Source organism: Bradyrhizobium sp. WBOS07, assembly GCF_024585165.1.
Lineage (GTDB): Bacteria > Pseudomonadota > Alphaproteobacteria > Rhizobiales > Xanthobacteraceae > Bradyrhizobium > Bradyrhizobium japonicum_B.
This window is the reverse complement of sequence record NZ_CP029008.1, coordinates 2,200,845-2,314,646: the sequence shown is the minus strand read 5'-3', so window position 1 is coordinate 2,314,646 and position 113,802 is coordinate 2,200,845. Positions and strand designations below refer to the sequence as shown.

The following is a 113,802-nucleotide window of genomic DNA, read 5'->3' as shown; positions in this document are numbered from 1 at the left end:
AGCCCGGCTTGGCGCGGAAGAAGGTCAGCACGACGTCGCCGGTGTCGTCGCTGGCATAGACCAGATACGGCGCGCGTGAATTGCGCGGCGGAGGCGGGCGGTGACGATCGACAACGACCTCCAGCGTCACCATGGTTCCCTGCACCGCGTCGCGGATCTTTGGCCGCGCCCGGCGGTCGATCACCTGGCTCGGCAGATGCAGCAAGAGATCGACCAGCCGCGGCGTCTCGCTGCGGCTGAGCAGGTATTGCAGCAGCTTGTCCTGCTTCGGACCGACGCCGGGCAGGCTGGTCACGGCAGCAAACAGCGGATTGAGCAGGCTGGGGCGCATGAGGCGAATCTAGGATCGTTTCGGCCCGTGATGCCCGGCTTTGTGCCGGGCATCCACGTCTTTTTTCGTACGCTGCGCCGGCTGTCGGGCCATGCCAAATCGAGGGCTGACACGGCCACCCTGAGTGGCTATATCACCCCGGCCCGGCACGTCCGGGCTTTCTGCGTTTGACTGGATTTGAGACATGACGGGAACGACACGATCGAGCGGCGGGCTGGACGATCGCCGCAAGCGGCTTTTGTTCCGTTGCTGGCACCGCGGCACGCGCGAGATGGACCTGATCCTCGGCCGCTTCGCGGATGCCGAGATCGGCAACCTGTCTGATGACGAACTGACGCAGCTCGAGACGCTGCTCGATGTCAACGATCCCGATCTCTATGCCGCCATCACCTCCGACAAGGTGCTGCCGGCTGATGTCACCGGTGCTCTGTTTGCCCGCATCAAGGCCTTCCCGATCCCGGAACGCGACGCATGAAGCAGGGGATGAAATCGCCGGCCGAGCTGCTTGCACCCGGCCGGGCGCTTACGCTTGCCAATGTCGCGGAAGGCGCCGAAGGCCTCGTGGTCTCCGATCTGGCCCGGGCCATTGCGGCGCGACCGAAGAAGCCGGCCGTCAGCCTTGCCGTGGTCTGCCGCGACGGTCCGCGCATGCAGCAGCTCGAACGCGCGCTGCAATTCTTCGCGCCTGATCTGCCGGTGTTGACGTTCCCGGCCTGGGACTGCCAGCCCTATGACCGCGTCTCGCCGCATGGCGGCATTCTGGCGCAACGCCTGACGACTTTGGCCCGGCTTGCCTCGCTCACCGGCAGCGACAAGCCGCTGATCGTGCTGACCACGGTGAATGCCGCCGTGCAGCGCGTGCCCGCGCGCGAGCTGGTCGCGGCGCAGGCGCTGTCGGTGGCCCCCGGCAATGTCGTTCCGATGGACACCATCGTCGCCTGGCTCGAGCACAACGGCTACAACCGCTCCTCGACCGTGCGCGAGCCCGGCGAATATGCCGTGCGCGGCGGCATCCTCGATCTGTTTCCGGCCGGCCTCGAGCAGCCGGTCCGCTTCGATTTCTTCGGCGACAGCCTGGAATCGATCCGCTCCTTCGACGCCGAGACCCAGCGCACGCTGCTCGACATGCGCGCGCTCGACCTCGTGCCGGTCTCGGAATTCCAGCTGGTCACCGATACCATCCGCCGCTTTCGCATGGGCTACGTCGCCGAGTTCGGCGCGCCCGAGCGCGACGATGCGCTGTATGAGGCGGTCAGCGAAGGCCGCCGCCACCCGGGCATGGAGCACTGGCTGCCGCTGTTCCAGGACCGCATGGACACGCTGTTCGACTATCTGCAAGGCGCGCCGATCGCGATCGAGCCGCAGGCCGAGGATGCCGTCCGCGAGCGCTTCAAGCAGATCCAGGACTATTACGAGGCCCGGCGCGACGCGATGGAGCATCCCGCAGGCGGCGCGATCTATAAGCCCCTGCCGCCGGACCGGCTGTATCTCACCGGCGAGGAATGGACCAAGCGCGAGAGCGAGATGCCGCTGGTGCGGTTGACGCAGTTCTCGGTTCCGGCTGACGGAACGGGTGTCGTCGACGCCGGCGCGCGCAAGGGCCGCGACTTCGCGCCGGAGCGCAACGATGCCAAAATCAACGTGTTCGAAACCGTGGTCGGCCACGTCATGGCGCTGCAGGCCCAGCGCAAGAAGGTGGTGATCGCGCTGTGGAGCGAAGGCTCGCGCGACCGCATGGCCTCGATGCTGCGCGACCACAAGCTGGCCCACACCACCAGCGTCAATTCCTGGCGCACCGTGCAGGCGACCCCGCGCAACGAGACCATGCTCGCGGTGCTCGGCCTGGAGAGCGGTTTTGAGACCGACGAGATCGCTGTCATCAGCGAGCAGGACATTCTGGGCGACCGCCTGGTGCGGCCGCGCAAGGCGAGCCGCAAGCTCGACAATTTCATCTCGGAGGTGACGAGCCTTGCCGCCGGCGACATCGTCGTCCATGTCGACCATGGCATCGGCCGCTTCATCGGCCTGCAGACGCTCGACGTCGCCGGCGCGCCGCACGACTGCCTCGAGCTGCATTATGCCGCCGAGACGAAGCTGTTCCTGCCGGTCGAGAACATCGAGCTGCTGTCGCGCTACGGCTCCGACCAGACCAGTGTCGAGCTGGACCGGCTGGGCGGCGGCGGCTGGCAGACCCGCAAGGCCAAGCTCAAGAACCGCATCCGCGAGATCGCCGGCGAATTGATCAAGATCGCGGCCGCGCGCCATCTGCACGAGGCACCCAAGCTGCCGGTGCAACCCGGCCTCTACGACGAGTTCTGCGCACGCTTCCCCTATGACGAGACCGAGGACCAGCTCGGGGCCATCGAAGCCACGCTGAAGGACCTCGAGCTCGGCCGCCCCATGGACCGGCTGATCTGCGGCGACGTCGGCTTCGGCAAGACCGAGGTGGCCTTGCGCGCGGCGTTTGCCGTCGCGCTCGAAGGCAAGCAGGTCGCGGTCGTGGTGCCGACCACGCTGCTGGCGCGCCAGCACGCCAAGACCTTCACCGAGCGCTTCAAGGGCTTCCCGGTCAACGTGGCGCAGGCTTCGCGCCTGATCCCGACCAAGGAGCTGAACCAGGTCAAGAAGGGCATCGCCGACGGCTCGGTCGATATCGTCGTCGGCACCCACGCGCTGCTCGGCAAGGCGATCAAATTCCGCGACCTCGGCCTCGTGATCGTCGACGAGGAGCAGCATTTTGGCGTCACCCACAAGGAGCGGCTTAAGGCGCTCCGCTCCGAGGTGCACGTGCTGACGCTGTCGGCGACGCCGATCCCGCGCACGCTGCAACTGGCGCTTACCGGCGTGCGCGAGCTCTCGATCATCGCCTCGCCCCCGGTGGACCGGCTCGCGGTGCGCACCTTCGTCGCTCCGCACGATCCGCTGATGATCCGCGAGGCCTTGCTGCGCGAGCGCTATCGCGGCGGCCAGGCGTTCTACGTCGTGCCGCGCATCGACGACCTCGCCGAGGTCAAGGACTTCCTCGACAAGAACGTGCCGGAGATGAAGGTCGCGGTCGCGCACGGCCAGATGCCGCCCGCGGTGATCGAGGACATCATGACCGCGTTCTACGACGGCAAGTTCGACATTCTGCTGTCGACCACGATCGTGGAATCCGGCCTCGACATTCCCAACGCCAACACCCTGATCGTGCACCGCGCCGACATGTTCGGCCTCGCCCAGCTCTATCAGCTGCGCGGCCGCGTCGGCCGCTCCAAGCTGCGCGCCTATGCGCTGTTCACGCTGCCGGCGCAGCAGAAGATCACGGCGCAGGCCGAGCGCCGGCTCACCGTGCTGCAATCGCTGGAGACGCTCGGCGCCGGCTTCCAGCTCGCTTCCCACGATCTCGACATCCGCGGCGCCGGCAACCTGCTCGGCGAGGAGCAGTCGGGCCACATCAAGGAGGTCGGCTTCGAGCTCTATCAGTCGATGCTGGAGGAGGCGATCGTCAACCTCAAGGCCGGCGTCTCCGAGCCTGCCGCCGACCGCTGGTCGCCGCAGATCACCATCGGCATGCCCGTGCTGATTCCGGAGGACTATGTCGGCGATCTCTCGGTGCGGCTGTCGCTGTACCGGCGCCTCGCCGATCTCGACACCGAGGAGGAGATCGAGAATTTTGGCGCGGAGATGCGTGACCGCTTCGGCGTGCTGCCCGACGAGGTGCGCTACCTGTTCAAGGTCGCCGCGATCAAGGCGTTCTGCCGCAGGGCCAATGTCGAGAAGATTGACGCCGGCCCGAAGGGCGCCGTCATCGTCTTCCGCGACAATTCCTTCGCCCATCCCGATCGCCTCGTCAGCTTCATCCGCAGCTACGGCCAGGCCGCCAAGGTGCGGCCCGACATGAAGGTGGTGTTCCTGCAGGATTGGGAGACCCCGGAAGAGCGGCTTGCGGGCACGACGGAGATCATGCGTCAGTTGGCCCAGCTCGCGGAGAGCAAGAAGGCGGCGTGAGGGCGGGGCGAGATGTCGTAGGGCGGGCAAAGCGAAGCGTGCCCACGAATTCTGTCGTCAGGGAAAGCTGGTGGGCACGGCGCAAGTGCGCCTTTGCCCATCCTACGGCAGCGAGGTCGTGATTACGACGCCGCCCTTGACGCATCCGCCGACAGCCGCGCCAGCAGCGATCTTGCCGTATCCGAGGGCGACAGCGAGTCCACGCTGACGACGGGGTCGCTGCGCATCTCGTGCTTGCCGTTGGAAGTATGCCGCATCACCGCCGACAGACGCCGCGCGATCATATGGGCCGTGCGGAAGTCGGTCTCCGCGAACACGACGATGACCGAGCCGTCCCTCTGCGCCGTGCCGAAATCCATCTGCCGCATCAGGCGGCTGAGGATGCGCGCGGCGTCGAGCTGGGCGCGGGAATTGCCGGGGTCGAAGGCGAAACGCGCGACGGACAGACCGCCGCCGCGGGCCAGCGCCTGCTCGACCGCCTTGGCAAAATCCCGGGCGAAGGCTTCCGCCGTGAGCAGGCCGCTGCGCGGATCGAGCCAGCCGCCGGCATCGATCGAACGCAAGGTGCGGCTCAACTGCGCTTCCATCGCGTGCTGGCGGATCAGGGGTAACGCGTTGGCGGCGACCTTGGCCGGCTCGCCCGGGATCAGCTCCAGATTGGGCAGATCGTAGGTTTGCGTCAGCTGGTGCGCGGTGACGACGACCGGCAGGCTGCGGAAGCGGGTGTCCTCGGCGAGCACCGTGAGAAAGGCGTCGGTGACGCGCGCCGTAAAGCCCTCGGCGAGGACCACGCCGTCGAGGTCCCGGGTGTTGAGATGCTTCGCGGCGGCCTCGATCGAGAGCGCGCCGACGACGCCGACGCGTTCGCCGAGCGCGACGGACAACGCGGGGTAGGCGGCGCCGCGGCCGATCAGGAGCACGGTGGCATCGCGGGCAGGGTCACCTTGCGGCAGTGCGACTTTCACCTCGGGTAGCCGGCGCAGCACGGTGGCATGGAGCGTGCGCACGCGCAGCGCGGCGCGAAGCCGTGCGATTAGGCGGTCGGGGTTGCCGCCGCGCGAGGAGAAGGGCAGGGCGTTATGAGGCAGCGTGCCCGCCGCATCCACGACGACGAACGGAAGGTAGGGCGATTGGTCGGCGATCTTCCTGGAGAGCGCGGCCATATGCGGCTCGTGTCCGCCATGCATCGCGGCGAGTATCGCGGCCGGCTGCACCTCATCGACCGCGCGTGCCGCGCCGGCCCAGTCGGTGTCGACCACGGGAAACAGCCGGGCCTCGTCCAGTGCCCCAACGAAGCGCGGCCGATCGGCATTGGACACAAAGAGGATCGGGCCCGCCTGGGACATTCGACAAACTCTGATGACGCAACAGATGCCGCGCAATCTAGTTTGGCCGCCTTAATGCGGCGTCAACATATCCGGCGAAACTGCGCCTAGACCGGCCCGGAGCGATCGCGAAAAGCTTCGACCATCAGAGGGTTAAGCCCGAGCTCGCTGAGCGCCTCGCGGGCGCGGGCGTTGTCCTGGGCGCGTCCGGCGAGCCTGTGGCCGGAGAGGCGGTCGGGCAGCGCCGTGAGGAGGGCGCCCTGGCCGAGCCGGCGGGCCCATTCCTGCAAATCGTTGGAGAGGAAGCGGTAGCCGCCGACGGCCATGATGCCGGAGGGCGGCGCGGTGATGCAGATTGCACCGCTCGGGCGGTCGATCCGCGCGGCATAGCCGGTGTCGACATAGTCGCGCGGCGGCTGCGCCGTCAGGGTCTCCCCGACCGGCTGCGGCGGGGCGTAGGCCGCGATCGGCACCATCGCGCCGCGCAGGCCGAGCGTGCCCTTCGGCGTCAGCAGGCTCTCGCCGGCGATGGAGGAGCCGGATTGCTCGCGCGGAGCGCCGTGCGGCCCGGGCATCACCGCGACCGGCATGCCATCCTCGCCGCGGCGGGCGCCGAACAGGCCTGCCTCGCCGAACAGATAGACGTCGGTCAGCGGCGCATGCGGGGCGATCCAGGCATCGCTCGCAGCCACCTGCTCCGGCGCGCGCCACAGGCCGATGACGTTGCGCAAGGATGGCATCCGAGCCGCCAGGTCGGAATCGCCGAGCCGCAAGGCCAGCTGCGCCGGCGCGATCAGCACCTCGCAATCATGCTCGTTGATCTGCTGCTCCAGCACCTCGACCTCGAAGGGATGATGCAGCGCCAGCGCGCCGCCGGAGAGCAGCCAAACAGCGAGCGAGGAGGCGAGGCCGGCGAACGACATCGGCGCGAACGCCGCCATCAATGTCGCGCCTTGCCGGATGTCGGCTTCCAGCGACATCGCGAGCCCGCCGGCGATCAGGCTGAAATGCGGCCGCGGCACCGGACGAAAGCCTTCCGCGGTGACGTCGAAGGAGATCATCGCCGCCTTGCGGCCGTCCTGGATCACGGCGCGCGTGGTGCCGGGCGGGCGGGCAAGCACGTCGTCGAGCGAGGCCATGCCTTCGGGCAGGTCTTCTCCGAAGCCGCAGACGTGACGGATCGAGAAGGCTTCGGCGGCCGCATGCATCGCGAGGTCGGCATAGCTGGTGCCGTCGACCTTGCTCATGGTGACGATGGCACGGGCCGCGGTGCGATTGAGCGCCGCGGTCAGTTCCGCATGGCGCCAGAGCAGCGGCAGCACGGCGACGACGAGACCGGCGCGATGGGCGGCGAGCACCGTCAGCACGAACTCGACCGTGTTGGGCAGCTGGATCGCGATGACGGAATTGGCCGGCAGGCCCGATTCGACGAAATATGCCGACAGCGCCTCGATGGCGGTGTCGGCCTCGGCATAGGTCATCCGCCGCGGCTGGTGCCCGGTGATGCGTGCCTTGTTGAGGGGATCGAGCAGCGCGGTCGCATGCGGCTGCCGGATCAGCGTGCGCTGAAACAGCGTGTCGAGCGTCGGCGATACGGCTGGCTGGTTCACGACGTCACTTTGCTTCAGTGGCTTGCTTCTGCCCCTTCGCCCACCAGGTCTCCGGCAAATAGCCCGAGAGCGAGGTGGCCTTGGGTCGTTCTATCCGATTCCAGCGCGCGATCCATTGCTCGGATACGTTAAACAGAGGGATTGTGTAGAAGCCCGAGATCAAAGCGCGGTCGAGCGCCCGCACCGAGGAGACGAAATCCGTATGTTCACGGGCCTCGAGCAGGGCGGCGATCATGGCATCGACCGCCGGATCCCTGGCGCCCATGTAATTGCGGGTCCCGGGATTGTCGGCGGCCGCACTGCCCCAGTAGAAATATTGCTCGTTGCCGGGCGAGAGCGACTGGTCCCAGCGGTTCTGGATCATGTCGAATTCGTAAGCGAGCCGGCGCTGGTCGAATTGCACGGGATCGACCGAGCGCACGCTCGGCTCGATTCCGGCGCGCTTGAGGTCGCGCTGGAACGCCAATGCGATACGCTCCTGGTCGCGGGTCGTGACCAGGATCTCGAAGCTGAAGGGCGCTCGCGTCGCGCGGTTGCGCAGCACCGTGCCGTCGAGATCGTAGCCAGCCTCGGACAACAGCTTCAGCGCCGCGCGCAGCGTGGTGCGGTCGCGTCCCGAACCGTCGGTCGCGGGAAGGCGGTAGCTGCCGTCCATGATGTCGGACGGAATTCGGGCGGCGAACGGCTGGAGCAGCTCACGTTCCCGTCCGTCCGCCGGGCGGCCATAGGCCGACAGGTCCGAGCCAGCGAAATAGCCGGCAGCGCGCGAATAGAGCCCGAAGAAGTAATTGCGGTTGACCAGCTCGAAATCGAACAGCAGCGTCAGCGCCTGGCGCACGCGGATGTCGGCGAAGATCGGGCGGCGCGTGTTGAACACCAGGAATTCGGATGGCTGCGGCAAGCCCGGCTTCACGGTGTCGCGGACCACATCGCCGCTTCTGACGGCCGGAAAGTCGTAGCCGTCGTGCCAGCGCAGCGGTTCGTGCTCGACGCGGAAATCGTAGAGGCCGCGCTTGAAAGCTTCGAACTGGCCGTTGGCCTCGCGAAAATAGTCGAGCCGGATCTCGTCGAAATTGTAGAGGCCGCGGTTGATGGGCAGATCGCGGCCCCAATAATCGGGATTGCGGGTCAGCGTCACGCTGGCGCCTGCCTTCACCGCCGTGACGCGGTAGGGGCCGGAGCCGATCGGGCTCGTCAGCGTCGTCTCCTCGAAGCTTGCGACGTCGACCGCATGCTTCGGCAGGATCGGCATCAGGCCGAGGATCAGCGGCAACTCGCGATCGTTGGCGCCGGCGAGGTCGAAGCGGACAGTGAGGGGATCGAGCGCCTCGGCCTTGACCGCCTTGGTGTAATATTGCCGGTGGTTCGGCCGGCCGTGGTCGCGCAGCAGCTGCCAGGAGAACAGCACGTCCTCGGCCGCGACCGGCTTGCCGTCGGAGAAACGGGCGCGCGGATCGAGACGGAACGTGACGAAGCTCCGCTCGTCGTTGGTTTCGACGCTCCTGGCGAGCAGGCCATAGAGCGTGAACGGCTCGTCATGGCCGCGCGCGAGCAGGCTCTCGACCACGTAGCTGCGCATCTGCTGCACGGCCAGCCCCTTGACGATGAAGGGATTGAGGCTGTCGAAGGTCCCGAGCATGCCCCAGGTCAAGCGGCCGCCCTTGGGCGCATCCGGGTTGACGTAGGGCATATGGACGAAATCGGCCGGCATCGCCGGCTTGCCGTGCATGGCGATGGCATGGGCGTCCTCGGCCCGTGCCGCGCCCATCGACGCTCCGTCACTCAAGCCCAGGGCAAGGGCAGAGGCCTGGATCAGGACGCCAAGGCGGACACCGAGGCCCTCGAAAAGGCGTTGGAACATGAACATCGGCACAGGTTGATTCGAGGACGGCGTGCCCCGAATCCTATCACAGGGAGTTTCCCCGGACGCAGCCGCGGATGTGGCCAAAGGCGCTTGTCGGCATTGATCTTTTCGTCGGCCACGTTAAGAAGGCACCCGATCGCGCAAGAGCGTCGAGCCCGTCACTTATCCGCCTCAATTGACGGGGAGAGAGCCGCGCCCAAGGCGGCCAGGTTCGGCGCTTCGGAGCGGTTCGGGCACTTCCCGTTCAGAAAGGGTTTTCCGCAATGAATTTCCGTTACTTGGCCGCGTCCGTCCGGCCGCGCGGGCGAATTCTCGCCTTGTTGACGGCGACGGCGTTGGTCGTCCCGTTCACCGCTGAGGCCCAAACTCCCGCTCCGGCTCCCGGCGCGCCCGCGCCCAAGGCGACTCCGGCCCCGAAAGCTGCCCCTCCGAAGGCCGCCCCGAAGGCTCCGGCCCCGGCATCCCCGCAGGCTCAGCAGCCGCCGGCCCAAGGCGGCCAGCAGGGTGCGGCGCAGCCGGCCGATCAGCAGATCCAGCTGATCTATGCCCCCTGGACCAAGTTCTGCCTCAAGGGCCAGGACGCCAACGCCAAGCAGGTCTGCTTTACCGGCAAGGACGGCCGCATCGAATCGGGCCAGCCGGTCATCGCCGCCGTGATCATCGAGCCGGAAGGCGAGCCCAAGAAGATCCTGCGCGTGACGCTGCCGCTCGGCATGCAGCTCGTCCACGGCACCCGGATCATCGTGGACAACAACCCGCCGCTGCAGCAGCCCTACGTGATCTGCTTCCAGAACGGCTGCATGTCGGACTACGAGGCAACGCCCGAGCTCATCAACAACATGAAGAAGGGCCAGAATCTCGTTGTGCAGGCGATCAACGCCAATGGCGCGCCGCTGACCCTGCCGCTGCCGCTCGCCGGCGAATTCCAGAAGGCCTATGACGGTCCGCCGACCGATCCGAAGGTGTTCGAGGAAACCCAGAAGAAGCTTCAGGAAGAGCTTCAGAAGAAGGCCGAGGAGCAGCGCAAGAAGCTCGAGCAGCAGGGCACGCCGCCGGCTGGCCAGAAGTAGTCGGGACCAAATCCCGGACATGAAAAAGGCGCTCGTCTCGAGCGCCTTTTTGTTTGTCGGTCGCCGGTCGGAGCGACTCAATTCAGGGACGGATTGCGCGGGCGGTAGCCGCCATCCTTGTTCTTGATGAAGATCTCGGCGACTTGGGAATGCCGGACCGGCTCGCCGGACTCGTCCGGCAGCAGGTTCTGCTCGGAGACATAGGCGACGTATTCCGACTCAGCGTTCTCCGCGAGCAGGTGATAGAACGGCTGATCCTTGTGGGGCCGCACCTCCTCGGGGATCGACAGCCACCACTCCTCGGTGTTGTTGAATTCCGGATCGATGTCGAAGATGACGCCCCGGAACGAGAAGATCCGGTGGCGCACGACCTGTCCGATCTGGAATTTGGCGGTCCGCGCTTTAATCATTCCCCGTCGATAGACCAGGATTGTGGCCGATGCTAGTGGCCTGATCTGGAATTGGCGTTCACTTGAGGGGGAGATAGCCCCCAAGTCTTCAGAAAACACTTCATCAATGGTCGATATCCTCAATCTCGCGCTACCATATTTTGGCTTGATCTTCGTCGGTTTCGCATGCGGCAAGGTCAAATCCCTGCCGGAATCAGGCCTCGCCTGGATGAACTTCTTCCTGCTCTACGTGTCGCTGCCGGCGCTGCTGTTCGCGATCATGTCCAAGACGCCGTTCTCGGAATTGAACAATCCGCCGTTCCTGATCGCGACCACGCTGTCCACGGTCGCCGCGTTCACCCTGGCGCTGGTCGTCGGCAAGGTTTTCGGCCGGCTGACATTGCGCGAGGCGACGCTCGCCGGCCTGTCCGGCGGCTACGGCAATATCGGCTATATGGGGCCGGGCCTGGCGCTCGCCGTGCTCGGCAGCAAGGCTGCGGCGCCGACGGCACTGATCTTCTGCTGCGACAGCATCTTCCTGTTCACCGTCGTGCCGCTCCTGATCGAGCTGTCCGACCGTGATCATCCCTCGATCGTGCACGCCTTCGGCGTGGTGCTGAAGCAGATCGTGCTCAACCCGCTGATCATGTCGGCCTGCTTCGGCGCCGCCGTCGCAGCCCTTCATATCGAGATTCCCGTCGCGCTCGATCGCACCATCACCTTCCTGCAGAACGCGGCGGCGCCGACCGCGCTGTTCGTGCTCGGTGTGACCGTGGCGCTGCGCCCGTTCGACCGCGTCCCATGGGAGGTGCCGGGTGTGGTCGCGATCAAGCTGCTATTCCATCCGCTCGCGGCGTTTGGCTTGATGCTGGCGTTCGGGCCGTTCGCGCAGCCCTGGGCCGCCACCGCCGTGCTGATGGCCTCGCTGCCGCCGGCGCTGAACGTGTTCGTGATCGCCCGGCAGAACGATGCCTGGATCGAATCCGCCTCCGTCGCCGTGCTGCTCGGGACCTTCGCGTCCGTGGTCACGCTGACCAGCGTGATGTGGGCGATCCAGACGGGGCGGCTGGCGTTTCCGTGAGGGCTGAAGCCTCTTGCAACGCAAACGGTGCGCTCCCTCTCCCGCTTGCGGGGGAGGGTTGGGGAGTTCTTCTCCACGGAGACGGTGCGCTCCCTCTCCCGCTTGCGGGGGAGGGTTGGGGAGGGGGTATTTCCGCATCGGGATTGTCCGAGGTCTGCGGAGAAACTCCCTAAAGGGAGGGAGCCCCCACCCGGCGCTTCGCGCCGACCTCCCCCGCAAGCGGGAGAGGTTGCACCGAGCTTGCGGCCAATTTGTTCAACCTAACAGCTACCTTCGCCAAGTCGGCGTCAGGCCCTCGCGCATTGCAAAGCGCCGGAGCGGGCCGATGGCGCCGAGCAGGTGCATGCCGGCAGCGCGGACCGGCTGCAGCGCCAGGAAATCGTTCAGCAGGGAGCGGTTGGCAATGTCGATCGCAAACGTGCGGCTCAGGATGTCCGGACGCCGCGCCCGGTCGTAGCGCGTGAGCACCTCGTCCGCGCCGGGATCCTGGCCCGCGGCGACCGCTTCCCCGGCAAGCCGCGCGATGTCGGCGGCATCGCGCAGGCCGAGATTGAGGCCCTGGGCGCCGATCGGGGGAACCACATGGGCGGCTTCGCCGACCAGCGCGATACGGTCGCGGCCGAAGGATTTTGGACGTTCGATCGCCAGCGGGAACAGGTTGCGTCCGGGCTCCACGCTCATCCGTCCCAGGATCGAATGTGACTGCCTCTCGACCGCCGCGGACAGCTCGGCGTCATCGAGGCTCCGCAGCCGCTCGGCCTCGGCCGGAGCCGAGACCCAGACGACGCTAGAGCGGTCGCCGGGCAGGGGCACGAACACGCACGGACCGTGCGGCGTGTGGAACTCGGTCGAGACGTTGCGATGCGGCCTGGTGTGGCCGACGTTGAAGGTCAGCGCGGTCTGGTTGAGCTCGCGCCGCGACACGTCGATGCGGGCAGCCTCCCGGCACAGCGAATGCCGGCCGTCGGCGCCGACCACGAGGAGGGCCGCGAGAAACTGGGCGGAGGCCGTCCGGATGGCGACGTCTTCGGCCTCGACGACGATGCTTTCGGCTTCGTCGTCGAAACGGACGAGATTGGGCAGCTCGGCCGCACGTTCTTCCAGCGCCAGCATCAGCGAGCGGTTGTCGATGTTGTAGCCGAAGGCATCCAGCGCGATTTCGTGACAGGAGAACCGGACCTCCGGCGCGCGGAACAACCGGCCGGTGTCGTCGACGAGGCGCATGACCTCGAGCGCGGCCGCCTTGTCCCTGCAGCGCGACCAGACGTCGAGCGTCTCCAGGAGGTCGACGGAGGCACCGAGCAATGCGGTGGTGCGATTGTCGGCATAGGGAGCACGACGCGCCACCAATGCAGTCCGGCCACCCGCCTGTGCCAGCGCGATCGCCGCGGCAAGCCCCGCCGGCCCGCCGCCGATCACGGCGGTGTCATAAAGTGTCGAGGCGTCTGTCATGAAACGACACATGACACGCCCCGTGGCAAATTCAAGCCCGCTGATGGTGTCCCATGTCGTGGCCAAGTGTGCGACGGCGCGCCGCAATGGCGGATGTGCAAATCGACCTCATTCTGATAGCAGGAGCCATGGATAGCCAAGAGGATTCCCTGAAGCCCACGCCCGCGATCCGCGCCGCGGCCTTCTCGGTGCACATCTTCACCGCGTTCGGCGCGGCGATCGCGCTGCTGGCGATGCTGGAGGCCGTGCGCGAGCACTGGGCGGCGATGTTTCAATGGCTCGGCGTCGCCCTGATCATCGACGCGATCGACGGTCCGATCGCGCGCCGGCTCGACGTCAAGAACGTGCAGCCGAACTGGTCGGGCGACGTGCTCGATCTCGTGGTCGACTTCGTCACCTATGTGTTCGTGCCGGCCTATGCGATCGTGGCCAGCGGCCTGTTGCTGCCCGTCGCGGCTCCCTTGCTCGGCGTCGCCATCATCGTCACCAGCGCCTTATATTTCGCCGATTTGCGCATGAAGGCGGACGACAATCATTTCCGTGGCTTCCCGGCGCTGTGGAATGCGGCGGCGTTCTACCTGTTCCTGCTGCACTGGCCGCCGCTGTGGTCGACGCTGCTGGTGACCGCGCTGGTCGTGCTGACCTTCGTGCCGTTTCACGTGCTGCATCCGGTCCGCGTCGTGCGGCTGCGCTGGCTGACGATGTCGCTGATCGCGATCTGGGCGGTGCTCGCCCTCTACGTGCTGGAGATGGACTTTCGCGTCGGTACCGGCGTCACCATCGTGCTCTGCGCCATCGCGCTCTGGATCAGCTTCAGCGATGCCTTGATACGATTGGTGCGATCCTTCGCATGACCGACCTCATCACCAGCCCCGAAGCCTGGGCCGCGCTGTTCACCTTGACGGCGCTCGAGATCGTGCTCGGCATCGACAACGTCATCTTCATCTCGGTGCTCGTCTCGCGCCTTCCCGAGCAGCAGGCGCACCGCGCCCGCCAGATCGGCCTCGCGCTGGCGCTGGTCTTCCGCCTCATCCTGCTCAGTCTGCTGGTCTGGCTGATCGGTCTGACCGCGCCGGTGTTCTCGGTTGCGGGGCAGGCTTTCTCCTGGCGCGACCTGATCCTGATCGGCGGCGGCCTGTTTTTGATCGCCAAGGCGACGCATGAGATTCACGGTGAGGTCGAGTCCGATCACGGCCGGAACGAGAACAAGTCCACAGGCAGCGCCTTCTTCTGGGTGATTGTCCAGATCATCGTCGTCGACCTCGTGTTCTCCCTGGATTCGATCATCACCGCAATCGGCATGGCGGAGGACATCCGGATCATGGTCGCGGCGGTCGTGATTGCCTGCGCGGTCATGTACGTTTCGGCGGGTCCGGTGGCGCGCTTCGTCGCGGAGCATCCGACCACGAAGATGCTGGCACTCGCCTTCCTGGTGCTGATCGGCGTCGCGCTGGTCGCGGACGGATTCCAGTTCCACATTCCCCGCGGCTATATCTACTTCGCGATCGCGTTCTCGGCGGCGGTCGAATTCTTCAACGTGCTGGCCAGGCGCAATCGCAAGAGGTCCGGCACGCCGTCGGTTTAGGCGTTCCAGCTGCATCGAGTTGACAAGGTGGGCGCGATGTCTTTCGCTTGCGCCTTGGAGAACAGGAGGTCAGGCGATGACCAAAGCGGTCCGTGTGCACAAGGTCGGAGGCCCCGAAGCCCTGGTCTATGAGAGCGTCGACGTGCCGGCGCCCGGGCCCGGCGAGGTGCGGATCCGCCAGCACGCGGTCGGCCTGAACTTCATCGACGTCTACTATCGCACCGGGCTCTACAAGGCGCCGGGGCTGCCCTTCATCGCCGGCAACGAGGCCTCGGGCGAGGTGGTCGCGGTCGGGCCCGGCGTTACGAACTTTCATCCCGGTGACCGCGTCGCCTATTATCACAATCTCGGCGCCTATACCGGCGAGCGCAACATCCCCTGGGAGAAGCTGGTCAAGCTGCCCGACCACATCACCCACGAGCAAGGTGCGGTGCTGATGCTGAAGGGGCTGACCGTCTGGTATCTCCTGCACAAGACCTTCAAGGTCGAGCCGCATCACCGCGTGCTGGTCCACGCCGCCGCCGGCGGCATCGGCCTGCTCGCCTGCCAATGGGCGAGGGCGCTCGGCGCCCACGTCATCGGCACGGTCGGCTCGCGCGAGAAGGCCGAGCTCGCCGAGGCCAACGGCTGCGACCACGTCATCCTCTACAACGAGGAGGATTTCGTCGCGCGCGTCAAGCAGATCAGCCGCAACGAGGGCTGCGACGTCGTCTATGACGGCGTCGGCAAGGCGACCTTCCCGGGCTCGCTGTCCTGCCTGAAGCCGCGCGGCATGTTCGTCTCGTTCGGCAACGCCTCGGGTCCGGTGCCGCCGTTCGCGATCGCCGAGCTCAACAATCACGGCTCGCTGTTCGCGACACGGCCGAAGCTCAACGATTACGTCGGCACGCGCAAGGAGCTGCTGGAAGGCGCCGACACGCTGTTTGCCGCCGTCATCAACGGCAAGCTACATGTGCCGATCAACCACGCCTACGCGCTCAAGGACGCCGCGAAAGCGCATATCGATCTCGAAAGCCGCAAGACCACGGGCGCGTCGATCTTGAAGCCGTGACTCGCCGTTACCGTTGAGGTCTCGTAGGGTGGGCAAAGGCGCGAAGCGCCGTGCCCACCACTTCTGAATGGTGGGCACGCTTCGCTTTGCCCACCCTACGCCACCTTAGGCGACCCGCCGTGCCGCGCCGGCCTTGGTCAGGATCCCGTCGAGGCAATCGATCATCTCGGCAATCTCGGCCTTCGCGACGTTCAACGCCGGCATGAAGCGCAGCGTGTCGAGTTGCGGCGCGTTGAGCAGCACGCCGGCCTCGAACGCCTGCGCGACGATGCCCGGCGCGATCGGCAGCTTGAGGTCGAGCGCGAGCAGCAGGCCGCGTCCGCGCACGCCGCCAAGGCCGTGCCGGGCCGAGACCTTCTGCAGCTCGCTTTCCAGCAAGAGGCCGGTCTCGGCGACCTGTTTGAGGAAGTCGGGCTTCTTGACCGCCTCGAGCACCGCGAGGCCGGCAGCGCACATGATCGGGTTGCCGTTGAACGTGCCGCCCTGGTCGCCGTGCTCGAAGCAGGAGGCGCGTTCGGTCGCGAGCAGGGCTGCGAGCGGCACGCCGCCGCCGATGCCCTTGCCGAGCGTCATGATGTCCGGCGCGATGCCGGTGTGCTTGTAGTGGAAGAGTTTTCCGGTCCGGCCCATGCCGGTCTGGATCTCGTCGAAGATGAGCAGCAGGCCGTGCGCCTCGGTCAGCGCGCGTAGCTGCTGCAGGAACGCATCGGTTGCCGGCCACACGCCTGATTCACCCTGGATCGGCTCCAGCATCACGGCGACGGTGTTGGCGTTGATCAGCCTCTCGACCGAGGCGATGTCGTTGAGCTTGGCCTTCTTGAAGCCCGCGACCTTCGGTTCGAACAGCGGCTCGAACGCTTTCTTGCCGGAGGCCGACATCGTCGCCAGCGTCCTGCCGTGGAAGCCGCCTTCGAAGCTGATGATCTCGAACGCGCCGCCCTTGTGCAGGCTGCCGAACTTGCGCGCGAGCTTGATCGCGCCTTCATTGGCCTCCGCGCCGGAATTGGCGAAGAACACCTGGTCGAACGCGCTGGCCCCGACCAGCGCCGCGGCCAGCTTCAGGCTCGGCTCGTTGTAGAAGGCCGGGCTCGGCGTCAACAGCCGCTTGGCCTGCGAGCTAAGCGCGTCGGCGACGGCCGGCGGGGAATGGCCGAGGCAGTTCACGGCCCAGCCCTGCACGAAGTCGAGATAGCGCTTGCGGCCGTCGTCCCAGAGATAGGAGCCGGCGCCGCGGACGAACACGGCTTTCGGCCGTGCGGTGATGTCCATCAGCGCGTCGTACGGATGCGTCGTCATGTCGAACTCCTCTGGAGGCGGGTGGAAAACGGGCGCAAAAAGCAGAAAGGCCGCACCTTGCGGGTGCGGCCTTCTCGAAAACCTCGGCTGAATTCTAGTGGTTCAGCGGCGTCGTCGGACATGGCGCACCCTCTCGTCGTCGCGGGAGCGACGGCGGAGCATGGCGGTGCGCTGGTTGGTCCGGTTGATCATGGGGCGCGGCAATACATGCCAATGCCTGGGCTTGTCAAGCGGGCGTTTTGCTGACACCCGCCCGGCGTGCATCGGTCAGGTCAGGTGAGCGGCTTCCTCGGCGTCCTCGTCGCCCCAATCGGCGTCGGCAATCGCGGTGTCGATCAGCTCGCCGCGCATCAGCTTGAGCGGCGATTTCCAGTACAGCGCGATGTTGTGGAATGGGTCGGTCAGCACCTTGAACGCCCAGACCAGACCGGTCGTGACGTCGCGGGTAGCGAAGAGCTGGAGCATGCGGGCAAGGCCGCCGCCGATGCCGATCGCGAGCCAGAGCGTGCCGACATGGCGGATGAAGTCGAGACGCCCGGCCGGCGGATCGAAAAGTCCGAACAGCGTCGGATCGACATACAACGCGATTGGCGCGCTGCCCCATACCAGCAGCAGGATGATCTTGCGGGTCTGGTTGTAGCCGACCTTGATCGCTTCCTTGTAGTCATTGCTGACGTCGTTGACGGCGTCGTAGCCGTTCGGCTCGAAGAAGAAATGCCCGGTCTGCCGCGTCAGCATCGCAATCCAGCCGACGATGCCGGCGAGCGCAGGGTCTACGAACAGCAGCCCGTAGCAGAACAGGAAGATCACGGCGCTGAAGAGATGCAGCGTCTGGTTGACGGTGCTTTGATGGCAGAGACGGTAATCGTCGAAGCGCTGCGTGCGCAGCATGCCCGAAAGGCTCATCCTCGTTCCTCGCTCGCGTTGAGAAGCGCGGGCAGAGTTAGGCCGAGTCGGTGACCTCTGCGTGAATGCACTATAGTGTCACAATACACATCGCTGGTAGCCGCGCGCGTCGCGCCGCGGCAACCAAGAGGAAGAAGCCTGCGAGCAAGGTCGATGTGGTCATCGGGCGGGTATCGTCCGCTCCCGGATTCCGCTGGTTTCCCGCCATTTCATTGTCTGGCCCCCAGAAACCATCGCCTCGCTGGCGCGTTTGTGATCGAGATACGCGAATTGGTTCGAACCGGACGCAACTCGGCTCAGACCAAGAGGGGCGGGACCAACGAGACAGTTTCAGCCTTGTCCGACACGTCTTATCCGATCGACCTCGACAGCATTCGCGGCGCATTTCCGCCGGGCATCGAAGCGCCTCCGCTGCTGGTCGACTTTGCCGGCTGGCTGGAGGGGCGGCCTTGGGGCAGCGTCGGCTGCTTTGCGCTGCAGGGCCAGTTCTCAGATCACGCGCCGATCGTCGACGGCAGTCCGTTGCGGGACAGGTTTTCGCTGTTCATGCGGCTGCCGGATGGTTCGGCCGTCGGCGGCTGGTACGGCGCCGGTCTCGACCGCGACAATCCGCCGATCGTGGGGCTCGGATCGGAGGGCGCCTACGAATTACTGGCGCCGAGCCTCGACGGGCTGCTCGCCAAATTGACGTCGCAGCAATTCGACAACGCCTGGAGCGATCTGAAGCCGCATGACGAGGTCGAGGCTCAGACGGTCGAGCTTGCGCAATGGCTCGCCGGACGGCCGCATGGCGAGCCGACGGCGGTCGAGGAGACTTCGGCGGAGCTGCCCGACTTCCGCGGTTTCATGGAGAAGTGGAGCCGGGAGCGCGAGGATTATTGGGCCAATCACCGGCTGATGGCCGAGCTCGGCTGGCGGCTGGCGGCGCATCTGCCCAAGGGCAAGAAGCCCTGGGACCGGACCCGCTTCGCGGTCGCGATCGTCGGCAAGCAGTACGAGGCGCGCGTGCTCGCGCGCGGGCCGCAGCCGTTCGAAGAGGCCGCATCGATCGAGTCTCTGCTGCGCGATCTGCGCGAGGAGATGCGCCGCGCGCAGCCCGAACTCGGGCTGTGGTACGCGATGAATTTCGGCCTCCATGCGGACGGCCGCGTCATGCCGAACTTCGCATACGATGTCCGCCCGACCATCGACGGCGAGCCGGCGCTGCTGTCAGAAGCCAGGGTCGATCTGGCCCGTGCCCCGCGCCCGGAGCGCTGGGTGCCGAAATGGCTGACCTGACGGCGTCATTGCGAGCGCATCGAAGCATCCAGACTGCCGCAACGGAGGGATTCTGGATTGCTTCGTCGCAAGGGCTCCTCGCAATGACGGGATCCCTCAGAACCCCGCGACGCTGCCGTGCAGGTCGTATTGATCCGCGCGCTCGATCTTGGCGGTGACGATCTCGCCGACGCGCAGGGGGCGGCGGCTCGTCAGATACACCGCGCCGTCGATCTCCGGCGCGTCGGCCTTGGAGCGGCCCTTGGCGACGGTCGGTCCGACCTCGTCGATGATGATCTGCTGGCGCGTACCGACCTTGCGCTTGAGCCGGCGCGCGGAGATCTTCTGCTGGCGGGCCATCAGCGCGTTGTAGCGCTCCTGCTTGACCTCTTCGGGCACCGGGTTCTCGATTGTGTTCGAGGTGGCGCCGGCCACCGGCTCGTACTTGAAGCAGCCGAGACGATCGATCTCGGCCTCGTCGAGCCAGTCGAGCAGATAGGCAAAGTCGGCATCGGTCTCGCCGGGGAAGCCGACGATGAAGGTCGAGCGCAGGGCAAGATCAGGACATTCCTCGCGCCAGCGCTTGATCCGCGCCAGCGTCTTGTCCTGCGCCGCCGGACGCTTCATCGCCTTCAAGACGTCGGGGCTCGCATGCTGGAACGGGATGTCGAGATAGGGCAGCACCTTGCCCTCGTTCATCAGCGCAATGACCTCGTCGACATGCGGGTAGGGATAGACATATTGCAGCCGGACCCAGGCGCCGAGCTCGCCGAGCTCGCGGGCGAGGTCGAGGAATTTGGCGCGGACCTGGCGATCCTTCCACGGGCTCTCGGCATATTTCAGATCGACGCCATAGGCCGAGGTGTCCTGCGAGATGACGAGCAGCTCCTTGACGCCGGCGCCGACCAGGCGCTCGGCCTCGCGCAGCACGTCATTGGCCGGGCGCGAGACCAGGTCGCCGCGCAGCTTCGGGATGATGCAGAAGGTGCAGCGGTTGTTGCAGCCTTCGGAGATCTTCAGGTACGCGTAGTGTCGCGGGGTCAGCTTGATGCCCTGCGGCGGCACCAGGTCGAGATGCGGATTGTGCGCCGGCGGCAGCGCGCGGTGCACGGCGTCGAGCACGCTCTCATATTGCTGCGGGCCGGTGATGGAGAGCACGCCGGGATAGGCCTGCTCGATCGCTTCCGGTTCCGCGCCCATGCAGCCGGTCACGATCACCTTGCCGTTCTCGGCCATGGCCTCGCCGATTGCCGACAGCGATTCCTGCTTGGCGCTGTCGAGGAAGCCGCAGGTGTTGACGATGACGATGTCGGCGCCGTCGTGCTTGCGCGCGAGCTCATAGCCCTCCGCGCGCAGGCGCGTGATGATGCGCTCGGAATCCACCAATGCCTTGGGACACCCGAGTGACACGAAGCTGACCTTGGGCGCAGCCGCCTGATCCATATCCAAATCTGCCTGATTGACCGGCCTGAGCTAGTCCCAATTGCCCACAATTACAACCCTTTGCAGGGCGTTCCGGCGTGCTATGGATGAATCGCCTGCCGCGAGTGAGCCATGAGCGCCGAACAGTCGCCCAAAATCGTGATCGTCGACGAAAGCCCTGTCAGGGCCGCGATCCTGCAGGAGGGATTGCGGGAGGCCGGATTCACGCAGGTCGTCCATATCAGCGAGATGCAGAGCCTGCTGGCCCGTATTTATGCGGTCGATCCCGACATCATCCTGATCGATCTGGAGAACCCCAGCCGCGACGTGCTGGAGGCGATGTTCCAGGTCAGCCGCGCCGTGAAACGGCCGATCGCGATGTTCGTCGATCAGAGCGATTCCGCCTCGATCCAGGCCTCGGTCGAGGCGGGGGTGTCCGCCTACATCGTCGACGGGCTGAAGAAGGAGCGCATCAAGCCGATCCTCGACCTCTGCGTGTCCCGCTTCAACGCCTTCGCCAAGCTCCAGGAGGAGCTGGAGCGCACCAAGTCGCAGCTCGAGGACCGCAAGATCATCGAACGTGCCAAGGGCATCCTGATGAAGGTGAAGGGCCTGACCGAGGACGAGGCCTATGTGCTGCTGCGCTCCACGGCGATGCGCGAGAAGAAGAAAATCGGTGAGATCGCGCAGTCGATCATCACCGCCTCGGAGATGCTGAAATGACCGCCCCCCTTCGCATCGGGTTCATTCCGCTGGTCGATGCCGCCGCGCTGATCGTCGCCGTCGACAAGGGATTTGCTGCTGCCGAAGGCCTTGACGTCGAGCTGGTGCGCGAGGTCTCCTGGTCCAACGTCCGCGACAAGCTCAATATCGGCCTGTTCGACGCCGCCCATCTGCTGGCGCCCGTGGCGATCGCGTCTTCGCTCGGGCTCGGCCATGTCAAGGTGCCGATCGCCGCGCCCTTCAATCTCGGCATCAACGGCAATGCCATCACGGTGTCGCCGGCGCTCCATGCTGCGCTGATGGAGCAGATCGACGGCGACCGTTTCGATCCGATGGTGACGGCGAAAGCGCTGGCGAAGGTCGTTGCGATCAGGCGCAAGGAGGGGGCCGAGCCGCTGACCTTCGGCATGACCTTCCCGTTCTCGACCCACAATTATCAATTGCGGTTCTGGATGGCCGCAGCCGGCGTCGATCCCGACGAGGACGTGCGCCTCGTGGTGCTGCCGCCGCCCTATATGGTCGACAGCCTCGCCAATGGCCATGTCGACGCGTTCTGCGTCGGTGCGCCCTGGAATTCGATCGCGGTCGATCTCGGCATCGGTCACATCCTGCATTTCGTCTCCGACATCCTGGACCGCGCCGCCGAGAAGGTGCTGGCGGTTCGCCAGGTCTGGGCCGACAAGAATCCGGACGTGGTCGCCGGCCTGGTGCGCGCGGCGGTGAAGGCGGCCGAGTTCATCGAGAACCCTGCGAACCAGACCGAGGCGGCGCAGCTCCTGGCGCAGCCCGAGCGGATCGGCGTCGATGCCGAAGTCATCCAGCGCACCCTGACCGGGCGCCTGAAGATTTCTCCTGACGGCACGTTCCGCGAAAGCGGCCGCTATCTCCTGGTCGGGCGGGAGGGGGCAGGGCGCCCGGATCCAGTGCAGGCCGCCTGGCTCTATGCGCAGATGGTGCGTTGGGGGCAGACGGCGCTCGCGCCGGAAGGCGTCAAGACGGCGATGGCCGTGTTCAGGCCCGATCTGTACGATGCGGCCCTCGGCAGGCGGCCGCCCGAGCAGCCTGCAGCGGCGTTCGGCGCCTTCGCTGGCCCGGTCTTCGATCCCGCCAACATCCGGGGGCACCTCGAAGCCTTTGCGGTTGGCCGTTGGCGGACCTGACTCGGTCTGCATCATTTTTGGGCGCAGAAATTCACTGCTCAAATATTGATCAGGATGCACGAATTTCGTGAAAGCGCGCGGCCCGGGATCTTCCGGGCGTTCGCATAATCGCCTGTAAACACAAGGCTTTCCATTTCCTCCAGGCTGGCACGCAACTTGAATGTTGCAGTGCGGCCAGCTTGTCACAGGTGCCTGCTGAGCCGAGTCCCGCAGCAACGAAGCTGATCGGACCGCTGGGGTAGCGAAGCCGGCTCTTGAAGCCAGCCTCGGTCCTCGCGGGTCGCGCAATGTCCGTCGATGCCACCCAGGTGGCCGCAGGAGCTTCGTTACCGACCATGAAAATCGATACGCTCGCAGTCGACTTTACCGACGAGCAGAAACGCTATCTCGAAGGCTTCACCACCGGTCTGCAGATCAGCCGGGTCGGGCGCGGTCTTGGCGGCGGCAGTGCCGGCAAGGCGAATGCCGAGCCTGTCGGTCCCGATGCCGTGCACCTCAAGGCGCAGGACAAGGTGATCGCGGCGGGCAAGAAGCTCGCCGACCAGGAGAAGTTCAAGCGCGACGAGCATCCCTTCGATGCCTATCCGCGGCTGCGCCAGCAGGCGCTCGACAATGCGCCGCCGAGCCCGGCCGACAATTTCCGCTGGCGCTATTACGGCATCTTCTATGTCGCGCCGACGCAGGACTCCTACATGAGCCGCCTGCGGATTCCGAACGGCATCATGAAGCACTGGCAGCTGTCGGGCCTCGCCGATCTCGCCGACGAGCTCTGCGGGCCCTATAGCCACGTCACGACGCGCGCCAATCTCCAGCTTCGCGAGATCCCGCCGAAGCACGCGATCAAGCTGCTCGAGGGCATCCAGGAGCTCGGCCTGTGCTCGCGCGGCTCCGGCGCCGACAACATCCGCAACGTGACGGGGACGCCGACGGCGGGCATCGATCCGCAGGAGATCATCGACACGCGATCCTATGCGCGCGAATGGCACTACCACATCCTCAACGACCGCTCGCTCTACGGCCTGCCGCGCAAGTTCAACGTCGCCTTCGACGGCGCCGGCAGGATCGCCGTGCTGGAGGAGACCAACGACATCGCGTTTACGGCCTATGAGGTGAAGGACGGTTTCGGCGTCGAGCCGGGAGTCTGGTTCCGCCTCGGCCTCGGCGGCATCACCGGCCACAAGGACTTTGCGAAATATTCCGGCATCATCGTCAAGCCGGAGCAGGCGACCGCCGTTGCCGACGCCATCGTGCGCGTCTTCATCGACCATGGCGACCGCACCAACCGCAACAAGGCGCGACTGAAATACGTGCTCGACGCCATGGGCCATGACGGCTTTCTTGGGCTGGTCGAGGAGCGGCTGAAGGCGCCGTTCACGCGCGTGCCGGAGGAGGCGTTCGCGCCGCGGCCGGCCGCCGACCGCATGGCGCATGTCGGCGTGCACAAGCAGAAGCAGGACGGTCTCAACTGGATCGGCGTGTCGCTGACGCTCGGCAAGCTGACAAGCGACCAGATGCGGGGGCTCGCCAAGGTTTCGCACGACCTCGGCGACGGCGAGATCCGGCTCACGGTCTGGCAGAACCTGCTGATATCGGGCGTGCGCGAGGAGAACGTCGAGCTTGCCATCGCGGCGGTCAAGCAGATCGGGCTCGCGGTCGAGGCCTCGCACATCCGCGCCGGCCTGATCGCCTGCACCGGCAATGCCGGCTGCCGCTTCGCCGCGGCGAACACCAAGCGCCACGCCGCCGAGATCGGCGACTGGTGCGAGCCGCGGGTGGCGATGGACAAGCCGGTCAACATCCACGTCACCGGCTGCCATCATTCCTGCGCGCAGCATTACATCAGCGACATCGGCCTGATCGGCGCACGCGTGCCCGTTGGCGAGGACGACACGGTCGAGGGCTATCACCTCTTCACCGGCGGCGGGTTCGGCCCGGACGCCGATGTCGGGCAGGAGGTCTATCACGACCTCAAGGCCGACGATGCGCCGAAGACGGTCGAGGCGCTGCTCAAGGCCTATATCGCCCATCGCTCGTCGCCCGACGAAACCTTTCTCTCCTTCGCGCGCCGCCATGACGGCGAAACGCTGCGCAAGCTTGCCGATGCACAGGTGTCCGCATGAACCAGATCACCCCTCCGCCCAGGCTCGACATCATTCCCGCCAGCGCACCGTTCTCCGATGCGCAGCGTTCCTGGCTGAACGGCTTCTTCGCCGGCCTGCTGTCGCCTCATGTCGCCGCGCCGCTGTCGGCGGAGCAGGGCGCCGCCGTCATGCAGGGCGCAGCCGGTGACGGCGACGACGGCGAAGCGCCCTGGCACGACCAGACTATGCCGATCGCCGATCGCATGAAGCTTGCCGAGGGACGCCCGGTGCGCCGCAAGATGATGGCGGCGATGGCGCAGCAGGATTGCGGCCAGTGCGGCTACAATTGCCACGATTATTCGGAGGCGATCGCCAGCCGCAGCGAAGCACGGCTCAACCTCTGCGTCCCCGGCGGCAAGGAAACCGCGCGGATGCTGAAGTCGCTGTACGAGGAGCTGGACAAGGCCCCGGCGGCCAAAGCGGCGGACAAGCCGGACGTTCCGGCACCGGCCGTGACGGTGACGATCGCAGAGCCGGGCCGCTCACGCGACAACCCCGTGCCTGCGACCTTCCTGTCGCGCCGCCTTCTCAACAAGGGCAAGTCGGAGAAGGAAACCTATCACGTCGAGTTCGATCTCTCCGAGAGCAAGCTCGACTACGTCGTCGGCGACAGCTTCGGCGTGTTCGCGCGCAACGATGTCGGTCTCGTCGACCAGATCATCGCGCTGCTCGGCGCCTCGCACACCACGAAGGTGAACGGCAAGACTCTGCGCGAGGTGCTGATCGACGACGTCTCGCTGTCGCCGGCGCCCGACACCCTGTTCGAGCTGATCTCCTTCATCACCGGCGGCGCGGCGCGGGAAAAGGCGCGGGCGCTGGCGCAGGGCGAGGACCCCGATGGCGATGCCGCAACCCTCGACGTCATGGCTGGGCTGCAGAAGTTTTCCGGCACGCGGCCGCACCCGGAGGCCTTCGTCGAGGCGCTGGAGCCGCTGCAGCCGCGGCTCTACTCGATCTCGTCGTCGCACAATGCGACGCCCGGAAAGCTGTCGCTGACCGTCGATTCCGTGCGCTACGTCATCGGCAAGCGCAAGCGCCTCGGCGTCGCCTCGACCTTCCTCGGCGAGCGCATCAACGAGGGCGACAAGCTCAAGGTCTATGTGCAGAAGGCGCACGGCTTCGGCCTGCCGAAGGATCCGAAGACGCCGATCATCATGGTCGGTCCCGGCACCGGCATCGCGCCGTTCCGCGCCTTCCTGCTCGACCGCAAGGCGACCGGCGCGCCCGGCAAGAACTGGCTGTTCTTCGGCCATCAGCGCAGCGATTGCGACTTCTTCTACCAGGAGGAGCTCAATGCGATGAAGACCTCGGGTCTGCTCACGCGGATGTCGCTGGCCTGGTCGCGCGACGGCGAGAAGAAGTTCTACGTGCAGGACCGCATGCGGGAGGTCGGCCGCGAGCTGTGGACGTGGCTGGCCGAAGGCGCGCATTTCTACATCTGCGGCGATGCCAAGCGCATGGCCAAGGACGTCGAGCGCGCGCTGGTCGACATCGTCGCCCAGTTCGGCGCGCGTTCGACCGACGAAGCCGTCAGTTTCGTCGCCGAGCTGAAGAAGACCGGGCGTTTCCAGGCGGACGTGTACTGACGGCTGCCGCTCGCCGATCTCCGAGCCGGTTCCAACTGGCTCGGATTTGAACGAATAAGATTCTCGGAACCCGCACCTGGAAAGAATTTACGACTGCGAGACGGCCTGCTCGGAGGAGGCGCATCGCTATTTGCGCCGCTATCTTGCCTCCCGCCCTGGTTGATCCTTCATACTCCGGCAAATGGGGCGTTGGAGATCGACCATGCGCGAACTATCGGCGGAAGCCAGACTGCACTTCTACGCGCGCTCGCTCTCGCGGCAGACCCGGGCAAGCGCCCATCATCTGGCGCTTTACAGCGCGTTTGCGGTCATCGCCGCGATCGTGTTCGGCACGCTCTCGGTGCATCCGTTTTAGAGCTCTCGTCGTCTTGTAGGGTGGGCAAAGCGAAGCGTGCCCACGACCTGTCTTAATCACGCGAAGTCGTGGGCACGGCGCTATGCGCCTTTGCCCACCCTACGGCACCTGTCGTGCCTCACCCGCGCTTGAACGGCGCAACTTCGATTCCCGCCGCCTTCAACGCCGCGCGCAAGGTCCGCGCGATCTCGACGGCGCCGTGGGTGTCGCCATGGATGCACACCGTGTCCGTGCGCATCTTGATCACCTTGCCGGTCACCGAGACCACCGCTCCGTCCTGCACCATCCGCACCACGCGCTCGGCGATCGCCTTGGCATCGTGCAGCACTGCGCCGGGCTTCTTGCGCGAGACGAGGTTGCCGTCGTCCTCATAGGCGCGGTCGGCGAACACTTCGTGCACCATCGGCAGGTTGGCGTCTTCGCCGGCCTTCACCAGCTTCGAATTGGCGAGCACGACGAAGATCAGGCTGGGGTCGACCGCCTTGATGCCGGCGGCGATCGCCCTGGCCGTCATGTCGTCCTCGCAGGCGACGTTGGAGAGCGCGCCATGCGCCTTCACATGCGTGACCTTGTGGCCGGCCGCGGTCGCGATCGCCTGCAATGCGCCGATCTGATAGGCGACGAGGTTCTCGATCTCGGAAGCCTTGAGGCCCGCGATCGGATGGCGGCCGAACCCGTGCAGGTCCCGATACCCAGGGTGGGCGCCGACCGAGACGCCGCGCGCCTTCGCCAGCTCCACCGTCCGGCGCATGATGTCGGGGTCGCCGGCATGGAAGCCGCAGGCGACGTTGACCGAGCTTGCGAGCTCGATCATGGCGGCGTCGTTGCCCATCTCCCACGCGCCGAATCCTTCGCCGAGGTCGCAATTGAGATCGATCGTCTTCATGGATGCTCTCCGCCTTCGGGTCTTGTTGTTGCGTCTAGGGCTCCGCGGTGACCTGCCAGGTGCCGGCATCGACCGCGTTCACCGCATGGCCCGCCACGTTGGCATCGCTGAGGGCCTCGATGTTGAGCGCAACGCTGTCGGCCGCGCGCAGGCGATCGGGCAGGGTCCGGATCGCTTGCGCGAACTTTCGCGCCTCGTCCTGCGCCTCGGCCATGCTGACGGCCTTGAAGCGAAACGCCGTTCCCGCCGAGGTCTGCGCGAGGCGACCGATGTCGGCGGTGATCACGGTTGCGATCTTCGGATAGCCGCCGGAGGTGCCGCGGTCCATCATCAGCGCGATCGGCGCGCCGTTGCCGGGCACCTGGATGCTGCCGTTGACGGTGCCGTCGGAGACGATGTTGTGGCCGTGCAGATGCCTGATCGCGGGGCCTTCGAGCCGGTAGCCCATCCGGTCGGAGGTCGCCGAGATCTTCCACTCGCTGTTCAGGAACAGCGCCTTGTTGGCGTCGTCGAACTCGTCGTCCTGCGGTCCCAGCAGAACGCGGATCGGCCCGCTCGCGGGCTTCGGCAATTCGATGCGCAGCTCGCTTGCGCCGCTCGCGGCATCGACGCTGAATTCGTCGCCGACCTGGAGCGGGCGCGGGTAGGGGCTGCCGAGGCCGGCCCGGGCATTGACCGCAAGGCTGCCGAACACGCGTTCGCCGGTGATGGCGCCTTCGATCGCGAGATAGGTGAAGGCGCCGCCGCGGGCGAAGCCCAGCGTCAGCGTCTCGCCGTCCTTCAGCGTCACCGACGTGTCCATGGCGACCGGGTTTCCGGCGACGTCCGTGTTGCGCGGCGCCCCCGAGATCGCCACGCGCACGGCGCCGTCACGGGCGGTGAAGGCGGCACCGAACGGACCGATCTCGACGGCGGCGGCGAACGGCGCGTTGCCGACCAGCGTGTTCGCCGCAGCCAGCGACAGCCGATCCATCGCACCGCTCACTGTCAGGCCGTAGCGCTGCGCGCCGAAGCGGCCGCCATCCTGGACGGAGCTTGCAGGTCCGATGCTGGCGACGACGAGCCGGCTCATGCGTCCACCTGCTCGGCGACGATCTCGCCGGCCTCCGCCGCGCGGTCCAGCTCGTCGAAGGTCTTGTGGTCGATGGCGAAGAACGTCACGCGGTCGCCGGGTTCGGTGAGGAAGGTCGGATTGCGGTGGAGCTGATAGGTGCGCACCGGCGTGCGGCCGAGCAGATGCCAGCCGCTCGGCGCCGCGAGGCACTGGATCCCGGCCTGGACGCCGCCGATCGAGATCGTGCCCGCCGGCGTCAGCAGCCGCGGATTCTGCCGCCGCGACATGTGCAGCGATTTGTCGAGGCCGCTGAGATAGGACCAGCCCGGCGTGAAGCCGATCATGGCGACCTTGTAGTCGCCGCCCGCATGGCGGGCGACGATGTCGTCCGGCGTGGTGTTGAGGGCCTTGGCGACATCCTCGAGGTCGATGCCGTGCTCGCCGCCATAGGCGACGGGAACGCGCCAGCGGCGCGCCTTGGTCACGGGCGGCGGCGGCTGGATCGCGAGCGGAAGCAGCTTGTCGCCGAGCGCGTCGAAACCGATCTTGCAGGGGTCGTAGTGCACCAGCAGCGAGCGATAGGTCGGCACGGTCTCGGTGATACCCTCGATGGGGCTTGCCACGAGCGCCTTGTCGAGCGCCAGCACGCGCTGGTTGGCCTCCTCGTCGATGGTGCGGCTGAACTCGACCGTGACGGCGCTGTCGCCACTGGGCAGAAGGCGGGGCGGGGGAAGCGTCGCGGCCATTGAGCTGTCGAAGAGCTGTCGGAATCGGGCTTTGCAAAGCGCGGGCTCGAGCTCGAGTTCCGCGTCACCCTGCTTCGCGTATATGCGCCCGCAAGTCCAATAAATTAATGCAGGGGGAGGCGATAAAGCCTTGTTATCGCGTCACATAAAGGCCCACCGGCCCTGCGTTATTGGGCGCCTCTTGGCCCTTGACGCAAGGGCTGCGGCTCGCAAGATGCGCGCGTTGTTTCCCGCACCCCGGAGCTCGTCTGTTTCCATGTCGCTATCCCCTGAAGCCCGCAAGACCCTCGCCGGCATCACCACCGCCACCATCACCACGGTCCTGCTGAAGAAGGGCCTGCGCAATGTGTGGATGCGCGGCGCGCGGCCGCTGCGCCCGGGCCTGCCGCGCCTGGTGGGACCGGCCTTCACGCTGCGCTTCGTGCCGGCGCGCGAGGATCTGGCGACGCCGGAATCCTGGTCCTCGCCGATCTCCACCCGCACCGCGATCGAGGCGATGCCGGAAGGATGCATCGCCGTGGTCGATGCCATGGGCATCACCGATGCCGGCATCTTCGGCGACATCCTGTGCGCCCGCATGGTCAAGCGCGGCGTCACCGCGCTTGTCACCGACGGCGTGGTGCGTGACGTCGAGGGCGTGCTCGGCACCAATCTTCCGGTCTGGTGCGACGGCTATGCCGCGCCGCCTTCGGTTGCGGGCCTCACCTTCGTCGGCTGGGGCGAGCCGATCGGCTGCGGCGGCGTTGCCGTATTCCCGAACGACATCGTGGTCGCCGACCAGGATGGCTGCGTGCTGATCCCGCAGGCAATGCTCGAGCACGTGCTCAACGAGGGTGTCGAGCAGGAGCGCATGGAGGCCTGGATCGTCAACGAGGTGAACAACGGCGCCGTGCTGCCGGGCCTCTATCCCATGAACGCCGAAACCAAGGCGCGCTACGCCGCCAGCAAGAAGTAACCGGGAAGCAAGCGAGGTAATCCCATGGAGATCACTGTTGCAGGCACGCGGCCGACCCGCCGCGCGCCCAAGGAAAACTTCACCGGCACCGTGTGGCAGGACCCCGTGATCATGGCGCCCGCGCCGGCACGGCTGAACTGCTCGCGTGTTGCGTTCGAGCCCGGCGCCCGCACCAACTGGCACCATCATCCGCTCGGCCAGACGCTCTACGTCATTTCCGGCGTCGGCCGCGTCCAGACCAAGGGCGGTCCCGTCAGGGAGATCCGTCCCGGTGACACCGTCTGGATTCCGCCGGGCGAAGTGCACTGGCACGGCGCCTCGCCGACCAACGGCATGTGCCACATCGCCATGCAGGAGGCGCTCGACGGCGTGTACTCGACCTGGCTCGAGCCGGTCACCGACGCAGAGTACGGCGCGGCGCTGGGCTAGAGCCGCGCGTCCCGGACAAGCCGCAGCGCCCGTAAAGCGATGCGGTGCCGATCCGGGACCCAGAGCTGCCGTGTTACGAAGCGCATTGTGAATCGTGCTGGGTCCCGGCTCTGCGCGGCAACGCTTCGCATTGCCGCTTGTCCGGGACACGGGCGACCTACATCCGCTCCGCCGTCCACGTGCCCGTGCACAGCGCGCCGCGCCAGGTGCCGGAGCCGGAGGTGCCGCTGAGCCGGCCGAAGCCGACGGCGCGCTTGATGCCGGTGCTCAAGGTGACGTTGATGCTGCCGGCATCGGCGACGCGACCTGACGCCGACACGGCCGCGCTGCTCGATGCGATTTGACCGTTGTTGATGCCGATCGCGACGGTGGCGCCGTTGCCGCAGGTCTCGCTGGATGACGAGATGCGGACATTCCAAATGCCGTCGAAAGTGCTTGTCGCAGCATCGGCCTGCCCGAGCGGGAAGGCGATGGCGAGGAGGGTGGCGAAGAAACCTTTGCGAAAGCCGTTCATGACACGCCCCTGTGGGTGACGATGCGGGGAACGTGGCACGGGCGCGGAACAGGCGATGTGAGGGGGCTCACGCGCAGCGGGCTCTGTGAGGTAGCGCACCTCGCAGCTGAGCGCCGGGCAAAAGCGAAGGGGCCCGGATCGCGGGCCCCTTTTTCAGTCGAAACGTCGATGTCGAAACTCAGTTCACCCGCGTCCAGGTCTGGCCGCCGCAGAACATGCCGCCGAAGGCGCAGCCCTGCACGCGCAGGCGATCGGTGCCCTTCATCGCGATGGTCGAATCGTAGGTCGAGCCGGAGTTCGGATCGAGAATGCGGCCGGACCATTTCTGGTCCTTGCCGGGCTTCATGTTGATCAGGACCTGCTCACCGTTCTGGTTGGATTTGCTGTCGACTGAATAGCCGCAGAGATTGCTGCCGCATTGCTCGATGCGAACCTTGCCTTCCTTCTCCTCGGTGAGCCAAACGCCGAGAGGTGAACTGAGATCGCGCGTGGGCCCCGTCGCCGGGGCGGGCGGAGCGACCGCGGCGGCCTGAACCGGCAGCACCGCGGTCTCGGCCGGCGCATTGCTGGGGGGGGCCGCCGGAGGCGGAGCTGGCGGAGGCGCCACGGCCGCAGCGACCGGCGCAGCCGCTTGGGCAGGCGCAGGCGCTTGGGCGGCCGCGGGCGGCGGGGCGACGGGCGCGGGAGCCGGTGCGGCCGGCGTTTGCGGCTCGACAATGGCTTGCTGGGGCGGCTGCTGGCCCGGCGTTGTCTCGTTCTTCTTGGCCTTCTTGGCCTTCTGGCCGGTGTTGTCGTACACGCCGGGGATCTGCACCGTGCCGCGGTCGGGGTCGATGCGGATGGTGCGTCCGCCATATTCGAACGTGTACTGCGCCTGGGCAGCGGTGCTCGCCAAAAGGAATGCGGCCGTGGCCAACAGCTTCCTCATTTCCATCTCCTAAAAAGGTGGTCCCCGCACTGACGCTTACGCATCGGTTCGATTGCAGAAAGTGATCTAGATCACTGTCTCGGTATGAGTCGCCGTCCTGCTGTTCAGGGTTCAATAGGCGAGGGACCGGCCCAAAGTTGGGCCGAGGCAAGCGACAGGAGGACGCGGCCTGAGGCGCCATTCCAATGCAGGCCCCCTGAGAATGCCTAGTCGAACCAGGCGGCGTAGATCTTCCTGTAGCTGCCGTCTTCCATGGAAATGTGCAGCCACTGGTCGACGAAGGCCTTCAGCGCCACATCGCGCTGGAGCCAGTAGGCCTTCTCGGAGAAATCGAACGGCTTTTCCGGGTGCACCGCGCAGAGCACGCCGGGGTGCTGCTTCTGCTGGTAGCGTGTCTCCGAGGCATCCGCATCATCAGATCGGCATTGCCCTTGGCGATCTCGTCGAAGATCACGGTGTTGTCGGGGAAGACCGTGATCTCGGCGTCCTTGATGCTTCCAAGAGTCGAACGGCCATTCGAACGATCATCTCTTCTCCACCCCTGCGCGAGCTGTCATTGTGCAGCTCCTCAAGGCGGATGTAGACCAGATGCGAGCTTCCGGCGAGGCGGAATTGAAGGGAATCTCAACGTGACGATCTCAATGCACGAGGCCTCGGTCGGCCTCTTCGTGCCGTATTTGCGTAACCTGTCGGTCCTGCTCGACAAGGGCGTCGCCTATGCGGAGGCCCGCAAGTTCAACCCGGCGGTGATGCTCGGCATGCGGCTTGCGCCGAACATGTACGACCTCGCCCAGCAGGTCGGCGAGGCCTGCCGCCATGCCGTGGTCGCGCCGGCCTTGCTGGCAGAGTGCGAGCCGTTGACGCTGCCGGCGCTGGAGCACGACATGGCCGGACTGCAGGCGCGAATTGCAACCTCGATCGAGTTCATCGAAAGCCTGCCGCGCGCGGAGATCGAGGCGGCGGCGGAGCGCAACGTCTTCTTCAAGTTGAAGAACGGGACAGAGCTGCCGTTCACAGGGCGGACGCTGCTGCTGACGTTCAGCGTGCCCCAGTTCTTCTTCCACGTCACGACCGCCTACGACCTGCTGCGGCACGCCGGCGTCGAGCTCGTGAAAAAGGACTATCTCGGAAGGAAGTAATTGCGGAGGCACGGTCTACACCTCTCCCCGGCAGGGAGAGGTGTAGAAAGGCCTCCAGCTGCAGCGCTAGGCTTCGCCCTTGCGCTCGTAGTCGGCGAGGGAGCTGCGGCCGGCGATCTCGCTGCGCAGCAGCTCGAAGCGCCGATGCGCCTCGTCCTGCTGGGTGTCGACGAAATGCACCGCGGCCTCGCTCGTCATGGGGCCGCTGACCACGGGCGCGGATTGTTCGCCGATGGTTTCGTGGACGTAGTACTGGCCGTCGTCACCGCGATGGACCGTCCATTTGAGGCGGATCGCCACCATGGGTCCGGGTCCGACCTTGCTGTAGCCGTCGGCATCGGTGTGCTCCGGCACCAGCGGTTGCTCCTCGACGACAGGATGCTCTTCCAGCGACGAATGCTCTTCGACCGCAGGATATTCGTCCACGACCCGATGCTCGTCGGAGTCCACATGCTCGCGCTCTCCGGACACCACGATCTCGGTCTCGGTCTTGCGAATGACCAGGACGGGCTCGGGGTTCTCCAGAATGCTGGCGATGGTCGCCAGCGCGTGGTCGGTCGGGTCGATCTCTGACAAGGCTCCATCCTCCAGCTCGACGCGGCCGGCTAGTCTGTCCCACTGCCGCCGCGGCCGGGAACATTAGGCGCGCTTGATTAAGGCTGAGTTGGGGCCCGATCTGCGCCAAAATGGGACGCTTCCTGGCGTTCCGAAGGCGGGCGCTTCCGTCGCCCGCCAGGAGCTCCAGCTCAGCTCAGCTTAGCCGAGCACGTCCTGATTGATCACGTTCTGCCGGATCGGATCGCCGTCGAGCACACTCAGGATGTTGCGCGCAGTCTGCTCGCTCATGCGCTGGACCGCCTCGACCGTGACGCCGGCGACGTGCGGGGCGATGATGACGTTGGGCAGGGCGAACAGCGCGTTGCTGACCGGCGGCGGCTCCACCTCGAACACGTCGATGCCGGCACCGGCAAGCTTGCCCGAGACCAGCGCGTCGTGGAGCGCGGCTTCCTTGACGATGCCGCCGCGTGCGGTGTTGATGAGATAGGATCTCGGCTTCATCCGGCCGATCCTGTCAGCATCGAACAGACCGATTGTCTCCGGCGTCTTCGGGCAGTGGATGGTGACGAAGTCGGCGCTCGGCAGGGCGGCATCGAGGTCGGCGACGGGCTCGCAGCCGGCAGCCTTGATCTCGGCGGCAGGCTTGTAGGGATCGTAGACCTGGACGTTCATTTCGAATGCCAGGCAGCGCTTGGCGGTGCGGCTGCCGATGCGGCCGAAGCCGATCACCAGCACGGTCTTGCCGTAGAGATCGAACGGCAGCATGCCGAGCCGATCGGCCCATTTGCCGTCCTTGACGCAGGAATGCAATTCCTGGGCGCGCTTGGCCAGCGTCAGCATCATGAACAGCGCGGCTTCCGCAACCGAAGGCGAGTTGGCGCTGCCGGCGACCATCAGCGGCACCTTGCGGCGGGAGAGGGCGGGCACGTCGACGGCGTCGTAGCCGACGCCGATCCGGGTCACCACCTTCATGTCCTTTGCGGCCTCGAGCTCGGTCTCGCCGAAGGCGGTGGCGCCGAGCGCGACGCCGTGGACCGGCGCATGGCTCTTCAGCAAAGCCTCGAAGTCCCCCGCCGAGATCAGGTTCGGAAACTCGACGAGTTCGATATCGTCCCGCTGGGTGAGGAGGGCGCGTGCCCCTTGCGACAAAGTTTGCGTAATGAAAATCTTCTTCTTGTTGGTCGCCATCGTCCCCTGCCTGCGCGAGTTTCTTGAACCGGCGTCACAACACGGCGCCGGTCGCCTCGTTTAGCAGGTGCATATTGTTGAGGTCCATCGCCAAACGCATGGGTGCCCCGTCCTTGGCGCCGGCATTGGGATTGACGCGGCCGCAGACCGGTGTGCCATCGAGTCCGAAATAGACCAGGGTCTCCATTCCCATCGGCTCGGTGACGTCAAGCACGGTGTCGAAGGTCTCGACGCCGGGCTCCAGATGCGCATGAGATTCGGTGAGATGCTCGGGCCGGAGGCCGAGCAGCAGCTTGTCGGTGCGCGGCAGCGAATTGTAGCGCGCGGCCCGGGCCGGCGGCAGCGGGAAGGCGATGCGGTCGGTCAGGCGGATCTGCAGCGTACCGCCGACGTCCTCGAGCCGGCACGGGATGAAGTTCATCGCGGGCGAGCCGATGAAGCCGGCGACGAACCGCGTGGCAGGCTTGTGATAGAGCTCGTTCGGCGTGCCGATCTGCTCGATCCGTCCCTTGTTCATCACGACAACGCGGTCGGCCAGCGTCATCGCCTCGACCTGGTCGTGGGTGACGTAGACGGTGGTGGTGCGCACCTTCTGGTGCACCTTCTTGATCTCGATCCGCATCTGCACGCGCAGTTTCGCGTCGAGATTGGACAGCGGCTCGTCGAACAGGAAGACCTTCGGATTGCGCACGATGGCCCGGCCCATCGCGACGCGCTGACGCTGGCCGCCGGAGAGCTGCTTCGGCTTGCGGTCGATCAGGTCGGTGATGTCGAGCAGGCGCGCGGCTTCCGTCACCCGCGCCTTGATCTCGGCCTTGGGATAGTGCTTCAGGCGCAGCCCGAACGACATGTTCTCCGCGACCGTCATGTGCGGGTAGAGCGCGTAGTTCTGGAACACCATGGCGATGTCGCGGTCCTTCGGCGGCACGTCGTTGACGATGTCGCCGCCGATCATGATGTCGCCGTCGCTGATGTCCTCGAGGCCTGCGATCATGCGCAGCGTGGTCGACTTGCCGCAGCCGGACGGGCCGACCAGCACGATGAACTCGTGGTCGGCGATGTCGAGGTCGATGCCGCGCACGGCTTCCACGTCGTCGTAACGCTTGACTACCTTCCGCAAAGCAACGTCAGCCATGAGTTCTCAACCCTTTGTCGCACCGGCGGTCAGGCCGGCAATGTAATAGTCCATCAGGAAGGCGTATATGATCAGCGGCGGCGCCGCGCCGAGCAGCGCGCCGGTCATGATCTGTCCCCAGTTGAACACGTCGCCCTTGATCAGCGTCGTGATGATGCCAACCGGCAGCACGAGCTGGTCCGTGGACGTCGTGAACACGAGCGGATAGAGGAACTGCGCCCAGGACACGGTGAAGGCGAAGATGGTCGCGGCGATCAGCCCCGGCAGCGCCACCGGAATGAAGATCCGGGTCAGCGTCTGGAACCAGGAGGCGCCATCGATGATCGCGGCCTCGTCGAGCTCCTTCGGGATCGAGGCGAAATAGCCGATCATGATCCAGGTGCAGAATGGCACCGTCAGCGTCGGATAGATGAACAGCAGCACGTACCAGCGGTTGATGAGCTGGATGCCGGTCCAGTCGCCGAACAGGGCGAACACCTTGAACAGCGGAATGAACAGCAGGCTGTCCGGAATGAGGTAAGTCAGGAACACGCCGGTCGCCAGCGTGGCCGAGCCCCAGAACCGCATCCGCGCCAGGGCAAATGCCGCGGGCACGCTGATCAGCATCGTGATGGTGACCACGAAAATGGAGACCAGCGCCGAATTCCAGAAGAACCGCAGGAACTGGTTCGACGTCAAGAGGCCGACATAGTTCTCGAGAGTCGGATGGAAGACCCACCATGGATTGGTCGCCGCCGAGATTTCGGCGCTGCTCTTGAGCGAGGTGATCAGCATGTAGATCGGCGGCAGCAGCGAGAAGATCGCAAACAGCGTCAGGAAGAAGTACGACCACCGCAGCGCCCATTTGCGGTCGCGGCTCATGCTTCCATACTTGACCGTACGCGTCGGCGCGGCCTTGTCTATCGTGACTGAGCTCATCAGGCTTCATTCCCGCGCTTGTTGACGTCCCGCAGGATGAATATCGCTGCGACCGCCAGGATTGGCACCATGAACAGGGAGACGCTGGCGCCCAGCGGAATATCGCTTCCTTCGATGCCGATCCTGAAGGCCCAGGTGGCGAAGATGTGGGTGTGGTCGAGAGGGCCGCCGGCGGTCAGGATTCGCACGATGTCGAAATTGGCGAAGGTCACGATCAGCGAGAACAGCGTCGTGATCGCGATGATGTTGCGCATCATCGGCAGCGTCACGTACCAGATCCGCTGCCACCAATTGGCGCCGTCGATGGCCGCGGCTTCATAGAGCTGGTCGGGCACCGATTTCAGGGCCGCCAGATACATGATCATGAAGAACGGCGCGCCGTACCAGACGTTCACCAGGATGACGGAGAAGCGCGCCCAGGCGGCGTCCCCGGTCCACGGGATCGGGCCGATTCCGAAGAACGACAGCGTATAGTTGAACGCGGAATAGGAGGGGTCGAACAGCCACAGCCATGCCAGCGTGCTCATGGCGGGCGGGATGACCCAGGGCACCAGCAGCATGCCGCGCCATTTGCGCTGGCCCTTGGCCGGAATGTTGTGGACGAAGTGCGCGACGATGAACCCGATCAGCGCCTTGAACAGAACGGCGGTGATGGCGAAGATGCAGGATTGCTTGACGACCAGCCAGAACGTGTCGCGCTTGAACAGGAACTCGAAGTTGCCGAGACCGACAAATCTCTGCATCGACTTGTTGAGCGTCGCCAGATGAAGCGAATAGAACGCGGGATAAAGCACCAGAAGCGTGATGAGAATGATCAGCGGCAGCGTCATCAGGAACGCCGCAGTCGATTTGCGTTTGAGCGCCTTTTGCAGACTGGAGCGTTTTCGCGCCGGTTGCGCTGCGCCAGCCCTGTCTGGCTGCAATGCGACATCCGCCATGATGCATTTCCTCGCGCGGTTTGGTCGGTAGACCCGACTTTTGGAAGGTTCGAGAGCCGAAGCCGGCGGCTCTCGTCAGGTGAGTGAGACGGAAGACTCGCCGCGCGCGGCCTAAGGCCGTCGCGGCGAGCCGTTCCGGTTCAGCTCCGCATGAAGCCTTCGCATTCGCCTTCGGCCCAGGCGAGCGTCTTCTCCATCGATTCACCCTGGTGATACCGCAGGCACATCTTGGTGAGCGTCGCCTGCGCATAGATCTGCTGTGCGATCTTCGGCGGCGCAGGCGAAGCTGCAATCGACAGCGTCTGATGCTTGTAGGGATTTGGATAGTGGTAGAGCGTGCCTTTCGGTGGGCCCTCTTCCTGCCAGACCTTCAGCGTCGTCAGCTTCTCATAAGCCGGCAAGTCGTAGCCGCCGCTGGCCGTGACCATCTTTTCGATGGCTGCCGGCTTCGACAACGCCACCAGCAGGCTCTTCGCTGCTTCCTTGTTCTTGGAGAAGTTCCATATGCTCCAGAAATACGGCAGGTAGGGTGCAAAGCGGCCCTTCGGCCCCGCCGGGAAGCCGTGGGTCCAGCATTGCTCCGCAACCTGCGGCGCGTCGCGTTTGGCGACGGCCCAGGCGCTCGGCGGGTTCATGATCATCGCACCCCTGCCGGAGACCAGCCATTTGTTGTTGGATGCGTCGTCCCAGGCTGCGACATCGGGCGGCAGGAAGCCGATCAGCTTCTTGTAGAAATCGAGCGCCTGACGAACCGCGTCGGTCTTGACGGTGAGATTGCCCTTGGCGTCGACGAGCTGGGCGCCGAACGACAGGAAGATTGCGCCCGCCGTGTCGACGTTGTCGGTGGTCTCGCCGAGGCCAATGCCGAACGGGACGCCCGCCTTGTGACAGGCTTCGGCAGCTTTCAGGAATGTCTCCAGGGTCCAGTTGTCGGCCTTGGGTTGAGCGCCGGCCGGATACATCTCCTGCACGTCGATCCCCGCGTGCTTCTTCATCAGGTCGATGCGGGAGCAGGGGCCCTTGATCTGGCTGCCGACGCAGGCGGGAACGCCGAGCCATTTGGTCCCGACAGTGCCGAGATATTTGGCCGTGCCGTTCACCTCGCCGTTCTCGGCGATGATCGGCCCCATGATGTCGGCAACGTTCTCCAACTGGTCGGCATTGGAATGCGCCCACCACGTTGGCATCGCGAAGATATCATGGCCGGATTTCGCCTGCGCTTCGGCGGCGATGGTCAGCAGGTTCTTGTTACCCTGGCTGGGGATGTAGTCGATGGTGACTTCGACCTTCTCCTTGGCGGCCCATTCGTTGACGAGCTCGGTCGAGGCCTTGTTGGCGCCTGGCACCCAATGGTCCCAGAAGCCGATCGAGAGCTTGCCGGCGGCGGAAGCGCCCCGGACATAGGGCGCCGAGATCAGCGCCGCGGAGGACATTGCAGTGGCAGCCACAAATTGACGTCGCGTCAGTCTCTTGCGTGACATCTCGTTTCCTCGCTTGGGTGTTGTTGTTGGAGTTTCCTCTAAGACGTCTTTTCCGAGTTTCTTGTTGTTCGATTTTCTTATTGATGCCGTCGGCCCGATGGCAATTCACCGATGCCCCCAGCAAATTGGTAGCGCGATCAGATCATGATTGATCGCGTCTGTCGAGAAACCCGAACGGCTCGTACATAGAACTAACGTTGTGTCCTGAACGGCGGGGCGCGCTGCCGCGGTCGTGAGTTGCGACTGCTTGTTTTTTGCGATGCACACTTCGTGTGGACCGGCCCGGAACGATCCGTGCGCAATTACGCCGCAGTTTCGCACAAGCCTGCACAACCATAACCGCTTCGCGCGAAAGACTTTTCGGGCGTGGACAGCACTTGTCCGCGGCTGGACCGCGAAGCGGTGGAAACGATAGAGTTGCGGCGGGCGGCTTGGCTGCCGCCCAACAGGCGAGCGAGATCGACGATGGAGACGAGAATGATCAACCTGGCGCCGTCGGCGCGGCTTCACATGCGGCGATGCATCGCGCTCGGGGCCGTATGCGCTCTGCTGTTCGGTGCCGCCGCGGCCAATGCGCAAGGTCTGGTCAAAGGCGTTCAGGACGGCGCGGCGGCCGGAAACAAGGCGGCAGGTCCGGTCGGTGGCGTGCTCGGCGGCGCCATCGGCGGCGTCGTCGGCGTCTTCACCGGCGTGCTTGGCGTCGGCAACAACAATGCCGGCAATCCGCCGCCGGCCGCCAAGGAGTCCGGCAAGGACGCCAAGCAGCAAAGCCCAACCAAGGACAAGGACGCCAAGAGTGCCAAAGGGGGCAAGGGCGGCAAGGCGAGCAAGGAGGCAAAGAACGCACCGCCGGGCAAGGACCACAAGGACGTCACCGTCCTCACCCAGCCCGGCGCGCCGCAGCAGACCGCCGAGCAGATCGTGGCCAACAGCGATTCCTACATCGAGCGGATCAAGACCGAGCTGAACCTCACGCCCGAGCAGGAGAAGCACTGGTACGGTTTCTCGAGCGCGATGCACTACCTGGGACATAATGGTGCAGAGCGGCTCAACTTGCGGGTTGCGCGCGCCAAGCGGGATCCGCCCGACGACATCATCGAGCAGATGCGGAACGAGGCGCAGTTCCTGATCGACCGCGCCGCCGACCAGCGCAATGTCGCCGACGCCGCCGAGCCGCTCTATTCGAGCCTCGATGACAAGCAGAAGCAGGTCTTCATCCAGGAGATGGTGCGCCTCAGCCACGAGCGCGGATTGGATTGATCAAGTTGAATCGGATCGGGCGCCTCTGAATTAACGGCGCCCGCCACGAATTCGTGTATCCCTTCCGCAATTGATGTATGGTTAGCTTCGCAAGCTGACTGCGGAGTTGAAATGGCGGACGGACTCTCCGTTTTCCTGGTCGAAGACGAGGCGTTGATCCGGATGATGATCGCCGACATGGTGGTGGAACTCGGCCACCACGTCGTCGCGGAAGCCGACAATGTGCGGGACGCGAGCGCGTTTGCCATGACCGCGCAATACGATCTGGCCATCCTCGACATCAACCTCATGGGCGTCTACGTCGATCCCGTCGCCGACTTGATCGAACGTCGCGGCAAGCCGTTCCTGTTCGCCACCGGTTACGGGCCAGAGCTGCTGCCGTCCTTGCTCCGGCGCCGGCCGATCCTGCGGAAGCCGATCGCGATGGATCAGCTCAAGGCGATGATCGATTCGATGTTTCCCGAAGTTCCGGCCAAAGCGCCGCACTGATCGACGGCAGAGATGCCGCGTTGTTGACGACAACGCCGCCGCACCTCAGTTGCGGCCGTTCTTCAGCACCCTGGCAATGGTATGGGCCGTCATGGCCGCCCGGTCCGAGGCGCGCTGTGCGGCCAGCCGGTCTCGCGCCTTTTCCTCGATCAAGAGATCGATCAGCGCCAGCCGCTTGTCTTCGTCATCGGCCTCGCTGAGCAGGCGATGATAGCGGTGATAGTCGAAACCCAGATCCTGCTTACGCATGTCACGCCCCCGCAACTACGCCACACACGGCTTGATTGTTTCGCATCGGGAACATGGAGGCAAGCGTGTTCATGCGTGGAACCGCGCGGACGCTGAATCACCTGTGAATATCGGAACCAACGCGTGGAGAGGGTTCCCGCAGCTCAATCCACATTATGGTCAGCAAACATTTTCAGGCCGACGAAGCTCGCATCTGGTTTGATTACCAGCCGGGTCGGGATGTTGCGCAAATAGTCCTGGAACCGGCCCTTCGCTTCGAAGCGCGGCCGGAACGCGGAGGCCATCAGGAACTCAGGAAAGCGCGGCACGATTCCGCCGGCAACATAGACGCCGCCGCGCGCTCCGAATGTCACCGCGAGATTGCCGGCGACCGAGCCCAAGATGGCGCAGAACATCTCGAGCGTCGCCCGGCTGACGGGACAGCTGCCCTCCAGAGCCGCCTTGGTGATGCCGGCGGCATCGCGATGCGGCACCTGAGCGCCATCGACTTCCGCCAAGGCTTCGTAGAGATTTTGCAGCCCGGATCCGGAGAGGGCGCCGCGCTCGATGGAGACGTGGCCGAGGCGCCGCCGCAAGCACGCGATCGCGCGTTCCTCGCGCTCATCCTCCGCCGGCAGGGTCGCGTGTCCGGCTTCGGTGACGACGGCGAGGCGCGCGCCATGGCGCTGGACCAGACAGGAGACGCCAAAGCCGGTTCCGGGTCCGACCACCAGCAACGGCTCGCCGGACAGGCCATCGCCTCCGCCGAGCGGAATCAGATCGGCAGGCTGCAAGGCGGGCAGGGACCAGGCTACCACCTCGAAGTCGTTGAGCACGTGGACGCTGTCGAAGCCCAGAGCCGCTTGCAGCTCGTTGCCGTCGATGACCCAGGGGCTGTTGGTCATGACGCAGCGGTTGTTGGTGACGGGTCCTGCCACGGCGAGCACGGCCCTGCGGGGCTGCTCGCCACCGGCCCGGCGCGCCAGCACGTCCGCAATGGCCTCCCGAACCGTCGGGAAGTCGGCGACTTTCACATAGTCGATCGGTCCGGATTGACCGTCTTGGCCCAATTCGCTCCGGCTCAGCGCGAAGCGCGCATTGGTGCCGCCGATATCGGCGAGAAGAATCTGTCCTGTCTTGCCGATATTCATGATCTCGTGGTTGCCGCCGCCTTCCGGCCCCGGCAACCCTCTCCTCCGCGCCTTCGACCCCATCCACCCGTCCCGACAGTTTCGAGAATCCGCCCTCGGGTGCGCCTAGTCAACACGGACGAGGCCAAACCGTTGCATGCTGGCGGTGGGCCGGTGACCAATTCGCACAGGTTTTGCGCGGCGCGGCCGGTTGCGAAGCCGGGCGGGAAGACCGACACTGGGGGGCCTGTCCGGCGGCCGCTGCGCCGGGCGCATGGAATGGGACTGGCGATGAAGATTTCCGACCACGACGTGCTGCTGGCGATCGACGTGCAGAACGACTTCTGCACGGGCGGAGCGCTCGCCGTTCCCGGCGGTGAGAAGGTCATCCCCGCCATCAACCGGATCGCCCAAAAATTCGCCAATGTGGTGCTGACCCAGGACTGGCATCCGCGCGACCACGTTTCGTTCGCGACGAATCATGCCGGCAAGCAGCCATTCCAGACCATCGAGCTCGACTATGGCACCCAGGTGCTCTGGCCGGCGCATTGCGTGCAGGGCACCTCGGGTGCCGAATTCCATCGCGATCTCGACGTGGTCAGAGCGAGCCTGGTGGTGCGCAAGGGGTTTCGCCGCGGCATCGATTCCTATTCGGCATTGTTCGAGAACGACCACAAGACGGCGACGGGCCTGCTCGGCTATTTGCGCGAACGCGAGCTGAAGACTGTCTTTGTCGCCGGGCTGGCGCTGGATTTCTGCGTCCGCTTCTCGGCGGAGGATGCGCGCAAGGCCGGGTTGGAGGTGGCCGTGATCGAGGACGCCTGCCGCGGCATCGATCTCGACGGCTCGGTGGCCGCAGCCCATCGAAGCTTTCGCGAGCTCGGCATCTCCGTCGTCAGCCTCGAGGCGTTTCTCTAGGGACCTCGTCATGGTGGACAAGATCGGCAAACAGGCGAGCGGACCGGACCATGCACCCGACGAGCCGCTGCTATGGCCGTTCACGGCAGCCCGGCTGGCCATGGACGCGTGCTTCTGGTGGGTCGAGCGCGGCCGGGCCGAGCATGACGAGAGCAAGCTGCCGTGGACGACGCCCAACCGCGTTGCGCTCGAGCTCGCGACGATGCATCTGCGCGATTGCTCGCAGGGCCGGTCCGGCCAGCCGGTGCTGGTGTGCGCGCCCTATGCGCTGCACCGGGCCTTGGTCGCCGATTTCGCGCCTGGCCACAGCGTGGTGCAGTCTCTGCAATCCGGCGGCATCGACCGGATCTACCTCACCGATTGGCGATCGGCCACCCCGGGCATGCGCTATCTCTCGATCGACAACTATCTCGGTGATCTCAACGTCGCCATCGACGAGATCGGCGCGCCGGTCGATCTGGTCGGCCTGTGCCAGGGCGGCTGGCTGTCGCTGCTCTATGCGGCGCGCTTTCCGGCCAAGGTGCGGCGGCTGGTGCTAGCAGGCGCCCCCGTCGACCTGTCGATCGAGTCGCCGTTGTGCCGGCTCACCCGCAACGCGCCCGAGATGGTGTACGACCAGCTCGTCGCACGCGGTGGCGGCAATGTCAGCGGCGGGGAGATGCTTCACTTGTGGTCCAAGGCGCCAAACCGCGATGATATCGTGGCGGCATTGCAGAGAGACCTGTCGGACGAGGAAGGCGCGGCGCTGCTCGCGCGCTTCGAGCATTGGAACGCGGAGACGCTCGATCTGCCGGGTACTTATTATCTGGAGGTCGTCAACCGGATCTTCCGAGAGAACCAGATCGCAGGCGGCAACTTCAAGGCGCTTGGCCGCACGGTCGATCCGAAGGACGTCAAGGCGCCGGTTTTCCTGCTCGCCGGGCTCGACGACGACGTCGTGCCGGCTGCGCAGGCGCTCGCCACGGCCGGTCTGCTCGGCACGCCGCCGGCCTTCATTGCGGCGGCTTCCGAGCCGAGCAACCACCTCGGCCTGTTCATGGGCGCGCGCACCCACGCGCATGCCTGGCCGCGGATCGCCGAATGGCTGCGCGACGACCTGTCGGGCGTGCTGGCCCGCAACGCCTGAGCTCGTCGGGCGCGAACCGGCGGCCCTGCAAATCCGTTATGCATGACGGCGGATGGCCTGCACGGGGCCCGGCCGATGGGCTACAAATGGTTAGGTGCTGACGGCTTCGGCAGCGAAGAGATCAAGGGTACTGCGCTCGATGACTTTCCACTCGATCTACGCCCATGGATTTGCGCGCGTGGCGGCCTGTGTCACCACGTCCCATGTCGCCGATCCCCCGGCCAACGCAAAGGCGGTGCTGGCGGCAGCCAATGCCTGCCATGAGCAGTCGGTGGCGGTCGCCGTGTTTCCCGAGCTGTGCCTGTCCGGTTACGCGATCGAGGATCTGGTCAAGCAGGACCCGCTGCTCGACGCGGTCGAGCGCGGTCTCGCCGGCCTCGTCGAGGCCTCCGCAGGCCTGATGCCGGTCCTGATCGTCGGTGCACCGCTGCGCTTTGGCCATCGCATCTACAATTGCGCCGTCGTCATTCATCGCGGCAACGTTCTCGGCGTGGTGCCGAAGACCTATTTGCCGACCTACCGCGAATTCTACGAGGGCCGGCATTTCGCCTCCGGTGCCGGCATGGTCGGAGAGACGATCGCGTTCGGCGGGCTGCATGCCCCGTTCGGCGTCGACCTGCTGTTCTCCGCCGAGGACGTTCCGGGCCTCACCATCGGCGTCGAGATCTGCGAGGATATGTGGATCCCGGTGACGCCGGCCTCGGAGCTCGCGCTCGCCGGCGCGAGCGTGCTGATCAACCTCTCGGGCAGCCCAATCACGATCGGCCGGGCGCGCTCGCGCGCGCTGCTGTGCCAGTCGACATCGGCACGCTGCCTCGCCGCTTACGTCTACGCGGCCGCCGGGGCCGGTGAATCGACCACGGATCTGTCCTGGGACGGCCAGACCTCGATCTACGAGAACGGCGTGCTGCTGGCGGAGGGCGAGCGGTTCCGGCAGAGCGGCCAGATCACCATTGCCGATATCGATCTCGACCTGCTGAGGCAGGAGCGCGCGCTGATGGGCACGTTCGACGACAACCGCCGCCAGCGCGAGGCGTTTTTCCGCAAGGTGACATTCGCGTTGAAGCCGCCGGCCGCCGACATCGGCTTCCTGCGCAAGGTCGAGCGCTTCCCGTTCGTGCCGAGCGACGAAAGCCTGCTCGAGCATGATTGCTACGAGGCCTACAACATCCAGGTCGCAGGTCTCGTGCAGCGCATGCGTGCCACCGGCACCAAGCGCGTCGTGATCGGCGTCTCGGGCGGGCTCGATTCAACGCACGCGCTGATCGTCGCCGCCAAGGCGGTGGATCTGCTCGGCCTGCCGCGCGAGAATATCCTGGCCTACACCATGCCGGGCTTTGCCACCGGCAGCGAAAGCAAGAGCCACGCGCTGGCGCTGATGCAGGCGTTGCACACGAGCTGGCAGGAACTCGACATCCGCACCACGGCAACGCAGATGCTGAAGGACATCGGTCATCCCTTCGGCCGGGGCGAGAAGATCTACGACGTCACCTTCGAGAACGTTCAGGCCGGCCTGCGTACGGATTATCTGTTCCGGCTCGCCAACCATCACGGCGGCATCGTGATCGGAACCGGCGATCTCTCCGAGCTCGCGCTCGGCTGGTGCACCTATGGCGTTGGCGACCAGATGGCGCATTACAACGTCAATGCCGGCGTGCCGAAGACGCTGATCCAGCACCTGATCCGCTGGGTGATCTCGTCGAAGCAGTTCAGCGACGACGTCAACCGCACGCTCGGCGCGATCCTGGCCGCCGAAATCTCGCCCGAGCTGGTGCCGGTGGAGGCCGGCCAGAAGCCGCAGAGCACGGAAGCGGCGGTCGGACCGTACGAGCTGCAGGATTTCAACCTGTTCTACACGCTGCGGTTCGGCATGCGGCCGTCCAAGATCGCCTTCATGGCGCAGCACGCCTGGAAGGACGTGGCCAAGGGCGAATGGCCGCCGGCCTTCCCGAGCGACCGGCGCAGGGCGTATGATCTGCCGGAGATCCGCCGCTGGCTCGAAGTGTTCCTGCGCCGCTTCTTCGCCTTCAGCCAGTTCAAGCGCTCGGCGATGCCGAATGGTCCGAAGGTCTCGGCGGGCGGCTCATTGTCGCCCCGCGGCGATTGGCGCGCGCCGTCGGATTCGAGCGCGGCAGCCTGGCTTGAGGATCTCGAGCGGAACGTGCCGAGCTGATCGGGCAGCGGATCTGTGGGGGGATAATCGGATGTCGACGGTGGATGGAGCACAGGAGGAGGCCAGGGTCGTCAACGGCCTCTACATCTTCGACATCGAGATGCGCGACGGCAAGCGCGGGCAGGCGAGGGGCGTCGTCATGCTCTGCGACGGGCGCATCATGGGCGGCGACAGCTATTTCTATTACACCGGCAGCTACACCTTCCGGAACGGCAAGTGGCGCGGCGACATGATCGTCAACCAGCATACCGAAGCCGTCGGCCGGACGCTCGCCTTCGGCGGCAGGGAGGTCACCTGCGGCTTCTCGGGCGACTATTCCGCCGGCGGCGCCGAGGTCGAAGGCATGGCGCTGGTCGGCAAGACCAGCGTGACATTCACAGCCCGCCTCACGCTCAAGGACCCGATGTGAGCAAGGCGTAACTCGGCCCCTCGTTCCTGCTCAGGAACCTTCGCACCGACAGAACGTTCGCGTGTGTTGTTGCGAATTCTCGAGGAGAGGGACCATGCCTAAGCACTTGATGCTATCGACTGCGGCCATTGGATTGATGCTCGCTTCCGGCTTCGCCTACGCCCAGGGGCCCGGTGAGCGCAGAGACGAGCCGAAACGGACCGAGGAGCCGGCGAAAGGCGCTGGGCCGCAGCGTGGCGGCGCCCAAGAACGGGTTCAGGAACGTGTTCAAGAGCGCGCACAGGGCGCCCAGGAGCGACTGCAAGGCGCGGGCCGCGAAGACAAGGGCGGTGCTGCCAAGCAAGAGGCGAGCGACGACAAGCGCCAGCCGGCCAATGCTGCCGAGCGTAACCAGCCGAAGGGCAGGGATCAGGCACAAGAATCCCGCGAGCCTGCGCGCGATCGCAACCGTGAGGCCGAGAGCACTAAGCCGGGCCGCGACAGCAAGAGCAGCGCTGACACCAAGCAGGATAAGCAGGACAAGTCTGCGCCGCAGAAATCAACGGCCGAGTCCGAGAAATCCAAGACCGGCCCCGCTGGTCAGCAGAACGAGCGGACTGGGGCTGCGACCAACCAGAAGGAGCAGAACCAGACCCAGTCGCCACGCAATGCGGCCGATCAGCAGCAGACCGACCGGCCAGCCACGGCAACGGACACGAGCCGGACGGCTCCGACCAACAATGCGCAGACCGCGCCTTCCGGCACGCAGACCAACCAGGCCAATCAGACCACCCAGACCAACACGCAGGTCAATCAGCAGACCCAGGTGACCACCGAGAAGCAGGTGCGGATCTCCGAAACGGTGAGCCGTGCACGCCTGGCCCAGCCCGAGCGCAACCTGAACATCTCGATCCGGATCGGCGAGACGATTCCGCCGCGCGTGCGTCTGCACCGGCTGCCGCCCGAGATCGTGTCGATCGAGCCGGCATATCGCGACTATGAATATTTCGCGACGGAAGACGAAGTCGTCATCGTGGAGCCGCGCACGCATCGCATCGTCAGCCAGGTGCCGCGCGATCCGTCGCGGGCCCGCGCGCAAATGGGCGGCAGCGCTTCATCGAGCATGGCAGCAACCGGCGCAAGCAACGTGAACTGCCAGATCATGCGGCGTGACGCTTCGGGTAACGTCGCCCAGGCAGAACCCTCGACCGTGGGATCGACGGCGCGCGGGGATTCCATGAGCGTGATCGTCCAGATGCCCGGCGGCGGCTCGTCCGCGCCGATCGCCCTCGGCGCTGTCGCGGGCAACATCGTGGTCGCGACGCAAGGGCAGGGCGACTGCACGGTGACTCTGGAGCCGCAGACGCGCTGAGCGTAACACGACGCTGAAACGACAACGCGCCGCCCGGATGCCCCAGCCGGACGGCGCGTCATTGCGTTCAGTCTCAGATTGCGTTCAATCTCAGAAAGTGTCGAGGTCCGGAGTGCCTAGGAGTCCGGACCTCGTCACCTTGCCCCAGCCTTCAATCCCCCGCCCCATGTGGCCCCATGTGGTCCCCCAACCCCATGTAGCGCGATCAGAGGGTGATGCCCGTGGAAGTGGCCGCCGATCGATGTCCCGCGATGTACGCGAAGCTTGGTTAGGATTCCATTCCGGATCACTACGGACACGAATACCGGTTGCGATGTGTCCGTTCGGCATCGGTGCGCGATCGCGGTTGCCTGAACCCGAGCGCATCGTCGGCAGGATGTCCACATCTCCCGGCGCCGCAGAACCTGCATTTCACCGGCCTGTCATCGAACTGGTCTAGCGCTGCTCCCGTCATCGCTGACGGTCAAGGAGCAAGCCATGTCGAAGCCGGTGCTGGGCGCCGCATTGTCCATCAAATCGATTCCCGCGCATCGCGACTGGCTTCTGGAGCGGCAGCGCGATCTCGAAATCCAGGATTTCTTCCGCGCCGATCTTCTCGACAGCGATTGGCGCAGCACCGCCGGCGAGATCAAACAGATGCTGTCGGGCCATACCGGACGGCTCGGTATCCACGGTCCGTTCTGGGGCTTCAAGATCGACAGCCACGATCCCATGATCCGCCAGGCGGTGACCAAGCGCCTGCTTCAGGGGCTGGATGCCGCCGAGTTCCTCGGCGCGACGCAGATGGTGATCCATTCGCCGTTCACGACCTGGGACCACAACAATCTCGATCTCTATCCGGACAATCGCAACTACCTCGTCGAGCGCGTCAAGGCGACGCTCGCCGAAGTCGTCGCGCGCGCGGAAACCATCGGCTGCGAGATCGTCATCGAGAACATCGAGGACAAGGATCCGCGCGACCGGGTGCGCCTCGCCAGGGCGCTCGAAAGCGCTAGGGTTCGCGTCTCGCTCGACACCGGTCACGCCAACTACGCCCACATCTCCACCGGCGCGCCGCCGGTCGACTATTACGTCGAGACCGCCGGCGACATGCTCACTCATGTGCATCTGCAGGACACTGACGGCTTTGCCGACCGGCACTGGGCCCCGGGCGAGGGCAACATTCCCTGGGTCACCGTGTTCCGCGCGCTGGGCCGGCTGACGTCCAACCCGCGGCTGATCCTCGAACTTCGCAATCACGACGACGTCCGCGCCGGCGCAGCCTATCTCGCCGCGCTCGGTCTCGCCGAATAACCGCATCATCCAGGGCAGGGGTCACACCGCCATGAGCAAGCTTACCCGTCGCACTATCCTGAAATCCGGCGGCGCGGCCGCAAGCACGTTGCTGCTGCCGCGATTTGCCATCGCGCAGGGCGACAGCCGTCCGTCGGTGACGATCGCCGTGCAGAAGGTCACCAACGCCAACGTGCTCGACGTGCTGCGCGAGCAGTCCAATGTCGGCGAGCGCGTGTTCTTCTCCTCGATCTGGGAAGGCCTGATCTCGAAGAACTGGCGCGGCAATCTCGAAGCCGTGCCGGGCCTTGCCACCGAATGGCGCCGCATCGACGACCAGACCGTCGAGGTGAAGCTGCGCCAGGGCGTCAAGTTCCACAATGGCGACGAGATGACCGCCGAGGACGTCGTCTTCACCTTCAGCCGCGAGCGCATGTTCAGCGACACCGAGGCCAAGAACCGCTCCACCATCAAGGCGTTCGAGAAGATCCCGACGCCGCGGCCGGGCAAGGAGCTGCCGCCCGACGTGCCCGCCGTCGCCCGCCGCATCTGGCCGGACCTCGCGCGCGTCGATGCCGTCGACAAGTACACCGTGCGCTTCTACAACGCGACGCCGGACGTCACCATCGAGGGACGGCTGCAGCGCTACGGCTCGGACATCATGAACCGCCGCGCCTGGGAAGAATCCGCGAGCTATCTCGACTGGGCGCGCAAGCCGATCACCACCGGGCCCTACAGGGTCGTCGAGCTCAAGCCCGACGTGTCACTGACCCTGGAAGCGCATGACGAATATTGGGGTGGCCGTCCGCCGCTGAAGCGCATCCGCTTCCTCGAAGTGCCCGAGGTCGCCAGCCGCATCAACGGCCTGCTGTCGGGCGAATACCAGTTCGCCTGCGACATCCCGCCGGACCAGATCGCCGGCATCGAGAAGAACTCCGCGTTCGAAGTGCAGGGCGGCACCATCCTCAACCACCGCCTGACCGTGTTCGACAAGAACCACGCCGTGCTCGCCAATCCGCTTGTGCGGCGCGCCTTCACCCATGCGATCGACCGCCAGGCCATCGTCGACAGCCTGTGGGCCGGCCGCACCCGCGTGCCGAAGGGGCTGCAATGGGAATTCTACGGCGACATGTTCAACGCGGATTGGGCCGTGCCCGCGTATGATCCGAAGCTGGCGCAGGATCTGCTCAAGCAAGCCAATTACAAGGGCGATCCGATCCCGTATCGCCTGCTCAACAATTACTACACCAACCAGGTCGCGACCGCGCAGATCCTGGTCGAGATGTGGAAGTCGGTCGGCCTCAACGTGCAGATCGAGACCAAGGAGAACTGGTCGCAGATCATGGAACGTGGACCCGCGCGCGCGGTGCGCGACTGGTCAAACTCGGCCGCGTTCAACGATCCCGTGTCCTCGCTGGTGGCCCAGCATGGGCCGAACGGGCAGCAGCAGCAGATCGGCGAGTGGACCAACGTCGAGCTGAACAAGCTCTCCGAATTCCTGGAGACCTCGACCGACCGGGCCGCACGCAAGAAGGCGTTCCGCCGCATGCTGGAGATCGCCGAGCGCGAGGACCCCGCCTATACGGTGCTGCACCAGAACGCGACCTTCACCGCCAAGCCGAAATCGATCAAGTGGAAGGCAGCACCCGCCTTCGCGATGGATTTCCGCGCCGGCAATTTCGAGGCGTAGCCGTGGCGCCGCTGGTCAACATTGCAGGTCTCCGCGTCGCCTTCAGCGGCGTGCCGGTCCTGCGCGGCGTCGATCTCACCTTGCAGAAGGGCGAGGCCCTCGGTCTCGTCGGCGAGTCCGGCTCCGGCAAGTCGGTGACCTGGCTCGCCGCGCTCGGCCTGTTGCCGCGGCATGCGCAGGTCTCCGGCAAGGTGCGGCTCGAAGGGCGCGAGATCCTCGGCGCTCCGGCCACCGAGCTCGACCATGTCAGGGGCGGGCGCATCGCCATGATCTTCCAGGATCCGGCGAGCGCGCTCAACCCGGTGCTGACGATCCGCAGGCAACTCTGCGAAGCGCTGGCGCTGCATCGCGATCTCCAAGGCCAAGCCGTGAAGGCCGAGGCGCGGCGGCTGCTCGATCTGGTCGGCATTCCCGACGCGGGCCGGCGGCTGGACGCCTATCCGCACGAGTTCTCCGGCGGCCAGGTCCAGCGCGTCATGATCGCGATGGCGCTCGCCGGAAATCCGGACCTCCTGATCGCGGACGAGCCGACCACCGCGCTCGATGCCACCATCCAGGCCCAGATCCTGGAGCTGCTCTCGACGGTGCGCCGCGAGCTCGGCATGGCGATGGTGCTGATCAGCCACGATCTCGGCGTCGTCGCCGAGAACTGCGACCGCGTCGCGGTGATGTATGCCGGCCGCATCATTGAGGAAGCCCCCAGCAACCAGCTCTTCGCCGATCCCGCGCACCCCTACGCGCAGGGCCTGATCGGCGCGCTGCCGCCGCTCGACGGGCCCCGGCGGCGTCTCACCGCCATTCCCGGAACGGTGCCTGATCCCGCTAAGATGCCTGGTGGATGCGCCTTCGCGCCGCGTTGCGCGCTGGCGTCCGAGCCGTGCAGCCTTGCCGCGCCGGCGCTGGCGCCGATCGCGGATGACCGCCGCGTTGCCTGCATCCGGGCCGAGGCCTCGCGCCGCGCGCTGCTGGGGATCGCCGCCGAATGAGCCCGCCGCTCGTCGAGGTGTCCGCGATCTCGCGCAGCTATGCGATGCGCTCGGGAATGTTCGGCCGGGCTACGGCCGTGCACGCCGTCGATGGCGTGTCGCTCGCGATTGCCAGGGGGCAGACGCTGGGTCTCGTCGGCGAGTCCGGCTCGGGCAAATCGACGACGGGACGTATCGTGCTCGGCCTCGAGCCGCCCGATCGCGGCGAGGTGCGGTTCGACGGCACGCCGATGGCCGTGCCCGCAACGGCCGCATGGCGCGCGGAGCGGGCGCGCATGCAGATGATCTTCCAGGACCCGCTCGGCGCGCTGGACCGGCGCTTGCCGGTCGCGGCGCAAATCCGCGAGCCGCTCGACATCCACGGCATTGGCACGCCCGCCGAGCGCGAGGAGCGCGTCCGCGAATTGCTGCGCGCGGTCGAGCTGACGCCGGCGCATGGCGCGCGCTATCCCGGTGCGCTCTCCGGCGGCCAGCGCCAGCGCATCGTGCTGGCGCGGGCGCTCGCCACCAAGCCCGATTTCCTGGTCTGCGACGAGCCGGTCAGCGCGCTCGACGTCTCGATCCAGGCCCAGGTGGTGAACCTGCTCTGCGATCTCCAGGCGCAATTGTCGCTGACGCTGCTGTTCATCAGCCACGATCTGCGCGTCGTCCGCCAGATCAGCAACGTCGTCGCGGTGATGTATCTCGGCCGCATCGTCGAGATCGGCAGCGCCGACGATCTGTTCGCACGGCCCGAGCATCCCTATACCCAGGCGCTGGTTTCGGCGTCGCCGGCGCCCGGCCGCCGCAGCGCCGGCCGCATCGTTCTGGCAGGCGATCCGCCGAACCCTGCCGCGCGCCCGCAAGGCTGCGCCTTCCATCCGCGCTGTCCGCGCGCCATCGCCCGCTGTGCGAGCGAAGTGCCGGCGCTGGCTGCCGTCGGTGGCGACCGGCAGGTGGCCTGCCATCTCGTCACGGGCGCGCAAGCGCGGGATGCGGCGTGATGGGACGCTATTTCGCCATCCGCATCGGGCGCGCCGCGCTCACGATCGTGCTCGTCGTCACCTTCGCCTTCATCGTGTTGCGCCTGTCGGGCGATCCCGCGCTGATGATCCTGGGACCGGAGGCGCCGCCCGAGGTGCTCGCCGCGTTTCGGAAGGCCTGGGGCCTCGATGATCCCATCTGGTTTCAGTATCTCGATTACTTCGGCGCCATCGCCAAGGGCGAGCTCGGCCGCTCCATGCGCGACGGACGGCCCGCGATCGAGCTGGTGCTGGAGCGCATCCCGGCGACGCTGGCGCTGACCCTTCCGGCCTTCTTCTTTAAGGTCGCGCTCGGCGTTCCCGCCGGCATCTACGCGGCGCTGCACCGGGGCTCCGCCATCGATCGTGCCGTGATGACGACGGCGGTCGCAGGCTTCACCGTGCCGAGCTTCGTGCTCGCGCTGATCCTGGTTCTGGTCTTCGCCGTGCAGCTCGGCTGGCTGCCGTCGGGCGGGCAGGACAGCTGGCGCCATGCCATCTTGCCGATCACGACGCTGAGCTTAGGGGGCGCCGCGGTGCTGGCGCGCTTCACCCGCAGCGCGATGCTGGAGGTGCTGGGCCAACCCTATATCCGCACCGCATCCGCAAAAGGCCTGCCGTGGCGCAAGGTGGTGACGTCACATGCGCTGCCGAACGCGGCGATCCCGACCGTGACCATTCTCGGCTTCATGGTGGGCACGCTGATCGCGGGCGCGGTGGTGGTTGAGAGCGTGTTTGCCTGGCCGGGAGTAGGGCGCCTGCTCGTCGTCGCCGTCGCCAACCGCGACCTTGCCGTCGTGCAATGCATCCTGCTGCTGGTCGCGATGACCATGGTCACGTCAAACCTGATCGTGGATTTCCTCTACGGCTTCCTCGATCCGCGGCTGCGCGCCAAGGGAGCGCATGCATGACCGACGCCACGTTGAAGGATACCACTAGCCGCCGCATCGGGCTGCCGGCAATCCCGGTCTCGGTTGCGCTGGCGGTGACTTGGATCGTCGCGATGCTCGTGATCGCCGCCTTCGCCGAAAAAATTGCGCCATATGGCTATACCCAGCTCGACCTGCGCAACCGGCTGGCGGCGCCGGGCAATGCCGCGCACTGGCTCGGCACCGACGAGCTCGGCCGGGACGTGCTGTCGCGGCTGCTCGTCTCGATCCGCATCTCGCTGCTGATCGCCTTCGGCGCCACCGCGATCTCCGCGATCGTCGGCACCACGCTCGGCTTCCTCGCCGCGCATTTTCGCGGGGCCGCCGAGCAGCTCGTGCTGATGCTGACCGACTTCCAGGCCAGCATGCCGTTCCTGATCATGGCGCTGGCCGTGCTCGCCTTCTTCGGAAATTCGCTGCCGCTCCTGATCGGCTTGATGGGCCTGTTCGGCTGGGAGCGCTACGCCCGTATCGCGCGCGGCCTTGCCATCTCCGCCAACGCGCAAGGCTACGCCGCCGCGGTCCGCCAGCTGGGAGCGACGCCGCAGCGGATCTACCTCAGGCACATCCTGCCCAACATCGCCTCGACCCTGATCGTCTCGACCACGCTGGTCTTCCCCGAGGTGATCCTGATGGAATCGGGCCTGTCCTTCCTCGGCCTTGGCGTGCAGCCGCCGATGACCAGCCTCGGCAACATGGTCGGCTACGGCCGGGAATACCTCACCCGGGCGCCCTGGATCATGCTGGCCCCCGCGACCACAATCGTGATCACCACGCTGGCGGTGTCCGTGATCGGCGATTGGCTGCGCGACCGGCTCGATCCGACGTTGCAGTAGGGGCTCCGACGCCCCCGCCGTCATTCCGGGGCGCGCCGCAAGGCGCGAACCCGGAATCCATTGACCCACGGGTGCTGCCGCCCGATGGATTCCGGGCTCGATGCTGCGCATCGCCCCGGAATGACGGGACTTAACGACGAAGCCCCCCCGCCGGGAGCAGGGGAGCCCTGTCATGCCCAAGTTCCCGTTGCGCCGGCCCAGCCCGTGCGCTATCCGGCCACAAAGGCCTGAGGCGACGCCAGATTTTCCCGCCCGGCCGGTCAAACCAAGGACGGAAACCGCCATGCCAGCCTATCGCTCCCGCACCACCACCCACGGCCGCAACATGGCGGGCGCCCGCGGCCTCTGGCGCGCGACGGGCATGAAGGACGGCGATTTCGGCAAGCCGATCATCGCGGTCGTCAACTCCTTCACCCAGTTCGTGCCCGGCCACGTGCATCTGAAGGACCTCGGCCAGCTCGTCGCCCGCGAGATCGAGCAGGCCGGCGGCGTCGCCAAGGAGTTCAACACCATCGCGGTCGACGACGGCATCGCCATGGGTCATGACGGCATGCTCTACAGCCTGCCGTCGCGCGAGCTGATCGCCGACAGCGTCGAATACATGGCCAACGCGCATTGCGCCGACGGCCTCGTCTGCATCTCCAATTGCGACAAGATCACCCCCGGCATGCTGATGGCGGCGCTACGGCTCAACATCCCCGCCGTGTTCGTCTCGGGCGGCCCGATGGAGGCCGGCAAGGTCAAGCTGGCCGGCAAGACCAAGGCCGTCGACCTCATCGACGCCATGGTGGCCGCCGCCGACTCCAAGGTCAGCGACGAGGACGTCAAGGTGATCGAGCGCTCGGCGTGCCCGACCTGCGGCTCCTGCTCAGGCATGTTCACCGCCAACTCGATGAACTGCCTGACCGAGGCGCTCGGCCTTGCGCTGCCCGGCAACGGCTCTGTCGTCGCGACCCATGCCGACCGCAAGCGCCTGTTCGTCGAGGCCGGCCACACCATCGTGGATCTCGTCCGCCGCTATTACGAGCAGGACGATGCATCGGTGCTGCCGCGCAACATCGCGAACTTCAAGGCGTTCGAGAACGCGATGACGCTCGACATCGCGATGGGTGGCTCCACCAACACCGTGCTGCATCTCTTGGCCGCCGCGCATGAGGGGCAGGTCGCCTTCACCATGAAGGACATCGACCGGCTGTCGCGCCGCGTGCCCGTGCTGTGCAAGGTCGCGCCGTCGGTTGCCGACGTCCATGTCGAGGACGTCCATCGTGCCGGCGGCATCATGGGCATCCTGGGCGAGCTCGATCGTGCCGGCCTGCTCGACACCTCGGTGTCGACCGTGCACGCGCCGACCATGAACGAGGCGCTGGAGCGCTGGGACATCAAGCGCACCAAGAGCGAGACGGTGCGCACCTTCTATCGCGCCTCGCCCGGCGGCATCCCGACGCAAGTCGCCTTCAGCCAGGAGCGCCGCTACGACGAGCTCGACGCCGATCGCGAGAAGGGCGTCGTGCGCAATCTCGAGCACGCCTTCAGCAAGGACGGCGGTCTCGCCGTGCTCTACGGCAACCTTGCGCAGGACGGCTGCATTGTGAAGACCGCGGGCGTCGATGCGTCGATCCTGAAGTTCTCCGGCCCCGCGCGCGTGTTCGAGAGCCAGGACGCGGCAGTGGAGGGCATCCTCGGCGGCAAGGTCGTCGCCGGCGAGGTCGTGGTCATCATCTACGAGGGCCCGCGCGGCGGCCCCGGCATGCAGGAGATGCTGTATCCGACCAGCTATCTGAAATCGATGGGCCTCGGCAAAGCCTGCGCGCTCGTCACCGACGGCCGCTTCTCCGGCGGCTCTTCGGGCCTGTCGATCGGCCATCTGTCGCCGGAAGCCGCCGAAGGCGGCAATATCGGCCTGGTCCGCACCGGTGACATCATCGCCATCGACATCCCGAACCGCAGCATCACGCTGGAGGTCTCCGACGAGGAGCTTGCCAAGCGCCGCGCCGCGGAAGAGGCGAAGGGCGATCTGGCCTGGCAGGCAGTGGGCCGCAAGCGCAACGTCTCGACCGCGCTGCAGGCCTACGCTGCGCTCACCACCAGCGCCGCGCGCGGCGCCGTGCGCGAGGTGAAGCGTCGCTCGAAGTAAGCGTCGCGTCGCGCGCACGGCGCGCACATGGTCAACAAGTTCTCAACGGCCGGCGCAAGCCGGCCGTTCGCATTAAGGATGCCCTGATGAACTTCAGCAGCCCTGAATTTTGCGGCGTATAATGCGCCAACTTCGCAAATCCATTTCGGGCAACTGGGGCACTACATGTCGCGTACTCTTGCTGTTGTTTTCTCGACCGCCGTCGCCGCGATGTCCATGACGGGCGCAGCTTCGGCCGGCTGCTACAATTGCTATACGCCGCCGCCCTGCACGACCTGCTATCAGCAGCAATATGTGCCCCCGCAATACCGCGCCGTCGACGAGACCGTGATGGTGTCGCCCGGCGCCGTCGTCGCGCACCGCACGCCGGCGCAATACCGCACCGTGATGGTGCCGCAGACCGTGATGGTCGCGCCGCCCAGCGTGCAGTACCAGCGCATTCCGCCGCAATACGCGACGCGCCAGCGCGTCGAGATGGTCTCGCCCGGCTATTCCTATTATGCCCCGGTGCAGATGAACTGCGCGTCCTGCGGCTACTGAGCCGGACCAGGTTGGGAGATTGGAGCGGCGCTCTCTGCGAGGGCGCCGCTTTCTTTTGGTCGAAGGACAGGCGAGGGTTGTTTGAACCGCCGGGCCGGACACGACACAAAACGGCATGAGCCTGCTTCTTGCCCCCCTTCAGCGACCGCAATTCGGCTCGGTCGCCGCTCTCGCTGTTTCCCTGATCTGCGTGGTTGCGATCGTCTGGTCGGTCGGCTCGACCGACCGGGTCACCTATCTCGGTCCGGATCACGGCCAGCGGCAGACCATCACGGAGGTCCGGCTCAAGACGCTTCCAGAGGGAAGCTATGTGATCGAGCGAGGCGCGATCTACAAGGCAATGCAGGCAGGGTGCCGCTACGACCTCAATTACAGCCCTGAGTTCGGCCGCCGCGTCACTGACCGCCAGAGGACGAAATACATTCGGAGCGCCGTCCTGGTTGACTGCCCGTCGAGCTAGGGCAGGGCCGTGGGTCGATAGGGAGGCAGGTCGGGCCTCCGGCGCCGCTGCGTTACGATCACCGCCACAGCGAGATGGTCTCGCCCGGCTATTCCCATTATGCCCCGGTGCAGATGACCTGCGCGTCCTGCGGGTATTGAGCCGGACATCGTCACGAACGGATTTGGCGCGGCGCTCCCATGGGGCGCCGCGTTTTCTTTCGCCGGCTCACGGAATCGCGACCTTGTTCGACACGACTATTCGGCGCTGCAACCGGTCGATGAGGGTGATGAAAACCGACCTCGGCCGATGGCTGATGGGAACCGAGAACCAGAGCTGCGAGAGATTGGAGGGATCGCCGAGATCGCAGAATCCATAGAGCTTTTGCTTTCTGGCGTTGTAGATATCGACCCAGGTCCGCGACGCCGAGGTATTGAGCCCGCACGGCGGCAGCTTGGGCGAATCTGCAAACAGGGCGGGCGAGTAATCGCTCCAGTTGACCACCTTCAACCCGACGATCAGCGTCGGCCCAAAAATGAGTTGCCCGTTGAATTGCAGCACCGGCCGCGGAAACGGCTGCGCCAGCGCCGGCGCCGCAATTCCAACCAGGAGCGCAACGGCTAACAGGAATCGCTTCAGTCTCATCTTGATCCTCCGTCCATGGCGTCACCCAACGCTAGGGGCGGGCGGCGGAAATTCCTTGATCCTGCTCAACGGAAGAGTGCGCTCCGCAGCCGGCCGCGAGCGATATGCAAGCAAGCCCGCCGCGGCGTCTCAACGGCAGCCGCAGCCGGAGGCCCCCACCAAGCCCCGCTGCAACGACGCCCTCACAGCGACTCAAACTCCATCACAGCAGCCCAACTTCGCGTTGCCTTACGCGGTCGACTGCGTTAAGCGACACCATTCCGGGCTTGGAAGGGTGGCCGAGTGGTTTAAGGCACCGGTCTTGAAAACCGGCGTGCCCGCAAGGGTACCGTGGGTTCGAATCCCACCCCTTCCGCCAAGCCGAGCCGTCAGGGGTCTATCGGTCCGGCTTTCCCCAGGTAGGTCATCGGTGAATCAAACCTCCAATCCGGCCGCGCTCGACAAACTGAAGCTCCGCATTCAGGCGTTGCGCGCCAAGACGATCGCCAATGGCTGCACCGAGGACGAGGCGCTGTCCGCCGCCGCCAAGGTTGCCGAGCTGCTGGATCGGCATGATCTGTCGCTCTCCGACGTCGAGCTGCGCGCCTCGCCGTGCGAACGGAGGGTCTTCGAGACCAATCGCAAGAAGCGGATTCCCCTGGACGACTGCATCGGCGCGATCGCTCATTTCTGCGATTGCCGGGTCTGGCGCGAGAAGAACGCCGACGGCGAGAACGTCTATGTGTTCTTTGGTCTCGGCGCGGATGTCGAGGTCGCGCATTACCTCGCTGAATTGATCGACGGCGCCGTGCGCGCCGAGCTCGGCCGCTTCAAGACCTCGATCGAGTACGGCAGGTTCCGGCACCAGGAGCGGCATCTGGCCAATGCCTCCTTCGCGCTTGGGATGGTGGCGTCCATCGCGCAAAGGCTGGTGGCGATCAAGGACGATCGCGATCAGGCCAACGCAAGCACCGGCCGCGGCCTGGTGATCCTCAAGACCTCCGTGGTCGACACAGAATTCGACAAGCTCGGCCTCAATCTTCGGAACCAGCGCAGCAGCGGGCGGATGGTGTCGATGACGGCCTATGAAGCCGGCGGCGCTGCGGGAGCGTCGCTGGCCATCAATCCAGGCCTGGGCGGGTCGCAATCAGGGACCTCGGCCAAAGGAAGCTGAGCGCATCGGGTCAGGGGCGCTTCGGCCGGAGCCGAAGCATAGCGAAAAGGTCCGCCTCATCCGCTCTCAGCTCTTCACATTGCCGCCCTTCAGCGCCTCCCATGCCGCCTGGTTTGCCTGATCGAACGCCTTGCGGGATTCAGCCAGCGCCGCACTCAGGACCGACCAGGATTCGCTGCCGGCCTGCTTCAGCTTCTGTAGACGGGCTTCTGCTTCGGATGCATCCGATTTCATCTGCTTGAGCGCGGCATCGACATCGACGGTGCGGGCTGCGGCGACTTTGCCCGCGGCCTCGCGGAATTTGTCGGCGGCTTCGCGCCAGGCCTTGGCCTGTGCCGCCGCAACGTCCTTGAAGGTGGCCTGTTGCTGCTCGAACTGCTTGCCGGCGCCTTCGAAGTAGGTCTTCACCTGGGCTTCGAATCCCGCCCATTGCTTTTCCAGCTCGGCCTTGGCGTCTGTCCAGGCGGCTTCGCCTGCTGCGGCCTGGGTCTTGAGCATCGCCTGAAATTCGTCGCGGCGCTTCGTCAGATCAGACAGCAGCTGATCGGTCTTCACCTTGGACTCGGCTTTGGCCTGGCCGGCCTTGACTTCGAACGAGGCCAATGCGGCGTCCATCTCGTCGATCCGCTCCTTGGCCCAATTGAGATAATAGTGCGCGCTGCTCTGCTGTGACATGGCCGTCTCCATCTGCTTGCCGACGCGAGGTTCCCAGAGCCTGGGCCAGCCCGTATTGACCTGTCTCAATGATGTCGTGGCCTCACGACATTGCGATTGCGATGTGGCGCAGGGGAGGGCCTGATCTCCGGCTCGATCGCCGTCGCGCTGCTCTTTCTGTTCGGCATCGTCCGGTTTTGACCTTCAGGAACCTCGTCCTTGCTGGCCGGTTGTTCGCACTCTCGACCGGTCACGGAGAGCGCTCTTGGAAAGTACCATCATTGGCGAATTCGACACGCGCCGCGGCGCCGAGCTTGCGGTTGAGCATGTCGTGCAGGAATGCGGCGTGCCGCGCAGCGACGTCTTCGTTCAGCCCGCCGGCGCCGCCAACACGGTAGGGACCCGTCCGGCAGGCAGCGACGCCAAGGCGGAGCCCGCCCCGGAGGGACACCAGAAGCTGGAGGGGCCGATCGAGGTCTCCGTGGATTTTCACGGCGATACGCCTGACAAGATCGCGGCTGTCTTGAAGGGCGCTGGAGCAAAGACTGTCCGAACCAAATAGCGGCAAGGCGCGATGGCGCGGGGATCATCGCCATCCCCCCGGCCTTCGCAGCCGGAACCGCGTCCCTGAGGCTGGAACCCCTTGAGCATTCAGCGCGTTTAGACGCGAACGTGATTTGCGAGGTCCACCTGCTTCAGAGCTCATCGACCCTGATACCCGGCGACACCGTCTGGCGACGGTGCAAGGCACGGCGCGTAGCAGTCCTGAACGATGCGGCCGCTTACTTCGCGGCGTTGCGCGTGGCGCTGCTCGAGGCTCAAGATCTCGTCTACATCGTCGGGTGGGATATCCATAGCGAGACTAGGCTGGTCGGAGCTTCCGGGCGGGCCGATGACGGCTTGCCCGAACAGCTCGGCCCTTTCGTGCGCGCGCTCGTGCAGCGCCGGCCGGGGCTGCGGGTCAACATTCTGGTCTGGGATTTCGTCTCGTTCTACGCCTCGGAAAGAGAATGGAATTCGGCGGCGAAGTTCACCGCCGACACCGACGGACGCGTCCAGTTCGTGCTGGATTCCACGCTTCCGTTCGGTTCGGCCCAGCACCAGAAGATCGTCTGCGTCGACGGATCACTGGCGTTTGTCGGCGGGCTCGACCTGACGATCAGGCGCTGGGACACTAGCGAGCATTGCGCCGACCAGCCGTTGCGCTGCGACCCCCAGGGCAAGCCATACAAGCCGTTCCACGACGTGCAATGCCTGGTCGACGGTGACGCCGCCTCCTCGCTGTTCGAACTCGTGGAGCAGCGCTGGCGTGCCGCGGGCCAGCAGACGCCTGATCGGCGCGCACCGAAGAGCGTGCGCTGGCCCTCGCATGTGCCGGTCGAGGCCGAGCAGATGCAGGTGGGCATTGCCAGGACCGAAGTGGTCTGCCCTACGGGCTCGACCATCCGGGAAGTCGAACGCTCGCTGATTGCGGCGATCCGGTCGGCGACCAGCTTCATCTACATCGAGAACCAGTTCACCAGCGCCACTGGGATCGCACACGTGCTGGCGGAGCAGATGAAGCGCGTGCCGTCGCTTCGCGTTCTGGTCGTCGCTCCCAAACTGCATTCCTCGTGGCTGGAGTCCCAGGCCATGCAAAACGGCCGCGGGGCCTTCATCGATTGCTTCAGCGAAGCGGGCGTGGCCGACCGCATCCGCTTCGTCTACCCCGTCACGTGCGACGGGGATCAGGAAGCTGCCGTGATGGTGCACAGCAAGCTCATGATCGTCGACGATCAGATCCTGCGGATCGGTTCAGCCAATCTCAACAACCGGTCGATGGGAGCCGACAGCGAATGCGACCTGATCTTCGAGGCCGTATCCGACGAGCATCGCTCCTTCATCGCGTCGGTCCGCCGGCGCCTGATCGCCCATTTCTGCGGCCTGGATGAACGACGCGTTACGCAGAACGACGATCATCTCCTTGCTCTCTTGGACGAGGTGTCGAAAGCCGGCGGGGCCAAGACGCTGCGGGCCGTGGAGCCCTCGGTCATCACCAGCACGCTCGCGACCCTGGTTCAGCCGGTCGCGGATCCCGAGCATCCCTTGCACTTCGAGCGTGCGGCTTCGCGCATGTGGCGCACCAAGACCATCATCGGGATCGTCGCGATCGCGGTGGCGCTCCTGGGCCTGGCGACGGCCTGGTCATATACCTCCTTGAGCGATTTCACCGACACGGGGCGCCTCTCGACCTTGCTGTCCAGGTATCCGCACTCCGGCTGGGGACCGCCGCTCGCGATCGTGGCTTTTGTCCTCGGCGGGCTGGTGGTGTTTCCGGTGCTGGTGCTCATTGCGGCGACGGCGGCCGCGCTCGGGCCCTGGCTTGGTTTCGTCACGGCGACCGCTGGCGTCCTGCTCAGTGCCTTCATCCTTTTCGTGATCGGGCGGGCGCTCGGACGACAGCGGCTCCAGCAATTGCTCGGACGGCGTGCGGCGCGGATCCAGGATCGCGTCGTCGGCAAGGGCGTCCTGGCTGTCGTCGTCATCCGGATGATTCCCATCGCACCGTTCTCGATCGTGAATGTCGTGGCCGGCGCGAGCACGCTGCCTCTGCGTGACTTCCTGGTCGGAACCGTGCTGGGCATGACGCCCGGCATCCTTGCCATGGCGGTTCTGGGGGCTCAGATCGCGGACGTCGCCCGCACTGCATCCTGGAGCAGCATGTTGCTGCTCGTGCTGGCGTTCCTGGGCTGGCTCGGCCTCTGCGCCGGGGCGCAATTCCTGGCGACCTGGCTCGCCGGGAGACGCTGATGCGCTTCATGACATGGAACGTGCATGGCACGTTCAACCTCAATCCGAAGTTCGATCTGGAGGGTGTCTGCTCCATCCTTCGCAAATGGGCCCCTGACGTCGTCGCGCTTCAAGAGGTGGATTCGCGGTCGAGGTCGGACGATCCGTTCGCGAAACTTGCGAGTGTCGTCGGCGATCACCGCGTTCATGCCAAGTCGATCGTCACTGCGGATGGCGAATACGGTCAGATGCTCCTGAGCCGCTTTCCGTTCTCAGGCATGCCGGAGATCGTCGACGTGTCGTATCGGGAGCGCGAGCCGCGCCGAGCCATTGCGACAAGCCTGCTGACTCCGTCCGGGGACGTGCGCGTGGTTGCCACACATCTCGGCTTGAGCATTCACGAGCGCTATGCGCAGGCGCAGGCCCTGGTAAGCCTGGTCCGGCCGGCGAGGACCGTCGTCCTCGGCGACTTCAACGATTGGTTCTGGGTCAGGTCGGTGCGGCGCGTGCTCGCGCAGGTCTGCCCGAACCGGACGCGGCTGCGAACTTTCCCGTCGCGTCTCCCCCTGATGCGGCTTGACCGGATCTATGCCACGTCCGACAGCCGGATCGCGAAAGTGTGGACCGACGAAGCGGCGCGAGCCTTCTCGGACCATCTGCCCGTGATCGCCGAGATCGAGCTGTAGGGCCCTCAAGGCCCATAAAAACGTTCTATTTTACAATAACATAGCTACTGTGCATGGGGTTGTTTTTCGATATTTGTGAGGCCGCGCATGGGGCAGGCCGGGAACTCTTTCCTCACACGCGCGTTATCTGGCCATGACTGAAGACCTTTCCTTCCGACGCAAACCCCTGACCCCCGAGCAGCGCCAGGCGCGCGATGCGACACGCCGTATCGAGGCCGAAAAGGCCATGCGCGACCATGAAGCGGCGCAGAAGGCGTTTTACGCCAACAAAGAGCGGCTCAAAGCCGAGCGCCTTGCGCGCGAGGCCGCCGCGGCCAAGGATTGAGCGAAGCGCTGAGCGCACGCGGCTGATCCAACCAGATCGTTGAACTGATCCGAGACGGGCCCACCGGCTTTCCCTGCCGGTGGGCGCTTTTGCGTTGTGCCGTGCGACGGCTGGCTTGACGGCCTTCGCGGTCCGGGAGGAAGCTGCAGGCAGATCCGATCGACGTGAACCGCGGAGACGTTCGACCCCAGCCAGTCCAATCCCCATCAGCGAATGCGCAATGGAGCTGACCATGACCACGTTCGACAAGCGCGAGCAGGGCTTCGAGGCCAAATTCGTCCACGACGAAGAACTCGTGTTCAAGGCCACGGCCCGGTCCAACAAGCTGCTCGGTCTCTGGGCCGCAAGCCGGCTCGGTCTGACCGGCGATGCCGCTGCCAATTACGCAACGACGCTGGTCACGGACCATCTGCAAGACAGGACGATGAACGAAGTCGTGGACAAGGTATCGGCCGATCTTGCCGCCAGCGGCGTCGCGCGTGAGCAGGTCGCGCAAAAGCTCCAGGAGTGCCTGCATCAGGCGCTCGCGCAGCTCGAAGCCGACAAGCAATAGACGGCGGTCCGCTGCCTCCAGCGACTGGCGCCTTCCGCGCGCCATTTCGTGCTACCGTTGCCGCGCGCCGTCGCATGGCGGCGCGGATCGGGAGGCGGGGAATGACGCGAAGCGGCTTCGGCAGATGGACCGGTGGGATCGCGCTCGCCGGCGCGATCATGGTCGGCGCCGGCTCCGCGGAAGTCGCGGCGAACCCGCTGACGCCATTCCGCTACGAGGCGCAGGCGCAGCGTCATTGTCCACGCGACAAGGTGGTGTGGCTCGATTTCAAGAAGGGCGTCTACTACCGCAAGGGTCAGAAGCGGTACGGCGAAGGCTTCGACGGCAGCTTCGTGTGCCAGAGCGAGGCCCGCGGCGGCCTCTATCGCCGCTCGCTGCTGGGCCTGCGCTGAGCTGCGCGCGGGAAGGAGAGGGTGGCGCTCAGGCGAAGGCCAGCGCCACGAGGCTCGAGCAGAGCAGGACCAAGCCGCCGGCAGTCAATGCCAGGAAGCCGTCAGATACCAGGTCATGGTTGCGCATGGGACACCTGCCGCTCTCGTCTTCGATGCCCGCTCGGATCGGATCAAGAATTGTCCGAACGCGCCGTTCTTGAAAGAGGTGATGCTTGCCGTCTGCGCGAGTGCCGTCAGGCCCTCGTGCGGTAACCTTCAAACGCATGGGCCAGGAAGATCCCCGCGCTTACCAGACCCATCAGTGCCGAAACCGTCTCGATCATCGTTAAATTCCAAATCCCGCCCTTGCAGCCGAGAGAACGCGGGCGGCCTTGCACAGTCAAAAGAATTCCAGAGAGCGGCGCGACAATGGGGGTGGAGTGAGGATTCGGCGCAACAGAATGTCCAGCCGTGGCACAGCGCAGGCGGCCTCGTTCCGTAGAACAACGGAAAAATGCGAACGTCCCGTTTACCATGCCGGCGGGATCGCCGCCGGCTCCCCATTTCCGCCGTGTTCGGGTTGCGTTATCGTTACCGCTTCCGAGACGGTGGTGGGCCGCTTCGGATCAGATGACCGGACAGCGATCCCCGTAGCCAAAGCGGGTTGGGTACGCCTCCGGCAAAGTGGTATTTGGGGCGAATGGGGATCCGACGGTCAGATTCGGTTTTGCGGGCCGCGCGTGGTGTCGCGGCGGTCGCAGCCTGCGTTGCGCTGGCCAATTGCGCCTCCTCGAACAAATTCGCCAGCCGCGTCGATCCGAAATACGGCGTGTCGTCGAGCCCCCGGGTCGTGGCTTTCGGGGACCCCGTTCCGAAGGGCGGCGGCACCTACCGCATCGGCAAGCCCTATGTCGTGGCGGGCCGGACCTACGTGCCGGAGGAGGACGTCAATTATCGCGCCGAGGGCGTGGCGTCCTGGTACGGCGACGATTTCCACGGCCGCCTGACCGCCAATGGCGAAGTGTTCGACATGACCTCGCTGACCGCGGCGCATCCGACCCTGCCGATGCCGTCCTACGCCCGGGTGACCAACATCTCGAACGGCAAGTCGCTGATCGTCCGCGTCAATGACCGCGGACCCTATCACGGCAATCGCCTCATCGACGTCTCGAACAAGGCCGCCGAACTCCTTGAATTCAAAGGAAATGGTGTCGCCAAGGTCCGCGTCGAATATGTCGGTCGGGCGCCGCTGGAAGGCTCCGACGACCGCCAGCTTCTGGCGACCCTGCGCACCGGCGTTCCGGCGCCGTCGCCCTCGATGGTCCGGGTCGCCTCGGCCAAGCCGTTCGTGCCGGAGCTGCCATCATCGGGCCGCGGAGCCATTCGCGGCGACGTGCCGATGCCGGAGGGCCGGCCCTACAATCTCGGCAGCACCTCCGCCGACATGGCCTCGCTCAATGCGACCTCGGAAATGTCGGCATCGAGCCGCAGCCGGGGCCGGGCGCTCCAGAACGCCCGCGCCGTGTCCTATGACGCTGATGGCCGCTACGCGACGGAGACCACGTCCGACGGCGCCGCCGAGGCGCGCAACATCCTGAGCGGCCGCGGGCTCTACTAGGCCGCGCTGGCCTTGAGGAATTGCACCAGCGCCGCGTTCACCTCGTCGGGCCGTTCCTGCTGCACCCAATGGCCGGCGCCCTCGAGGATCAGCTTTTGCTTCAGATTCGGCAGCACGCGCTCGAGCTCGTTGACGCGCTTGGCGCCGATCAGGCCGGTGATGACGGCGTCCTTGGAGCCGGCGATGAACAGCGAGGGCTGACGGATCTGCGCGTCCTGCCAGGGCGCCGTCAGCTCCCAATTGCGGTCGATGTTGCGATACCAGTTCAGCCCGCCGCGGAAGCCGGACTTGCGGAAGCTTTCAGTGAAATAGGCGAGGTCAGCCTCGCTGAGCCAGCCGGGCAGCGGTTCCTCAGCGCCCGCATGGCCGAGAAAGCCCTTGCCCTCCTGCACGAACATCGCGGCGGTGGGGTCGGCCAGGCCGCGTCCCCCGAGCACGACGCGCATGGTGCGGGCGACGTCGCGCTCCAGCTCGGCCTCGGCGACACCCGGCGTCTGGAAATACTGCCAGTAGAAATTGGTGACGCCGCCCTGGCGCAGCAAATCGAGCGGCTTGCCGCGGCCGCGGAACGGCGGCGGCACGCTCAAGCCGGCGACCGCCGTGAAGATGTCGGGCCGGAACAGCGCCGCATGCCAGGCGACCGGCGCGCCCCAATCGTGGCCGACCACCATCGCCCTGGTCTCGCCGAGCGCCTGCACCAGGCCGACCACGTCGCCGACCGTGTCGAAGATCGAGTAGGCCGCAACCTCGGGCGGCGCGGCGCTCTGGCCGTAGCCGCGCATGTCGGGGGCGACGACGTGAAACCCGGCGGCCGCGAGCGCGGGGATCTGGTGGCGCCAGGAATAGGACAGCTCGGGCCAGCCGTGGCACAGCACCACCAGCGGACCCTGGCCGGCTTCGCGGATGAAGAGCTCGATGCCGTTGGCCTTGATCATGCGCGTGGAGGACATCGCTTTTCCGCCTTGTTTCAGGGGTTTGGTCGGGAAAGGTGAGGTGCCACGATAGGGGCACGGCGAGAATCGTGCAATCTCTGGGCAAGCGTCCAACGTCGCGTTGTTCGCACCGATTCCAGCTGTTAGAACGCTGCTCTCAGGGCTTGGCCATGGCATGTCGTTTTCTTTCGCACCGTCGCACCCGGTTCACCGCCGGAGCGCTTGCGCGCGGCCTGATGGCGACGATCCTGGTGGCAAGCGTCGGCTGGAGCGGGGCGCTTCTGGCCGCCAACCAGAGCGTCCAGGGCGCCAAGAAGGCCGACGATACCGGCTTCGACGGCGATGCTCCGACCGCGATCCTGATCGAAGCCACGAGCGGCAGCGTGCTGTTCGAGAAGAACGCCGACGAGCTGCGCGCGCCCTCCAGCATGATGAAGCTGATGACGGCGGAGGTCGTCTTCAATGCGGTCAAGAAGGGCGACATCAAGCTGACCGACGAGTACCGGATCAGCGAGAACGCCTGGCGGCGGGGCGGCGCCCCCTCGGGCGGCTCGACCATGTTCGCCGCCATCAACAGCAAGGTCTCCGTCAACGATCTCCTGCACGGCGCGATCATCCAGAGCGGCAATGACGCCTGCATCGCGCTCGCCGAAGCCATGGCCGGCAACGAGAAGATCTTCGCGGCCGACTTCATGACCAAGCGCGCCCGCGAGCTCGGCATGACCAGGTCGACCTTCGGCAATTCCAGCGGGCTGCCCGACCCCGCCAACAAGATGACGGTGCGTGAGCTCAGCATGCTCGCCCGCCACATCATCCTGGACTTTCCGGAGTTCTACAAACTGTTCGGGGAGAAGGAGTTCACCTGGAACAAGATCCGCCAGCCCAACCGCAATCCGCTGCTCAATTCGCTGGAAGGCGCCGACGGTCTCAAGACCGGCTACACCAAGGAAGGCGGCTACGGCATGGTCGGCTCGGCCGTGCAGAACGGCACGCGGCTGATCGTCGTCGTCAACGGACTGGACGACCCCGACGATCGCGCCAGCGAAGCCAAGAAGATGCTGGAATGGGGTTTTCGCAATTTCGAGACCCGCACGCTGATCGCGGCCGACCAGCCCGTCGGCTATGCCAAGGTGTTCGGCGGCGAGAGCCGCTCGGTCAAGCTCGTCGCCAAGACTCCGGTGAAGGTGATGGTGCACAAGAACGGCAGCGACAAGCTGATTGCGCGCGTCGTCTATAGCGGCCCGGTGCGTGCGCCGGTCGAGGCCGGCCAGAAGGTCGGCGTGGTCAGGGTCTGGCGCAGCGGCAACATCGCGGTGGAGACGCCAGTCTATGCGGCTGAAGCGATCGGCACCGGCTCGACCGTGCGGCGCGCGATCGACGGCGCCAGCGAGCTCGTGATCGGCATGTTCCGCGCAGGCGCCGAGAAGCTCTGATCATGAGTGAGAGCCCAGGACAGCGGCCGTCCGGACGCGGACGCTTCATCACCTTTGAAGGCGGCGAGGGCACCGGCAAGTCGACCCAGATCAAGAAGCTGGCCGACCGCCTCAAGGCGGCCAAACTCCGCATCCGCGTCACCCGTGAGCCGGGAGGCTCGCCGGGCGCCGAGATCATGCGTCATCTGGTGCTGTCGGGGATGGGCAGACTGCTCGGTCCGGAGGCGGAGACGCTGCTGTTTGCCGCCGCGCGCGACGATCATGTCCGCACCGTGATCCTGCCTGCGCTCAACCAGGGCGTCTGGGTGCTGTGCGACCGCTTCGCCGATTCGACGCGGGCCTATCAGGGCAGCCTCGGCCGCGTGCCTGAAGGCCTGATCAACGCGATGCAGCGGGTCACGATCGGCGATCTCAAGCCGGATCTCACCATCATCCTCGATTTGCCGGTCGAGATCGGCCTGCAGCGCGCCGCCGCGCGCCGCGGCAATGGCACGCCCGACAGGTTCGAAAGCGAGAAGCTCAGCTTTCACCAGGGCCTGCGCGAGGCCTATCGCAAGATCGCTGCGGACGATCCGGCGCGCTGCGTGCTGATCGACGCCAATTCCGACCCTGACACGGTCGCGGCCCGAATCTGGGCTGCGCTGCGCGATCGTCTCCTTCCCACACCGGCTTCGGTGATTTCAGCATGAGCCCGCGCCAGTCCGAGCGTGAAACCGCCATTCCGCATCCGCGCGAGACATCCAGGCTGTTCGGCCATCGCGAGGCCGAGGCGGCGCTGCTGTCAGCCTATCGCAGCGGGCGGATTCCGCATGCCTGGCTGATCGGTGGGCCGCAGGGCATCGGCAAGGCGACGCTGGCCTATCGCATGGCGCGCTTCGTGCTCGCCCATGGCCAGCCGCTCGCGCCTGCCGTGCAGCACGCCCAGGACCTTGCCGTCGATCCCGATGACGCCGTGGCGCGGCAGGTGGCGGCCGGCTCGCATGGCGGGCTCTTGACGCTGGAGCGCACCGCCAACGATCGCGGCGTGATGCGCACCGTGATCACCGTGGACGAGACACGCGAGACGATCGGCTTCTTCGGCTCGACCGCGGCGGCCGAAGGCTGGCGGGTCTGCATCGTAGACACCGTCGACGAGCTCAATCCGAACGCGGCCAACGCGCTGCTGAAGATTCTCGAAGAGCCGCCGCAGCAATCGCTGTTCCTTCTGGTGAGCCACGCGCCGGCGCGCGTGCTCGCCACCATCCAGTCGCGCTGCCGCAAGCTCCGACTGCGGCCGCTCGCAACGGACGACGTGGTCGGGGCCGCGGCTGCGGCCGCCGAGCTCGATCCAAGCGATCCTGCGCTGCGCGAGGCGGCGGAGGCCTCCGAGGGTAGCGTTGCGCGGGCCCTGACGCTGCTCGGCGGCGACGCGCTGAAGCTTCAGCAGCGCACCGCCGCGCTGCTGGCGCGCCTGCCGCAGGTCGACCCGCGCGAATTGCACACGCTCGGCGATTCCCTCGGCATCAGCGACCGCGTCGCGCTCGCCGCGTTCATCGACGGCATCGATCGTTGGATCGCCGAACGCCTGCATGCGGACGAGGCCAATGCCAACCAGAATTTGCCGCGCCTTGCGCGGCTAGCTGAGGTATGGGAAAAGATCGTCCGCGCCGCGCGCGACACCGAAACCTACAATCTGGAGCGCAAGCCCTTGGTTTTCTCGGTGTTCGGCTGGCTGGCGGACGCAACGCGCTAGGCGCAGATTCGATTCAAAAAATTCGAGAAGCCGTAAAGGAATTCGTCGTGGCAACGCGAGCTAAGAAAACCGCCAAGGGAAAGAAGGCTGCGAAGAAGGCAGCCAAGCGGACTGCCAAGAAAGCCACGAAGAAGGCTGTGAAGCCGCTTACCGGCAAAGCTTCCAAGAAGGTCAAGGCGTCCAAGAAAGCCACCACCACAAGGGGTGGAAAAAAAGGCATAGCGAAGCCGGCAAAGAAGGCTGCGAAGAAGCAAGTCATCGCTAAGAAGGCTTCGAAGAAAGCGGCCGCCAAAAAGCTCGCCAAGACACCTGCGAAGAAATCAGCCAAGAAGGCTGCCGCGCCGGCCGTCGTCGCACCGGCCCCCGTCATCGCTCCGCCGAAGGCTGTCAAGCCCAAGGTCTCCAAGCCCAAGGTTCATAAACCCCAGGCCCCGCCTGCGCCGAAGCCTGCCGCAGCGCCGCAAGCCGCAGCGCCGGCAGCCGCAGCGCCGGCAGCCGCCCCAAAGGCTGCCGCGCCCGTTGCCGCCGCCGCGCGCGACAACGTCTTCTACATCACGACCGCCATCGCCTATCCCAATGGCAGCCCGCATATCGGCCACGCCTATGAGGCGATCGCGACCGACGTGCTGGCGCGCTTTGCGCGGCTCGACGGCAAGGACGTGTTCTTCCTGACCGGGACCGACGAGCACGGCCAGAAAATGGTCCAGACCGCTGCCGGCGAGGGCATGTCCGCAGCGGCCCTCGCAACCCGCAACGCTGGCCGCTTCAAGGAAATGGACGAGCGCCTGAACGTGTCGTTCGACCGCTTCATCCGCACCACGGAGGAGCAGCATCATCGCTCCAGCCAGGAGATCTGGCGGCGCATGGAGGCGAACGGCGACATCTATGCCGACACCTACGCCGGCTGGTACTCGGTGCGCGACGAGGCGTATTACGCCGAGGACGAGACGCGTCTCAACGACGACGGCGTTCGGCTCGGTCCGCAGGGCACGCCGGTCGAATGGGTCGAGGAGAAGAGCTATTTCTTCCGCTTGTCGGCCTACCAGGACAAGCTGCTCAAGCTCTATGCGGATCATCCCGATTTCATCGGGCCGGATTCCCGCAAGAACGAGGTCGTGAGCTTCGTCAAGGGCGGCCTGCGCGATCTCTCGATCTCGCGCACGACGTTCGACTGGGGCGTGAAGGTGCCCGGCGACGAAGAGCACGTGATGTATGTCTGGGTCGACGCGCTGACCAACTACATCACCGGCGTCGGCTTTCCCGACGAGAGCGACAAGAACTGGCGCTACTGGCCGGCCGACGTGCACATCATCGGCAAGGACATCATCCGTTTCCACGCCGTATACTGGCCGGCGTTCCTGCTGTCGGCCGGCATCCCGCTGCCGAAACGGGTCTATGCCCACGGCTTCCTGTTCAACAGGGGCGAGAAGATGTCGAAGTCGGTCGGCAACGTCGTCGATCCCTTCAACCTCGCCGACCAGTACGGCGTCGACCAGATGCGCTATTTCTTCCTGCGCGAGGTGCCGTTCGGACAGGACGGCAACTACAATCACGAAGCCATCGTCGCGCGCATCAACGCGGACCTTGCCAACGATCTCGGCAATTTGGCGCAGCGCTCGTTGTCGATGATCGCCAAGCAACTCGGCGGCGTGCTGCCGGAGCCCGGCGAGTTCAGCGACAACGACAAGGCGATCCTCGCGATGGCCGACGGCATGGTGGCCGCGTCCCGCGAAGCCATGGCGACGCAGCAGATCCATCAATGGCTCAACGCCGTCTGGGCCGTGGTCGCGGAGGCCAACCGCTATTTCGCCGGCGAGGCGCCGTGGGCGCTCGCCAAGACCGATCCGGCCAGACAGAAGACGGTGCTCTACGTCACCGCCGAGGTCGTGCGCCAGATCGCGATTCTGGCTCAGCCCGCGATGCCGGCCGCATCCGGCAAGCTGCTCGACAGCCTCGGAGTCCCGGAGGGGGAGCGCAGCTTCGCCATGCTCGGAGGTGCCAAGCGGATCGCGCCCGGCTCGACGCTTCCGGCTCCGACGCCGGCGTTCCCGCGCTACATCGAGCCGGCGGCCTAGAGGCATTCGCCGATGCTGGTCGACAGCCACTGCCATCTGGATTTTCCGGACTTTGCGGAAGATCTCGACGGCATCGTATCGCGGGCGCGCGCGGCCGGGATCGGGCGCATGGTCACGATCTCGACTCGGGTTCGGAAGCTCAATCAGCTTCTTGCCATCGCCGAACGCTACGACGACGTCTATTGCTCGGTCGGCACCCATCCGCACAACGCGGATGAGGAGGACGGCATTGCATCGGACGAGCTGGTTGCGTTGACGGAGCATCCCAAGGTCGTCGCGCTCGGCGAGGCCGGCCTCGACTATTTCTACGACAACGGCTCGCCGGAGGCGCAGGCGCGGGGCTTTCGCGCCCACATCGCCGCCGCCCGCGCCACCGGCCTGCCGCTGGTGATCCATACCCGCGAAGCCGACGAGGACTGCGCCCGCATCCTGGAAGACGAGGCGGCCAAGGGATCGTTTCGCGCCGTGCTGCATTGCTACACCGGCGGGCGCGAGCTGGCACTGAAGGCGGTGTCGCTCGGGCTCTATATCGGCTTCACGGGCATCCTGACTTTCAAGAAGTCGGAAGCCCTGCGCGCGCTCGCGGCCGAACTGCCCTCCGATCGTATCCTGGTCGAAACCGACTCGCCCTATCTTGCGCCGGGCAAGTTCCGCGGCAAACGCAACGAACCGGCCTATGTGGTGGAGGTGGCAAAAGTGCTGGCCGAGACGCGTGGGGTGCCGTTCGACGAGATCGCGCGCCAGACCAGTGAGAATTTCTTCCGCCTGTTCTCGAAGGTGAAGCCTTGAAACCGGGAGCCGCATGACGCTGACACTGACGATCCTGGGCTGCGGCTCCTCCGCCGGCGTGCCGCGCCCGGCGCTCGGCTGGGGCGCCTGCGATCCCAACAATCCCAAGAACCGCCGCCGCCGCTGCTCGCTGCTGGTCGAACGGAAATCCGAGCACGGCACCACGCGCATCCTGATCGACACGTCGCCGGATTTGCGCGAGCAATTGCTCTCGACCAACGTCGATCACATCGATGCGGTGTTCCTGACGCATGAGCACGCCGACCAGACCCACGGCATGGACGATCTGCGATCGGTCGTGATGCACATGCGCCGCCGCATCCCGACCTATTTCAACCAGTCGACCGCCAAGGACATCCTGTCGCGCTTCTCCTATTGCTTCATCTCGCCGGAGGGCAGCGACTATCCGCCGATCCTGACGCGGCATTCGATCGAAGCCGGCGAAAGCCAGACCATCCTGGGGAAGGGGGGCGCCGTGACGATGACCGCCTTTCTGGTCCAACATGGCAACATTCCCGCGCTGGGCTATCGCATCGGGAATGCAGCCTACACACCCGACCTCAACGACATCCCGCGCGAGAGCTGGGATGCGCTGGAAGATCTCGACCTCTGGATCGTCGACGGCCTGCGCTACACCAACCATGTCAGCCATTTCAGCATCAATGACGCGCTGTCCTGGATCGAGCGGTTCAAGCCAAAGCGCGCTGTCATCACCAACATGACCGCCGATGTCGATTACGAGGTGATCCGGCAATCGCTGCCCGCGGGCGTCGTGCCCGCCTTTGACGGGCTACGGCTGGAGACGCATTGAACCTGCGGTAGAAATTCGCCTGCCGGCAGGCATAGTCCTTGCTTGCGTCGGCTCCATCATGTTGATCTAACGTCTGAAAGACTGGGCGTTGGCCAAGGGCGATATTGAAGCAGGATCGGCGGCGCGCGATATGCGATCGCCGGGCCCGCCGAAACGCCTCGTGTGAGGATGGGATTGGTGGCTGGGGACGACGAAACGGCTGGTGGACCGGTGCGCCGCGCGCTGGATCTTCTTTATCTCGGGGCAGGCTACGCCGCCGGCGTCTTCCTGGTTGCGATCTTTGCCATCATGATGCTGATGTCGGTCGGCCGCCAGTTTGCGATCAACATTCCCGCCGGCGATGACTTCGCGTCGTGGTGCATGGCCGCGATGGCTTTCCTCGGCCTTGCGCATACCTTCAAGCGGGGAGAGATGATCCGCGTCGGCCTGCTGCTGGAGCGGCTGCACGGGCGGACCAAGCAGGTCGCGGAGATCGTGGCGCTGGGTATCGCCACCGTCTTCATTCTCTATTTCACCCGCTATGCCGTGCAGATGACCTACGATTCCTGGCGCTTCAACGACGTGGCGCAGGGCGTGGTCGCGCTTCCGCTCTGGATTCCGCAGCTCGGCTTTGCCGGCGGTCTTGCGATCCTGTCGATCGCGCTCATCGACGAAATGGTCAATGTCGTCGGCGGCGGCCGCCCGAGCTACGAGAAGGGCTCGCCGGACGAGACGCCGGAAGAGTTCGTCGAACGCATCTCGCAGGGCGGCGGAGGTTGACCATGGCCAATCTTGGCATGATCGAGCTCTCTTTCATCCTGCTCGGCGTCATGATCCTGCTGCTGGGAAGCGGCGTCTGGATTGCGGTCTCGCTCGGGCTCGTCGGCTTCGTGGCGATGTCGTTGACCACGAGCCTGCCGCTCGGCGCGGTGCTTGCGACCACCACCTGGAGCGCCAGCTCGTCCTGGACCCTGGCCGCGCTGCCGCTGTTCATCTGGATGGGAGAGATTCTCTTCCGCACCAAACTGTCGGAAGAGATGTTCCGGGGATTGTCGCCCTGGGTGCAATGGCTGCCCGGGCGCCTGACCCACGTCAACGTGATCGGCTGCGGCATCTTCGCGGCGGTCTCGGGTTCTTCGGCGGCGACCTGCGCGACGATCGGCAAGATCGCGCTGCCCGAGCTCGACAAGCGCGGCTACGATAAAGGCTTGAGCCTCGGATCGCTCGCAGGCTCGGGCACGCTCGGCCTCCTGATTCCGCCCTCGATCCCGATGGTGGTCTACGCGGTCACGGCGAATGTCTCCGTGCTGCAGGTGTTCCTCGGCGGCTTCCTGCCGGGCGTGCTGGTGATGGTGCTCTATTCCGGCTACATCATCATCTGGTCGCTGCTCAATCCCAAGAAGGTTCCGCCGCGCGATCCGCCGATGCCATTCCGGCAGAAGCTGCGCGAGTCGGCAAAGCTCGCGCCCTGCCTGCTGCTGATCCTCGCGGTCTTCCTTTCGCTCGTGCTTGGTTTTGCGACCGCGACCGAATGCGCCGCCTGGGGCGTCACCGGGGCATTGCTACTGGCCTGGTGGAGCGGCACGCTCACGCGGAAAAATTTCCTCGAGAGCATCATGAGCGCCACGCGCCTGACCTGCATGATCATGCTGATCCTGGCGGGCGCGGCCTACACCACGGCAGCGATGGCCTATACGGGCATTCCGGCGGCGCTCGCCACTTGGGTGCAGGGGCAACAGCTCACGCCGGGAATGCTCGCGCTTTATCTCAGCATCATGTACATCATCCTGGGATGCCTGATCGACGGCATCTCGATGATCGTTCTGACCGCCGTCATCGTGCTGCCCATGGTCAGGCAGGCCGGCCTCGATCTGGTCTGGTTCGGCGTCTACCTCATCATCCATGTCGAAATGGCGCAGATCACGCCGCCGGTCGGCTTCAATCTGTTCGTGCTCCAGAACATGAGCGGGCGCGACACGTTCACCGTCGCGCGGGCGGCGTTTCCGTTTTTCGTGCTGCTGCTCGCCTCCGTGTTCATCATCACGGAGTATCCACAGATCGTGATGTTCCTGCCCAAGCTCGCCTTTCCAGACTGACCAAGCCACGCGTTCAATTTGACCGGGAGGAGAAGTTCAATGAAGTCTCGTTTCATCGGTGCAGGCCTGATGGCCTGCGCAATTCTGGCGGCAACGCCCGCTTTAGCCCAGACCAAATGGAATCTGCCGGCGGCCTATCCCGCCGACAATCCGCACTCCGAGAATCTCGTCGCCTTCGCCAAGGACGTCGAGGCCGCAACATCAGGCAAGCTGCAGATCACCGTCCATCCCGGCGCCTCGCTGTTCAAGGCACCGGACATCAAGCGCGCGGTGGTGACCGGTCAGGCGCAGATGGGCGAGGTGCTGCTCTCGATCCACGAGAACGAGGATCCCGTGTTCGGCGTCGACGTCGTGCCGTTCCTCGCGACCAGCTTTCCGGACGCGATGAAGCTGTATCAGGCCTCCAAGGCTGCGATCGTCAAGAAGCTCGATGCGCAGGGCCTCAAGCTGCTGTTTGTCGTGCCGTGGGCGCCGCAAGGCGTCTATGTCAACAAGCCGCTCGCGACCATCGAGGATATGAAAGGCCTGAAATGGCGCGCCTATAACGTCGGGACCGCGCGCATCGGCGAGCTGGTCGGCGCGCAGTCTGTCACGATCCAGGCCGCTGAACTGCCGCAGGCGCTGGCGACCGGGGTGGTCAATTCCTTCATGTCGTCGGGCGGCACGGGCTACGACGCGAAGGCCTGGGAGTCGCTCAAATATTTCTACGACGTTCAAGCCTGGATTCCGAAGGACTACACCTTCGTCAACAAGGCCGCGTTCGACGCGCTCGACAAGCCGACCCAGGAGGCCATCCTCAAGGCGGCGGCAACGGCGGAAACCCGTGGCTGGAAGGCCTGGCAGGACAAGAGCACCTGGTACCTCGACCAGCTCAAGGCAAAAGGCATGAATGTCGAGCCGCCGAGCCCGGCGCTCAAATCCGGCTTCCAGAAGATCGGCGAGCAGCTGACGGCCGACTGGCTCAAGAAGGCTGGCGCCGATGGTCAGGCGATCGTCGACGCCTACAAGAAGATGTGAGGTTGAGGCCTTCCGCCCGCCGCCTTCCGGCGTGCGGGCGGAAGCTTATCTGCAATCAGCTCAGGCCGAGATCGCCTTCGCCGATCCGACCTCGTTGCGCAGCAGGAATTTCTGGATCTTGCCGGTGGACGTCTTCGGGATCGGCCCGAACACGACGGCCTTCGGCGTCTTGAAGCCGCTCATGTGCGAGCGGCAGAAGGCGATGATATCGGCTTCGCTGGCGCTGGCGCCGTCCTTCAGCTCGACGAAGGCGCAGGGCACTTCGCCCCACTTGGGATCGGGCTTTGCGACCACGGCGGCGAACAGCACGGCCGGGTGCTTGTAGAGGATGTCCTCGACCTCGACGGAGGAGATGTTCTCGCCGCCGGAGATGATGATGTCCTTGGAGCGATCCTTGATGATGACGTAGCCGTGCTCGTCGAGCACGCCGAGATCGCCGGTGTGAAACCAGCCGCCCTCGAACGCCTCCCTGGTCGCCTTCTCGTTCCTGAGATAGCCCTTCATCACGATGTTGCCGCGGAACATGACCTCGCCGATGGTCTCGCCGTCGCGCGGCACCTCCTGCATGGTCTGCGGATCGATGACGGTGACGCGTTCCTCGAGCGGGTAGGGCACGCCCTGCCGGCGCTTCATGCGCGCGCGCTCGGGCGCTGGGAGTTCGTCCCAGCCGGGCTGCTCGGCGCAGACGGAGGCGGGGCCGTAGACCTCGGTCAGGCCGTAGACATGCGTCAGCTTGATGCCGATGCTTTCGGCGCCTTCGAGCACCGCGACCGGCGGCGCGGCGCCGGCGATCAGGCCGACGACGCGGCGGGCCGCGCTGCCTTTGGGCGCGTCGGGGGCGTTGATCAGCGTGTTGTAGACGATCGGCGCGCCGCACATATGGGTGACGCCGTGCGCCTTGATCAGCTCGAAGATCCTGGTCGGCTCGACCTTGCGCAGGCAGACATTGATGCCGGCGGCCGCCGCGATGGTCCACGGGAAACACCAGCCGTTGCAGTGGAACATCGGCAGCGTCCAGAGATAGACCGGATGCTGGCCGAGATTGCCGGCGAGGATGTTGCTGACGGCATTGAGGTAGGCGCCGCGATGATGGGTGACGACGCCCTTGGGATTACCCGTCGTGCCCGAGGTGTAGCTCAGCGCGATCGCGTCCCATTCGTCGTTTGGCGTGATCGCCGCGAAGTTCGGATCGCCCTCGGCGACGGCCGCCTCATACTCGATCTCGCCGATGCGGCTGCCGCCTTTGAACGATGCGTCGTCGACGTCGACCACGAGCGGCTTGGGGCCCGTCATCTGCGCCAGCGCGTCGGTGATGACGCCCGAGAATTCCGGGTCGACCAGGATGATCTTCGCGCCGCCATGGTCGAGCTGAAACGCGATCGACGGCGCGTCGAGACGGATGTTCAGCGCGTTGAGCACGGCGCCGGTCATGGGCACGGCGAAATGCGCCTCGTTCATCGCCGGGATGTTCGGCAACATCGCAGCGACGGTGTCGCCGACGCCGATCCCCTTGCGCGCGAGCCAGGACGCAAAGCGCCGGCAGCGCTCATGGGTCTCAGCCCACGTGAAGCTGCGGCCCTCATAGACCGTGCTGACATGATCGGGATAGACGGCGGCGCTGCGCGCGAGAAAGCTCAGCGGGCTCAGCGGCACGTAATTGGCGGGCGTCTTGTCGAGACCGACATTGTACTGGTTCCGCCGCTCGCTCATCGACACCCTCCTTAAACTGCGCCTCAAAGGAATCCGATCGAGATCCAGGGGAAGATCGCGACGATGATCAATCCCGCCAGCAACGCCAGCAGATAGCCCCAGATCGGCCGGATACCTTCGGCCGGATCGACGCGTCCGATGGCGCAGGCGGCATAATAGCCGACGCCGAAGGGCGGGGCGAATAGCCCGATGCCCATGGCGAGAATGATCACCATGGCGTAGTGCACCTCGTGCACGCCGACGGCCCGGGCGATCGGAAACAGCAGCGGCCCAAACAGCACGATCGCCGGAATGCCTTCCAGCACGCTGCCCAGGATGACGAAAGCCAGGATCGAAACGGCGATGAAGGTCGCAGCGCCCCCGGGCAATCCGGTCATGGCGGCCGCCAGCGAGCGCGAGAAGCCGGATTGCGTCAGGCCCCAGGCCATGCCGGTCGCCGTGCCGATGATCAGCAGGATCGCGCCCGACAGCGCCGCGGTCTCGACCAGCATCGGGAACAGCCGCCGCCAGTCGAAGCGGCGGTAGACGAGCAGGCCGACCAGCGCGCCATAGACGATGCCGATGGTGGAAACCTCGGTCGCGGTCGCGATGCCCTCGACCACAGCATAGCGGATCACGAAGGGCAGTGCGAGCGCGGGCAGGGCGACGACGAAGGTCCTGCCGATCTCGGATGCGGTGGCGCGCCGGACGTGGCTCATGTCCTCGTGGCGGTAGCGCCACCACACCAGCATGCAGAGCGTGATCGCGAGCACGACGCCGGGCAACAGGCCGCCGGTGAACAGCGCCGCGATCGAAACGCCGGTGACCGAGCCGATCGTGATCAGCACGAGGCTCGGCGGGATGGTCTCGGTCTGGGCGCCCGTGGCCGCCAGCAGCGCGACGAGGTCGCCGGGCTTGGCGCCGCGCTCTTTCATCTCAGGAAACAGCACGGGCGCGACGGCCGCCATGTCGGCGGCCTTGGCGCCTGAGATGCCGGAGACCAGGTACATGGCGCCAACCAGGACGTAGTGCAGGCCGCCCCTGACATGGCCGAGCAGGCTGGCCAGGAACGCCACCATGGCCCGCGCCATGCCGGTCATCTCGATCAGGACGCCCAGGAACACGAACAGCGGCACCGAGAGCAGGATGAGGTGGCTCATGCCCTCGTCCATCCGCCCGACCAGGACCATCACCGGGGTCCGCGTCGCCAGCGCCAGATAGCCGAAGATCGCCAGGCCAAAGCCGAACGCAATGGGAACGCCGGCAAAGACGCAGAAACCCGCGACGCCGACAAAGAAAATGACGAGGTTGAGATTGCCGAGCGAGCGCAGCAGCGGCTCCGCCAGCCAGAACAGCCCGACCAGGACGGCAACCGACAGCATCGCGGCCACGACCATCCGGTAGTCGGCCGCGCGCAGCAGCCGCAGCAAGGCGAAGGCCGCCATCAGGCCGATGCCGGCCGGCAGCGCGGCGGCGCGCCACATATTGGAGATCTGCAGCGCCGGCGTCGTGATGTAGCTTTCTTCATAGGCGTAGTCGCAGGCGGGCCAGACGATCAGGATCAGGAACGCCAGGGCCGCTGAGGTCGCGACCAGATCGAGATAGGCCCGCATGGCCGGCCGCGCACTGGCGACGACCGCGGTCATGCGCATGTGCTCGGAGCGGCGGAACGCAACCGCCGCACCCAGCATGGCGAGCCACAGGAACAGGATCGAGGCGAGCTCGTCCGACCAGATCAGCGGCCGGTGCAGGCCGTAGCGCGCGACCACGCCGGCAAACAGGATCACGATCTCGGCGACGACCAGGATCGCCGCCGGGATTTCGACGGCGAGGCCGAGCAGGCGCTCGAGCGAAGCCAGCAACGATGGTCGGCGAGGGGGCTGAAATGCCGCCTCACCCACCACTGCGATCATCTCGACATGAGCCATGACGGCCCCAACGCGTTACGACAGCTTGCCGACGGCCTTTTCCAGCAGATCCCAGGCCTGATCGCCATACTTGCCCTTCCACTCGGCATAGAAGCCGGCGGTGCGCAGCTTGTCGCGGAACGGCGCCACCGCTGGCTGATTGAAGGTCAGGCCCTTGGCCGCGAGTTCCTGTTGCAGGTTGGCATTGAGCTTGGCGGTATCGGCGCGTTCGTTGACCGCGGCGGCGTTGATGTGCTTGGCGACGATGGTGCGGACATCCTGCGGCAGCTTTTCCCAGGCCCTGCGGTTGGCCAGGAACCAGAAGCCGTCCCACATGTGGTTGGTCAGCGAGCAGTACTTCTGTACCTCGTAGAGCTTGGCGGTCGAGATGATCGCCAGCGGGTTCTCCTGGCCTTCGACGATCTTGGTCTGCAGCGCCGAATAGACCTCGCTGAAATTGATCGAGGCGGGCGCGGCGTCGAACGCCTTGAACATCGAGGTCCACAGCGGCGAGACCGGCACGCGGATCTTGAAGCCCTTGAGGTCATCAGGGCCGGTGATCGGCTTGCTCGACGACGTGGTCTGGCGGAAGCCGTTGTCCCAGATCTTGTCCATGACCTCGAGGCCGGCCTTCTTGATCTCGCCGCGGACGAAGCCGCCGAGGTCGCCGTCCATGGCCTTCCAGACCGTGTCGTAGTCCGGGAACGCGAAGCCGATGCCGTTGATGGACGCGGCCGGCACCAGGGTCGACAGAATCAGGCCCGACAGCGTGAAGAACTCGACGCCGCCGGAGCGGATCTGGCTCAGCATGTCGGTATCCGAGCCAAGCTGGTTGTTCGGGAAGATCTGGAGGTCGAACTTGCCGTTGGTCTCGCGCTTGATCGCCGCGGCCATCTCCTTGGCGCGGACGTTCAGCGGATGGGTGTCGGGCAGGTTATTGGCGTACTTGTAGGTGAACTCGGCGCTCTGGGCGCGGGCCACATGGGGCGCACCGATGCCGCCCAGGACCGCGGTCGCGGCGGAGGCCTTGAGAAGCGTGCGTCGGGAAAAGCTCATGAGTTTGCTTCCTCGGAAGGTTTGTTGTTGTTCTGAGATGCAAACCTATACGGACGGAAGGTCAGAAGGTCATCTGCGATCTCGCGAGGCCTTGCTTATTGCAGCCGGCCAAGGTCACGGCAATATCGGCTTTCGCAGAGATCGAGCCGATGCAAATCTGCAAAACAACCCCATGCACAGTAGCGACCGGGACTCGGGACCGGGCTTCGAGGCCCTGACCGAAAAGCAGATGAAGCGAAGGCGCTATGGCAGGAATGTCGTCTAAATAACTGATCCAATTGTACAAAAAGATATTCCATAATATACCTTATGCGAATTACGGATTGGGCTGTGACCACACGCGGCAGTTCCTGTGTCGCTCGCGTTTGAATTTGTCACTGGGGCCTCTGGTTGATTTTGTCACTCGCCTACTGATGCAATTGGGCTTTCTGGCCGGCGGCGTCTTCACGCTTGTCGCGGCTCGATCGGCCCCTGGTTCTGGAAGACTCAATTCTGTCACTGGCGGTGTTGGCGCTTCGAGATTCAATTTTGGCACTGAGCGATAGCTCGGCCTATCGCAGGATAACTTACACTGCGATAGGCCGAGCCACACCGCGCTCGTCGACGGGATCTACCGGCCGGTCATCGGGACCGGGTTTGGGCTGTTGCTGGTGCACCCTGAGCCTGTGCAGGCTGCGGCGCTTGATTGGATCGGCCTAGGGGTAAGCGCTCGGACGAGCGGTCATCCTCATGGGATGCTTGTCGTATCCGAACCAGAGTGTCTTGCCTGGCGGACCGAAGCGCACGTCCCGTCGAAGTACCCTAACGCTGGCGACGGGCTCGGCGGGCGTGTTCGTCGCGTCGCTCCCGACAATCACGCAGCGGCCACCAAACACGCAATCGTCCTTTTTCCAGCGCCAGCCGTCCTCTTGAGCCTTCCCGTAGACGACGTCGCCGCCGGGAGCATTCAGCAACGGCACTGGTGCTCCTCCCAGAACGTGATCAATCCCGGCGGCAGTCCGTCCCATCTCGGCGCGATCAATCAATCCAATTTCGGGATCCACAACGATCACCGAGACGGTCTCTCCCGATTGCGCAGGTTCCGGAACCGAGATTGGGCTGACCCAGCGGATCAGGCCTTCAAGCATTTCGAGACTCGACCGCGCTGCTGTACGGTCTCCGAAGGAATTCCGCCGTCCAAGGACGATCGCAGAGCTGCGAATAGCCTTCGACCCTCCTAACGAAAACCCGGCATCGGCGCCCTCTCCTTCCGCGGCCAGGATTACATCCCCATTGGGAAGGGTCGCGAGAACGCGCCTGGGAGACCCGCACAATCGCCTGAGCTCAGCGGGTGTGGGGTCTACCTCCTCGACGACAATCCGTCGCTCGAACGGGTCTATTGCAACAGCCTTCACGTTACTTATCCGATCTGCGTCTTTGCAGAATCATCGGTCGACGCACGGCGGAGGTCAACCCGATCGGCAAGGCTTACGCCGGAGAGTTGTGAATTCCCGGTTACCGTTGGGCTTTCTAAACCCAAGTTTGCGCTCTGGTTCGGCCGGACGGGTAAAATGTGGTCAGCCCCACCAGCGTTGATCATGGAACGTGCCGCCCTGTGGGCCTGATGCTCAGATGCCGTGCTTGGCCACTGATTGGATGGCGGCAGATAGGAGTTGTGTCGCTGCTCCGGGGTCGAATTCCGGGTCAAGAAGATCGTCGAACGAGAGCGGACAGGTCGACGGCAATTGAGGTACGACTACCGCGCGATTTTCCAAGGTGCGGGTAGCTCCGTTGCAGGCGACACGCCAGATTTTCTCAAGATCGAGTCGCTGCTTCAGTCCTGGCGAAAAGGCCAGGACGGCATCGCCTTGGAATGTGACGATTTCCTCAAACCAACGCGTTAGAGTCTGACTTTCGGGTTGGAGGGCTGCTTTCAGCAAGTGAATTAGGGTTTGTCGAAGTAGACTAGATATCGCCAGGATTTCGGCACGTCCCATCACTTCGATCTCTTCAGCCAGATTGTCGATGTCAAGGCGCGTGTCTACAGGGGAAGTTGCCCTAAGGATGCCGGCTTGCTCCCGGGTCCACCCGTAGAAATCTGTGTCGTGTTCACTGGCTTGCTTCGTCAGCATGAAACCCCCGAGCACCTGAAGATAAAGGCGGGCGGAGCATAATCAAAGGGAGAAGCCTTCGACCAAGCGAGGATCGGGCTGTCTATCCGGGGCTGGAGGCTGTTGACAGACGTAGCTCTGGCCGCGGCCGGCTGCGGCGGCCGGGGTGACGCATTTCCTCGCCGGCTCAGGTCCACTCGGCGGGTCGGACCTGTGGACGGCAGGGCAATTCGCACTTGTAAGTGCACCCGCCCTCCCCACATCGAACGCCGGAACCAGCCGCTAGGCCGCAAGGACACTGCACGTTATGGGCGTCGGGGAAGACTTCCAAAAATTCAAGGACAACTACCAGATCACGACTGAGCTAATCACATCGATTTCCTATCGTTACAAGCGCATCACCCGTCAGCTCAACACAGATTTCTGGAACACGAATTCCGAGACAGCACATAGTCTCTATGTCGGCTCTTACGGTCGTGACACTGCAGCCCGGGGCCTGAGCGATCTCGACATCGGCTTTATCCTGCCCAACGCCGTGTATCATCAGTACAACGCCCATCAAGGCAACGGACAATCCGCGCTGCTTCAGTCCGTCAAGCGATCGATCCAGAAGACCTATCGGACCTCGGAGAGTTTCGGCGATGGCCAGGTCGTGGTCATCTCGTTCGACGACAATTTGACCTTCGAGGTGCTGCCGGCCTTTGAGAACCAGAACAGCGATAGCTGGACCTATCCGAACGCCAACAATGGCGGCAGTTGGAAGGTGTGCAATCCTCGAGCTGAGATCGCCGCAATCGACACACGCAACGCCCTCACGAACAAGAACCTTAAATATCTAGGCCGAATGATGCGAGTGTGGGCGCGCCACTGTGCGGTGCCGATCAGTGGCATTCTCATCGACACGTTGGCGTATCAGTTCATCGAGACATATCCGCACCGCGACAAGTCGTTCTTGTATCATGACTTCATGGCGCGCGACTTCTTCGACTACCTCGCAAAGCAGAATCAAAACCAGACCGTCTGGCGTGCGCCCGGAAGTGGTTCTCACGTGCACCGCAAGGGTGTGTTCGAATTCAAGGCGCGTAGCGCATATCTACGCGCGACGGAGGCGATTCAGTACAATGACGACAATCATCAATGGTCCCGAAGGCAGAAATGGAAAGACGTGTTTGGATCCCTCTATCCCGGCTGACCCAGAGCGCGTCGCCTTCGAAAGTCAGGTGCGAGAGAGTTTCGGACGCTGCGCCTACACTCACAAGACGCACGAGAAAATGGCCGAGGGCTATGCCGCGCGCCTCACGCACATAAAACTCGGCCAGATCGTGCTGTCCGCGCTGACCACGGGCGGCGCCGTCGGCGTGATATTTGATCGCAATTCGGTCTTCTACCCCTACGCAACGGCCCTGCTCGCCATCTCTCTCCTCATCCTCAACAGCTACGTCAAGGACATCGATCCCGGCGAGGCTGCCCAAAAGCATCGCGAAGCGGCTTCCGACATCTGGAACATCCGGGAAGCCTATCTCAGCCTGCTCGCGGATATACGCGACGCTTCGATTTCGCTCGCGGAGCTCCGCCGACGTCGCGACGAACTGCAGGCCCAACTCCACAAGATTTATCGCATCGCGCCCCATACCGACGCGAGGGCTTACGGCAAGGCTCAGGACGCTCTGAAAAACAAGGAAGATTTGACCTTCACAGACGCCGAAATCGACGCCTTCCTGCCGGCACCGCTGAAGCGGGGCGCCAATACCGACCTCATTAAGTCTGAAACGAACTCTTAGATGCTGTCACCCGCGGTTCTGTCCAGCGATTGCGGCGTCGGACTTGCCGGCCGGCGGCCGGAATCCCGAAAGTCTCGTTGAGGTCGGGCTCGAACCCGGTCGAAAGACCGCGGTGCAGGAGGATGCCTACGCATCACAAACCAATCGAGCAGAACTATGAATCGCTGCGGCCGTTTCGGACGAAGGTATGCATCAAGCCGGGTCTGGCGTCCCCGTTTTTTGCGGAGATGACGATCCTGTTCGCCGGGTTCAGAACCGCTTGGCGGTCAGAACGATGCTGTCGCCTCCGGACGAATTTTCCGGAAGGTCGTCGGCATCGCCGATCGCGATCCACTCCTGCGGATTTTCGGACACGCGCATCATGTAGTCGTTGCCGGCAATGCCGACGAGCACGCCGGCGTAGGCTTGGCCTGCGGTCGTTGTGGCGACGTAGAGATCGTTCCAGGGGACCGAATGCGATTTTTGGAGGAAACTGAGCGCTTTTCTGAGCGCCTTCACCCTTCTTGGATCCGATATCTCCTGGAACAGACGCTTTGCTCCGGACACGTCGCCGTCGATTCCCGCGACGCTAATGTTGATCATGCGCTCTTTCGTGACGACGTCGAAAGCAAGTTCGTGGCCGGCGTTCTCGGCGAGCGCGCTAAGAAACAAGCGCTGCGCTCTCCCGTTGCCTTCCCTGAAGGGATGGAGGTTGTTGATTTCGACGAAGAGTTCGGACGCGTGATCGATGAAATCGTTCAGGGCCAATCCGCGCAATTCGTTGTCTCGGACCAGCGCACCGAAGATTCGGTCGGCTTCAGATTTTATCTTTGGGCTGGCCGTGAAATGTTTTGGGCTTTCGTCCGAGTCCGAGTATGCCGCCTTTCGGAGGTCGCATGTTCTAGGTTTCCCCGCCCATTCATAGACATCTTGGAAGAGATATCGATGAATCTGCCTTAACTTATCGAAGTCAAAGGGGGAACTGGGCCGTCTGCGGGCAAGTACCATCTGCCTGAGAGACACGATCTGGTCCTCTTTACGCAGAAGCTCTGAAGGATCGTCGGTCCCGAATTTGTTCCGAAGGGTTCCGTTGGGGAGCAGATACGGATCAGGCACCGGGGCCGAACCTCTTGAGGCCTTGTTCGATCAACTCGTCGTCGTCGATCTCTCCGCGCACCCACTCATTCATCAATTCCTCGGTTTCGGGCAGCACGTGGCCGCCCTCGATGACGGTATTGGCCACCGCGAACCGAGCAGCTTTGGAGCGAGCTTCGAACTCGGTCTTGGTCTTCTCAGCTTCATTCTGCCGGAACGCGATCAGATCGGACATACGGATGCGGTGATGCGCTCCGACCATCCGAGCGTTCAAATCACCCTGCTTGATACGTTGAACGACTGTAGGGCGCGAGATGCCAAGCAGGTCCGATGCCTGTTCCGGCGTAACTTCGGGATCGTCGGCAAACAAGCTGATTTGCCGGCTTCCTTCGATGAGACCTGCCAAGTCTTTGATGACATCCACCAACCCCTCTGGCACCACGACTGCCGACTTTCGGCCGAGGATGGGTTCAAACACGAGCTTGACCTGGCCGATTCCGCCGCCGCCAGCCTCGGCGAGAAGATCCAGCAAACCTTTCGCCGAAGAGCGTTCTTCGGGAGCGACGACGTGTGTCTTCAATGCCGCAGCGACCATGATTGTCTCCTTATCTGAAATATCTGAAAGCGGCGGCCATTTGTCAAGTCAAATAGCTGGCGGTTACCGCCCGACGACAGGCGTCGGAGGGACGGGCTGGGGTGTCATCCTCCCGCATTCGTGACGCACGCTGCCAGCGAGGCGCGGCCCTCCGACATCGACCCACGGGCGCGAATTCCGCTCGCCGGGCGAGCGGGGTGCGGATTTGGGGGCGCCCCCCCCCCCCGCGCATAGGATCGACCTAGGCCGGCATAAGATGACCATCATCGGCGCAAACGGGCCGCGAAGCGCTGAAGCGTAACCCGATCGCCATCGGTCATCAGAAAGCCGCGTGATGGATAGTCTTCCGTGCCTCCATGAAGGACCCGTCTATCGTCGATCTGCGACACCAGGTAGGCGAAAGGTGGATTGAAGCGTCGAAGCGGCCAGCCGGAGGCCGCATGCAATTCTTCCGCATCGACAGTCCCGGTCCCAGATTTGCCGAGAGCAAGATCGACGAGCGCAACCACGTCCGTTTCGGGGGTGCTTTGCCCGGTATGGGGATCGAAGGTGATAAAAAGCTCTGCGGTGGTGAACATCCGCGGAAGCCGCGTGGAAATCATCAAGTTCGTTCTCAGATAGCCATCGCTTTCGAGCTCGGCGACGGCAAACGCCAAATCGTCGATGTTGGATTCCGGAAACGCCTCGATGAGGTCTTGCTCGGGAATGAAGCAGTCGAAGCCCTTTTGGGATTGTTCCGATACCCACAATCCTATCCGGATCGCCAATGGCCCGAGTTCGCCGATCTTCAACTCGGGCTTCTTCTTTGCTGGCGGCGCGATCAGCGGAATGCTCAGCCTGTCCTTAGTCGGCGGCGGAGCTTCGCCTGCAGCGAGCCATCCGTCGAGACCGTCGATCACCAACTGACCAATCGCGGCGAACTGCAGGATGTCGTCGCCGACCAAAGGCACGGTTTCGCCCAGTCGGGCCTCAGCGGCATGTTCAGCGAACTTCGCGTCGGCCACGCCGAGATTGTGTCCGATGACATGCCGCTTCTGGATGTTCAGCGTCAGGACGGCAAGAGCGTCGGCCGTCAGAGTTCCGAACGGATCGATGTCGAACTCGGCGAAGCGCTTGCGGCCGCGCTCGATGTTCTGGAAGTCGTTGGCGATCGGCTTCGTCGCCGCGACGTCGGGTGGTCGAGTGGTCGCCTTGTATAGGTATACCGTCTTTAAGGTCGCTTCGAAGGCCGTCAGTACGTCTTCATGCGCATTGCCCATCATCCTGTATGCGAGTTCATGCCTTTCCGAGCCGAGTTGGCCCGCGAGCTCCACCTGCTCCCGGACGAGCGCGATTTCCCGCGCAAAGTGCAAGTGAATGTTCGGCGCTCCGCAATCCGGGCAGAACAAGGAAATGGCGTAGACACCGTAGTCCCGGCCGCACTCGTCGCATACCAACTCGCGGAGAAGATCGTTTCGAGCGAACCGCGGTGCGGGTTTGGCCGACGGCCGTGTGCCAGTCGTCACCTTGAAAAATTTGTTGCCAGCGTTCTTCCGGGCGAGGTCATCGAACATGCCATGGATTGCCGCCGCGGCGTCGGCGTGAAAGGCATGAGCGACGATTTCCTTGGCAGCCGCGAGGTCGTCCGGATGCGTAAAGTTCTCGTCATCGTCCAGGATACCACTATACGGACAGACTGTGCCTGGCGTACCGGGCGCGTGCGTCATGCGAGACGTCAAGGCCTCGGGTAGAGTGAAATCCGATACTCGATCGCCCAGAAGAAAGAGGCGCGGATGTGCGTCTTCGTTGGGTGAATACCGGTACACCCGCCCATCCGGCGTCTTCGGTAGCGGAATGCCAAGCGTCAAGTTGTTGCCAGAGCCACCCGTCTTATACTTCTCCAAATTCCGCAAGCGCATGAGTCCACCTCGGATAGTTGATCGTTGAGCCGATGGATCGACGCGAGGAGATGCATCTCCTCCTCGCGTCGGAGATCATGATTCCTCACCTTCCGAGCGAGCCCGCCGGGACCTGGTTTCGCCGGTCGCGGTCGATGCCCGCCGCATACGTTTTGCGGATGAGGCCGCCACGGGCTGGGCAGCCGGCACTTCAAGCGTGTCGCAGCACGCCAGTAGGGCCCGCGCGAACTGATCGCCGGCGTCCCGAACCCAATCGTCGCGCACGACGGTAAACCAAGCGGTCAATGCGACCAGATCGACGCAGATCGCTCCGATCGCTGCGGGCTTGATGGCGGCCAACGCCGCGAGAAGTGCCGGCATGGAGAAACTGGACACGGCCGGGATGATGTTGTCGTAGCGCCAGACGACCGTGAGAACCGAAATCAGAAGAGCCGCCAAGCAGGCAGCGACCCCTATCGGTTTCAATCCGCGCAGGTTCCGGCGAAAGCCATATTCGGCATTCTCCTTCTCGACGAGCGGATAGGCTTTCCCACGGCAACGTTCCTGAAGCCATTTCACCCCCGATGCGTACATGGCGTCCGCGGCCTTCGGATCCGCCCTCTCCTGCTCCGGGCTCGGCGTAACGAACAACGGCACGTTCTTCGCGAAGAACGCGTGGTATCGGGCCAACACCGGCGGCGGAAGATGTTCTTCCCTATGGCGCAGCCAGATCGTCGATGGCCAACCTCCCCATTCAGCCAGGAGACGCTTCTCCACCTTCTTGCCGCGCGATCTGCTCAGGACGCTCAAGCCATACAGGAGCCCGCAGGACGTCGCGATGGTCACCAGCGTGGCGCCCCAGCTCGAGGTGACCAGCCGGGGAAACCACGCGATCGCAGTGAGGATGATCGGAAACAGCGTGAGCAAGCCCGGAAACAGGCGAGCCTGTCGTGAATAGGGATCGAAGAGCTTCGAAATATCGATCATCGGATCGCCTCTGTGCAGTCAGGGGCGCTGGCCGGCGACGGGTCTGGAGATCTCGGATTCTTCATCTTGCCACCTTGACCACGGCGCTGTGTGAGCTGCCGGCTCCGGATAAGGCTTCAGCGGTGAAATGGACATATCCAGCCGGCGTGTGGATCAGCATCAGCAACGGAAAATACTGACGTATCGAAAGCAGAGCGGCGGTCTTCACGTCCTTCCCGGACGGGCCACTGGGGACGAGATGATTGTGCCAGGTCCCGAGCGCGTAGAGCGCGCCGCCAGATCCTTCGATCAGATCTTCCAGCATGGGCCTCAGTCCCTCGGTGCCCAGCACGAACTCGTCGCGCGAGAATTTGCTGTCGGGCGGCGCGGGCATCGTGCCGACGACGTGGAAGACGTTGGCGACGTCCAAATAGCGGCCGAGGATGATGCCGCCCGTCTCCGAGCCACGGCGCGCAGCGACCTCTCGCCGGATCGTGTCGTCGACCTCCGGACTAAGGCGCACGACGCTGTCCGTGCCGTCGCCTACGACGATGCGCGGCCGGATATCCTTGCGATGCCATATCTGGTTCAGCCCATCGGCCGCCAAACTGCCGACCAGCACTTCGCCGGTCTCGGGAAGACCGTCGCGTTGGAGCCGGCGAATATGCTCGGACATCGGCGCCGCGAACGAGGACAAGCGGCCGTCCGACAGCGGCATCGTGATGGCCGCGCAGCCCTGACCGATCGCGATCGCTTCGGCCTTCGTGTTGAAGACCTCGTTCCTGAGGGTGGGATCCGAATGGATCAGGCGATAGGCCTCGCAGATCAGATCGGTCGCCGACGGGTTGGCCGCCGGCCCCTCCACCGACATCAGGCCGACGCTTCCGATGCCCAGCATGCATGCCTCGACCACCCGGGGCCGATCGACCGTGACTCCAGGCAAGACCAGCGCCTCGCGCACGCTTGCGGAGCCGGTCGTATTGACGACGGCAAAGCTGTTTCGGGCGACCAAAGGGGCGATCGATTGGTCATCGAATGCGCGCGCGACGACGTCCACGACGTGCGGCACCGTCGGCTGCTTGAGGGTCGCGAGTGCCTCGGCCAGGTAGTGCGCCTTTGGAATGGACCAGAAGCTTTCGACTTTCGTGTCGGAGGGAAGCGTGGCGTAGCGCGCGAAATTGTGAGGTTGCAGGATGCCGTCGTCGATGAGGGCCGCGGGTCCCCGTCCGGACCTGGCGAGATGAACTGCGAGTTTGGATCCGATGCTTCCGCAGCCGAGGAGCGTCCACGGGCGCAGCGCCTGCCCGTCGTCGCCCGCAGCGCGTCGCAGCAATTCGGGTGATATCTCATCTCGGTGCGTGGCGGTCCTGACCAGCTTGCCGCTGCCTGACGAGAGCGCCTCGCCGCCGCGCAATTCCACGACGTAGGGGCATATCTCGATCGGCGAAGTCGTGCCGATCACCTCGAACGGGCGTCGCGCCAACAGAATGACGGCTATCGGCTGCTTCTCCTTCAATTTCGATTGCGAAACCCGCTCCTGCAGGATTCCGAGCTTCGGCTCCAGGAATTCGCGGCAGCCTAGTTCGGCCGCCCGCTTCAAGAGCTCGTCAATCGTCGTGACCGTTTCCGGAAGGTAGCGATCCGCCACGAACGGCCGACCGGTCGGGAGTTTACCGGACCACGCGATCAGTGCGTGAGCGTTGCCGGTTTGCCCGTCATCGCCGACAGGCGCATATCGCCATTCGCCGGCGAACCGCGGCCCCAGCGGTACCGGAGCGGCGCGCGGGATGCCGATCCGGTAGGTAGACAAAGTTGCTTCGCGGTAAGCGTAGTACCACGCCGGGAAGACCGAGCAGCCGCCCTCTCTGGTGGGCAGACCCGTCAACCAGGTCGGATCCGCGACGATCACGTCGTCGATCCCGTCACGCCGCACCGGCTCCCAGCCGTGCTCCGGATCGATCAGCTGCGCCATCGCAGCCTTGTCCAGCCAGTCGACCAGTTGCTCGAAAAGGCCGCCTATTCCGCGAACCCGCAGAACCTCACGCGGCGAACCGGCGACGAGACACGGTTCAGGTGGACCGCCATTCCTAGAGGGCTGAATGTGCGGATGACTGCGATTGAAGTCCGCGCGGAGGCGGATAAGCGGCGCCCCCAGGGGATATCCTGCCGTGAAGATGAACGTCACGGGCTCGACCGCGCGGACGCCCGACGGGCTGACACCTGCGGCCCTCCATGCGTTCGGGAGTTCGGTCCGGATCTCCACGATGGCCCGGATGGCGTCGTTTCCTTCGATCCGTTCGGCGGTCACCCGTTCGACGGACGGGTGAGCCTCAATGAGGCGCAGCGCCCGTCGGACGGGTATGGGAATGTCGTCTGCCGCGGAGATCGCCGCCATCGGCTCATCCGTGGGCGAGCGGCTGGCTTCCGATACCGGTACCGGCGGCGACGCTGACGGCGACCGCAGCGCGTCTGATGCGCGGTCCGGCCGAAGTGACCTCGATCGCCAGCGGGTCGTCGCCCGGACTGTCGGCGACGCACTTGAATTCGCCCTTCACGGGATCGAGGATATCGATGTATTCGCGCTTCGCACGGATGCACGGCGGATCGTTCTTGTCGTCCTTGATGGTCTTGCTGCTGGCCACGATCAGCGCGCCATCCAGCGGCTGCCCGAGGGCGCTCCGGGCGGGCTCGGACACCTTGGCTTTCTCGCCCTTTTCGGACCAGCTATCGTAGGAAAGGCTGTGCCACGAACAGTGGTGCGGAGCGATCAGAACGTCGTACTGCAGACGCTCGGGCCACTTCTTGTTGCGCTCCCAGATGCGGTCCCAGATCGCGACCTCGGCGTCGCCGCCGAGAAGGAAGCGCCCGCGGGTGACCTTGGACACCTTCAGGTCCAGACGCATGATGACGCTGGAGTTGTTCTTCGTCAGAACCTCCTCCTCCGCTTCGTCGTCGGCAGGCATCGGTGCCAGCAGCCGCGCCTCGAAGGAAGTGTCCTGTACGCCGCAGATCTTCGAGAACACCTCGTCGACCTTCACCAGGATTTCCGTCAGGTCATCGGTCTTGCCGTCGACGTCCTCGCCCAGGATCAGGATGCGGTTGCCGTCCTCGGCGGTCCGTTCCTTCTTGAACCTGTTGGCGCGACGGCGGGCCTCGTCGCGCCAAGCTTCGGCGTCGGCGCAAAGGACGTGATCCTCGTCCTTCGCCTTCGCCCGGCGGAACACGATCGGCGAGGACCACATTTCACGGATGATGATCTTGTCGTCGGCCTTCACCCAGGTCGACGGGTCGCCGAGATGGAAGTGCTTGACCAGGCCCCGGATGTGGTCGGCGTCCGGATGGGTGTTCAGAAAGCCATCGACGAACAGCCTCCCCTTATCGTCCCGATCGAGCTTGTTCCGGAGCTGTTTCCCAACGTTGGGGGTGTCGTCGTCCTCGTCGTCGGCCGCCTCCCGGATGTTGATGTCGGTCAGGATCCGGCGACCGGACTCGGTCTCGAACAGCACCATGTCGCCGTTGTCGACTTTGAAAAGTGATGCTTTAACTGCCATTCCCATCCCCCTGATTCAACGATCGAAAGGTCGGTCGCGGCTCCTTGACCGATTGCAGATCGGACGGGCGCACTTAAGAAGATATGATGGCAATTTGGCCACGCAAGATGTGCTACCAGATTAATTTTATCACGCTATATATATGAAATTGTTCCAGTTTTAATCATCTGGAACCGGCTTTGTTCACCCGGTGTTCTTGGTTTTCTAGCCGGGAGACGGCATGATCGCGGAATTAGGGCGGCGCCGGCGTGAGGCCGGCCCCGCAGCGGATGAACAGGTTCAGGATGAGCAAGAACATCGTCGTCTATTCCGACGGAACCGGCCAAGACGGCGGCGCGCGTCCGGAGCAGCGCATCAGCAACATCTACAAGATGTACCGTGTGAGCCGCGACCACGCGGACACGGCCATCGATCCGTCCAGGCAAGTGGTCTTCTACGACGCGGGCCTTGGGACGGATATCGGCGCTACCGCCCTCACCGCTCCGGTGCGCTTCGTCCAGAAGATGCTCGGATCCATCGCGGGCGACGGCATCAAGCGCAACATCGCCGACTGCTACGAATTCATCATCAACCACTACGAAGACGGTGACCGGATATTCCTCTTCGGGTTCAGCCGGGGCGCCTACACGGTCCGAAGCCTGGCGAACCTGCTGATGCTCTGCGGCGTCCCCAAGAAGACGCCCTCCGGCCCATTGATGCGCTACCGCAAGGCCGTGAAGGACATCGCTTGGGAAGCCGTGGATACCGTGCTGGAACACGGCGCGGGCCACCCGCGTGAGCAGTTCGAGGCGGAGAGGCTCGAACTGGCGCGGCGATTTCAGACCAAGTACGGCTCCGGCGACGGCTTGGATGCCAACGCCGCGGCATATTTCGTCGGCGTGTTCGATACGGTCGCTGCCCTCGGCGCCAGCGGTCCGCGACGCCGGATGATCCAGGCCGGCTTGACTCTCGGCGTCGCTGCCCTCGCCTTCTTCGCTTCGCTCGTTCCGGCCGCGATCATCGGTGCGCTGACGGCCATCGTCTCGGAGGCCGGCCTGCTATGGGGCTTCATCGTGCCGGCGTGGCTGGTCACGCATCTGGCGATGCTGATTGCCGTCATCTGGTTCTGGAAACGGCAGCGGACGGTCAATCTGAAGACCATCTACGACTTCCCGAACAAGGGCGATCCGCCGCGCTCTCATACCGCCGAGTGGACGGGCAAGAATTTCGATCGCCTTCTCAGCAAACATGTACGTTTTGCGCGCTCGGCGAACGCGATCGACGAGACGCGCAAGGATTTCGCCCGGGTCGGCTGGGGCGGCACCGAGCCGTCTGTGCACCCCGCAACGCCGGGTGTTCCGCGTCTCATCCAGCTCTGGTTCGCAGGGAACCACTCGGATATCGGCGGATCTTATCCGGAACCGGAATCGCGTTTGTCGGATATCGCCCTCGCCTGGATGTGCGAGCAGGCCACGTCCGTCCCGGACGGCTTGATCACCGGGCCGATCTACGTGGACGGGATCAGGATGCCGAAGACCGGTGACAACGGACCGGCACTGAACGTCTTCCCCGGCGCGAACGGCGTTCAGCATTGCGAGATCGCGGGCATGCGCGACACGCTCGACGCCTACGCCGCCAGTCTGCCGAAATGGCGATGGCTGCAAAACCTCGTCGGCACCAGGAACTGGGAAGTCGAAGTCCGCGAGATCAACCACCAGGCTCCGGTACATCCGACCGTGCGCACGCGCTTCGACCTGCCGGAAGTCAGACAATGTGCTGGCGTCGGCGCATATCGCCCAAGCGCGCTGGCGAGCCATGACGACTTCAAACGTTACTATCCGCAGGTAGAGTCGACGACACAATCGACCGGGCCTGCCTGAACGCTTGAGGAGACGCTCTTGGTCGCGCTTGCCGACATCAAAGCTGACCTGCCGGATTGGCCGGACGACGTGGTGGATCAATGGCTATTGAACTTGGCGAATCAGGAGGGCATGGGCTGGCCGCCACCGATCCCCTTCAACGGCCATAGGTGGCAGTACATCATCGTGAAGCCGGTATCGTGGTGGAAGAAGGTCACGTGGACGAAGGAGTCGCGCGACTGTAGCTTCGACGAGCTGTCGCTTAATTCCCGCAAGATCATGAATTCCATGTTCGAGGCGTTGGTCCTCGGAATCGAGAATGGCTATGGCGGCGACAACAGCAAGAAGCGTTTTGAATCTTGCTTGAGCTATCTGGCGGTGAAAGGACAGTTCCCCCGCGTGCCTGTCACCATGCCGATAGAAACGGGCCTAAGTATCCTCGACGGCAATCATCGAGTCTACTCGCTCACTTTCCTGCAAAGCGTTCCTGAGCCGGAATTGAAGAAGCAAGGCATCACTCGCCCTTCCGTCATCCAAGATGTTTGGGTAGCGAAGCATGCGGATGGGGAGGTTTTGGATAGCTGACGTCGATCGAGCGAGTGGTCGCGCGCAGTACACCCGACAGCGCCGCAATGGCGGGGGCCCTGCCGAGAAATTGTTTCGGGCCGCTAGTTCGACAACCGAGAGACCTCGGCGAACCTTAGAGGCTCGCGGGAAACCTGAAAGTCGCCATCGCCGTCGAACTTCTTTCCCATCAAATCAAGAAGCGCGCGCCCATGCACCACAGGCACAGGGTGTGCTGTCATTATTTCCGGATCTTCCGGAAAGCTCAGCCCGACGATGTCGCGAACGTTCTGGACGCTCAAGGACGTGCTCGCACCCTCAAAGAGAAGTTCGTCGGTCTCCGGGTGCCAGACGCAAACCACGATAGCGAGCATGTTGATATTCCTTGGGCCACCGGTCCGGCCGCTCCGACAAAGCGCCGGTATCGGTTGCCTCGGCTGCTTCCGTTTCGTCCAGTTAGATCATCTCGATTGCGATGGGGAGCGGCGCAAAAGATCGTTGGAGGCATCGAAAGATACATTGACGGCCCGCCAGCGCCGTCGCCCGATCCCCGCCCCCTTGCTGCAGGGCACCTTCGGGATGACTTGAAACACGTGTGCAGAGCAACAACCATAGGACGTAAGAAGAAGGTCTGGGTTGCGCTTTCGGAAAACGGAACGTAACAACGCAGCGCTCGGCAGTCGCGCTGCGTTGTCTCTGCTCGCGCAACAAATATTTCGATTCCAAAAGCTTTTTCAGGCGAGAGATTGCCGATGTGGCCCGATAACGAGACCGAGCGGGACTTCCTGAACTTCTCCGGCGTTGCCGAAACCGTGGCCGAGATCATTGTGCAGGCCAAGGGACGCCCGATCTCGATCGGCGTGTCTGGCGCCTGGGGCATCGGCAAGTCCTCGATGATCAAGCTCACCCGCTCGGCGATCGCCGCCAGGAGGGACGAGAGCGGGAAGAAGGCCGCCGACAAGTACGTCTTCGTCGAATTCAATGCCTGGCTCTACCAGGGATATGACGACGCGCGTGCTGCGTTGATGGACGTGATCGCTGATAAGCTCGCGAAGGAGGCGCACGGCCGGCAGACGGCGCTCGATAAGGTCGCGTCCCTTGCCAAGCGCGTGAAATGGCTCCGGGCCGCGAAGCTCGCAGCGACCTCGGCCGCCTCGATCTATTTCGGGGTGCCCCCGGTCGGGGCGGTCGGCGAGATCTTCGAGCTCGCCAAAAAGGTCTGGTCCGAAGGCGTCGGGAAGGAAACCGGCGAAGCCGCCAAGAAAGCTGCGGCGGACGCCGTGCAGCAAGGCGGCGAACTGCTGAACCCGAAGGAGGAAACGTCACCGCCGAAGGAAATCCAGGCGCTGCGCGACGCGTTCGAACAGGCGCTCGAGGAGCTCGGGATAACTTTGGTCGTCCTGATCGACGATCTCGACCGATGCCTGCCGGAGACCACGATCTCGACACTGGAGGCGATCCGCCTCTTTCTGTTCCTCAAGAGCACCGCCTTCGTGATCGCGGCCGACAACGACATGATCAAGCACGCCGTCCGGAAGCACTTCGTCGGCGTCAGCGACGACCTGCTGGTCACCAACTACTTCGACAAGCTCATCCAAGTTCCCATTCGGGTACCGCAGCTCGGGACCCAGGAGGTCCGCGCCTACATGATGCTCCTGTTCGTGGACAACAGCGAGTTGTCCGACGACGACAAGGAGAAGATCCGCGCCGGCATGATTGGCCAGCTCAAACGGACGTGGCAGGGAAAGAAGGTCGACCGGGCCTTCGTCCAGTCGCTTGGCGTGAAGTTGCCCGAGCATCTTGTTGGTCAATTCGACACGGCCGAGAGGCTCGCCTCGCTCATGACGACGGCGACGGGGATTCTGGGAAATCCGCGGCTGATCAAGCGCTTCCTGAACGCGCTCTCGATCCGGATGACGATCTCGAAAGCGCAGGGCGTCGGCGTCGACGAAGCAGTGCTCGCCAAGCTATTGCTGTTCGAGCGCATCGGCGACACCGCGGCTTATGCCGAACTGGTCAAAAACGTCAGCGCCTCCGACGAGGGAAAGCCTACGTTCCTCCAAGAATGGGAAGACGCGGCGACAGCGGGGCGCGATCTCGATTTGAAGGCGCCGTGGAACGCTCCCTTCGTGAAGGAATGGTTGGCGCTCTCGCCGGCCCTCCACGACCACGACCTGCGCGGCGCGCTCTACGTCGGCCGCGAGCAGGCTCCGCTCATCACGCCCGAAGACCGCCTGTCTTCGGACGGGGCCGAACTTCTCGCCGCGATGATTGAGCATCCTGAGATGTCGGGCCGCCTGAAGGATCGCCTAGTCCGCGTTCCTCGCATGGAAACGACGGTGATGATGGATCGTCTGCTCGAGCGTGCTCGCAAAGAGCAGGAATGGGGCGCTCCGCCTATTTTGACCGCCTGCATCGCGCTCGCCGATGCGGATCCGATTCAAGGTCCGAGGCTTGCGGCGTTCATCGCTGCCCGTCCCCACCAGCAGATCCAGCCGAGCATCGTACCGAAGATTGGCGATCGTCCCTGGGCGGCTTCGCTGCTCGACGGTTGGCTCTTGTCTGGGGACATAGCGAGGCCCGTGAAGACCGCGATCAGCAAGACGAGGCCAAATGGGAACGTCGCAGTCTAGCGGCGGGCCGGGTCCGGGCGTGCCAATGGTGCCGCCTTGGACGCCCGCAGCCCCTCAAGATCCGGTGCCGCCTCCGACTCTTCCTCCTGACGCGCCGCCACCCGATGGCCCGCCTCCGGACGAATTGCCGCTCGCGCCCGTCGTTCCGCCGACGACACCGCCTCCCGGTGTCCAGCCGCCGCGCATCGCTCCCGAGAAGCGCTTCGCCGGCGCGCGCAACAGCATGGGAAACTACGCCAGATCCGGTGACGGCCGGGATCTGAGACGCGGACTCGGTCACTATGTCCGTAGCGGTTACGGCGGATCCAATACCGCGACCCAACGGTTCGGCAGCACCGCCGAGACGGCTGGCTCGCTCGGATACACGCTATATTCCAGCGCTTCGGGCGCGGCCGACGCGCCGATCGATGCGGCTGCTCTCGCGGGCCGGTCGACGGAAGAGATCGCCACCGCGATCATTCAGGCCGTCAGACCGGTCGACGGCACGCAGGATGCGGAAGCGGAGCGGGCCGCGATCCACGACGCCATGTCGGATCTACTGACTCAGTTTCCGGAAGCCGACCTTCTCAACTTGTCGGACGCCGAGCGGGAGTTCGTTATCGAGAGATTCACTGCCCTCGACGTCGCCAGGCGCTTCGAGCTTGACGTCGGCAAGCACCTGCTTCAGCGGTCCGCCACGCCAATGGTCGCGTTGTCTCGATTGAAGCAGATGCGGGATTACATCGCGGAAACCGTCGCCGCATCCTTCCGCAAGTTGCGCGATCAGGGAAGGACGCTCACTTCGGGACGGATCGCGCGCGTCGTGCAGGCCGCGCTACGCGATACATTCGAAGTGTTCGAGGGGTACGAAGAATGAGGCTGCTCTGCGCGCCGGCGGAGATCGGCCGTCTCGACGAAGCCGACACGCTCAGGGTCATCCTGTACGGGCAGGCGGGCGCGCCCGGTCGGGCGAGCGCGGGAGCCGCCGTCCGCAAAGATTTTCGGAAGGAGCGTCTTGCGCCGCACCCGCGGGCTTGGGACCTCCTGTCCATAGCGAACTCGGTCATGGTCGCCGACGCCGCAGGGCTACGTACCGACAGTCCGGACGGATGGACGCGGGAATTCGAACTCGAGATCGCCGTGATGGATCCAGCGTTCTGGAACGGCGCGGCGCCGTTGATCGCCGATACGCTGGCCTTTCTGACGACGGACAGATGGCACCTGCACTTCATCCCCGGCGGGGCAGCCGCACCCGAACCCGCTCGCGTCGTCGCGCCGGCGCAGAGCTGTGTGGCGTTGCTGTCGGGCGGTCTCGACAGTCTGGCCGGAGCGATCGACCTCGCCGCAGCGGGAAACCACCCACTCGTCGTCAGCAAGATCGTGCGCGGCGACTCCGAGAAGCAGGAGGAGTTCGCGCGCGCGATCGGCGGTGGACTGCGGCACATTCAGCTCAACGACAACGCGGTCGTGCCGAAGCCGAAGGATACTTCGCAACGCGCCCGATCCATCATCTTCCTTGCGTTCGGAGTCGTCGTCGCGACGTCGCTGGCGCCGTATCGAAACGGAGCAACCGTTCCACTCTACGTCTGCGAGAACGGCTTCATAGCGATCAATCCTCCCCTTACCGGAAGCCGGATCGGAAGCTTGAGCACGCGCACGGCGCATCCCCAATTCCTGGCGCTGTTCCAGGATCTACTGGATGCCGCCGGCATTCGAGTGTCGATCCGCACGCCGTATGCCGACAAGACCAAAGGCGAGATGCTCAAGGAATGCGCCGATCAGGAGCTCTTGGGCGCCCTAGCGCCACGCTCGACGAGTTGCGGCAGGTTCCAAAAATTCAAATACAGCCACTGCGGACGATGCGTACCGTGCCAGGTCCGCAGAGCGGCTTTCGTCGCATGGGGGCGGCCGGATCAGACCAAGTACGCGTACGAACACCTCGGTAGAGACGATGCGAACCATGCGGGCTTCGACGATGTCCGTTCCGTCGGAATGGCATTGGCCGCCACCGCCGACGATGGATTCGACCGTTGGCTCGGGAGCGCGCTCTCGTGGCCTAGAATCCGGAGGCGCGACAGCTTGCGGGATATGCTACGCCGGGGGCTTGGCGAACTCGGCGCCTTGCACGCGAAATACGGTGTCAAGTGATCGACCTTCATGCCCATCTAGACCTCTATCCGGATCCCGTCGCTACAGCCGACGAATGCATAGAGCGAGACCTCTTCGTCCTGTCGGTGACGACCACACCATCGGCATGGGCTGGGACCGCGGCGCTGGCGCGAGGAGCGGCGAAGATCCGCACCGCGCTCGGCCTGCACCCTCAACTGGCTCACGAACGACGGGGCGAACTTCAGCTTTTCGACGAGTTGCTCCCGGAGTCGAGATACGTCGGCGAGATCGGTCTGGACGGCGGCCCAGAACTTAAGGCGACCTGGGAAACGCAGCGCCACATCTTTGACGAAATCCTTCGGATGTGCGGGGCGGCCGGCGGCCGCATCATGACGATACACAGCAGGCGGGCCGCCGGGCCCGTTCTCGATGCGCTCGCGTCGCGGTCCGATGCAGGCGTCGCCGTTCTGCATTGGTTTTCCGGGACGCGCCGCGAGCTCAAACGCGCGGTCGACCAGGGTTGCTGGTTCAGCGTCGGCCCGGCGATGCTCGCCGGCGAGAGAGGACGCGGCCTGGTTGCCGAAATGCCCCGCGACAGGATACTGACCGAGACGGACGGTCCCTTCGCACAGGTCGAGGGGCGCTCCCTGTTTCCTTGGGACGTCGCCAAGGCCGAGCCGATTCTCGCCGATCTATGGGCCGTGGACGAAGGCGAGGTCCGGGGCCAATTGCTTGCGAACCTCAAGCGACTCACGACGCGGGTCGCTCCGGAGCGCGGCAGCGCCCCCGGGCGGGGCTCTTCGGGCGTTGGCTGCGCCGGCTAATCCAGCACTCGCATCGAGCCGGGCGTGAGATCGTTCTCTGCTTTTCGACACGGCGGCCAAGCGACCCAGCCGACAGAAAGTCAAGGACCGCCATCCCCGTCGCCGCTCAGCGGTCGTGATGGCGCCTCTGCCAGACAATTCCCCCTAACGGTCTCGTCGACCGCCCCGGCGGGATTCGGTGCCCGTTTGGTGGTGTCCGGAGGTATGTGAAGCTAAGGCGTCTTGTTTTCCAATTCGGCCACCGAGAACGGGTCACCATGTCCGGCCGCGGGGCGGTCTGGAATACTCGATGGGTGAAGCCACCACCCATCTCCTTGTCGAACCCTGCTGAGACCCCCGTTTCTGCCGACGAGAGAGGCATCGGACGGCGCGCGAGGCAACTCCCCCGCGCCACGCCCCGGACCTCCGCCGGAGAAGACCGGTGACCCGGCAGAGCGATTCGATCTCCAGAAGAACTTAGAGGCCCACGCAGGCGCCGAAACACGATCCGGAGGCCGGCACCGATATCCACCTCGATCGCGCTCACCGCGGGCACTGGGCGCAGCGCCTCCAACGACTGTTGCAAATCCATCACGTCGACAGTGTTAAACGATTACCTGTCCAATAGCACTTCTTGCAACTAAGAACTATTCGCAATAAGGCTGGATGGGTTCACTGGGTCATCTCCAGATGCGTGTCGTCCACCATCGCGCTCCATCACCTGCCCTCGCGGCGTCGAGCGTTCGAGGTCGCTTGCGACTGGGCGGGGTCCTAAACGGGTATGCACAACCGCGGGTGCTGCAGGGTCGCTGTGAAACATTTCGCGGCGAACGCACGCCCTGGTCAATTCAGCGACAGGATTGGCGGCGTGCAGGCTAGATTCAAATTGTTGCCAAGCGGCCGCCGCCGTATCGAAAGCGGTATGAAGAGGCGGACGCTCGACGCGATGAAGAAGGTCATCATCGGCATGATCCTGGCGGGCGGTCCGGCCGCCGAGGGACTTTCAGCCGATCTCGGCGAGGTCCGGCCCGGCCAGGCCGTCGACTGGAGCGGCCCCTTCGTCGGCGGCCATTTCGCCTATGGCGTCGGGTCCTCGCAGTACGCTTTCGGCGCCCCGGGACTGGCTCCGTCGTCCGGATCGATCGACCTGACGAACTCCCTCAACGCGTTCAAGGGAACCGGCTCCTACGCTCTCGGACTGAGCGCCGGATACAATCACGTGCTGCCCTCACGCATGGTCGTCGGCGTCGAGGGCGATCTCACCTTTCCGAACACGATCTCCGGGACGGCCGCCGTCGGCACCGCGCAGGGACCGGCGACCTTGAAGGAAACCGTCCTGACGTCGGGTACGCTGCGCGCTCGCTTGGGCTATGCGCCGGGACCCTGGTTGTTCTACGCAACAGGCGGCTTCGCATGGAGCTACGATCAGGCGACGCTCGACCCGCTCGACGGCACCCCGGGAGACAAGATCGGTTTCACTCGGCTCGGCTCCGCCTGGGGCGCCGGCGCCGAAGTCGCCCTGTCGGCAAACTGGTCGGCGCGGTTCGAATATCTCTACACGGACTTCGGCGCGAAGGAGAAAGGGTTTGGCGGCACGCAGCGTCTGTCCTCGGATCTCGCGGTGCAGACCGCCCGCCTCGGCCTCAACTACCGCTTCGGTCAAAATGGGCAGAAGGTTCTCGAGGACGGCTTGATGCCCTTCGAAACCGACCAGTTCAGCATCCATGGGCAGACGACCTATCTGCAGCAGTATGCGGCGCCTTTCCGCTCGCCCTACACGGGGACGAATAGCCTCATTCCGAACCAGACCCGACAGACCTGGGACGTGACGCTCTACGCCGGCTTCAGACCTTGGGCCGGCGGAGAATTCTGGGTCAACCCGGAGATCGATCAGGGGTTCGGCTTGAGCTCGACCTTGGGTGTGGCCGGATTTCCGAGCGGCGAGGCCTACAAGGTCGGCGCCGCTGCGCCCTACGCCCGAATTCCACGGGCCTTCTTCCGTCAGACGTTCGATCTTGGCGGAGAGACCAAGAAGGTCGACGCCGACATCAACCAGTTCGCCGGCACGCAGAGCGCCGACCGCTTGGTCCTGACGGTGGGAAAATTCGCCGTCACCGACGTCTTCGACACCAACAAGTATGCCCACGACCCGCGCAAGGATTTCATGAACTGGTCGATCGTGGACACCGGCACGTTCGACTACGCCGCCGACGCCTGGGGCTTCACCTACGGCGCCGCCGTCGAGTGGTACAAGGGCGACTGGACATTCCGCGGCGGCTTGTTCGATCTGTCGACCGTTCCCAACAGCACCGAGCTGGATCCGACGTTCTCCCAATTCCAGTGGATCGGAGAGATCGAACATCGCCATGAGATCTGGGGCAAGCCGGGCAAGGTCGCGGTTACGGGTTTCTTGACGCGGGGGCGCATGGGTCGCTTCGACGACGCCGTTGCGCTCGCGCAAGCGACGGGCACAGCCGCGGACACCGCCCTGGTCCGGCGCTATCAGAGCCGGGCCGGCATCAGCGTCAACCTGGAGCAGGAGGTCACGAAGGACCTCGGCGTCTTCGCCAGGGCCGGCGTCGCCGACGGATCCAAGGAGTCCTATGAATTCACCGACATCGACGCGACTGTCGCCGCCGGCCTGTCGCTCGCGGGTTCTTCCTGGAACAGACCCAACGACACGTTCGGATTCGCCGGCGTAGTGAACGGCATCTCGCAAGCGCGCCGCACCTACCTCGATGCGGGCGGTCTCGGCATTCTCGTCGGAGACGGACGCCTACCGAATGCCGGCTCCGAGAAGATCATCGAAACCTACTACAGCTTTCCGTTGTGGTCGTGGCGCGCGACGCTGGACTACCAGCTCGTCGTCAATCCCGCCTACAACCGCGACCGCGGTCCGGCCTCAATCTTCGGCGTACGCGTCCGTTCGCAATTCTGACCGCCACGTCGGCCACGCGTAGCGTGCATCGCCAACGACTGGATCGCGTCGGCGGAAACGGGGCTGGCAATAGCGTCTTAAGTCAACACTGTCAGCGGCTGGAAACTACCTTGGAAGCGCCCTGACGACCGTTCTTTCCGACGAGGCGGGCTTCTGGATTCCTGATGCGGATTCCGACGCGCCCCCCTCTCCGATAGAGAAAGCCAGAAGGCCGCCCCGGAGGGCGGCCTTTTTCTTCGCGTCGCTGCCAGGCCGAGTTGCTGGGGAGGACACCTCGCCTGGCGTTCCGCGAAGTTTTCAATAGCGGTGGCCGTGCCCGCGCTTAATGACGACGGTCCGGTTTCCGTGCGTTCTCATGCCGCGGTACATGCCGGCGCCATAATGGCCGCGCATCTCTGCCCGCGCGCCGTATCCACCATGATGTCCGCCCTTCTTGACGATCACCGTCTCCGCCGTAGCCGGCAGAGCGAACGAGATGGCCAAGCCGAATACCAAAAGACCAAGCTTCTTCATGTTCCGAGTCCCTCTCTCATCAGTCGTTACCTAAGTCACACGTCATCGTGACGTTCCCTTCTGCGGAAGAGTTCGGTTGCGACCAATTTACACACGACTAACGATCGCCTTGTGGGCGCAGGGCGCCGAGCAACGTTGCTTTGTTCCCGGCGTGCGAGAGCCGAAAGGAGATTCACTCAAGCAATTTTTGCATGAGAATCTCAGGCAATTGTTACCCGCGCTCCGCGCGCGAGCACGCGGAAGACGCCGAATACTGCAGATCTAAACGCGTTTCTGCAGTTTTCATCGTTGGCACAGTTCTTGCGAATTTCGGAACACGTCACTCCGCCTCTTGTTTCGATCGAGAACGAGCTTCACCATGAGCCTAAACTCCGCCCTTGCCAGCGCGATGAGCGGTCTGCGTGCCAATCAGGCCGCGCTTTCGATCGTCTCGTCGAACGTCGCGAATTCGCAGACGCCGGGCTACGTCGCGCAGGCACCGAACCAGATCGAGGTCACCACCGGCGACTTCGGCTCGACCGCGATGACGACAGGCGTCAGCCGGGAGCTCGACACCTATGTGCTGAACCAGCTCCGCACCGAGACCGGCGGAAGCGGCTACGCCGACCAAATGGCGAGCATCCTGAAGCAGCTTCAGAATGTGTATGGCACGCCCGGCAACAGCGGCACGCTCGAAACCGCGCTGAACAACTTCACCACGTCGCTGCAGGCGCTCTCGACCAGTGCTGGCTCGTCGTCGGCGCAGAGGGTGGCGCTCGGCGCGGCGCAGGCGTTGGCACAACAGCTCAACGTCACCACCAAGGGCATCCAGTCGCTCCGCTCCAATGTCGAACAGGATCTCGGGACCTCGGCGCAGCAGGCAAACGCGGCCATGCAGAAGGTCGCCGACATCAACACCAAGCTGCAGGGCCTGTCGGCTAACGATCCGTCCGCCGCGACGCTGATGGATCAGCGCGATCAGGCCATCAACACGCTGTCGAAATATGTCGACCTCCGCGTCACCACCGACGGCTCGAACCAGGCCAACATCTACACAACGACGGGTATCCAACTGATCGGTGCGGGTCTCGCCTCGCAATTCACGTTCTCATCTGCCGGTGCCCTCTCGGCGACCTCGCTCTACAACATCGATCCGACCAAGTCCGGCGTCGGCGCACTCAACGTCAAACTGCCGAACGGCTCGATGATCGACGTCGTCGCCAACAACGTGGTATCCTCAGGCCAGATGGCCGCCGATCTGAAGCTGCGCGACCAGACGCTGGTGCAGGCGCAGAATCAGATCGACCAACTCGCCGCCGCGATGTCGAGCGCGCTGTCGGACAAGACCACGGAGGGCAGCACGGTCTCCGGCCCGCCCGCCGGTTTCGACCTCGAACTCGCCGGCGCGCAGCCTGGCAACACCGTTAACATCACCTACACGGATACGGCCACCAACACCCAGCGCCAGATCACGCTTGTCAACATCACCGATCCGGCGGCACTGCCGCTCCAGAACGCGACCAACGCCAATCCCCTGCGGATCGGCTTGAATTTCTCGGGCGGTATGGGAGCGATCGCTTCGGCACTCAACACCGCGCTGTCCGGCACGAACTTGTCGTTCGCCGCAGCCCCATTGCCGGCGACGGCCACTACGCTGCGGGTTACCGGCGACAGCACCGGCCTTACCAAGGTCAATTCGTCCTCCAGCACCAAGACGATCTCGTCGCTGACTTCCGGCAATCCGCAGATTCCGTTGTTCACCGATGGCGGACAGGCCCTCTATACCGGCGCGATATCGGCATCGGGCTCTCAGATGACCGGCCTTGCCGGTCGCATCGCCGTCAATACGCAGCTCGCCTCCGATCCGAGCAAGCTTTCGGTCTACAACACCTCGCCGGCGACGCCCGCGGGCGACACCACTCGCTCGGACTATCTCTACTCGCAGCTCACGACGGCGGTGTACTCCTACTCACCGCAGACTGGACTCGGCTCGTCGAGCCAGCCATTTACCGGCAGCATCTCGAGCTACCTCCAGCAGTTCCTGAGCGTCCAGGGTAATGTCGCGACGCAGGCGACCCAACTTCAGCAGGGCCAGAGCGTCGTCGTCTCGACGCTCCAGGCCAAGTTCAATTCGACCTCCAGCGTCAACCTGGACTCGGAGATGTCGAACTTGATCCAGCTTCAGAATGCCTATGCGGCGAATGCCAAAATCATGTCGGTCATTCAGGAAATGATGGACGTGCTCATTAGAGCTCAATGAGCGACTTGAGAAAGCCGTCACTGCTTTGCATCGCGCTGTTGATATTTCACGCCGGTAATCAGATTCCCCGTGGGACATCCTTCAGCCGCCCGAAAGCAACCTTCTCGGTACGGGGGCGTTGCATCCTTTCCACTCACTGGAGGATACCCCATGCCGGACACATCGCAGATCAAAGAGCATATGGACGTGATTTCTTCGGACAAGAAGACCGTGGGAAAGGTCGACCATCTGGAGGGTAGCGATAAGATAAAGCTCACCAAGCAGAGTTCGCCCGACGGCGACCACCATCACTTCATCCCCGTGTCCTGGATCGATCATGTGGACCAGCACGTCCATCTGACGAAATCAGGCGACGAAGTCACCGCTCACTGGCAGCATGAAGGCCGCAAGTAAACGAGCCTGCTAGACGCGAAACCGCGCGTCCGTTCGGCTGCCGACGCAACGGCAGCCGAACGGCTCCTCAAACGCCGCCGAGAGTGCGCCGAAACTCAGGCAGCGAATAGCTTCCGTAGAGCGACCACGGCGGCCGCTGCGCCCAGCGGAGCGACTAGCGTGACCCAATTGCTGTCGGGAAACGCACGATACAGCACGATGCCGATCGAGCCGGATGACAATGCTATCAGCGTCAATAGTCCAACGACGAAGAAAACGCGCTGAACCTTGGACATGCGGCGCGATTCCGCATCCTCCTTCTCACTTTCGCGGCGAACCACGTCCATCCTTTCGCATTGAATTTGAAGGTACCCCGTGGTCGACGACGCGGGCCTCCGCTACTTCGCCTCTTTGTCGTCGCGCAGCTCGGCTTGAGCAGCGGCGAAGATGATGTCCACGGGACGGCACCGATCGACGACCGTCCGAAGCATCCGGCGGCCGTCGGCCTTCTGTTGGCGGTGGCTTAGGAACTCACCGACGAAGAAGTCCGCCTCGCATAGCCGCCTTTCGGCTTCGGCGCCCACACCGCTGCCGGCGTCTTCGCGCACCCGGTCCATGGCCAGTTTGCCCAAGTAGAAGTCCAGGACCTGAGCCGGCCACTGGGAGCGATCCACTCTCGCCGCGTTCCGCTCAAGTTCCTCGCGGTCCGGATTGCCCTGGTGGATGCGGGCGATGTGCATCCAGATGGCGGGAAAGGCGTTCGTCGGCCTGAGTCTCGCGGCGACACGCAGGTCTTCGATCGCCCCCGAGATCTCGTTCGAATAGAGCCGAGCTCGTCCTCGTCCGAGATAAGTCGCTGGGTTGCCAGGATCGATCGTTTGGGCGCGGTCGAAATCGGCCAATGCATCCTTATAGCGTCCCATCGTCATGTAGGCGCTCGCCCTGTTCGACCAGAAGATCGGATCGGTGCCCTTGAGACGGATCGCCTCGTCGAAATCTCCGATCGCCTTGTCGGTGTCGCCCAGCAGGAGATACATGCCGCCCCGGTTGCTGTAGGCGTCCGCGAAGTCGCGCTGCAGGCCGATCGCCCGGTCGTAGTCCGATATCGCGGCCCGATAGTCCTGCTTCGCGATGAAGGCATGGGCGCGGTTGTAGAAGGCTTGTGCCGCCGTGGGATCGAGCCGGATCGCCTCCCCATAGCTTTCGATCGCCTTGTCCACCTCACCTTTGCGTTCGTAAACCGAACCGAGATTGTTGTGAATGAGCGCGCTGGTCGGGTTCAGCCGCAGCGCCTGCATGAGATCGTCCCGTGCCTTGTCGAATTCCCGTCGATCGCTCCATGCCAGAGCGCGATACACGTAGGAATTCGGGAACTCGGGCAGCAGCGCTATCGCCGCGTCGAAATCGCCCAGGGCGAGATCGCGCAGTCCTAGCGCGTCATACGATACCCCTCGCCCGTACAGGATGAAGCCGCGTTGCTCGGGAGTGAATTGCCCTTGTTTGATTGCCTCGCTGAACAATTGGATGGCCAGCGGAAACTGCTTCCTGTCCTTTGCCGCAAACCCTTCCCGCGCGAACTCGCGGGCGCTCTGGGCGTACGACGGCGATGCCAGCCAGCACAGCAGGCTACAGGCCACGAAAAGTAACCTCAGCCCCCTCCCGAATATTTGGCTGTCGAACCCTTTTGCCCATCCCCTGCCCTTCGGAGCTTCCTTTGTCACGACCGCCCTCAATTCGCGACGCGTCTGGCAGGAAATCTGCCGTCTACGCGCACACCGCATTCCTCGCAGGAAAACACCCAGCCGCCGACCTCCGTTCGCCAGTCGCCATCGTGCGGACAGTTCGGGCATGCTACCCTCCCTCTTTCGTTTCCCACGTCGATCTCGATTTCGAGCGCCGACTTGAGACGGTGAAGGCGCTCGAGCTTGTCGTCCTCTCCCTCATCCACGCTAGACCACGTCGTCGGGCGCCAGCGCGCACGCGTTGTTCTCGTCGGTCTCGATCTGCAGGGTCGCGTGTCCGATCTTGTGCTCTGTCCTGAGCAGCCGGGCCGATTCCATCAGGAAATCGTCGCCGGGATGTCCGGTAGGCATGACCAAATGACACGTGATCGCCGTTTCCGTCGTGGAGATCGGCCAGATATGCAGGTCGTGGATCTTGGCTACGCCCGGCCGCTGCAGCAGAAACGACCGGACGGCTTCCATGTCGGTTCCGGCCGGTGCCGCGCTCAATGACATCGCGACCGAGCCGCGCAGAAGGCTCCATGTGCTCCACAGGATGACGGCGCAGATTACCAGGCTCATTCCAGGATCCAGCCAAAGCCAACCGGTCCAGAGGATGAGCGCTGCTGACGCCACGACGCCGGCCGAAACGGCGGCGTCGCCTGCCATGTGCAGAAATGCCCCCTGAATGTTGATGTCGCCCTTGCGGCCGCTCGCGAACAGCATGGCCGTGGCGCCGTTGACGACGATGCCGATGGCGGCGACCACCATCACGGTCAGGCCGGCGACGGGCTCCGGTTCGTACAGCCGCAATATGGATTCCCATCCGATGGCGCCGGTCGCGACGAGAAGAAACACGGCGTTCGCAAGCGCCGCCAGGATCGACGCCCCCTTCAGACCGTAGGTGAAACGGCCGCTGGGCGCTCGCTTCGAGGCGACTGACGCGGCCCACGCCACGACCAGGCCGAGTACGTCACTCAGATTGTGCCCGGCGTCTGCCATCAGTGCCGTCGAATTTCCGAGGTAGCCATAGACGGCTTCGGCCACGACCAGAGCGGTGTTCAGCCCGATGCCGATGGCAAAGGCTTTGCCGAAGCTCGCCGGAGCGTGGACGTGACCGAGCCCGCCATGATCGTGATCGCGGTCATGATCGTGCCGGTCGGCACCATGATGATGCCGGTGATCATGGTCGGCGCTTCGGTGACCCGGCTCAGACATGGAGCACGGTTTCCTCAGCTCTCATGGCCTCGTCCTCGATTTGGATCGTCGTGTGCTCGATGCCGTATTCCGCCTTCATCAGGTTCCGGGCCTCGCGCAGCGCCTCCCGGCCCGCCGACATGTCGGTGACGAGGAGGTGGCAACTCATGGCGTCGAAGCCGGACGTGACGGTCCAGACGTGCAGATCGTGGACGGCCACGGTTCCCGGGATGGCAAGCAGCTTCTTCTCGATGGCACCGGTATCGACGTTGGGCGGGGTCCCCTCCATCAGGATGTGCGTGACTTGGCTGAGGAGCGACCACGTCCGGGGCACGATGAACAATCCGATGCCTGCGCCGATGATCGGGTCTGCGAGAACCCAGCCCTTCCACATCATGAGCAGCGCGGCCACGATCACGCCGATCGATCCGAGCATGTCGCTCAGCACTTCGAAGTACGCGCCCTTGACGTTCAGGCTTTCGGACGACCCGCTCGAGAGCAGCCACATGCTGACCAGATTGACGGCCAGGCCGATGGCGGCGACGATGAGCATCGGTCCGCTCAAGACCTCGGGGGGCGACAGGAAGCGCTGATAGGCTTCGTACAGGATGTAGACCGTCAGCAGCAGCAGCACGACCGCATTGGCCAGCGCCGACAAAACCTCCATCCTAAGGTAGCCGAAGGTCCGCTGCGGAGTCGCTTCGCGGGCGGCGAAGCGGATCGCGAGCAACGCCAGCGCGAGTCCGCCGACGTCGGTTAGCATGTGGGCGGCGTCCGCGAGCAGCGCCAAGCTGCCGGTGACAAGTCCTCCGATGACCTCCGCAATCATGTAGGTCGCGGTCATCGCGAGGGCCCAAGCGAGCCTCTTCGCGTGTCTAGCGCCGGCCGTTCCGACGGATCCTCCTCCGTGCATGTGTCAATCTCCCGTCGTGGTCGTATTTTGGGCGCCGCCGTCCGGATCTTCGAGCGTCCGGCGCAGGTTTCGCTCGAGTTCGTCGAGCAGGAAGAAGCTCACGTCGTCCACCGAGCCGTGCCCCTTGGCGAACGGCTGCTCTAGGAGGCGGACGAGGTAGAGGACGTAGACGAACATGAAGGTGATGAAGCCGAACAGCAGTGCAGATGCCGGGTCGCCTTCCGTCTTCAGCAGCAGGAGCAGCAGTACGATCGAGAACACCAGCGTCTGCACCAGCACGTGCACGGACGGCACGAACTCGACGCGCTGAATGGTGTAGATCCGGAGCAAGGCTCTCCGGATCACGTCCTGGTTCGTCCGGAGGCGGACGACGAAGTTCGCGGCCATGCCCATGCCCTCGAGCCGACCCAGGATCGGCGTCAGCTTGGCCAGCTCATCGAGGGCGGGAGGAACGTTCTTGTGGCCGTTTTTGTGCCCGAGGCCCTCGCGGAGCCTGTCGATCAAGGCAAGCAACAACAGCCGCGCCTTCCGCAGGTCGAAGGCATCGTTGGTCTGCGCGAAGCAAGTGAGGTCGCCTTCGATCGCCTCGATGGAATTCCTGAGATCGGCCGGGATCTTCTCCGCCTCCTTGTAGTCCTGGAGGATGCTCGACAGCAGAAAGCCGACGATGAACACGGCACCGCCGATGCCGCTGGTCAGCAGGCCGTTGAGATCGAGGAACTCGAATCCGAAGTAGTGGACCGCGACCTTCGCCGCACTCAGAAGCAGCACGACGACGCCCACGGTGAAGAACAGCCGGAACTTCTTCCAAAGGGAGATGTCGGCGCCACCGAAATGAAGATGCGAGATGATCGATGACGTCACCGCTCTTGGCCCTTTCCGAATGAATGGACGGGCGCGAATGTGCGTCCGTTCCAACGTAGTATCGCCGGCCGGCCTCCCTCGAGCTCCAATGCGACGGTCCCGCCGGCGTTGATCAGCTTCATGTCGTCGACATAGGCGCTGAAGACACGGCGCGAACGGCCACCCCGCTCCAGGTAGACTTCATGAAGGCATCGCTCCGCCCGGCAGATGGCTTCTCGCCGTTCGCAGGCGAAGTCTTCGAAATGCAACGACCTGAAGTGCAGGCCGCCGGCGTCGATGGTCGTAGAGAAGTAGTGCGTCGCTGCAGCTTTCCCGCCGCATGGACGCTCCAGACGGGCCAGGCCGTGACGGATGTCGACCGGAAGCAAGTCGATGTGTTCCGCGGCATACGGGCGTTCGCTCGCGATACTGCCGCGACCCTCGGCGGCGCCTATGGCCGCGATCAGACTCAAGATGCTTCCGAGCGCCAAAAAGAGTCTATACTTCCTCATTTGCGCCTCCGCTGCCGAGCCGAACTCACT

General features: G+C 64.7%; 105 protein-coding genes, 1 tRNA gene and 1 pseudogene (2 of these 107 running past the window's edge). 61 read left to right on the top strand and 46 right to left on the bottom strand.

Annotated features, from left to right (window positions below; genetic code table 11):
- A protein-coding gene (gene recG / locus DCM79_RS10895; RefSeq protein WP_257179843.1) for an ATP-dependent DNA helicase RecG crosses the window boundary here: on the bottom strand, positions 1-331 show its beginning. The gene continues 1,778 nt to the left of window position 1, outside the view; 331 of the gene's 2,109 nt are visible here — the first part of the coding sequence; its start codon is at positions 329-331; its stop codon lies off the left edge, out of view.
- 184 nt (positions 332-515) lie between these two features.
- Between recG and DCM79_RS10890 the strand changes: the two genes are divergently transcribed.
- Both DCM79_RS10890 and mfd read left to right on the top strand, forming a co-directional pair.
- Positions 516-806 carry a succinate dehydrogenase assembly factor 2 gene (locus tag DCM79_RS10890; protein WP_257179841.1) on the top strand — a complete coding sequence of 97 codons (291 nt, stop codon included), beginning with the start codon at positions 516-518 and terminating at the stop codon, positions 804-806.
- Entirely contained in the window at positions 803-4,321 is a 3,519-nt protein-coding gene (gene mfd, locus DCM79_RS10885; protein ID WP_257179840.1) for a transcription-repair coupling factor, read from the top strand. Before DCM79_RS10890 ends, mfd begins: the two co-directional genes overlap by 4 nt.
- Before the next feature lie 122 nt (positions 4,322-4,443).
- Here the strand turns inward: mfd and DCM79_RS10880 are convergent, their stop codons facing one another.
- From DCM79_RS10880 to DCM79_RS10870, 3 genes are all read right to left on the bottom strand, one after another.
- The gene (locus DCM79_RS10880; RefSeq protein WP_257179839.1) at positions 4,444-5,667 is read right to left on the bottom strand and encodes a GGDEF domain-containing protein; all 1,224 of its coding nucleotides are present in this window, start codon (positions 5,665-5,667) and stop codon (positions 4,444-4,446) included.
- Between the two features lie 86 nt (positions 5,668-5,753).
- Complete coding sequence (locus tag DCM79_RS10875) at positions 5,754-7,256, bottom strand: class I adenylate-forming enzyme family protein (protein ID WP_257179838.1); 1,503 nt, start codon at positions 7,254-7,256, stop codon at positions 5,754-5,756.
- 4 nt (positions 7,257-7,260) lie between these two features.
- On the bottom strand, positions 7,261-9,123 hold the full coding sequence (locus tag DCM79_RS10870) for an extracellular solute-binding protein (protein ID WP_257179836.1): 1,863 nt from the start codon (positions 9,121-9,123) through the stop codon (positions 7,261-7,263).
- A 260-nt stretch (positions 9,124-9,383) separates the two neighbouring features.
- On the opposite strand from DCM79_RS10870, the gene DCM79_RS10865 reads away from it, so the two are divergent.
- On the top strand, positions 9,384-10,190 hold the full coding sequence (locus tag DCM79_RS10865) for an invasion associated locus B family protein (RefSeq protein ID WP_257179835.1): 807 nt from the start codon (positions 9,384-9,386) through the stop codon (positions 10,188-10,190).
- A gap of 77 nt (positions 10,191-10,267) precedes the next feature.
- Here the strand turns inward: DCM79_RS10865 and hspQ are convergent, their stop codons facing one another.
- Positions 10,268-10,600 (bottom strand): heat shock protein HspQ, encoded by a 333-nt coding sequence (hspQ, locus tag DCM79_RS10860; RefSeq protein ID WP_028136346.1) that lies wholly within the window; start codon positions 10,598-10,600, stop codon positions 10,268-10,270.
- A 106-nt stretch (positions 10,601-10,706) separates the two neighbouring features.
- Here hspQ and DCM79_RS10855 point away from each other — a divergent pair, with 106 nt between their 5' ends.
- The gene (locus DCM79_RS10855) at positions 10,707-11,660 is read left to right on the top strand and encodes an AEC family transporter (protein WP_257179834.1); all 954 of its coding nucleotides are present in this window, start codon (positions 10,707-10,709) and stop codon (positions 11,658-11,660) included.
- 267 nt (positions 11,661-11,927) lie between these two features.
- Here DCM79_RS10855 and DCM79_RS10850 read toward each other — a convergent pair whose 3' ends face one another.
- Positions 11,928-13,112, bottom strand: a complete 1,185-nt coding sequence (locus tag DCM79_RS10850) for a UbiH/UbiF family hydroxylase (RefSeq protein ID WP_257179833.1) — start codon at positions 13,110-13,112, stop codon at positions 11,928-11,930.
- A gap of 86 nt (positions 13,113-13,198) precedes the next feature.
- On the opposite strand from DCM79_RS10850, the gene pcsA reads away from it, so the two are divergent.
- From pcsA to DCM79_RS10835, 3 genes are all read left to right on the top strand, one after another.
- A complete protein-coding gene (pcsA, locus tag DCM79_RS10845; RefSeq protein WP_257179832.1) occupies positions 13,199-13,966 on the top strand; it encodes a phosphatidylcholine synthase in 768 nt (255 codons plus the stop codon).
- Positions 13,963-14,697 (top strand): TerC family protein, encoded by a 735-nt coding sequence (locus tag DCM79_RS10840; RefSeq protein ID WP_257179831.1) that lies wholly within the window; start codon positions 13,963-13,965, stop codon positions 14,695-14,697. Before pcsA ends, DCM79_RS10840 begins: the two co-directional genes overlap by 4 nt.
- Positions 14,698-14,773: 76 nt before the next feature.
- Positions 14,774-15,748, top strand: a complete 975-nt coding sequence (locus DCM79_RS10835) for a quinone oxidoreductase (protein WP_246929843.1) — start codon at positions 14,774-14,776, stop codon at positions 15,746-15,748.
- A gap of 105 nt (positions 15,749-15,853) precedes the next feature.
- Here the strand turns inward: DCM79_RS10835 and DCM79_RS10830 are convergent, their stop codons facing one another.
- A complete protein-coding gene (locus tag DCM79_RS10830) occupies positions 15,854-17,044 on the bottom strand; it encodes an acetylornithine transaminase (protein WP_257179830.1) in 1,191 nt (396 codons plus the stop codon).
- A gap of 267 nt (positions 17,045-17,311) precedes the next feature.
- Positions 17,312-17,950 (bottom strand): hypothetical protein, encoded by a 639-nt coding sequence (locus DCM79_RS10825; protein ID WP_257179829.1) that lies wholly within the window; start codon positions 17,948-17,950, stop codon positions 17,312-17,314.
- 336 nt (positions 17,951-18,286) lie between these two features.
- Here DCM79_RS10825 and DCM79_RS10820 point away from each other — a divergent pair, with 336 nt between their 5' ends.
- Positions 18,287-19,228, top strand: a complete 942-nt coding sequence (locus tag DCM79_RS10820; RefSeq protein WP_257179828.1) for a hypothetical protein — start codon at positions 18,287-18,289, stop codon at positions 19,226-19,228.
- A gap of 96 nt (positions 19,229-19,324) precedes the next feature.
- Here the strand turns inward: DCM79_RS10820 and rimO are convergent, their stop codons facing one another.
- Positions 19,325-20,650: a 30S ribosomal protein S12 methylthiotransferase RimO gene (gene rimO / locus DCM79_RS10815; RefSeq protein ID WP_257179827.1), complete on the bottom strand. Its 1,326-nt coding sequence runs from the start codon at positions 20,648-20,650 to the stop codon at positions 19,325-19,327.
- Positions 20,651-20,761: 111 nt separating this feature from the next.
- Between rimO and DCM79_RS10810 the strand changes: the two genes are divergently transcribed.
- From DCM79_RS10810 to DCM79_RS10790, 5 genes are all read left to right on the top strand, one after another.
- The gene (locus DCM79_RS10810) at positions 20,762-21,352 is read left to right on the top strand and encodes an ANTAR domain-containing response regulator (RefSeq protein ID WP_135167097.1); all 591 of its coding nucleotides are present in this window, start codon (positions 20,762-20,764) and stop codon (positions 21,350-21,352) included.
- A complete protein-coding gene (locus DCM79_RS10805) occupies positions 21,349-22,512 on the top strand; it encodes a CmpA/NrtA family ABC transporter substrate-binding protein (protein ID WP_257179826.1) in 1,164 nt (387 codons plus the stop codon). Before DCM79_RS10810 ends, DCM79_RS10805 begins: the two co-directional genes overlap by 4 nt.
- A 335-nt stretch (positions 22,513-22,847) precedes the next feature.
- Entirely contained in the window at positions 22,848-24,632 is a 1,785-nt protein-coding gene (locus DCM79_RS10800; protein ID WP_257179824.1) for a NirA family protein, read from the top strand.
- Positions 24,629-26,239: a sulfite reductase subunit alpha gene (locus DCM79_RS10795; RefSeq protein WP_257179823.1), complete on the top strand. Its 1,611-nt coding sequence runs from the start codon at positions 24,629-24,631 to the stop codon at positions 26,237-26,239. The genes DCM79_RS10800 and DCM79_RS10795 overlap by 4 nt, the downstream gene beginning before the upstream one ends.
- A gap of 202 nt (positions 26,240-26,441) precedes the next feature.
- Positions 26,442-26,594 carry a hypothetical protein gene (locus tag DCM79_RS10790; RefSeq protein WP_063831425.1) on the top strand — a complete coding sequence of 51 codons (153 nt, stop codon included), beginning with the start codon at positions 26,442-26,444 and terminating at the stop codon, positions 26,592-26,594.
- A 118-nt stretch (positions 26,595-26,712) separates the two neighbouring features.
- Here the strand turns inward: DCM79_RS10790 and DCM79_RS10785 are convergent, their stop codons facing one another.
- From DCM79_RS10785 to pxpB, 3 genes are read right to left on the bottom strand one after another with little or no spacing between them, the layout of a single operon-like run.
- Complete coding sequence (locus DCM79_RS10785; protein ID WP_257179821.1) at positions 26,713-27,480, bottom strand: LamB/YcsF family protein; 768 nt, start codon at positions 27,478-27,480, stop codon at positions 26,713-26,715.
- 34 nt (positions 27,481-27,514) lie between these two features.
- Positions 27,515-28,552 (bottom strand): biotin-dependent carboxyltransferase family protein, encoded by a 1,038-nt coding sequence (locus DCM79_RS10780; protein WP_257179819.1) that lies wholly within the window; start codon positions 28,550-28,552, stop codon positions 27,515-27,517.
- Positions 28,549-29,280: a 5-oxoprolinase subunit PxpB gene (gene pxpB / locus DCM79_RS10775; RefSeq protein ID WP_257179818.1), complete on the bottom strand. Its 732-nt coding sequence runs from the start codon at positions 29,278-29,280 to the stop codon at positions 28,549-28,551. The genes DCM79_RS10780 and pxpB overlap by 4 nt, the downstream gene beginning before the upstream one ends.
- 256 nt (positions 29,281-29,536) lie before the next feature.
- Between pxpB and DCM79_RS10770 the strand changes: the two genes are divergently transcribed.
- Together DCM79_RS10770 and DCM79_RS10765 are read left to right on the top strand one after the other, a co-directional pair.
- Positions 29,537-30,235, top strand: coding sequence for a ribonuclease activity regulator RraA (locus tag DCM79_RS10770; protein ID WP_028136365.1), 699 nt, complete (start codon positions 29,537-29,539; stop codon positions 30,233-30,235).
- A gap of 24 nt (positions 30,236-30,259) precedes the next feature.
- Positions 30,260-30,664, top strand: coding sequence for a cupin domain-containing protein (locus DCM79_RS10765; RefSeq protein WP_028136366.1), 405 nt, complete (start codon positions 30,260-30,262; stop codon positions 30,662-30,664).
- A gap of 157 nt (positions 30,665-30,821) precedes the next feature.
- Here DCM79_RS10765 and DCM79_RS10760 read toward each other — a convergent pair whose 3' ends face one another.
- From DCM79_RS10760 to DCM79_RS10750, 3 genes and pseudogenes are all read right to left on the bottom strand, one after another.
- Complete coding sequence (locus DCM79_RS10760) at positions 30,822-31,178, bottom strand: hypothetical protein (protein ID WP_257179816.1); 357 nt, start codon at positions 31,176-31,178, stop codon at positions 30,822-30,824.
- A gap of 178 nt (positions 31,179-31,356) precedes the next feature.
- The gene (locus tag DCM79_RS10755; RefSeq protein ID WP_257179815.1) at positions 31,357-32,106 is read right to left on the bottom strand and encodes a DUF2147 domain-containing protein; all 750 of its coding nucleotides are present in this window, start codon (positions 32,104-32,106) and stop codon (positions 31,357-31,359) included.
- A gap of 206 nt (positions 32,107-32,312) precedes the next feature.
- A pseudogene (locus DCM79_RS10750) lies at positions 32,313-32,602 on the bottom strand (amino acid ABC transporter); the annotation flags it as partial.
- Between the two features lie 145 nt (positions 32,603-32,747).
- Here DCM79_RS10750 and DCM79_RS10745 point away from each other — a divergent pair.
- Positions 32,748-33,245: a DUF1993 family protein gene (locus DCM79_RS10745; RefSeq protein ID WP_257180736.1), complete on the top strand. Its 498-nt coding sequence runs from the start codon at positions 32,748-32,750 to the stop codon at positions 33,243-33,245.
- 66 nt (positions 33,246-33,311) lie between these two features.
- Here DCM79_RS10745 and DCM79_RS10740 read toward each other — a convergent pair whose 3' ends face one another.
- The 6 genes from DCM79_RS10740 to DCM79_RS10715 form a co-directional block, all read right to left on the bottom strand.
- On the bottom strand, positions 33,312-33,821 hold the full coding sequence (locus DCM79_RS10740; protein ID WP_257179814.1) for a hypothetical protein: 510 nt from the start codon (positions 33,819-33,821) through the stop codon (positions 33,312-33,314).
- 180 nt (positions 33,822-34,001) lie between these two features.
- Positions 34,002-34,991, bottom strand: coding sequence for a hydroxyacid dehydrogenase (locus tag DCM79_RS10735; RefSeq protein ID WP_257179813.1), 990 nt, complete (start codon positions 34,989-34,991; stop codon positions 34,002-34,004).
- Between the two features lie 34 nt (positions 34,992-35,025).
- Positions 35,026-36,126 carry an ABC transporter ATP-binding protein gene (locus DCM79_RS10730; protein WP_028136373.1) on the bottom strand — a complete coding sequence of 367 codons (1,101 nt, stop codon included), beginning with the start codon at positions 36,124-36,126 and terminating at the stop codon, positions 35,026-35,028.
- A 6-nt stretch (positions 36,127-36,132) separates the two neighbouring features.
- Positions 36,133-37,044 (bottom strand): carbohydrate ABC transporter permease, encoded by a 912-nt coding sequence (locus DCM79_RS10725; protein ID WP_025036339.1) that lies wholly within the window; start codon positions 37,042-37,044, stop codon positions 36,133-36,135.
- Positions 37,044-37,982, bottom strand: a complete 939-nt coding sequence (locus DCM79_RS10720) for a carbohydrate ABC transporter permease (protein ID WP_028136374.1) — start codon at positions 37,980-37,982, stop codon at positions 37,044-37,046. Before DCM79_RS10720 ends, DCM79_RS10725 begins: the two co-directional genes overlap by 1 nt.
- Before the next feature lie 140 nt (positions 37,983-38,122).
- Positions 38,123-39,463: an ABC transporter substrate-binding protein gene (locus DCM79_RS10715; RefSeq protein WP_257179812.1), complete on the bottom strand. Its 1,341-nt coding sequence runs from the start codon at positions 39,461-39,463 to the stop codon at positions 38,123-38,125.
- Positions 39,464-39,940: 477 nt separating this feature from the next.
- Here DCM79_RS10715 and DCM79_RS10710 point away from each other — a divergent pair, with 477 nt between their 5' ends.
- Positions 39,941-40,723, top strand: coding sequence for a Spy/CpxP family protein refolding chaperone (locus DCM79_RS10710; RefSeq protein ID WP_257179811.1), 783 nt, complete (start codon positions 39,941-39,943; stop codon positions 40,721-40,723).
- 111 nt (positions 40,724-40,834) lie between these two features.
- On the top strand, positions 40,835-41,212 hold the full coding sequence (locus DCM79_RS10705; protein WP_257179810.1) for a response regulator: 378 nt from the start codon (positions 40,835-40,837) through the stop codon (positions 41,210-41,212).
- 45 nt (positions 41,213-41,257) lie between these two features.
- On the opposite strand, the gene DCM79_RS10700 is transcribed toward DCM79_RS10705, so the two are convergent.
- Together DCM79_RS10700 and glk are read right to left on the bottom strand one after the other, a co-directional pair.
- Positions 41,258-41,461 (bottom strand): hypothetical protein, encoded by a 204-nt coding sequence (locus DCM79_RS10700; protein ID WP_028136378.1) that lies wholly within the window; start codon positions 41,459-41,461, stop codon positions 41,258-41,260.
- Positions 41,462-41,604: 143 nt separating this feature from the next.
- Entirely contained in the window at positions 41,605-42,591 is a 987-nt protein-coding gene (gene glk / locus DCM79_RS10695) for a glucokinase (protein WP_257180735.1), read from the bottom strand.
- Between the two features lie 258 nt (positions 42,592-42,849).
- Here glk and pncA point away from each other — a divergent pair, with 258 nt between their 5' ends.
- From pncA to DCM79_RS10625, 14 genes are all read left to right on the top strand, one after another.
- A complete protein-coding gene (pncA, locus tag DCM79_RS10690) occupies positions 42,850-43,488 on the top strand; it encodes a bifunctional nicotinamidase/pyrazinamidase (protein ID WP_257179809.1) in 639 nt (212 codons plus the stop codon).
- A gap of 10 nt (positions 43,489-43,498) precedes the next feature.
- Positions 43,499-44,614 (top strand): alpha/beta fold hydrolase, encoded by a 1,116-nt coding sequence (locus tag DCM79_RS10685; RefSeq protein ID WP_257179808.1) that lies wholly within the window; start codon positions 43,499-43,501, stop codon positions 44,612-44,614.
- Between the two features lie 139 nt (positions 44,615-44,753).
- The gene (locus DCM79_RS10680) at positions 44,754-46,787 is read left to right on the top strand and encodes an NAD(+) synthase (protein WP_257179807.1); all 2,034 of its coding nucleotides are present in this window, start codon (positions 44,754-44,756) and stop codon (positions 46,785-46,787) included.
- A gap of 31 nt (positions 46,788-46,818) precedes the next feature.
- On the top strand, positions 46,819-47,196 hold the full coding sequence (locus DCM79_RS10675) for a GrlR family regulatory protein (protein ID WP_028136383.1): 378 nt from the start codon (positions 46,819-46,821) through the stop codon (positions 47,194-47,196).
- 136 nt (positions 47,197-47,332) lie between these two features.
- Positions 47,333-48,547 (top strand): DUF1236 domain-containing protein, encoded by a 1,215-nt coding sequence (locus DCM79_RS10670; RefSeq protein WP_257180734.1) that lies wholly within the window; start codon positions 47,333-47,335, stop codon positions 48,545-48,547.
- Positions 48,548-49,024: 477 nt separating this feature from the next.
- On the top strand, positions 49,025-49,840 hold the full coding sequence (locus tag DCM79_RS10665) for a sugar phosphate isomerase/epimerase (protein WP_257179806.1): 816 nt from the start codon (positions 49,025-49,027) through the stop codon (positions 49,838-49,840).
- A 31-nt stretch (positions 49,841-49,871) separates the two neighbouring features.
- Entirely contained in the window at positions 49,872-51,509 is a 1,638-nt protein-coding gene (locus tag DCM79_RS10660; RefSeq protein ID WP_257179805.1) for an ABC transporter substrate-binding protein, read from the top strand.
- 2 nt (positions 51,510-51,511) lie between these two features.
- Positions 51,512-52,495 carry an ABC transporter ATP-binding protein gene (locus DCM79_RS10655; protein WP_257179804.1) on the top strand — a complete coding sequence of 328 codons (984 nt, stop codon included), beginning with the start codon at positions 51,512-51,514 and terminating at the stop codon, positions 52,493-52,495.
- Positions 52,492-53,478: an ABC transporter ATP-binding protein gene (locus tag DCM79_RS10650; RefSeq protein ID WP_257179802.1), complete on the top strand. Its 987-nt coding sequence runs from the start codon at positions 52,492-52,494 to the stop codon at positions 53,476-53,478. Before DCM79_RS10655 ends, DCM79_RS10650 begins: the two co-directional genes overlap by 4 nt.
- On the top strand, positions 53,478-54,407 hold the full coding sequence (locus tag DCM79_RS10645; RefSeq protein ID WP_257179801.1) for an ABC transporter permease: 930 nt from the start codon (positions 53,478-53,480) through the stop codon (positions 54,405-54,407). Before DCM79_RS10650 ends, DCM79_RS10645 begins: the two co-directional genes overlap by 1 nt.
- Positions 54,404-55,261: an ABC transporter permease gene (locus DCM79_RS10640; RefSeq protein ID WP_257179800.1), complete on the top strand. Its 858-nt coding sequence runs from the start codon at positions 54,404-54,406 to the stop codon at positions 55,259-55,261. Before DCM79_RS10645 ends, DCM79_RS10640 begins: the two co-directional genes overlap by 4 nt.
- A gap of 283 nt (positions 55,262-55,544) precedes the next feature.
- A complete protein-coding gene (ilvD, locus tag DCM79_RS10635) occupies positions 55,545-57,395 on the top strand; it encodes a dihydroxy-acid dehydratase (RefSeq protein ID WP_257179799.1) in 1,851 nt (616 codons plus the stop codon).
- Between the two features lie 216 nt (positions 57,396-57,611).
- Positions 57,612-57,935: a hypothetical protein gene (locus DCM79_RS10630; RefSeq protein WP_257180733.1), complete on the top strand. Its 324-nt coding sequence runs from the start codon at positions 57,612-57,614 to the stop codon at positions 57,933-57,935.
- 115 nt (positions 57,936-58,050) lie between these two features.
- Positions 58,051-58,395 carry a hypothetical protein gene (locus tag DCM79_RS10625; protein WP_257179798.1) on the top strand — a complete coding sequence of 115 codons (345 nt, stop codon included), beginning with the start codon at positions 58,051-58,053 and terminating at the stop codon, positions 58,393-58,395.
- 207 nt (positions 58,396-58,602) lie between these two features.
- On the opposite strand, the gene DCM79_RS10620 is transcribed toward DCM79_RS10625, so the two are convergent.
- Complete coding sequence (locus DCM79_RS10620; RefSeq protein ID WP_257179797.1) at positions 58,603-59,019, bottom strand: hypothetical protein; 417 nt, start codon at positions 59,017-59,019, stop codon at positions 58,603-58,605.
- Between the two features lie 268 nt (positions 59,020-59,287).
- Here DCM79_RS10620 and DCM79_RS10615 point away from each other — a divergent pair.
- Positions 59,288-59,377 (top strand) — tRNA-Ser (locus DCM79_RS10615).
- 51 nt (positions 59,378-59,428) lie between these two features.
- The gene (locus tag DCM79_RS10610) at positions 59,429-60,172 is read left to right on the top strand and encodes a DUF2786 domain-containing protein (protein WP_257179795.1); all 744 of its coding nucleotides are present in this window, start codon (positions 59,429-59,431) and stop codon (positions 60,170-60,172) included.
- A gap of 66 nt (positions 60,173-60,238) precedes the next feature.
- On the opposite strand, the gene DCM79_RS10605 is transcribed toward DCM79_RS10610, so the two are convergent.
- Positions 60,239-60,847: a hypothetical protein gene (locus tag DCM79_RS10605; RefSeq protein ID WP_028136398.1), complete on the bottom strand. Its 609-nt coding sequence runs from the start codon at positions 60,845-60,847 to the stop codon at positions 60,239-60,241.
- Positions 60,848-61,091: 244 nt separating this feature from the next.
- Between DCM79_RS10605 and DCM79_RS10600 the strand changes: the two genes are divergently transcribed.
- The 7 genes from DCM79_RS10600 (at position 61,092) to DCM79_RS10570 (ending at position 67,148) form a co-directional block, all read left to right on the top strand.
- Complete coding sequence (locus tag DCM79_RS10600) at positions 61,092-61,388, top strand: hypothetical protein (RefSeq protein WP_257179794.1); 297 nt, start codon at positions 61,092-61,094, stop codon at positions 61,386-61,388.
- A 239-nt stretch (positions 61,389-61,627) separates the two neighbouring features.
- Positions 61,628-63,616: a VTT domain-containing protein gene (locus DCM79_RS10595; RefSeq protein WP_257179793.1), complete on the top strand. Its 1,989-nt coding sequence runs from the start codon at positions 61,628-61,630 to the stop codon at positions 63,614-63,616.
- A complete protein-coding gene (locus DCM79_RS10590) occupies positions 63,616-64,281 on the top strand; it encodes an endonuclease/exonuclease/phosphatase family protein (RefSeq protein WP_257179792.1) in 666 nt (221 codons plus the stop codon). Before DCM79_RS10595 ends, DCM79_RS10590 begins: the two co-directional genes overlap by 1 nt.
- Before the next feature lie 133 nt (positions 64,282-64,414).
- On the top strand, positions 64,415-64,606 hold the full coding sequence (locus DCM79_RS10585; RefSeq protein ID WP_257179791.1) for a hypothetical protein: 192 nt from the start codon (positions 64,415-64,417) through the stop codon (positions 64,604-64,606).
- 232 nt (positions 64,607-64,838) lie between these two features.
- Positions 64,839-65,159, top strand: coding sequence for a DUF1476 domain-containing protein (locus DCM79_RS10580; RefSeq protein WP_257179790.1), 321 nt, complete (start codon positions 64,839-64,841; stop codon positions 65,157-65,159).
- Between the two features lie 101 nt (positions 65,160-65,260).
- Entirely contained in the window at positions 65,261-65,551 is a 291-nt protein-coding gene (locus tag DCM79_RS10575; protein WP_257179789.1) for a hypothetical protein, read from the top strand.
- A 679-nt stretch (positions 65,552-66,230) separates the two neighbouring features.
- A complete protein-coding gene (locus tag DCM79_RS10570; RefSeq protein WP_257179788.1) occupies positions 66,231-67,148 on the top strand; it encodes a septal ring lytic transglycosylase RlpA family protein in 918 nt (305 codons plus the stop codon).
- Here DCM79_RS10570 and DCM79_RS10565 read toward each other — a convergent pair.
- Entirely contained in the window at positions 67,145-68,098 is a 954-nt protein-coding gene (locus tag DCM79_RS10565; RefSeq protein WP_257179787.1) for an alpha/beta fold hydrolase, read from the bottom strand. The genes DCM79_RS10570 and DCM79_RS10565 overlap by 4 nt on opposite strands.
- A gap of 218 nt (positions 68,099-68,316) precedes the next feature.
- Here DCM79_RS10565 and DCM79_RS10560 point away from each other — a divergent pair, with 218 nt between their 5' ends.
- The 9 genes from DCM79_RS10560 (at position 68,317) to DCM79_RS10520 (ending at position 78,012) form a co-directional block, all read left to right on the top strand.
- The gene (locus DCM79_RS10560; protein ID WP_257180732.1) at positions 68,317-69,513 is read left to right on the top strand and encodes a D-alanyl-D-alanine carboxypeptidase family protein; all 1,197 of its coding nucleotides are present in this window, start codon (positions 68,317-68,319) and stop codon (positions 69,511-69,513) included.
- A gap of 2 nt (positions 69,514-69,515) precedes the next feature.
- On the top strand, positions 69,516-70,202 hold the full coding sequence (tmk, locus tag DCM79_RS10555; RefSeq protein WP_257179786.1) for a dTMP kinase: 687 nt from the start codon (positions 69,516-69,518) through the stop codon (positions 70,200-70,202).
- Complete coding sequence (locus DCM79_RS10550; protein ID WP_257179785.1) at positions 70,199-71,245, top strand: DNA polymerase III subunit delta'; 1,047 nt, start codon at positions 70,199-70,201, stop codon at positions 71,243-71,245. The genes tmk and DCM79_RS10550 overlap by 4 nt, the downstream gene beginning before the upstream one ends.
- A gap of 47 nt (positions 71,246-71,292) precedes the next feature.
- Positions 71,293-73,320: a methionine--tRNA ligase gene (metG, locus tag DCM79_RS10545; RefSeq protein WP_257179784.1), complete on the top strand. Its 2,028-nt coding sequence runs from the start codon at positions 71,293-71,295 to the stop codon at positions 73,318-73,320.
- 12 nt (positions 73,321-73,332) lie between these two features.
- Entirely contained in the window at positions 73,333-74,109 is a 777-nt protein-coding gene (locus DCM79_RS10540; RefSeq protein ID WP_257179783.1) for a TatD family hydrolase, read from the top strand.
- 13 nt (positions 74,110-74,122) lie between these two features.
- Entirely contained in the window at positions 74,123-74,920 is a 798-nt protein-coding gene (locus DCM79_RS10535; protein WP_257179782.1) for an MBL fold metallo-hydrolase, read from the top strand.
- Positions 74,921-75,088: 168 nt separating this feature from the next.
- On the top strand, positions 75,089-75,679 hold the full coding sequence (locus tag DCM79_RS10530) for a TRAP transporter small permease (protein WP_257179781.1): 591 nt from the start codon (positions 75,089-75,091) through the stop codon (positions 75,677-75,679).
- Positions 75,680-75,681: 2 nt separating this feature from the next.
- Positions 75,682-76,995, top strand: a complete 1,314-nt coding sequence (locus DCM79_RS10525; protein ID WP_257179780.1) for a TRAP transporter large permease — start codon at positions 75,682-75,684, stop codon at positions 76,993-76,995.
- Between the two features lie 39 nt (positions 76,996-77,034).
- Complete coding sequence (locus tag DCM79_RS10520; protein WP_257179779.1) at positions 77,035-78,012, top strand: TRAP transporter substrate-binding protein; 978 nt, start codon at positions 77,035-77,037, stop codon at positions 78,010-78,012.
- 60 nt (positions 78,013-78,072) lie between these two features.
- Here the strand turns inward: DCM79_RS10520 and DCM79_RS10515 are convergent, their stop codons facing one another.
- The 5 genes from DCM79_RS10515 to DCM79_RS10495 all read right to left on the bottom strand — a co-directional run bounded on the left by DCM79_RS10515 (position 78,073) and on the right by DCM79_RS10495 (position 84,775).
- A complete protein-coding gene (locus DCM79_RS10515; RefSeq protein ID WP_257179778.1) occupies positions 78,073-79,722 on the bottom strand; it encodes an acyl-CoA synthetase in 1,650 nt (549 codons plus the stop codon).
- 23 nt (positions 79,723-79,745) lie between these two features.
- Positions 79,746-81,629: a TRAP transporter large permease subunit gene (locus DCM79_RS10510; RefSeq protein ID WP_257179777.1), complete on the bottom strand. Its 1,884-nt coding sequence runs from the start codon at positions 81,627-81,629 to the stop codon at positions 79,746-79,748.
- 15 nt (positions 81,630-81,644) lie between these two features.
- The gene (locus DCM79_RS10505) at positions 81,645-82,664 is read right to left on the bottom strand and encodes a TRAP transporter substrate-binding protein (protein WP_257179776.1); all 1,020 of its coding nucleotides are present in this window, start codon (positions 82,662-82,664) and stop codon (positions 81,645-81,647) included.
- A gap of 695 nt (positions 82,665-83,359) precedes the next feature.
- Positions 83,360-83,791, bottom strand: a complete 432-nt coding sequence (locus tag DCM79_RS10500) for a hypothetical protein (protein WP_257179775.1) — start codon at positions 83,789-83,791, stop codon at positions 83,360-83,362.
- 480 nt (positions 83,792-84,271) lie between these two features.
- Positions 84,272-84,775: a DUF29 domain-containing protein gene (locus DCM79_RS10495; protein ID WP_257179774.1), complete on the bottom strand. Its 504-nt coding sequence runs from the start codon at positions 84,773-84,775 to the stop codon at positions 84,272-84,274.
- A gap of 286 nt (positions 84,776-85,061) precedes the next feature.
- Between DCM79_RS10495 and DCM79_RS10490 the strand changes: the two genes are divergently transcribed.
- A complete protein-coding gene (locus tag DCM79_RS10490) occupies positions 85,062-85,946 on the top strand; it encodes a nucleotidyltransferase (RefSeq protein ID WP_257179773.1) in 885 nt (294 codons plus the stop codon).
- Positions 85,876-86,535, top strand: a complete 660-nt coding sequence (locus DCM79_RS10485; protein WP_257179772.1) for an SLATT domain-containing protein — start codon at positions 85,876-85,878, stop codon at positions 86,533-86,535. Before DCM79_RS10490 ends, DCM79_RS10485 begins: the two co-directional genes overlap by 71 nt.
- 249 nt (positions 86,536-86,784) lie before the next feature.
- Here DCM79_RS10485 and DCM79_RS10480 read toward each other — a convergent pair whose 3' ends face one another.
- The 6 genes from DCM79_RS10480 to DCM79_RS10455 form a co-directional block, all read right to left on the bottom strand.
- Complete coding sequence (locus tag DCM79_RS10480) at positions 86,785-87,522, bottom strand: Fic family protein (RefSeq protein WP_257180731.1); 738 nt, start codon at positions 87,520-87,522, stop codon at positions 86,785-86,787.
- 100 nt (positions 87,523-87,622) lie between these two features.
- Positions 87,623-88,204, bottom strand: coding sequence for a helix-turn-helix domain-containing protein (locus DCM79_RS10475; RefSeq protein ID WP_257179771.1), 582 nt, complete (start codon positions 88,202-88,204; stop codon positions 87,623-87,625).
- 263 nt (positions 88,205-88,467) lie between these two features.
- Positions 88,468-89,910 (bottom strand): hypothetical protein, encoded by a 1,443-nt coding sequence (locus DCM79_RS10470; protein WP_257179770.1) that lies wholly within the window; start codon positions 89,908-89,910, stop codon positions 88,468-88,470.
- A gap of 267 nt (positions 89,911-90,177) precedes the next feature.
- Positions 90,178-91,068: a hypothetical protein gene (locus tag DCM79_RS10465; RefSeq protein WP_257179769.1), complete on the bottom strand. Its 891-nt coding sequence runs from the start codon at positions 91,066-91,068 to the stop codon at positions 90,178-90,180.
- Positions 91,069-91,129: 61 nt separating this feature from the next.
- The gene (locus DCM79_RS10460; RefSeq protein WP_257179768.1) at positions 91,130-93,442 is read right to left on the bottom strand and encodes a thiamine biosynthesis protein ThiF; all 2,313 of its coding nucleotides are present in this window, start codon (positions 93,440-93,442) and stop codon (positions 91,130-91,132) included.
- A gap of 4 nt (positions 93,443-93,446) precedes the next feature.
- On the bottom strand, positions 93,447-94,556 hold the full coding sequence (locus tag DCM79_RS10455) for a metallohydrolase (protein WP_257179767.1): 1,110 nt from the start codon (positions 94,554-94,556) through the stop codon (positions 93,447-93,449).
- Between the two features lie 326 nt (positions 94,557-94,882).
- Between DCM79_RS10455 and DCM79_RS10450 the strand changes: the two genes are divergently transcribed.
- Both DCM79_RS10450 and DCM79_RS10445 read left to right on the top strand, forming a co-directional pair.
- A complete protein-coding gene (locus DCM79_RS10450; protein WP_257179766.1) occupies positions 94,883-96,457 on the top strand; it encodes a DUF2235 domain-containing protein in 1,575 nt (524 codons plus the stop codon).
- A gap of 18 nt (positions 96,458-96,475) precedes the next feature.
- Positions 96,476-97,021: a hypothetical protein gene (locus DCM79_RS10445; RefSeq protein ID WP_257179765.1), complete on the top strand. Its 546-nt coding sequence runs from the start codon at positions 96,476-96,478 to the stop codon at positions 97,019-97,021.
- 83 nt (positions 97,022-97,104) lie between these two features.
- On the opposite strand, the gene DCM79_RS10440 is transcribed toward DCM79_RS10445, so the two are convergent.
- Complete coding sequence (locus DCM79_RS10440; protein WP_257179764.1) at positions 97,105-97,374, bottom strand: hypothetical protein; 270 nt, start codon at positions 97,372-97,374, stop codon at positions 97,105-97,107.
- Between the two features lie 378 nt (positions 97,375-97,752).
- Here DCM79_RS10440 and DCM79_RS10435 point away from each other — a divergent pair, with 378 nt between their 5' ends.
- The 5 genes from DCM79_RS10435 to DCM79_RS10415 all read left to right on the top strand — a co-directional run bounded on the left by DCM79_RS10435 (position 97,753) and on the right by DCM79_RS10415 (position 105,462).
- The gene (locus tag DCM79_RS10435) at positions 97,753-99,633 is read left to right on the top strand and encodes a P-loop NTPase fold protein (protein ID WP_257179763.1); all 1,881 of its coding nucleotides are present in this window, start codon (positions 97,753-97,755) and stop codon (positions 99,631-99,633) included.
- 124 nt (positions 99,634-99,757) lie between these two features.
- Positions 99,758-100,489, top strand: a complete 732-nt coding sequence (qatB, locus tag DCM79_RS10430; RefSeq protein ID WP_257179762.1) for a Qat anti-phage system associated protein QatB — start codon at positions 99,758-99,760, stop codon at positions 100,487-100,489.
- On the top strand, positions 100,486-101,760 hold the full coding sequence (gene qatC, locus DCM79_RS10425) for a Qat anti-phage system QueC-like protein QatC (RefSeq protein WP_257179761.1): 1,275 nt from the start codon (positions 100,486-100,488) through the stop codon (positions 101,758-101,760). Before qatB ends, qatC begins: the two co-directional genes overlap by 4 nt.
- Positions 101,757-102,545 (top strand): Qat anti-phage system TatD family nuclease QatD, encoded by a 789-nt coding sequence (qatD, locus tag DCM79_RS10420; protein WP_257179760.1) that lies wholly within the window; start codon positions 101,757-101,759, stop codon positions 102,543-102,545. Before qatC ends, qatD begins: the two co-directional genes overlap by 4 nt.
- A gap of 901 nt (positions 102,546-103,446) precedes the next feature.
- Positions 103,447-105,462 carry a carbohydrate porin gene (locus tag DCM79_RS10415; RefSeq protein WP_257179759.1) on the top strand — a complete coding sequence of 672 codons (2,016 nt, stop codon included), beginning with the start codon at positions 103,447-103,449 and terminating at the stop codon, positions 105,460-105,462.
- A 297-nt stretch (positions 105,463-105,759) separates the two neighbouring features.
- Here the strand turns inward: DCM79_RS10415 and DCM79_RS10410 are convergent, their stop codons facing one another.
- The gene (locus DCM79_RS10410; protein ID WP_257179758.1) at positions 105,760-105,975 is read right to left on the bottom strand and encodes a hypothetical protein; all 216 of its coding nucleotides are present in this window, start codon (positions 105,973-105,975) and stop codon (positions 105,760-105,762) included.
- Positions 105,976-106,333: 358 nt separating this feature from the next.
- On the opposite strand from DCM79_RS10410, the gene flgK reads away from it, so the two are divergent.
- Together flgK and DCM79_RS10400 are read left to right on the top strand one after the other, a co-directional pair.
- On the top strand, positions 106,334-108,214 hold the full coding sequence (gene flgK / locus DCM79_RS10405; RefSeq protein WP_257179757.1) for a flagellar hook-associated protein FlgK: 1,881 nt from the start codon (positions 106,334-106,336) through the stop codon (positions 108,212-108,214).
- Between the two features lie 150 nt (positions 108,215-108,364).
- On the top strand, positions 108,365-108,607 hold the full coding sequence (locus tag DCM79_RS10400) for a DUF2171 domain-containing protein (protein ID WP_257179756.1): 243 nt from the start codon (positions 108,365-108,367) through the stop codon (positions 108,605-108,607).
- A gap of 95 nt (positions 108,608-108,702) precedes the next feature.
- Here the strand turns inward: DCM79_RS10400 and DCM79_RS10395 are convergent, their stop codons facing one another.
- From DCM79_RS10395 to DCM79_RS10365, 7 genes are all read right to left on the bottom strand, one after another.
- The gene (locus DCM79_RS10395; protein ID WP_257179755.1) at positions 108,703-108,933 is read right to left on the bottom strand and encodes a hypothetical protein; all 231 of its coding nucleotides are present in this window, start codon (positions 108,931-108,933) and stop codon (positions 108,703-108,705) included.
- Between the two features lie 51 nt (positions 108,934-108,984).
- Complete coding sequence (locus tag DCM79_RS10390) at positions 108,985-110,223, bottom strand: tetratricopeptide repeat protein (protein WP_257179754.1); 1,239 nt, start codon at positions 110,221-110,223, stop codon at positions 108,985-108,987.
- Between the two features lie 312 nt (positions 110,224-110,535).
- Complete coding sequence (locus tag DCM79_RS10385; RefSeq protein ID WP_257179753.1) at positions 110,536-111,525, bottom strand: cation diffusion facilitator family transporter; 990 nt, start codon at positions 111,523-111,525, stop codon at positions 110,536-110,538.
- A complete protein-coding gene (locus DCM79_RS10380) occupies positions 111,518-112,417 on the bottom strand; it encodes a cation diffusion facilitator family transporter (RefSeq protein WP_257179752.1) in 900 nt (299 codons plus the stop codon). Before DCM79_RS10380 ends, DCM79_RS10385 begins: the two co-directional genes overlap by 8 nt.
- 3 nt (positions 112,418-112,420) lie before the next feature.
- The gene (locus DCM79_RS10375; protein ID WP_257179751.1) at positions 112,421-113,281 is read right to left on the bottom strand and encodes a hypothetical protein; all 861 of its coding nucleotides are present in this window, start codon (positions 113,279-113,281) and stop codon (positions 112,421-112,423) included.
- Entirely contained in the window at positions 113,278-113,733 is a 456-nt protein-coding gene (locus DCM79_RS10370; RefSeq protein ID WP_257179750.1) for a hypothetical protein, read from the bottom strand. The genes DCM79_RS10375 and DCM79_RS10370 overlap by 4 nt, the downstream gene beginning before the upstream one ends.
- 64 nt (positions 113,734-113,797) lie before the next feature.
- Positions 113,798-113,802: the end of a PilZ domain-containing protein gene (locus DCM79_RS10365; protein ID WP_257180730.1), read on the bottom strand. The gene runs 235 nt beyond the window's last position; the window shows 5 of its 240 coding nt (coding positions 236-240); its start codon lies beyond the right edge, outside the window; its stop codon occupies positions 113,798-113,800.

Excerpts from the sequence above, each read along its gene's own strand:
- DCM79_RS10890 (WP_257179841.1), top strand. The coding sequence starts at position 516 with ATGACGGGAACGACACGATCGAGCGGCGGGCTGGACGATCGCCGCAAG.
- mfd (WP_257179840.1), top strand. The coding sequence starts at position 803 with ATGAAGCAGGGGATGAAATCGCCGGCCGAGCTGCTTGCACCCGGCCGG.
- DCM79_RS10880 (WP_257179839.1), bottom strand. The coding sequence starts at position 5,667 with ATGTCCCAGGCGGGCCCGATCCTCTTTGTGTCCAATGCCGATCGGCCG.
- DCM79_RS10870 (WP_257179836.1), bottom strand. The coding sequence starts at position 9,123 with ATGTTCATGTTCCAACGCCTTTTCGAGGGCCTCGGTGTCCGCCTTGGC.
- DCM79_RS10865 (WP_257179835.1), top strand. The coding sequence starts at position 9,384 with ATGAATTTCCGTTACTTGGCCGCGTCCGTCCGGCCGCGCGGGCGAATT.
- hspQ (WP_028136346.1), bottom strand. The coding sequence starts at position 10,600 with ATGATTAAAGCGCGGACCGCCAAATTCCAGATCGGACAGGTCGTGCGC.
- DCM79_RS10855 (WP_257179834.1), top strand. The coding sequence starts at position 10,707 with ATGGTCGATATCCTCAATCTCGCGCTACCATATTTTGGCTTGATCTTC.
- DCM79_RS10850 (WP_257179833.1), bottom strand. The coding sequence starts at position 13,112 with ATGACAGACGCCTCGACACTTTATGACACCGCCGTGATCGGCGGCGGG.
- pcsA (WP_257179832.1), top strand. The coding sequence starts at position 13,199 with ATGGCGGATGTGCAAATCGACCTCATTCTGATAGCAGGAGCCATGGAT.
- DCM79_RS10840 (WP_257179831.1), top strand. The coding sequence starts at position 13,963 with ATGACCGACCTCATCACCAGCCCCGAAGCCTGGGCCGCGCTGTTCACC.
- DCM79_RS10835 (WP_246929843.1), top strand. The coding sequence starts at position 14,774 with ATGACCAAAGCGGTCCGTGTGCACAAGGTCGGAGGCCCCGAAGCCCTG.
- DCM79_RS10830 (WP_257179830.1), bottom strand. The coding sequence starts at position 17,044 with ATGACGACGCATCCGTACGACGCGCTGATGGACATCACCGCACGGCCG.
- DCM79_RS10825 (WP_257179829.1), bottom strand. The coding sequence starts at position 17,950 with ATGAGCCTTTCGGGCATGCTGCGCACGCAGCGCTTCGACGATTACCGT.
- rimO (WP_257179827.1), bottom strand. The coding sequence starts at position 20,650 with ATGGATCAGGCGGCTGCGCCCAAGGTCAGCTTCGTGTCACTCGGGTGT.
- DCM79_RS10810 (WP_135167097.1), top strand. The coding sequence starts at position 20,762 with ATGAGCGCCGAACAGTCGCCCAAAATCGTGATCGTCGACGAAAGCCCT.
- DCM79_RS10805 (WP_257179826.1), top strand. The coding sequence starts at position 21,349 with ATGACCGCCCCCCTTCGCATCGGGTTCATTCCGCTGGTCGATGCCGCC.
- DCM79_RS10800 (WP_257179824.1), top strand. The coding sequence starts at position 22,848 with ATGAAAATCGATACGCTCGCAGTCGACTTTACCGACGAGCAGAAACGC.
- DCM79_RS10795 (WP_257179823.1), top strand. The coding sequence starts at position 24,629 with ATGAACCAGATCACCCCTCCGCCCAGGCTCGACATCATTCCCGCCAGC.
- DCM79_RS10790 (WP_063831425.1), top strand. The coding sequence starts at position 26,442 with ATGCGCGAACTATCGGCGGAAGCCAGACTGCACTTCTACGCGCGCTCG.
- DCM79_RS10785 (WP_257179821.1), bottom strand. The coding sequence starts at position 27,480 with ATGAAGACGATCGATCTCAATTGCGACCTCGGCGAAGGATTCGGCGCG.
- DCM79_RS10780 (WP_257179819.1), bottom strand. The coding sequence starts at position 28,552 with ATGAGCCGGCTCGTCGTCGCCAGCATCGGACCTGCAAGCTCCGTCCAG.
- pxpB (WP_257179818.1), bottom strand. The coding sequence starts at position 29,280 with ATGGCCGCGACGCTTCCCCCGCCCCGCCTTCTGCCCAGTGGCGACAGC.
- DCM79_RS10770 (WP_028136365.1), top strand. The coding sequence starts at position 29,537 with ATGTCGCTATCCCCTGAAGCCCGCAAGACCCTCGCCGGCATCACCACC.
- DCM79_RS10765 (WP_028136366.1), top strand. The coding sequence starts at position 30,260 with ATGGAGATCACTGTTGCAGGCACGCGGCCGACCCGCCGCGCGCCCAAG.
- DCM79_RS10760 (WP_257179816.1), bottom strand. The coding sequence starts at position 31,178 with ATGAACGGCTTTCGCAAAGGTTTCTTCGCCACCCTCCTCGCCATCGCC.
- DCM79_RS10755 (WP_257179815.1), bottom strand. The coding sequence starts at position 32,106 with ATGAGGAAGCTGTTGGCCACGGCCGCATTCCTTTTGGCGAGCACCGCT.
- DCM79_RS10745 (WP_257180736.1), top strand. The coding sequence starts at position 32,748 with ATGCACGAGGCCTCGGTCGGCCTCTTCGTGCCGTATTTGCGTAACCTG.
- DCM79_RS10735 (WP_257179813.1), bottom strand. The coding sequence starts at position 34,991 with ATGGCGACCAACAAGAAGAAGATTTTCATTACGCAAACTTTGTCGCAA.
- DCM79_RS10730 (WP_028136373.1), bottom strand. The coding sequence starts at position 36,126 with ATGGCTGACGTTGCTTTGCGGAAGGTAGTCAAGCGTTACGACGACGTG.
- DCM79_RS10725 (WP_025036339.1), bottom strand. The coding sequence starts at position 37,044 with ATGAGCTCAGTCACGATAGACAAGGCCGCGCCGACGCGTACGGTCAAG.
- DCM79_RS10720 (WP_028136374.1), bottom strand. The coding sequence starts at position 37,982 with ATGGCGGATGTCGCATTGCAGCCAGACAGGGCTGGCGCAGCGCAACCG.
- DCM79_RS10715 (WP_257179812.1), bottom strand. The coding sequence starts at position 39,463 with ATGTCACGCAAGAGACTGACGCGACGTCAATTTGTGGCTGCCACTGCA.
- DCM79_RS10710 (WP_257179811.1), top strand. The coding sequence starts at position 39,941 with ATGATCAACCTGGCGCCGTCGGCGCGGCTTCACATGCGGCGATGCATC.
- DCM79_RS10705 (WP_257179810.1), top strand. The coding sequence starts at position 40,835 with ATGGCGGACGGACTCTCCGTTTTCCTGGTCGAAGACGAGGCGTTGATC.
- DCM79_RS10700 (WP_028136378.1), bottom strand. The coding sequence starts at position 41,461 with ATGCGTAAGCAGGATCTGGGTTTCGACTATCACCGCTATCATCGCCTG.
- glk (WP_257180735.1), bottom strand. The coding sequence starts at position 42,591 with ATGAATATCGGCAAGACAGGACAGATTCTTCTCGCCGATATCGGCGGC.
- pncA (WP_257179809.1), top strand. The coding sequence starts at position 42,850 with ATGGGACTGGCGATGAAGATTTCCGACCACGACGTGCTGCTGGCGATC.
- DCM79_RS10685 (WP_257179808.1), top strand. The coding sequence starts at position 43,499 with ATGGTGGACAAGATCGGCAAACAGGCGAGCGGACCGGACCATGCACCC.
- DCM79_RS10680 (WP_257179807.1), top strand. The coding sequence starts at position 44,754 with ATGACTTTCCACTCGATCTACGCCCATGGATTTGCGCGCGTGGCGGCC.
- DCM79_RS10675 (WP_028136383.1), top strand. The coding sequence starts at position 46,819 with ATGTCGACGGTGGATGGAGCACAGGAGGAGGCCAGGGTCGTCAACGGC.
- DCM79_RS10670 (WP_257180734.1), top strand. The coding sequence starts at position 47,333 with ATGCTCGCTTCCGGCTTCGCCTACGCCCAGGGGCCCGGTGAGCGCAGA.
- DCM79_RS10665 (WP_257179806.1), top strand. The coding sequence starts at position 49,025 with ATGTCGAAGCCGGTGCTGGGCGCCGCATTGTCCATCAAATCGATTCCC.
- DCM79_RS10660 (WP_257179805.1), top strand. The coding sequence starts at position 49,872 with ATGAGCAAGCTTACCCGTCGCACTATCCTGAAATCCGGCGGCGCGGCC.
- DCM79_RS10650 (WP_257179802.1), top strand. The coding sequence starts at position 52,492 with ATGAGCCCGCCGCTCGTCGAGGTGTCCGCGATCTCGCGCAGCTATGCG.
- DCM79_RS10645 (WP_257179801.1), top strand. The coding sequence starts at position 53,478 with ATGGGACGCTATTTCGCCATCCGCATCGGGCGCGCCGCGCTCACGATC.
- DCM79_RS10640 (WP_257179800.1), top strand. The coding sequence starts at position 54,404 with ATGACCGACGCCACGTTGAAGGATACCACTAGCCGCCGCATCGGGCTG.
- ilvD (WP_257179799.1), top strand. The coding sequence starts at position 55,545 with ATGCCAGCCTATCGCTCCCGCACCACCACCCACGGCCGCAACATGGCG.
- DCM79_RS10630 (WP_257180733.1), top strand. The coding sequence starts at position 57,612 with ATGACGGGCGCAGCTTCGGCCGGCTGCTACAATTGCTATACGCCGCCG.
- DCM79_RS10625 (WP_257179798.1), top strand. The coding sequence starts at position 58,051 with ATGAGCCTGCTTCTTGCCCCCCTTCAGCGACCGCAATTCGGCTCGGTC.
- DCM79_RS10620 (WP_257179797.1), bottom strand. The coding sequence starts at position 59,019 with ATGAGACTGAAGCGATTCCTGTTAGCCGTTGCGCTCCTGGTTGGAATT.
- DCM79_RS10605 (WP_028136398.1), bottom strand. The coding sequence starts at position 60,847 with ATGTCACAGCAGAGCAGCGCGCACTATTATCTCAATTGGGCCAAGGAG.
- DCM79_RS10590 (WP_257179792.1), top strand. The coding sequence starts at position 63,616 with ATGCGCTTCATGACATGGAACGTGCATGGCACGTTCAACCTCAATCCG.
- DCM79_RS10585 (WP_257179791.1), top strand. The coding sequence starts at position 64,415 with ATGACTGAAGACCTTTCCTTCCGACGCAAACCCCTGACCCCCGAGCAG.
- DCM79_RS10580 (WP_257179790.1), top strand. The coding sequence starts at position 64,839 with ATGACCACGTTCGACAAGCGCGAGCAGGGCTTCGAGGCCAAATTCGTC.
- DCM79_RS10575 (WP_257179789.1), top strand. The coding sequence starts at position 65,261 with ATGACGCGAAGCGGCTTCGGCAGATGGACCGGTGGGATCGCGCTCGCC.
- DCM79_RS10570 (WP_257179788.1), top strand. The coding sequence starts at position 66,231 with ATGGGGATCCGACGGTCAGATTCGGTTTTGCGGGCCGCGCGTGGTGTC.
- DCM79_RS10565 (WP_257179787.1), bottom strand. The coding sequence starts at position 68,098 with ATGTCCTCCACGCGCATGATCAAGGCCAACGGCATCGAGCTCTTCATC.
- DCM79_RS10560 (WP_257180732.1), top strand. The coding sequence starts at position 68,317 with ATGGCGACGATCCTGGTGGCAAGCGTCGGCTGGAGCGGGGCGCTTCTG.
- tmk (WP_257179786.1), top strand. The coding sequence starts at position 69,516 with ATGAGTGAGAGCCCAGGACAGCGGCCGTCCGGACGCGGACGCTTCATC.
- DCM79_RS10550 (WP_257179785.1), top strand. The coding sequence starts at position 70,199 with ATGAGCCCGCGCCAGTCCGAGCGTGAAACCGCCATTCCGCATCCGCGC.
- DCM79_RS10540 (WP_257179783.1), top strand. The coding sequence starts at position 73,333 with ATGCTGGTCGACAGCCACTGCCATCTGGATTTTCCGGACTTTGCGGAA.
- DCM79_RS10535 (WP_257179782.1), top strand. The coding sequence starts at position 74,123 with ATGACGCTGACACTGACGATCCTGGGCTGCGGCTCCTCCGCCGGCGTG.
- DCM79_RS10530 (WP_257179781.1), top strand. The coding sequence starts at position 75,089 with ATGGGATTGGTGGCTGGGGACGACGAAACGGCTGGTGGACCGGTGCGC.
- DCM79_RS10525 (WP_257179780.1), top strand. The coding sequence starts at position 75,682 with ATGGCCAATCTTGGCATGATCGAGCTCTCTTTCATCCTGCTCGGCGTC.
- DCM79_RS10520 (WP_257179779.1), top strand. The coding sequence starts at position 77,035 with ATGAAGTCTCGTTTCATCGGTGCAGGCCTGATGGCCTGCGCAATTCTG.
- DCM79_RS10515 (WP_257179778.1), bottom strand. The coding sequence starts at position 79,722 with ATGAGCGAGCGGCGGAACCAGTACAATGTCGGTCTCGACAAGACGCCC.
- DCM79_RS10510 (WP_257179777.1), bottom strand. The coding sequence starts at position 81,629 with ATGGCTCATGTCGAGATGATCGCAGTGGTGGGTGAGGCGGCATTTCAG.
- DCM79_RS10505 (WP_257179776.1), bottom strand. The coding sequence starts at position 82,664 with ATGAGCTTTTCCCGACGCACGCTTCTCAAGGCCTCCGCCGCGACCGCG.
- DCM79_RS10500 (WP_257179775.1), bottom strand. The coding sequence starts at position 83,791 with ATGCTTGAAGGCCTGATCCGCTGGGTCAGCCCAATCTCGGTTCCGGAA.
- DCM79_RS10495 (WP_257179774.1), bottom strand. The coding sequence starts at position 84,775 with ATGCTGACGAAGCAAGCCAGTGAACACGACACAGATTTCTACGGGTGG.
- DCM79_RS10490 (WP_257179773.1), top strand. The coding sequence starts at position 85,062 with ATGGGCGTCGGGGAAGACTTCCAAAAATTCAAGGACAACTACCAGATC.
- DCM79_RS10485 (WP_257179772.1), top strand. The coding sequence starts at position 85,876 with ATGACGACAATCATCAATGGTCCCGAAGGCAGAAATGGAAAGACGTGT.
- DCM79_RS10480 (WP_257180731.1), bottom strand. The coding sequence starts at position 87,522 with ATGGTACTTGCCCGCAGACGGCCCAGTTCCCCCTTTGACTTCGATAAG.
- DCM79_RS10475 (WP_257179771.1), bottom strand. The coding sequence starts at position 88,204 with ATGGTCGCTGCGGCATTGAAGACACACGTCGTCGCTCCCGAAGAACGC.
- DCM79_RS10470 (WP_257179770.1), bottom strand. The coding sequence starts at position 89,910 with ATGACGCACGCGCCCGGTACGCCAGGCACAGTCTGTCCGTATAGTGGT.
- DCM79_RS10465 (WP_257179769.1), bottom strand. The coding sequence starts at position 91,068 with ATGATCGATATTTCGAAGCTCTTCGATCCCTATTCACGACAGGCTCGC.
- DCM79_RS10460 (WP_257179768.1), bottom strand. The coding sequence starts at position 93,442 with ATGGCGGCGATCTCCGCGGCAGACGACATTCCCATACCCGTCCGACGG.
- DCM79_RS10455 (WP_257179767.1), bottom strand. The coding sequence starts at position 94,556 with ATGGTGCTGTTCGAGACCGAGTCCGGTCGCCGGATCCTGACCGACATC.
- DCM79_RS10450 (WP_257179766.1), top strand. The coding sequence starts at position 94,883 with ATGAGCAAGAACATCGTCGTCTATTCCGACGGAACCGGCCAAGACGGC.
- DCM79_RS10440 (WP_257179764.1), bottom strand. The coding sequence starts at position 97,374 with ATGCTCGCTATCGTGGTTTGCGTCTGGCACCCGGAGACCGACGAACTT.
- DCM79_RS10435 (WP_257179763.1), top strand. The coding sequence starts at position 97,753 with ATGTGGCCCGATAACGAGACCGAGCGGGACTTCCTGAACTTCTCCGGC.
- qatC (WP_257179761.1), top strand. The coding sequence starts at position 100,486 with ATGAGGCTGCTCTGCGCGCCGGCGGAGATCGGCCGTCTCGACGAAGCC.
- DCM79_RS10415 (WP_257179759.1), top strand. The coding sequence starts at position 103,447 with ATGAAGAGGCGGACGCTCGACGCGATGAAGAAGGTCATCATCGGCATG.
- DCM79_RS10410 (WP_257179758.1), bottom strand. The coding sequence starts at position 105,975 with ATGAAGAAGCTTGGTCTTTTGGTATTCGGCTTGGCCATCTCGTTCGCT.
- flgK (WP_257179757.1), top strand. The coding sequence starts at position 106,334 with ATGAGCCTAAACTCCGCCCTTGCCAGCGCGATGAGCGGTCTGCGTGCC.
- DCM79_RS10400 (WP_257179756.1), top strand. The coding sequence starts at position 108,365 with ATGCCGGACACATCGCAGATCAAAGAGCATATGGACGTGATTTCTTCG.
- DCM79_RS10395 (WP_257179755.1), bottom strand. The coding sequence starts at position 108,933 with ATGGACGTGGTTCGCCGCGAAAGTGAGAAGGAGGATGCGGAATCGCGC.
- DCM79_RS10385 (WP_257179753.1), bottom strand. The coding sequence starts at position 111,525 with ATGTCTGAGCCGGGTCACCGAAGCGCCGACCATGATCACCGGCATCAT.
- DCM79_RS10380 (WP_257179752.1), bottom strand. The coding sequence starts at position 112,417 with ATGCACGGAGGAGGATCCGTCGGAACGGCCGGCGCTAGACACGCGAAG.